Annotated in this window: 107 protein-coding genes and 2 rRNA genes (1 of these 109 cut by a window edge); 39 read left to right on the top strand and 70 right to left on the bottom strand. The window is 64.2% G+C overall.

Annotated elements, in window-relative coordinates; all coding sequences use genetic code 11:
* Nucleotides 1–516: the start of a Re/Si-specific NAD(P)(+) transhydrogenase subunit alpha gene (locus GTP41_RS00535; RefSeq protein ID WP_161023600.1), read on the bottom strand. It extends 597 nt beyond the left edge of the window; only the first 516 of its 1113 coding nucleotides appear in the window; its start codon is at nucleotides 514–516; its stop codon lies beyond the left edge, outside the window.
* Between the two features lie 165 nt (nucleotides 517–681).
* Between GTP41_RS00535 and GTP41_RS00530 the strand changes: the two genes are divergently transcribed.
* Nucleotides 682–1164: an NUDIX hydrolase gene (locus tag GTP41_RS00530; RefSeq protein WP_161023599.1), complete on the top strand. Its 483-nt coding sequence runs from the start codon at nucleotides 682–684 to the stop codon at nucleotides 1162–1164.
* A gap of 42 nt (nucleotides 1165–1206) precedes the next feature.
* Complete coding sequence (gene mnmA / locus GTP41_RS00525; protein ID WP_161023598.1) at nucleotides 1207–2316, top strand: tRNA 2-thiouridine(34) synthase MnmA; 1110 nt, start codon at nucleotides 1207–1209, stop codon at nucleotides 2314–2316.
* On the opposite strand, the gene GTP41_RS00520 is transcribed toward mnmA, so the two are convergent.
* The 3 genes from GTP41_RS00520 to GTP41_RS00510 form a co-directional block, all read right to left on the bottom strand.
* A complete protein-coding gene (locus tag GTP41_RS00520) occupies nucleotides 2302–2724 on the bottom strand; it encodes an ANTAR domain-containing protein (protein ID WP_161023597.1) in 423 nt (140 codons plus the stop codon). The genes mnmA and GTP41_RS00520 overlap by 15 nt on opposite strands.
* A gap of 9 nt (nucleotides 2725–2733) precedes the next feature.
* Complete coding sequence (locus GTP41_RS00515) at nucleotides 2734–3513, bottom strand: 5'-3' exonuclease (protein WP_161023596.1); 780 nt, start codon at nucleotides 3511–3513, stop codon at nucleotides 2734–2736.
* 144 nt (nucleotides 3514–3657) lie between these two features.
* On the bottom strand, nucleotides 3658–4329 hold the full coding sequence (locus tag GTP41_RS00510; protein WP_161023595.1) for a glutathione S-transferase family protein: 672 nt from the start codon (nucleotides 4327–4329) through the stop codon (nucleotides 3658–3660).
* 31 nt (nucleotides 4330–4360) lie between these two features.
* Here GTP41_RS00510 and GTP41_RS00505 point away from each other — a divergent pair, with 31 nt between their 5' ends.
* Nucleotides 4361–4732, top strand: coding sequence for a group III truncated hemoglobin (locus tag GTP41_RS00505; protein WP_161023594.1), 372 nt, complete (start codon nucleotides 4361–4363; stop codon nucleotides 4730–4732).
* Here the strand turns inward: GTP41_RS00505 and GTP41_RS00500 are convergent.
* From GTP41_RS00500 to GTP41_RS27260, 6 genes are all read right to left on the bottom strand, one after another.
* Nucleotides 4725–5279: an EAL domain-containing protein gene (locus GTP41_RS00500; RefSeq protein ID WP_161023593.1), complete on the bottom strand. Its 555-nt coding sequence runs from the start codon at nucleotides 5277–5279 to the stop codon at nucleotides 4725–4727. The two genes, GTP41_RS00505 and GTP41_RS00500, sit on opposite strands and share 8 nt — an antisense overlap.
* Nucleotides 5269–7554, bottom strand: a complete 2286-nt coding sequence (locus tag GTP41_RS00495; RefSeq protein WP_161023592.1) for a TonB-dependent receptor — start codon at nucleotides 7552–7554, stop codon at nucleotides 5269–5271. Before GTP41_RS00495 ends, GTP41_RS00500 begins: the two co-directional genes overlap by 11 nt.
* A gap of 71 nt (nucleotides 7555–7625) precedes the next feature.
* Complete coding sequence (locus GTP41_RS00490) at nucleotides 7626–7964, bottom strand: DUF2946 family protein (RefSeq protein WP_161023591.1); 339 nt, start codon at nucleotides 7962–7964, stop codon at nucleotides 7626–7628.
* A 72-nt stretch (nucleotides 7965–8036) separates the two neighbouring features.
* Nucleotides 8037–8318 carry a DUF6587 family protein gene (locus tag GTP41_RS00485; protein ID WP_161023590.1) on the bottom strand — a complete coding sequence of 94 codons (282 nt, stop codon included), beginning with the start codon at nucleotides 8316–8318 and terminating at the stop codon, nucleotides 8037–8039.
* A 2-nt stretch (nucleotides 8319–8320) separates the two neighbouring features.
* A complete protein-coding gene (feoB, locus tag GTP41_RS00480) occupies nucleotides 8321–10210 on the bottom strand; it encodes a ferrous iron transporter B (protein WP_161023589.1) in 1890 nt (629 codons plus the stop codon).
* A 3-nt stretch (nucleotides 10211–10213) separates the two neighbouring features.
* The gene (locus GTP41_RS27260; protein WP_229502686.1) at nucleotides 10214–10690 is read right to left on the bottom strand and encodes a FeoA family protein; all 477 of its coding nucleotides are present in this window, start codon (nucleotides 10688–10690) and stop codon (nucleotides 10214–10216) included.
* On the opposite strand from GTP41_RS27260, the gene GTP41_RS00470 reads away from it, so the two are divergent.
* Together GTP41_RS00470 and GTP41_RS00465 are read left to right on the top strand one after the other, a co-directional pair.
* Nucleotides 10643–10852 (top strand): (2Fe-2S)-binding protein, encoded by a 210-nt coding sequence (locus tag GTP41_RS00470; RefSeq protein ID WP_161023587.1) that lies wholly within the window; start codon nucleotides 10643–10645, stop codon nucleotides 10850–10852. The two genes, GTP41_RS27260 and GTP41_RS00470, sit on opposite strands and share 48 nt — an antisense overlap.
* Before the next feature lie 10 nt (nucleotides 10853–10862).
* Nucleotides 10863–11540: an energy transducer TonB gene (locus tag GTP41_RS00465; protein ID WP_161023586.1), complete on the top strand. Its 678-nt coding sequence runs from the start codon at nucleotides 10863–10865 to the stop codon at nucleotides 11538–11540.
* Between the two features lie 125 nt (nucleotides 11541–11665).
* Here GTP41_RS00465 and GTP41_RS00460 read toward each other — a convergent pair whose 3' ends face one another.
* Together GTP41_RS00460 and GTP41_RS00455 are read right to left on the bottom strand one after the other, a co-directional pair.
* Nucleotides 11666–12346: a Fe2+-dependent dioxygenase gene (locus GTP41_RS00460; protein WP_161023585.1), complete on the bottom strand. Its 681-nt coding sequence runs from the start codon at nucleotides 12344–12346 to the stop codon at nucleotides 11666–11668.
* 2 nt (nucleotides 12347–12348) lie between these two features.
* Nucleotides 12349–14634: a TonB-dependent receptor gene (locus tag GTP41_RS00455; RefSeq protein ID WP_161023584.1), complete on the bottom strand. Its 2286-nt coding sequence runs from the start codon at nucleotides 14632–14634 to the stop codon at nucleotides 12349–12351.
* A 145-nt stretch (nucleotides 14635–14779) separates the two neighbouring features.
* On the opposite strand from GTP41_RS00455, the gene bfr reads away from it, so the two are divergent.
* Genes bfr through GTP41_RS00440 form a run of 3 tightly spaced genes read left to right on the top strand, consistent with a single transcriptional unit; the run spans nucleotide 14780 to nucleotide 16202 of the window.
* Entirely contained in the window at nucleotides 14780–15256 is a 477-nt protein-coding gene (gene bfr, locus GTP41_RS00450; protein WP_161023583.1) for a bacterioferritin, read from the top strand.
* Nucleotides 15257–15261: 5 nt separating this feature from the next.
* The gene (locus GTP41_RS00445; protein ID WP_161023965.1) at nucleotides 15262–15798 is read left to right on the top strand and encodes a helix-turn-helix domain-containing protein; all 537 of its coding nucleotides are present in this window, start codon (nucleotides 15262–15264) and stop codon (nucleotides 15796–15798) included.
* The gene (locus tag GTP41_RS00440) at nucleotides 15795–16202 is read left to right on the top strand and encodes a VOC family protein (RefSeq protein ID WP_161023582.1); all 408 of its coding nucleotides are present in this window, start codon (nucleotides 15795–15797) and stop codon (nucleotides 16200–16202) included. The genes GTP41_RS00445 and GTP41_RS00440 overlap by 4 nt, the downstream gene beginning before the upstream one ends.
* Nucleotides 16203–16212: 10 nt before the next feature.
* On the opposite strand, the gene GTP41_RS00435 is transcribed toward GTP41_RS00440, so the two are convergent.
* Nucleotides 16213–17142 (bottom strand): PfkB family carbohydrate kinase, encoded by a 930-nt coding sequence (locus tag GTP41_RS00435; RefSeq protein ID WP_161023581.1) that lies wholly within the window; start codon nucleotides 17140–17142, stop codon nucleotides 16213–16215.
* Between the two features lie 13 nt (nucleotides 17143–17155).
* Nucleotides 17156–17767: a glutathione S-transferase family protein gene (locus tag GTP41_RS00430; RefSeq protein WP_161023580.1), complete on the bottom strand. Its 612-nt coding sequence runs from the start codon at nucleotides 17765–17767 to the stop codon at nucleotides 17156–17158.
* A 135-nt stretch (nucleotides 17768–17902) separates the two neighbouring features.
* Here GTP41_RS00430 and purB point away from each other — a divergent pair, with 135 nt between their 5' ends.
* The 4 genes from purB to GTP41_RS00410 all read left to right on the top strand — a co-directional run bounded on the left by purB (nucleotide 17903) and on the right by GTP41_RS00410 (nucleotide 21207).
* Nucleotides 17903–19276 carry an adenylosuccinate lyase gene (purB, locus tag GTP41_RS00425; RefSeq protein ID WP_161023579.1) on the top strand — a complete coding sequence of 458 codons (1374 nt, stop codon included), beginning with the start codon at nucleotides 17903–17905 and terminating at the stop codon, nucleotides 19274–19276.
* Nucleotides 19277–19524: 248 nt separating this feature from the next.
* Nucleotides 19525–20049, top strand: coding sequence for a cytochrome b (locus GTP41_RS00420; protein ID WP_161023578.1), 525 nt, complete (start codon nucleotides 19525–19527; stop codon nucleotides 20047–20049).
* Nucleotides 20050–20064: 15 nt separating this feature from the next.
* Complete coding sequence (locus GTP41_RS00415) at nucleotides 20065–20610, top strand: YceI family protein (protein ID WP_161023577.1); 546 nt, start codon at nucleotides 20065–20067, stop codon at nucleotides 20608–20610.
* Nucleotides 20611–20640: 30 nt separating this feature from the next.
* Nucleotides 20641–21207 carry a YceI family protein gene (locus GTP41_RS00410; protein ID WP_161023576.1) on the top strand — a complete coding sequence of 189 codons (567 nt, stop codon included), beginning with the start codon at nucleotides 20641–20643 and terminating at the stop codon, nucleotides 21205–21207.
* A 61-nt stretch (nucleotides 21208–21268) separates the two neighbouring features.
* Here the strand turns inward: GTP41_RS00410 and GTP41_RS00405 are convergent, their stop codons facing one another.
* Entirely contained in the window at nucleotides 21269–22366 is a 1098-nt protein-coding gene (locus tag GTP41_RS00405) for a hypothetical protein (RefSeq protein WP_161023575.1), read from the bottom strand.
* Nucleotides 22367–22496: 130 nt separating this feature from the next.
* On the opposite strand from GTP41_RS00405, the gene GTP41_RS00400 reads away from it, so the two are divergent.
* The gene (locus tag GTP41_RS00400; protein WP_161023574.1) at nucleotides 22497–22766 is read left to right on the top strand and encodes a GlsB/YeaQ/YmgE family stress response membrane protein; all 270 of its coding nucleotides are present in this window, start codon (nucleotides 22497–22499) and stop codon (nucleotides 22764–22766) included.
* A 291-nt stretch (nucleotides 22767–23057) separates the two neighbouring features.
* Nucleotides 23058–25220: a S46 family peptidase gene (locus GTP41_RS00395; protein ID WP_161023573.1), complete on the top strand. Its 2163-nt coding sequence runs from the start codon at nucleotides 23058–23060 to the stop codon at nucleotides 25218–25220.
* A 127-nt stretch (nucleotides 25221–25347) separates the two neighbouring features.
* Here the strand turns inward: GTP41_RS00395 and GTP41_RS00390 are convergent, their stop codons facing one another.
* Both GTP41_RS00390 and GTP41_RS00385 read right to left on the bottom strand, forming a co-directional pair.
* A complete protein-coding gene (locus GTP41_RS00390) occupies nucleotides 25348–25671 on the bottom strand; it encodes a DMT family transporter (RefSeq protein ID WP_161023572.1) in 324 nt (107 codons plus the stop codon).
* Entirely contained in the window at nucleotides 25668–26273 is a 606-nt protein-coding gene (locus GTP41_RS00385; protein ID WP_161023571.1) for a glutathione S-transferase family protein, read from the bottom strand. Before GTP41_RS00385 ends, GTP41_RS00390 begins: the two co-directional genes overlap by 4 nt.
* A gap of 91 nt (nucleotides 26274–26364) precedes the next feature.
* Between GTP41_RS00385 and GTP41_RS00380 the strand changes: the two genes are divergently transcribed.
* The 5 genes from GTP41_RS00380 to GTP41_RS00360 are packed head-to-tail and all read left to right on the top strand — an operon-like array spanning nucleotide 26365 to nucleotide 32068.
* On the top strand, nucleotides 26365–27264 hold the full coding sequence (locus GTP41_RS00380) for a LysR family transcriptional regulator (protein WP_161023570.1): 900 nt from the start codon (nucleotides 26365–26367) through the stop codon (nucleotides 27262–27264).
* A 31-nt stretch (nucleotides 27265–27295) separates the two neighbouring features.
* On the top strand, nucleotides 27296–27859 hold the full coding sequence (locus GTP41_RS00375; RefSeq protein WP_161023569.1) for an NADPH-dependent FMN reductase: 564 nt from the start codon (nucleotides 27296–27298) through the stop codon (nucleotides 27857–27859).
* 39 nt (nucleotides 27860–27898) lie between these two features.
* Entirely contained in the window at nucleotides 27899–29608 is a 1710-nt protein-coding gene (locus GTP41_RS00370) for a M14 family zinc carboxypeptidase (RefSeq protein ID WP_229502685.1), read from the top strand.
* Between the two features lie 10 nt (nucleotides 29609–29618).
* On the top strand, nucleotides 29619–31775 hold the full coding sequence (locus GTP41_RS00365; protein WP_161023568.1) for an FUSC family protein: 2157 nt from the start codon (nucleotides 29619–29621) through the stop codon (nucleotides 31773–31775).
* Nucleotides 31776–31777: 2 nt separating this feature from the next.
* On the top strand, nucleotides 31778–32068 hold the full coding sequence (locus tag GTP41_RS00360; protein WP_161023567.1) for a YkgJ family cysteine cluster protein: 291 nt from the start codon (nucleotides 31778–31780) through the stop codon (nucleotides 32066–32068).
* On the opposite strand, the gene GTP41_RS00355 is transcribed toward GTP41_RS00360, so the two are convergent.
* The 6 genes from GTP41_RS00355 to GTP41_RS00330 all read right to left on the bottom strand — a co-directional run bounded on the left by GTP41_RS00355 (nucleotide 32055) and on the right by GTP41_RS00330 (nucleotide 39926).
* Nucleotides 32055–32786 carry a peptidase gene (locus GTP41_RS00355; protein ID WP_161023566.1) on the bottom strand — a complete coding sequence of 244 codons (732 nt, stop codon included), beginning with the start codon at nucleotides 32784–32786 and terminating at the stop codon, nucleotides 32055–32057. The genes GTP41_RS00360 and GTP41_RS00355 overlap by 14 nt on opposite strands.
* Nucleotides 32786–33130, bottom strand: coding sequence for a hypothetical protein (locus GTP41_RS00350; RefSeq protein WP_161023565.1), 345 nt, complete (start codon nucleotides 33128–33130; stop codon nucleotides 32786–32788). Before GTP41_RS00350 ends, GTP41_RS00355 begins: the two co-directional genes overlap by 1 nt.
* Before the next feature lie 46 nt (nucleotides 33131–33176).
* Complete coding sequence (locus GTP41_RS00345; protein ID WP_229502684.1) at nucleotides 33177–35219, bottom strand: sensor domain-containing diguanylate cyclase; 2043 nt, start codon at nucleotides 35217–35219, stop codon at nucleotides 33177–33179.
* A 26-nt stretch (nucleotides 35220–35245) separates the two neighbouring features.
* On the bottom strand, nucleotides 35246–37207 hold the full coding sequence (locus GTP41_RS00340) for a S9 family peptidase (protein ID WP_202419563.1): 1962 nt from the start codon (nucleotides 37205–37207) through the stop codon (nucleotides 35246–35248).
* A gap of 3 nt (nucleotides 37208–37210) precedes the next feature.
* The gene (locus tag GTP41_RS00335) at nucleotides 37211–38686 is read right to left on the bottom strand and encodes an APC family permease (protein WP_161023564.1); all 1476 of its coding nucleotides are present in this window, start codon (nucleotides 38684–38686) and stop codon (nucleotides 37211–37213) included.
* A gap of 127 nt (nucleotides 38687–38813) precedes the next feature.
* Nucleotides 38814–39926, bottom strand: a complete 1113-nt coding sequence (locus tag GTP41_RS00330) for an NADH:flavin oxidoreductase/NADH oxidase (RefSeq protein WP_161023563.1) — start codon at nucleotides 39924–39926, stop codon at nucleotides 38814–38816.
* A gap of 103 nt (nucleotides 39927–40029) precedes the next feature.
* On the opposite strand from GTP41_RS00330, the gene GTP41_RS27615 reads away from it, so the two are divergent.
* Nucleotides 40030–40158, top strand: a complete 129-nt coding sequence (locus GTP41_RS27615) for a hypothetical protein (protein WP_260115108.1) — start codon at nucleotides 40030–40032, stop codon at nucleotides 40156–40158.
* Here GTP41_RS27615 and GTP41_RS00325 read toward each other — a convergent pair whose 3' ends face one another.
* From GTP41_RS00325 to GTP41_RS00280, 10 genes are all read right to left on the bottom strand, one after another.
* Nucleotides 40159–40671: a DUF1993 domain-containing protein gene (locus GTP41_RS00325; RefSeq protein ID WP_161023562.1), complete on the bottom strand. Its 513-nt coding sequence runs from the start codon at nucleotides 40669–40671 to the stop codon at nucleotides 40159–40161.
* Nucleotides 40672–40691: 20 nt separating this feature from the next.
* The gene (locus GTP41_RS00320; RefSeq protein ID WP_161023561.1) at nucleotides 40692–41672 is read right to left on the bottom strand and encodes a succinylglutamate desuccinylase; all 981 of its coding nucleotides are present in this window, start codon (nucleotides 41670–41672) and stop codon (nucleotides 40692–40694) included.
* Nucleotides 41673–41743: 71 nt separating this feature from the next.
* Nucleotides 41744–46444, bottom strand: a complete 4701-nt coding sequence (locus GTP41_RS00315) for an NAD-glutamate dehydrogenase domain-containing protein (RefSeq protein WP_161023560.1) — start codon at nucleotides 46442–46444, stop codon at nucleotides 41744–41746.
* Between the two features lie 41 nt (nucleotides 46445–46485).
* The gene (gene astB / locus GTP41_RS00310) at nucleotides 46486–47826 is read right to left on the bottom strand and encodes an N-succinylarginine dihydrolase (RefSeq protein ID WP_161023559.1); all 1341 of its coding nucleotides are present in this window, start codon (nucleotides 47824–47826) and stop codon (nucleotides 46486–46488) included.
* An 8-nt stretch (nucleotides 47827–47834) separates the two neighbouring features.
* Entirely contained in the window at nucleotides 47835–49310 is a 1476-nt protein-coding gene (gene astD / locus GTP41_RS00305; protein WP_161023558.1) for a succinylglutamate-semialdehyde dehydrogenase, read from the bottom strand.
* The gene (gene astA / locus GTP41_RS00300) at nucleotides 49303–50355 is read right to left on the bottom strand and encodes an arginine N-succinyltransferase (protein ID WP_161023557.1); all 1053 of its coding nucleotides are present in this window, start codon (nucleotides 50353–50355) and stop codon (nucleotides 49303–49305) included. Before astA ends, astD begins: the two co-directional genes overlap by 8 nt.
* 16 nt (nucleotides 50356–50371) lie before the next feature.
* On the bottom strand, nucleotides 50372–51403 hold the full coding sequence (locus GTP41_RS00295; protein ID WP_161023556.1) for an arginine N-succinyltransferase: 1032 nt from the start codon (nucleotides 51401–51403) through the stop codon (nucleotides 50372–50374).
* Nucleotides 51404–51566: 163 nt separating this feature from the next.
* Nucleotides 51567–52811 carry an acetylornithine/succinyldiaminopimelate transaminase gene (locus tag GTP41_RS00290; RefSeq protein ID WP_161023555.1) on the bottom strand — a complete coding sequence of 415 codons (1245 nt, stop codon included), beginning with the start codon at nucleotides 52809–52811 and terminating at the stop codon, nucleotides 51567–51569.
* A gap of 153 nt (nucleotides 52812–52964) precedes the next feature.
* Nucleotides 52965–53900 (bottom strand): GlxA family transcriptional regulator, encoded by a 936-nt coding sequence (locus GTP41_RS00285; protein WP_161023554.1) that lies wholly within the window; start codon nucleotides 53898–53900, stop codon nucleotides 52965–52967.
* A gap of 3 nt (nucleotides 53901–53903) precedes the next feature.
* Nucleotides 53904–54821, bottom strand: a complete 918-nt coding sequence (locus tag GTP41_RS00280) for a DMT family transporter (protein ID WP_161023553.1) — start codon at nucleotides 54819–54821, stop codon at nucleotides 53904–53906.
* Between the two features lie 80 nt (nucleotides 54822–54901).
* On the opposite strand from GTP41_RS00280, the gene GTP41_RS00275 reads away from it, so the two are divergent.
* From GTP41_RS00275 to GTP41_RS00265, 3 genes are all read left to right on the top strand, one after another.
* Nucleotides 54902–55339 (top strand): MarR family winged helix-turn-helix transcriptional regulator, encoded by a 438-nt coding sequence (locus tag GTP41_RS00275; RefSeq protein ID WP_161023552.1) that lies wholly within the window; start codon nucleotides 54902–54904, stop codon nucleotides 55337–55339.
* A gap of 14 nt (nucleotides 55340–55353) precedes the next feature.
* Entirely contained in the window at nucleotides 55354–55635 is a 282-nt protein-coding gene (locus GTP41_RS00270) for a hypothetical protein (RefSeq protein WP_161023961.1), read from the top strand.
* Nucleotides 55636–55747: 112 nt separating this feature from the next.
* Nucleotides 55748–56584: an HDOD domain-containing protein gene (locus GTP41_RS00265; RefSeq protein ID WP_161023551.1), complete on the top strand. Its 837-nt coding sequence runs from the start codon at nucleotides 55748–55750 to the stop codon at nucleotides 56582–56584.
* Nucleotides 56585–56613: 29 nt separating this feature from the next.
* Here GTP41_RS00265 and GTP41_RS00260 read toward each other — a convergent pair whose 3' ends face one another.
* The 3 genes from GTP41_RS00260 to GTP41_RS00250 form a co-directional block, all read right to left on the bottom strand.
* Nucleotides 56614–57465 carry a haloalkane dehalogenase gene (locus GTP41_RS00260; protein WP_161023550.1) on the bottom strand — a complete coding sequence of 284 codons (852 nt, stop codon included), beginning with the start codon at nucleotides 57463–57465 and terminating at the stop codon, nucleotides 56614–56616.
* A gap of 126 nt (nucleotides 57466–57591) precedes the next feature.
* Complete coding sequence (locus tag GTP41_RS00255; RefSeq protein ID WP_161023549.1) at nucleotides 57592–58215, bottom strand: glutathione S-transferase family protein; 624 nt, start codon at nucleotides 58213–58215, stop codon at nucleotides 57592–57594.
* A 64-nt stretch (nucleotides 58216–58279) separates the two neighbouring features.
* On the bottom strand, nucleotides 58280–58975 hold the full coding sequence (locus GTP41_RS00250) for a helix-turn-helix transcriptional regulator (protein WP_202419561.1): 696 nt from the start codon (nucleotides 58973–58975) through the stop codon (nucleotides 58280–58282).
* Between the two features lie 51 nt (nucleotides 58976–59026).
* On the opposite strand from GTP41_RS00250, the gene gntR reads away from it, so the two are divergent.
* Together gntR and GTP41_RS00240 are read left to right on the top strand one after the other, a co-directional pair.
* A complete protein-coding gene (gntR, locus tag GTP41_RS00245) occupies nucleotides 59027–60055 on the top strand; it encodes an HTH-type transcriptional regulator GntR (protein ID WP_161023548.1) in 1029 nt (342 codons plus the stop codon).
* Nucleotides 60052–60549, top strand: a complete 498-nt coding sequence (locus GTP41_RS00240; RefSeq protein WP_229502683.1) for a gluconokinase — start codon at nucleotides 60052–60054, stop codon at nucleotides 60547–60549. Before gntR ends, GTP41_RS00240 begins: the two co-directional genes overlap by 4 nt.
* A 33-nt stretch (nucleotides 60550–60582) precedes the next feature.
* On the opposite strand, the gene secF is transcribed toward GTP41_RS00240, so the two are convergent.
* From secF to queA, 5 genes are all read right to left on the bottom strand, one after another.
* Entirely contained in the window at nucleotides 60583–61602 is a 1020-nt protein-coding gene (secF, locus tag GTP41_RS00235) for a protein translocase subunit SecF (RefSeq protein WP_161023547.1), read from the bottom strand.
* A gap of 10 nt (nucleotides 61603–61612) precedes the next feature.
* Nucleotides 61613–63469, bottom strand: a complete 1857-nt coding sequence (gene secD, locus GTP41_RS00230) for a protein translocase subunit SecD (RefSeq protein ID WP_161023546.1) — start codon at nucleotides 63467–63469, stop codon at nucleotides 61613–61615.
* Nucleotides 63470–63526: 57 nt separating this feature from the next.
* A complete protein-coding gene (yajC, locus tag GTP41_RS00225) occupies nucleotides 63527–63856 on the bottom strand; it encodes a preprotein translocase subunit YajC (protein WP_161023545.1) in 330 nt (109 codons plus the stop codon).
* Between the two features lie 93 nt (nucleotides 63857–63949).
* Entirely contained in the window at nucleotides 63950–65089 is a 1140-nt protein-coding gene (tgt, locus tag GTP41_RS00220) for a tRNA guanosine(34) transglycosylase Tgt (RefSeq protein WP_161023544.1), read from the bottom strand.
* 9 nt (nucleotides 65090–65098) lie between these two features.
* Nucleotides 65099–66124 (bottom strand): tRNA preQ1(34) S-adenosylmethionine ribosyltransferase-isomerase QueA, encoded by a 1026-nt coding sequence (queA, locus tag GTP41_RS00215; RefSeq protein ID WP_161023543.1) that lies wholly within the window; start codon nucleotides 66122–66124, stop codon nucleotides 65099–65101.
* A 221-nt stretch (nucleotides 66125–66345) separates the two neighbouring features.
* Between queA and recG the strand changes: the two genes are divergently transcribed.
* Nucleotides 66346–68424: an ATP-dependent DNA helicase RecG gene (gene recG / locus GTP41_RS00210; RefSeq protein WP_161023958.1), complete on the top strand. Its 2079-nt coding sequence runs from the start codon at nucleotides 66346–66348 to the stop codon at nucleotides 68422–68424.
* A 62-nt stretch (nucleotides 68425–68486) separates the two neighbouring features.
* Here recG and GTP41_RS00205 read toward each other — a convergent pair whose 3' ends face one another.
* Both GTP41_RS00205 and GTP41_RS00200 read right to left on the bottom strand, forming a co-directional pair.
* Nucleotides 68487–69077 carry a hypothetical protein gene (locus GTP41_RS00205; protein ID WP_161023542.1) on the bottom strand — a complete coding sequence of 197 codons (591 nt, stop codon included), beginning with the start codon at nucleotides 69075–69077 and terminating at the stop codon, nucleotides 68487–68489.
* 227 nt (nucleotides 69078–69304) lie between these two features.
* Nucleotides 69305–69790, bottom strand: coding sequence for a hypothetical protein (locus GTP41_RS00200; RefSeq protein WP_161023541.1), 486 nt, complete (start codon nucleotides 69788–69790; stop codon nucleotides 69305–69307).
* A 98-nt stretch (nucleotides 69791–69888) separates the two neighbouring features.
* Between GTP41_RS00200 and GTP41_RS00195 the strand changes: the two genes are divergently transcribed.
* The 4 genes from GTP41_RS00195 to GTP41_RS00180 all read left to right on the top strand — a co-directional run bounded on the left by GTP41_RS00195 (nucleotide 69889) and on the right by GTP41_RS00180 (nucleotide 74759).
* Nucleotides 69889–70263: a BlaI/MecI/CopY family transcriptional regulator gene (locus tag GTP41_RS00195; protein WP_161023540.1), complete on the top strand. Its 375-nt coding sequence runs from the start codon at nucleotides 69889–69891 to the stop codon at nucleotides 70261–70263.
* Nucleotides 70264–70267: 4 nt separating this feature from the next.
* On the top strand, nucleotides 70268–71839 hold the full coding sequence (locus GTP41_RS00190; RefSeq protein ID WP_161023539.1) for a peptidoglycan DD-metalloendopeptidase family protein: 1572 nt from the start codon (nucleotides 70268–70270) through the stop codon (nucleotides 71837–71839).
* A gap of 72 nt (nucleotides 71840–71911) precedes the next feature.
* On the top strand, nucleotides 71912–73984 hold the full coding sequence (locus tag GTP41_RS00185; RefSeq protein WP_161023538.1) for a TonB-dependent receptor plug domain-containing protein: 2073 nt from the start codon (nucleotides 71912–71914) through the stop codon (nucleotides 73982–73984).
* Between the two features lie 70 nt (nucleotides 73985–74054).
* Entirely contained in the window at nucleotides 74055–74759 is a 705-nt protein-coding gene (locus tag GTP41_RS00180) for a M23 family metallopeptidase (RefSeq protein ID WP_161023537.1), read from the top strand.
* A gap of 18 nt (nucleotides 74760–74777) precedes the next feature.
* Here the strand turns inward: GTP41_RS00180 and GTP41_RS27255 are convergent, their stop codons facing one another.
* The 7 genes from GTP41_RS27255 to pyrC form a co-directional block, all read right to left on the bottom strand.
* Nucleotides 74778–75416 carry a PEP-CTERM sorting domain-containing protein gene (locus GTP41_RS27255; RefSeq protein ID WP_161023536.1) on the bottom strand — a complete coding sequence of 213 codons (639 nt, stop codon included), beginning with the start codon at nucleotides 75414–75416 and terminating at the stop codon, nucleotides 74778–74780.
* Nucleotides 75417–75545: 129 nt separating this feature from the next.
* On the bottom strand, nucleotides 75546–75674 hold the full coding sequence (locus GTP41_RS27610; RefSeq protein ID WP_260115107.1) for a hypothetical protein: 129 nt from the start codon (nucleotides 75672–75674) through the stop codon (nucleotides 75546–75548).
* Between the two features lies 1 nt (nucleotide 75675).
* Complete coding sequence (locus GTP41_RS00170) at nucleotides 75676–76902, bottom strand: MFS transporter (protein WP_161023535.1); 1227 nt, start codon at nucleotides 76900–76902, stop codon at nucleotides 75676–75678.
* Nucleotides 76903–76981: 79 nt separating this feature from the next.
* Nucleotides 76982–77476 carry a hypothetical protein gene (locus GTP41_RS00165; RefSeq protein ID WP_161023534.1) on the bottom strand — a complete coding sequence of 165 codons (495 nt, stop codon included), beginning with the start codon at nucleotides 77474–77476 and terminating at the stop codon, nucleotides 76982–76984.
* Between the two features lie 89 nt (nucleotides 77477–77565).
* The gene (locus tag GTP41_RS00160) at nucleotides 77566–78549 is read right to left on the bottom strand and encodes a Gfo/Idh/MocA family protein (protein ID WP_161023533.1); all 984 of its coding nucleotides are present in this window, start codon (nucleotides 78547–78549) and stop codon (nucleotides 77566–77568) included.
* Between the two features lie 14 nt (nucleotides 78550–78563).
* Nucleotides 78564–79358 carry a DUF3025 domain-containing protein gene (locus tag GTP41_RS00155; RefSeq protein WP_161023532.1) on the bottom strand — a complete coding sequence of 265 codons (795 nt, stop codon included), beginning with the start codon at nucleotides 79356–79358 and terminating at the stop codon, nucleotides 78564–78566.
* 8 nt (nucleotides 79359–79366) lie between these two features.
* Nucleotides 79367–80416, bottom strand: a complete 1050-nt coding sequence (gene pyrC, locus GTP41_RS00150; RefSeq protein WP_161023531.1) for a dihydroorotase — start codon at nucleotides 80414–80416, stop codon at nucleotides 79367–79369.
* A gap of 112 nt (nucleotides 80417–80528) precedes the next feature.
* Here pyrC and GTP41_RS00145 point away from each other — a divergent pair, with 112 nt between their 5' ends.
* Nucleotides 80529–81008, top strand: coding sequence for a VOC family protein (locus GTP41_RS00145; protein ID WP_161023530.1), 480 nt, complete (start codon nucleotides 80529–80531; stop codon nucleotides 81006–81008).
* 2 nt (nucleotides 81009–81010) lie between these two features.
* Here GTP41_RS00145 and GTP41_RS00140 read toward each other — a convergent pair whose 3' ends face one another.
* The 5 genes from GTP41_RS00140 to GTP41_RS00120 are packed head-to-tail and all read right to left on the bottom strand — an operon-like array spanning nucleotide 81011 to nucleotide 85608.
* Nucleotides 81011–82465, bottom strand: coding sequence for an amidohydrolase family protein (locus GTP41_RS00140; protein WP_161023529.1), 1455 nt, complete (start codon nucleotides 82463–82465; stop codon nucleotides 81011–81013).
* Nucleotides 82462–83154 (bottom strand): amino acid ABC transporter permease, encoded by a 693-nt coding sequence (locus tag GTP41_RS00135; protein ID WP_161023528.1) that lies wholly within the window; start codon nucleotides 83152–83154, stop codon nucleotides 82462–82464. The genes GTP41_RS00140 and GTP41_RS00135 overlap by 4 nt, the downstream gene beginning before the upstream one ends.
* Nucleotides 83154–83942 carry an amino acid ABC transporter permease gene (locus tag GTP41_RS00130; protein WP_161023527.1) on the bottom strand — a complete coding sequence of 263 codons (789 nt, stop codon included), beginning with the start codon at nucleotides 83940–83942 and terminating at the stop codon, nucleotides 83154–83156. The genes GTP41_RS00135 and GTP41_RS00130 overlap by 1 nt, the downstream gene beginning before the upstream one ends.
* A 1-nt stretch (nucleotide 83943) precedes the next feature.
* The gene (locus GTP41_RS00125; RefSeq protein WP_161023526.1) at nucleotides 83944–84846 is read right to left on the bottom strand and encodes an amino acid ABC transporter substrate-binding protein; all 903 of its coding nucleotides are present in this window, start codon (nucleotides 84844–84846) and stop codon (nucleotides 83944–83946) included.
* Between the two features lie 36 nt (nucleotides 84847–84882).
* Complete coding sequence (locus tag GTP41_RS00120) at nucleotides 84883–85608, bottom strand: amino acid ABC transporter ATP-binding protein (RefSeq protein ID WP_161023525.1); 726 nt, start codon at nucleotides 85606–85608, stop codon at nucleotides 84883–84885.
* Nucleotides 85609–85745: 137 nt separating this feature from the next.
* Between GTP41_RS00120 and GTP41_RS00115 the strand changes: the two genes are divergently transcribed.
* Together GTP41_RS00115 and GTP41_RS00110 are read left to right on the top strand one after the other, a co-directional pair.
* Nucleotides 85746–87017, top strand: a complete 1272-nt coding sequence (locus tag GTP41_RS00115; RefSeq protein ID WP_161023524.1) for a dicarboxylate/amino acid:cation symporter — start codon at nucleotides 85746–85748, stop codon at nucleotides 87015–87017.
* Between the two features lie 113 nt (nucleotides 87018–87130).
* Nucleotides 87131–87475, top strand: a complete 345-nt coding sequence (locus GTP41_RS00110; protein WP_161023523.1) for a hypothetical protein — start codon at nucleotides 87131–87133, stop codon at nucleotides 87473–87475.
* 6 nt (nucleotides 87476–87481) lie between these two features.
* On the opposite strand, the gene GTP41_RS00105 is transcribed toward GTP41_RS00110, so the two are convergent.
* Nucleotides 87482–88948 (bottom strand): M20 family peptidase, encoded by a 1467-nt coding sequence (locus tag GTP41_RS00105; protein ID WP_161023522.1) that lies wholly within the window; start codon nucleotides 88946–88948, stop codon nucleotides 87482–87484.
* A gap of 2 nt (nucleotides 88949–88950) precedes the next feature.
* Nucleotides 88951–90798, bottom strand: a complete 1848-nt coding sequence (locus GTP41_RS00100) for an ABCB family ABC transporter ATP-binding protein/permease (RefSeq protein WP_161023521.1) — start codon at nucleotides 90796–90798, stop codon at nucleotides 88951–88953.
* 60 nt (nucleotides 90799–90858) lie between these two features.
* Between GTP41_RS00100 and GTP41_RS00095 the strand changes: the two genes are divergently transcribed.
* Nucleotides 90859–91284 carry an acyl-CoA thioesterase gene (locus tag GTP41_RS00095; RefSeq protein WP_161023520.1) on the top strand — a complete coding sequence of 142 codons (426 nt, stop codon included), beginning with the start codon at nucleotides 90859–90861 and terminating at the stop codon, nucleotides 91282–91284.
* 4 nt (nucleotides 91285–91288) lie between these two features.
* Nucleotides 91289–92836, top strand: coding sequence for an alkaline phosphatase D family protein (locus GTP41_RS00090; protein ID WP_161023519.1), 1548 nt, complete (start codon nucleotides 91289–91291; stop codon nucleotides 92834–92836).
* Here GTP41_RS00090 and GTP41_RS00085 read toward each other — a convergent pair.
* The 5 genes from GTP41_RS00085 to GTP41_RS00065 form a co-directional block, all read right to left on the bottom strand.
* On the bottom strand, nucleotides 92833–93222 hold the full coding sequence (locus GTP41_RS00085; RefSeq protein ID WP_161023518.1) for a lysozyme: 390 nt from the start codon (nucleotides 93220–93222) through the stop codon (nucleotides 92833–92835). The two genes, GTP41_RS00090 and GTP41_RS00085, sit on opposite strands and share 4 nt — an antisense overlap.
* Nucleotides 93223–93309: 87 nt before the next feature.
* Entirely contained in the window at nucleotides 93310–94980 is a 1671-nt protein-coding gene (locus GTP41_RS00080; RefSeq protein WP_161023957.1) for a long-chain-fatty-acid--CoA ligase, read from the bottom strand.
* Nucleotides 94981–95009: 29 nt separating this feature from the next.
* The gene (locus GTP41_RS00075) at nucleotides 95010–96704 is read right to left on the bottom strand and encodes a long-chain fatty acid--CoA ligase (protein WP_161023517.1); all 1695 of its coding nucleotides are present in this window, start codon (nucleotides 96702–96704) and stop codon (nucleotides 95010–95012) included.
* A 160-nt stretch (nucleotides 96705–96864) separates the two neighbouring features.
* Complete coding sequence (locus tag GTP41_RS00070) at nucleotides 96865–97995, bottom strand: aminopeptidase (protein WP_161023516.1); 1131 nt, start codon at nucleotides 97993–97995, stop codon at nucleotides 96865–96867.
* A 9-nt stretch (nucleotides 97996–98004) separates the two neighbouring features.
* Nucleotides 98005–100059, bottom strand: coding sequence for a molybdopterin-containing oxidoreductase family protein (locus GTP41_RS00065; RefSeq protein ID WP_161023515.1), 2055 nt, complete (start codon nucleotides 100057–100059; stop codon nucleotides 98005–98007).
* 96 nt (nucleotides 100060–100155) lie between these two features.
* On the opposite strand from GTP41_RS00065, the gene GTP41_RS00060 reads away from it, so the two are divergent.
* A complete protein-coding gene (locus tag GTP41_RS00060) occupies nucleotides 100156–101346 on the top strand; it encodes a M20 aminoacylase family protein (protein ID WP_161023514.1) in 1191 nt (396 codons plus the stop codon).
* A 44-nt stretch (nucleotides 101347–101390) separates the two neighbouring features.
* On the opposite strand, the gene GTP41_RS00055 is transcribed toward GTP41_RS00060, so the two are convergent.
* Nucleotides 101391–102293, bottom strand: a complete 903-nt coding sequence (locus GTP41_RS00055) for an NAD(P)-dependent oxidoreductase (protein WP_371867231.1) — start codon at nucleotides 102291–102293, stop codon at nucleotides 101391–101393.
* Between the two features lie 137 nt (nucleotides 102294–102430).
* Here GTP41_RS00055 and GTP41_RS00050 point away from each other — a divergent pair, with 137 nt between their 5' ends.
* Complete coding sequence (locus GTP41_RS00050; RefSeq protein WP_161023513.1) at nucleotides 102431–102973, top strand: acyloxyacyl hydrolase; 543 nt, start codon at nucleotides 102431–102433, stop codon at nucleotides 102971–102973.
* 1 nt (nucleotide 102974) lies between these two features.
* Here the strand turns inward: GTP41_RS00050 and GTP41_RS00045 are convergent, their stop codons facing one another.
* Together GTP41_RS00045 and GTP41_RS00040 are read right to left on the bottom strand one after the other, a co-directional pair.
* A complete protein-coding gene (locus tag GTP41_RS00045) occupies nucleotides 102975–103709 on the bottom strand; it encodes an SDR family NAD(P)-dependent oxidoreductase (protein WP_161023512.1) in 735 nt (244 codons plus the stop codon).
* Nucleotides 103706–104800, bottom strand: a complete 1095-nt coding sequence (locus tag GTP41_RS00040; protein WP_161023511.1) for a patatin-like phospholipase family protein — start codon at nucleotides 104798–104800, stop codon at nucleotides 103706–103708. The genes GTP41_RS00045 and GTP41_RS00040 overlap by 4 nt, the downstream gene beginning before the upstream one ends.
* A 20-nt stretch (nucleotides 104801–104820) precedes the next feature.
* Between GTP41_RS00040 and GTP41_RS00035 the strand changes: the two genes are divergently transcribed.
* Together GTP41_RS00035 and GTP41_RS00030 are read left to right on the top strand one after the other, a co-directional pair.
* The gene (locus GTP41_RS00035; protein ID WP_161023510.1) at nucleotides 104821–105996 is read left to right on the top strand and encodes a phosphatase PAP2 family protein; all 1176 of its coding nucleotides are present in this window, start codon (nucleotides 104821–104823) and stop codon (nucleotides 105994–105996) included.
* 2 nt (nucleotides 105997–105998) lie between these two features.
* A complete protein-coding gene (locus tag GTP41_RS00030) occupies nucleotides 105999–106610 on the top strand; it encodes a CDP-alcohol phosphatidyltransferase family protein (protein ID WP_371867249.1) in 612 nt (203 codons plus the stop codon).
* Here the strand turns inward: GTP41_RS00030 and GTP41_RS00025 are convergent.
* The 5 genes from GTP41_RS00025 to GTP41_RS00005 all read right to left on the bottom strand — a co-directional run.
* Nucleotides 106561–108351, bottom strand: coding sequence for a bifunctional alpha/beta hydrolase/class I SAM-dependent methyltransferase (locus GTP41_RS00025; protein WP_161023508.1), 1791 nt, complete (start codon nucleotides 108349–108351; stop codon nucleotides 106561–106563). The genes GTP41_RS00030 and GTP41_RS00025 overlap by 50 nt on opposite strands.
* Nucleotides 108352–108362: 11 nt before the next feature.
* Complete coding sequence (locus tag GTP41_RS00020; protein WP_161023507.1) at nucleotides 108363–109244, bottom strand: phosphatidate cytidylyltransferase; 882 nt, start codon at nucleotides 109242–109244, stop codon at nucleotides 108363–108365.
* 105 nt (nucleotides 109245–109349) lie between these two features.
* A complete protein-coding gene (locus GTP41_RS00015) occupies nucleotides 109350–111074 on the bottom strand; it encodes a M4 family metallopeptidase (RefSeq protein ID WP_161023506.1) in 1725 nt (574 codons plus the stop codon).
* A gap of 176 nt (nucleotides 111075–111250) precedes the next feature.
* Nucleotides 111251–111363 (bottom strand): 5S ribosomal RNA (rrf, locus tag GTP41_RS00010).
* A gap of 104 nt (nucleotides 111364–111467) precedes the next feature.
* Nucleotides 111468–112159 (bottom strand): 23S ribosomal RNA (locus tag GTP41_RS00005); the annotation flags it as partial.

The following is a 112159-nucleotide window of genomic DNA, read 5'->3' as shown; positions in this document are numbered from 1 at the left end:
GCCGACGCCCATGATCAGCACACGGGCAGCTTTCACGGTGCCGGCCGCCGTCATCAGCATGGGCATGAAACGCTGGTAGGTATTGGCGCCAACCATCACGGCCTTGTAGCCCGCGATATTGGCCTGGGAGGACAGCACGTCCATCGACTGCGCGCGCGTGATACGCGGCACAGCTTCCAATGCAAACGCGGACAGGCCGGAAGCCGCCATGGCCGCAATGTTTTCCCCGTCAAATGGATTCAGCATGCCGATGACAACGGCGCCAGCTTTCATCTGGGCGCGTTCGTCGGCATTCGGGGCCCGGACCTTCAATACCATGTCCGCGCCCAGCGCCTCCGCAGCGGTGCCAATGGTGGCGCCGGCGGCGGCATATGCTTCGTCTGTCACCGAGGCCTGGATGCCGGCTCCCGCCTGCACAATCACCTGGTGTTTGACCGCTAGTTTCTTGACCGTTTCGGGCGTTGCTGCCACCCTGGTCTCCCCCGGCCTAGACTCGGCCGGTACGCCAATCTTCATAATGCCTCCAATAGTGGGAAAAACTGACTAAAATCTAACATGAAATGTTGATAAGCCAATGTTCCCCGCCAACAAATGTTGCGCCGCACAAGAAAAGTCATGCGGCCGTCACAACGGAAGGACAAGATCAGGCTACAATGTCGGGTCTCCAAAGGATGGACCAACATGCCGCGTACCTGGAAGCCGAATGTCACAGTCGCCGCCGTTATCGAGCGCGATGGGAAGTTTCTTCTGATCGAAGAAGAGACCAGTGACGGTATTCGCCTGAACCAGCCGGCCGGCCACCTGGACCCGCTCGAGTCGCTGGAGCAGGCCGTGATCCGCGAAACGCTGGAAGAAACGGCCTACGATTTCACCCCGACCGCCTTGGTGGGCATGTATATGAGCCGCTATCGCTCGGCGCGCACCAACCAGCTGGTGACGTTCCTGCGTTTTGCCTTTTGCGGCGAGGTGGGCGATTTCTACCCGGAGCGCCCGCTGGACGACGGCATCCTGCGCACCCATTGGATGACGCGCGATGAAATCGCGGCCTGCCGCGAACGCCACCGCAGCCCCCTGCTGCTGACCTGCGTGGACGAATATTTGGCGGGCAAGCGCGCGCCGCTGGAAATCCTGCACACCCACGTGTCGGTATTCGAAGAAGTCTGAGTACTTCTTCTATTTTGGATAATTTGCAACACCCCACGCATCATGACTAAGAAAAAAGTGGTCATCGGCATGTCCGGTGGCGTCGACTCTTCCGTATCCGCCTGGTTACTGAAAGAACAGGGCTATGAGGTTATCGGCCTGTTCATGAAGAACTGGGAGGACGACGACGATTCCGAATTCTGCTCCAGCCGCCAGGACTGGATCGACGCGGCCAGCGTGGCCGACGTGGTGGGCGTGGATATCGAAGCGGTCAACTTCGCGGCCGAATACAAGGACCGCGTGTTCGCCGAGTTCCTGCGCGAATACCAGGCCGGCCGCACGCCGAACCCGGACGTGCTGTGCAACGCCGAGATCAAATTCAAGGCTTTCCTCGACCACGCCATGCTGCTGGGCGCGGACCTGATCGCCACCGGCCACTATGCGCGCGTGCGCCACAATACCGTGCACGGCCGCCATGAGCTGCTGAAGGCGGTCGACCACACCAAGGACCAGAGCTACTTCCTGCACCGCCTGAACCAGGCGCAGTTGTCGAAGACCCTGTTCCCGTTGGGCGAAATCCCGAAAACCGAAGTGCGCAAGATCGCGGAAAAGCTGCAGCTGCCGAATGCGGCCAAGAAGGACTCGACCGGCATCTGCTTCATCGGCGAGCGCCCGTTCCGCGAATTCCTGAACCGCTACCTGTCGTACCAGGCCGGCCCGATCAAGACGCCGGACGGCAAGGTGGTGGGCGAGCACGTGGGCCTGTCCTTCTACACCCTGGGCCAGCGCAAGGGCATCGGCATTGGCGGCGTCAAGACTTACCAGAAGTCGGACGGCTCGTCCGACGCCTGGTATGTGGCGCGCAAGGACGTGGCGAACAACACCCTGTGGGTGGTGCAGGGCCACGACCATCCGTGGCTGCTGTCGCAAGCGCTGCAGGCCGGCCAGGCCAGCTGGGTCGCCGGCGTGGCGCCGGAAGCGGGCCGCATCAGCGCCAAGACGCGCTACCGCCAGGCCGACGTGCCGTGCGACGTAGCTGCCAGCGGCGACAGCGAGTTTGCGTTGAAATTCATGGATGCCCAGTGGGCGGTCACCCCAGGCCAGTCGGCCGTGCTGTACGACGGCGACGTCTGCCTGGGCGGCGGCATTATCAACGGCTCAGACTTCGTCTGACCCTTCGGCCGGGGCGGCGCCTGCTTGCGCCGCCTGTTGGCGCTTCACCGTGGCGATCACGGTATTACGGATCGTCTTCAGCACCGTGCCCGCATTGAAGGGCTTCACGATATAACCGTTCAGGCCCATCGAATGCCCCTTCTGGATGGTGGCCTGGTCGAATTCCGACGACACCATGAAGATCATGGCTTTCGGCCACTCGCGGCGCATGGCCAGCATGGCCGGCTCGTCCGCCTCGATGCAGTCGCGCGCGACGCAGATGATCTGGGGAGTGTGCTTGATCAGCAGGACGTTGCCAGCCAGGCAAGTGTGCGCCTGGCCGACCACGTCATAACCGCCGTCCAGCAGGACGGTGTTGAGCAGGCCGCGCGCAATGGCGCTACTATCGATAATTACCGCTTTTAACATCAGCTTTTCTTAACGGTGGTCCCAGGCCAGCATGTTCCAGCTCACGCCGATCTTTACATCCGTTTTTAGTTGTACCAATTGACGAGAAAGATACAACATCTCGCGCTCTTTTCGTAGGCTTTCGCCCACTTTGTCCTTCAGGATACCCGCGCCGGCCATGATTGCGTCCAGAGTGCCGTAAGTTCGCAACAGTTTGGCGGCGGTTTTTACCCCCACGTTCGAGACGCCGGGGATGGAGTCGGTTTCGTCGCCCATCAGCGCCAGCAGGTCGGGCAGCATGCCGGGCGTGACGCCCCACTTCTTCTCCACCCAGTCGCGGTCGTGCCATTCGGACTTGAAATGGTCCCAGATGCGGGCGCCCTCGGCGATCAGGCAGTGCAAGTCCTTGTCGGTGCTGGCCACCACCGCCTCGCCCCGGCCTTCCGTCAGCCAGCGCGTGACGACGGTGCCGATCACATCATCGGCCTCCACGTCGGGGATGGCGATCGGGCACATGCCGAGCCTGGTCAGCTGCATATAGAACTCGGGCAGCGCCTCGCGCAGCACCTCCGGCATCGGCTGCCGGCCCGCGCGGTAACCCTGGTACAGGGTGTGGCGCCAGGTGCTGCCGCCGTAGTCGAAAGCGGGCAGGATGTGGGTCGGCTCATGGCCGTTCACCAGGCGCTGGAAAGCGCTGAACGCATGGCGCATGGCGATCTCGGCTTTGAGGTCGGAATCCGGCTCCGGACTCGCCTCATACACACGCCGCACAATATTTAAACCGTCAATGGCCAGTAGTCTACCTGTCATGGACGGTATTTTACCGTACAGCTATTTGCTCTCCGTCTTTATCTGCTCCTCGTCCTCGGGATTTGGCAGCACAGCAATCTCAACTTCTGTCGCCCGCCCCGAAGTCAAGCAAGCTTGTCCGGTGGTGGCGCAGGGTGTTTTGACTTAGCGCAGCAGCTCGTAGGGGCCGCCGCGTTCGAGGGCGCGTTGGTAGGCGGGGCGGGCGTGGATGCGTTGCAGGAAGGCTTGCAGGCGCGGGTGGGCGGCGCCCAGGCCGCCACGTGCGGCGGCGGCTTCCAGCGGGAAGCTGATCTGGATGTCGGCGGCGCTGAATTCGCTGCCGGCGAACCAGTCGCGCTGCGCCAGTTCGGCTTCGAGGAAGGCCAGGTGGCGGTCGATGTTGGGCTGGACGAAGCTCGACATCACCTTCTGCGCAATGGCGCGCTTGATCGGCTTGACGAAGAACGGCGCGGGCGAGGATTCGACCTTGTCGAACACGAGCTTCATCAGCAGCGGCGACATCAGCGAGCCTTCGGCGTAATGCATGAAGTAGCGCCAGCGCAGCTTGTCGGGCGTGCCGGCCGGCGGCACCAGGCGGTCGTTGCCGTGTTTCTCCACCAGGTATTCGATGATGGCGCCCGACTCGGCGACGATATTGCCTTCATGTTCGATCACGGGCGATTTGCCGAGCGGATGCACCTTGAGCAGCTCCGGCGGCGCCAGCATGGTTTTCGGGTCGCGCTGGTAGTGCTTGATCTCGTAAGCCAGCCCCAGCTCTTCCAGCAGCCATAGCACGCGCTGCGAACGGGAGTTGTTGAGGTGGTGGACGATGATCATGGGTGCGCTCGCGAAAGGATAAAATGGAGCCATGACTTTACCACTGACCCAGGAATCCATCACGACGCTCGTGTACGAGTTCTATGACGGCGTGCGCGCCGACCCGGAACTGGGGCCGGTGTTCAATGCCGCCATCGACGATTGGAAGCCGCACCTGGCGCGCATGGTGGAGTTCTGGAGCACCACCATGCTGAAGACCCAAAGCTTCCAGGGCAATGTGTATGGCAAGCATATGGCGCTGCCGGGCGTGCAGCCGCAGCACTTCCAGCGCTGGCTGGCGCTATTCCAGGCGACCGTCGAGCGTCTGTTCGAGCCGGCCGTGGCGGAAGAGTTCCGCCTCGTGGCCAGCCGCATTGCGCAAAGCCTGCAATACGGTTTTTTCGGCCAGGTGCATTTCAGCTGAAGGCGTCGGCGGCGCTCATCACCGCGTAGCTGGCTTGCCAGCGCCGCAGCGCAGCCGGCAGCACATGGACTGGTTGCGGCGTGGCGATGAACTCCCCTGCCGCTTGCGCGCAACCGGCGCCGCGCACGCGCAGCCAGTCGAGCAGGTCGGCCACTTCGCAGCAGGCCCCGTCCACGCTGCCCCGCAGCACCAGGCGCGCTGGCGCCAGGCCGGCCTGGGCCAGCAAGCCGGCCACCAAGCCACGCGTGCCTGGCGCCTCCAGCCTCGCCTGCGGCACGGGCAGCGCCAGCACAATATTCAGCTCGAAGCCTTCCGCGCTCCACATGCGCAGCGCAGCCAGCGCATCGCACACCATGTGCAGCACGAACAGCTCCTGCATGGTCGCAGTGGGGAAGGCGCGGGCGATGGCGCCGGGCGCGGCCAGCCGGCCATCCTGCCGGCGCCAGCGCACTTCGGCCTGCACGCTGGCAATGCTGCCGTCGTGCGCCGCCACGTGCGGGTGGCACCATAGTTCGAACTCGCCGAGTTCGAGTGCGTTACCAATCAAATTTCACCTCCACTGAGTAAGAGCGCTGTGGGTATGGATGGAAGTTCCAGTACTTGTAGTTGTTGGCATTGTCGATGCCGAAGGCGGCACTCCAGCGCTTGTCGATGCGGTAGCGCAAGCGCGCATCGACCGTGAAGTATTTGCTCGCACCCTGGTAGGCAAAGCCGTTGATGTCGGTGTTGTCCAGCGTGGAGTACTGCTTGCCGCTGTAACGCGCCGCCAGGGTGGCCGTGAGCTTGTCGTTCACGCGGTAGGTCGCCACGGCGCTGGCGCGCCACTCGGGGATGCGCGGCTGCCATTTACCCACGCTGGCGGGGAAGTTGGCGTTGCGCTTGACCTTGGAATCGGTCCAGGTCAGGCTGGCCTGCAGGTCGAGGCCTTCCACCAAAACATTCTCGTCGGACCAGGCGCTTTCCAGGCCCTGGGTGCGGATCAGATCCACGTTCTGCACATTGGTCACGTTCGGCGTGACCAGCACATTGGTTTGCGAATACAGCGCGTCGCGGTTGCGCTCGAAGAAGGCGGTCAGGCGCAGCGCGGAGCTGCCCGCCAGGCGTTCGGCGCTCAGCTCCGTGGTCCACGAGCGTTCGGCTTTCAGGTTCGGGTCGTTGTTGACCAGGGTGCCGGCGTTGTTGATGCCGCCCTGGTACAGCTCGGATACGGTGGGCATGCGCACGGCGCGGCCGGCCGAGGCCTTGATCGTCCAGTCATCGCTGGCCTGGTAGGCCAGCGCCGCCTTGGGCGAAACGTAGTTGTCGCTGCGCCGGGCGTGCTGCACGACCTTGCTGGCGTTGGCGGTTTCGCCATCGCGCCCTTGCCAGTGTTCGAAACGCGCGCCGAGCACGGCCTTCCAGTCCGGCGCCAGGCGCCAGGTGTCCTGCACATACAGGCTGTCGATGCTGGTGCGGCCGGCGAAGGACTGGTTGCGCGCACCGGGCGCGCCGTTCAGCCAGTCGCTGGTGAGGCGCTCGATGGTGGACAGCTTGTACGCCGCGCGCTGGTAGCCGAAATCGACGATGTGCGCGCCGCGCATGCCATCCGGGCGCCAGACGCCCTTGAGCGACAGGGTGTTCCAGCCGGTGCCGCTTTGGTCGACGATGCGGCCGGCGCCGCCATTGGCCGCTGCCGGGCGCGCGACGGTCGGTGCGCGCAGGATGTCGCGACTGTAGTCGTACAGGCTGGCCGCCACTTCCCAGTCGAACACGCCCTTGGTGTTGCTCTTCACGGTCAAGCCGTGCATCAGGTGGCGCAGCTCCTCCTGCGAGGAATTGAAGTCCGATGCGGCCAGCGTAAAGCCGCGGCCATTGATCGTGACCGGGCCGCTGTAGACCTGCTGGCCGGCGGCGTCGCGCAGGTAGCTGTTGGGCGCGCCGCTGGAATCGTTCTGCCACCATCCCAGCGAGTAGCTGGCGCGCACCGTCGGCGAAAAGTCGTAAGCGACTTTGAGCTTGGCGTGGTCCTGCACCGTTTGGTACTGCGTGGCCGTGCCGAGGATGTAGATATCGCGCTTGGTGCGGTCCTTGTCGGCCACGGCGCCGCTGACCGGCACGCCGGCGGCGGCAGTGCCGGCCGCGATGGCGCGCGTGGTGTAGGTTTGCGGCTGGCCGTCGCTGTCGGTGCGGTTCACGCTCAGGAACCAGGACCAGGCGCCATGCCGGCTGCCCAGCGACATGCTGGCTTGCTTGGCGCCGAAGCTGTCGCTGGTGTTGTACAGGTCGAAAGGCTGGTGGACATAGGCCACGCGGGCGTGGGCTTCGAACTGCTTGGGCATGCGGGTCTGGTAATCGACCACCGCGCCCACCGAGTTGCCGCCGTAGGCTGCCGAGAAAGGGCCGTACAGCACGTCCACCCGCTCGATTTCCTCCGGCGCCACCATGCCCCAGCGCGGCGCGAAGGTGGCGCCGTTGCCAAGGTAGTTCGAGAGCAGCACGCCGTCCGCATACACCGCCGAGCGCGCGCTGTTGCCGGTGCCCGAGGCGCGGGTGGAGAGCACGGCGTGGTTGTAGTCGCCGATGTAACGCTTGCGCACCAGCAGGCTTGGCAGGTACTTCAACGCGTCTTCGGCATCACAGGCGTTGATCTGGTTTTCGATCTGCAGGCGGGTGATGCCCTCGATGGTGGTCGGGATCTGGGTCGGCAGCGAGGTCGGGTTGCTGCCGGCGATGACCACCGTGCCCACCAGCTTGAGCGGCGATTCGGTTTCGTGGTCGGCCAGGGCGGGCGCGGAAAAGACGGCCAGCAGCGCGGCGGCTACGGGGATGAGACGGGTGTTCATGATGCTTCCTTTCTTCCAGGACGCGTGCAATGCAAGGCAAATCAAAGCAATGGATGGGTGGCGCGGGGAAGTCAGGCGAAAGGCGGGGCACGCGGGGGCGGCGCGAGCTGGCCATGGTGCGAGGCCGGCGCCGTGGCCCGCAGCTCGGGCACGGCGCGCTGCGGCAGCAGCAGGACCAGCGCCTGGGCGGCCGGCAGCGGCGGCGCGGCGGGAAGGTCGGCCTGCACGGTGCAGTAGCCGCATTTCTGGGCCAGGTGGTGGGCTTTGGGCTGGGCGTGGCAGTGCGCGGCAGTGGCCTCACCGCAGGCGGCCGACAATACCGTGGAAATGGTCGGCGCGGACACCGCCATCAGCATCGCAAACAAGGCGATCCTGACGATACTGGCGATTTGTCTGCTGCTCCAGGCCACGATGGCTCCCACAATGCAACTTTCGATAAGTCACATTGTAGATACACCTTTTAGGTGCCGACATGCCCTAGATCAAGTTTTGGAGATATGCAGTTTGATGACGCGACGCGCCGGGCCGCCGTCGCCGGAGGGCGGCGCTGGCGGCGCCGAAGAATCGCCGCAGCTGCCGCAGGAGCCGCAGCCGCTGCCGCAGCTCGCTTCCGTCTTGAAGAAGCGCGCCAGCTTGTCTTGCGGCAGGCCGCGGCGCGCCAGGGCAAACACCATGCGCTCGCGCACGGAGGATGGCAGGTATTTCCTCGCCGCGTGCAGCGCGGCGGCTGCCACGACAAACCCGACGATGATTTCCTGCCACATGATCAGGCTCCCAGCGCCAGTGCGGTGCGGTAGGTGATGAAGGTTGCGACATAGGCCAGCGCGAACATATAGCCGGCCATGATCAGCGGGTACTTCATCGAATTGGTTTCGCGGCGCACCACGGACAGGGTGGACAGGCACTGCGGCGCGAACACGTACCAGGCCAGCAGCGCCAGCGCGGTCGGCATGCCCCAGCCGGAGGCGATCACCGGCGCCAGCGAGGTCGCCAGCTCGTCGCCGGTCTGCGACAGCGCGTACACGGTACCCAGCGCGCCCACCGCCACTTCACGCGCGGCCATGCCCGGCACCAGCGCAATGCAGATCTGCCAGTTGAAGCCGATCGGCGCGAAGATGAATTCCAGCGCACGGCCCAGCATGCCGGCCACGCTGTAGTAGATGGCGGGCTGGGTCGCGCCTTCCGGTGCGCCCGGGAAGCTGGACAGGGCCCACAGCAGCACCATCAAGGTCAGGATGGTGGTACCGACGCGCATCAGGAAGATCTTGGCGCGTTCGTACAGGCCAATCGCCAGGTTGCGCATATGCGGCCAGTGGTAGGCGGGCAGTTCCAGCATCAGCGGACGATTGCGCTTGGTGCCCATGAAACGCTTCATGACCCAGGCCACCGCCATGGCGGAAATGATGCCGGCGAAGTACAGGCAGAACAGCACCAGGCCTTGCAGGTTGAACACGCCCCAGACTTCGCGGTCCGGGATGAAGGCGGCGATCACCAGCGCGTAGATCGGCAGGCGCGCCGAGCAAGTCATCAGCGGCGCGATCATGATGGTCACGATGCGGTCGCGCGGGTTCTGGATGGTGCGCGCCGCCATCACGCCCGGAATGGCGCAAGCGAACGACGACAGCAGCGGGATGAAGGCGCGGCCGGACAGGCCGACGCCGCCCATCAGGCGGTCCAGCAGGAAGGCGGCACGCGGCAGGTAGCCGCAGTCTTCCAGCACCAAAATGAAGAAGAACAGGATCAGGATCTGCGGCAGGAACACCAGCACGGCGCCCACGCCGCCCAGCACACCGTCCACCAGCAGGGAACGCAGCACGCCGTCGGCCATATGCTCTTTCAGCATGGCGCCCAGGCCTTCCACGCCGCCGCTGATCATGTCCATCGGCGTTTCGGCCCAGCTGAACACGGCCTGGAATACGCAGAACATCAGCAGCGCCAGGATGACCGGGCCGATCACCGGGTGCAGCACGAAATGGTCGATCTTCTCGGAGCGGTTGCCGCGGTCGTCGGCATCCTTCACGGCCAGCGCCAGGATGCGGCGCACTTCGCGCTGGGTCTCTTCCACCGACACGGCGTCGATCGCCGACAGCGGGTTGGCCTGGCTCTGGTGCACCGGCCACATGGCGTCCAGCGCGTCGACCAGGGCTTTTTCGCCGCCGGTCTTGACGGCCACGGTTTCCACCACCGGCATGCCCAGTTCCTGCGACAGGCGGGCGGTGTCGATCACGATGCCGCGCTTTTGCGCCACATCGACCATATTCAGGCACAGCACCATCGGCAGGCCCAGGCGCTTGATCTCCAGCACCAGGCGCAGGTTCAGGCGCAGGTTGGTGGCGTCCACCACGCAGGCCACCACGTCCGGCGAACGCTCGCCGGCGCGCAGGCCGGCCACCACGTCGCGCGTGATTTCCTCGTCAGGGGTGTGGGCCGACAGGCTGTAGGCGCCCGGCAGGTCCAGCAGGCGGAAGCTGTTGCCCGCCGTCGAGGTAAACAAGCCTTCCTTGCGCTCGATGGTCACGCCGGCATAGTTGGCGACTTTCTGGCGCGCGCCGGTCAGGCGGTTGAACAAAGCGGTCTTGCCGCAATTCGGGTTGCCCAACAGGGCGACCATTGGCTGCTGCGCGACAACTGGCGCGGCCTTTTCTACTGCACCCATTATTTATTCCGGTTGAATCGAGATCAGCGCAGCCTCAAAGCGGCGCAATGCAAAGGTGGCGTTGCCGACTTTGATGGCGAGCGGTTCGCCGCCAGGCAAGCCGCGTTTCAACATGCGGATGCGCTCACCGGGCACGAAACCCAGCTCCATCAAGCGACGGGCCAGGTCGGCGCCGTCTTCGGTATCTTGGGGATTTCCCGGAGCAATATGGACCACGGTTCCGCTCTGCCCCACCGACAGGGAATCAAGCTTAATCAAGGTAGGAGCAAGGGTCATGGCGAACTTTCCAGGGCGTAACAACCGCCTCATTATAAATGAGAATTGTTTTCGAATACGGCTTGCATTGTATTCCGGTTCGGGTAGAATGGGAACCGTAATGATAATGATTCTCAATAACGGAATCGCAATCTTAGCCAGAAGGTAATTTCGAAAATGATCGTTTGTGTCTGCAACAACATCTCTGATCGTGAAATCCGTCAAGCCATAGATATGGGTATCAGCTCCATGGACGAGTTGCGCGAAGCGCTCGGCGTGGCCACCTGCTGCGGCAATTGCCTCAGCTACGCAGTGGAAGTGCTGGATGAACATCTGGGCAGCGGACTGCAGGAGACTGTGCTCAAGCGCCCATCACTGACCGTGTAAGGAGCGCTGTATGCAATCGATGACATTCCCGAGCGGCGGTGCTTATGGCCGCGCCAAAGGCAGCGACAAGCTGACCAAGATCGCGGTTGTCGTCGCCCTGCATGCCATCCTGGGCTACGCCATTGCCAACGGCACCATGCATCGCCTGGTTGATCGCATGCCCGAAATCGTTGAAGTCAAGTTCGTGGCCGCTCCGCCACCGCCCCCCGCCTCGCAGCCCAAGACGGTAGAAGTCGCGCCGAAAGCGCCTTCCATTACCCCGCCGCCGCTGCCAATGCTGCCTATCGTTATCGAAAACACCATCACCCCGCCGCCTTCCCAGGCGCGCGTGGTGGAAGCCGCGCCGAGCACGCCGGTGGCTGCGGCGCCGGTGAGCAGCGCGCCTGCGGCCCCGGCCGCGCCGGCTGGTCCGCGCGTGATTTCCGCTGTTGAATATATTCGGGCACCGCAGCCGGTGTATCCGTCGGTGTCGCGCCGCATGGGCGAGACCGGCGTGGTGACCTTGCGCGTGCTGGTGAATGAGAAGGGCTATGCGGAGCAGGCTTCGGTGCAGAAGTCGTCCGGCTCGTCCAACCTGGATGAAGCGGGCCGCGCGGCGGTGATGCGCGCGCTGTTCAAACCTTATGTGGAAGATGGCAAGGCGCAGCCGGTGTATGTGGTGGTGCCGATTAATTTCCAGATTTCTTAAACCCGGGAAACCGGGGTACGGCCCAAGGGCCGGACCCCAATGTGAAAACGCCGCGGACTTCGATCGAAGCCGCGGCGTTTGCATTTCCAGTGTCAGACCCTTGGGTCTGACACTGGTTTGCCGGGTTAAAGGTCAGCCCACATCCGCAGCAGGTTGTGATAGTGGCCCGCCAGTCCCACAGTCGCCTCGCCATCCCCATGCTGCCCGCGCAGCTTCTGGATATTCTGGTCCAGCTCAAACAGCATCGTGCGTTGCCAATCATCCCGCACCATCGACTGCGTCCACAAGAACGACGCCACGCGCTCGCCCGAGGTCACCGGATTCACCCGATGCACACTGCTGGCCGGATACACAATCGCATCCCCCGCCGGCAGCTTCACCTCATGCGCACCGTAGTTATCCATCACCGTCAGCTCGCCGCCCTCATACTCCTCCGGATCGGACAAGAACACCGTGGTGGACACATCCGAGCGCATCACATCCGAGCTCCCGACCATATGCCGGATCGCGCCGTCGATATGCAGGCCGTAGGTCTCCCCGCCGGCATAGCTATTAAAGTAAGGCGGCAGAATCTTGCGCGGCAAAGCCGCCGAGTAAAACAGCGGGTTGGACGCCAGCGCCTTGATGATGATATCCCCGAGTTCCAGCGCCAGCGGCGTCCCTTCCGCGATCTGGCGGTTGCGCTTGACCTGCGCCCCCTGTGATCCCACGCTGGCGCGGCCATCGATCCAATCGGCGGCGGCCAGGCGTTGGCGGAAGTACTTGACTTGTTCCGGCGTCAGCACGCCGGGGATATGCAGCATCATGATTAGTAGCGGAAGTTCGCGGTCAGGGTTGCGGAACGACCGGCCGCCACTTGCGCGTAATGGTTCGAGACAGATTTATCGAAGTAGAACTTGTCCGTCAGGTTCTGCACATTCAGTTGCAGGCTGATGTTCTTGTTCACGTCGTAGCTCGCCATTGCATCGAAGCGGGTGTAAGCCGGCACGTGCTTGGTGTTGTTGATATTGGCCCAGATCTTGGCGGAGTAGTTCACGCCGCCGCCGATGGTCAGGCCCGGCAGCACGGTGTAGGAAGTCCACACCGAGGCGCTGGTCTTCGGCACACCCGGGAATTGGTTGCCGTCGAATGGGGACTTGACCCACACCGGCGCGGCAGTGGTGCCGGTATTGGTGTAGCCGTTGTCGCCCACTTCCGCGTCCAGCCAGGTGGCGCCGCCGAAGACTTGCCAGTTGTTGGTGATGGCGCCGCTCACGCCGAATTCGGCGCCGCGCACATTCTTCTTGCCGGCGTTCTGCGAGGTGCCGTTCGGGCCGGTGATACGGGCGTTGTTCATCTTGCTTTCGAAGATGGCCGCGCTCAGGGACAGGCGGCGTGCCGACACTTCCCACTTGGTGCCCAGTTCCCAGTTCTTGCTTTCCTGCGGCTTCAGGTCCTGCACGGCCACGGTCAGGCCGTCGGTGCCTTCGCCGCCGTCGTTGCCGGCCGGAGTGGACGAGGTGCCGTACGACAGGTAGATGCTGCTGTTGGCAGCCGGCTTGTAGACCACGCCAGCCTGGTAATTGGTGAAGTTGGCCTTGTTCTCGGCGCGCACGGCGGCGGTGGCCGGCGTCACGCTGGTGTTGGCCTGGGTGAACAGCGCGGAGCGGTAATCGTCCCAACGCAGTCCCACGTTCAGCAGCCACTGCGGGTTGAACTCGATGGTGTCGAAGCCGTACACCGAACGGGTGTTGGTGTGCACATTGGTCGCGGCGGGCGAGACGGAACGCACCTGGCCCACCGACCATGGATCGTGCGGGTTCGGGTTGATCAGGGTGGTGCAGTTGTACAGGGTGGCCGCGCCGGAAGTCGGGCAGGTGCTGGTCTTGGTCAGCGGGTTGTTGTTACCCGGGGTGAAGACGTAGGTGCTGCGGTCGGTCACTTCGCGGCCGATTTCCATGCCGGCGGTGAAGCTGTGCTTGATGCCGGCGGCGGTGAAATCGCCGGTCAGGCTGGACGCGTTGGCCAGCGCCTCGGTTTGCGCCGCGCGCGAGGCGCCACGGCGCCACAGGGTACCGTACAGCACCACATTGCCTTTGGAGTCATCCGGCTGGGTGTAGATGTAGTTGTTCTCGGTCTTGCTGAAGCGGGTGACATTGCGGAAGGTCAGGCCCGGGCGGACATCATGCTTGATATCGATGGTGCCGATATCGGACTGGGTGTCGCGGAAGTCGCGCTCCAGCAGGCCGTAGAAGGTGTTGCGCGGCACGCTCATCGGGGTGCCGTTGCCGTTCTTGGCGACGTTGGCGCCGCTGGTGAACGGGTTGTTGAACGGAATGCCGCTGTCCGGCAGTTCGCTCGATTCCATGTGGTAGTAGGACAGCGTGGCCTTGGTCGGACCGGCCAGGCCGAAGGTCACGGTCGGCGCGATGCCCCAGCGGTCGCCGTGGATCTCGTCGCGGCCGGCCACGTGGTTTTCGTGGGCCATCACGTTCAGGCGCACGGCGGCGTTATCGCCGATGGTACGGTTCACGTCGGCGGTGGCGCGGCGGTATTGCGCGCTGCCGATGCCGACCGAGGCGTTGGCGAAGTTTTCCGCCTTGGCGGTCTTGGACACCAGGTTCACGCCGCCACCGGCGGAGGAACGGCCGCCGTAAGCGGAATTCGGGCCCTTGACCACTTCGATCTGCTCCAGCGAGAAGATCTCGCGGCTCTGCGAACCGGTGTCGCGGATGCCGTCGATGTAGGTATCAGTCTGTGCGTTGTAGCCGCGGATCAGCAGGTTGTCGCCCACCGGCTGGCCGCCTTCGGCCGCGCCCACGGTGATGCCCGGCACGGTGCGCAGGGCGTCGGTCAGCGAAGTGGCGCCGGTCTGCGAGATCACCTCGGTCGGGATCACGGTCACGGCTTTCGGGGTGTCCAGCAGGGTGGTGGTGAATTTGTCGGAGGCCGACTTTTTGACCTGGAAGTCGTTGCCGTTCTGGCCGGTAACGATCACTTCCTGCATTTTCTGTTCAGGGGCGGGGGCATCAGCGTGTGCAACAGGCATCGCCAGGGTGGCGGCGATGGCGGCGAGCGTGGCTGGCGTATGCTTGCGGCTCTTAATGTAAGACATTGACAACTCTTGACAGTCGGAATAAAACGCAAATGATAATCGTTTTCATTTACGTTAGCAATCTTATGTTTCCCGCTTGACTAGGTGGCTGGCGTGCTTCATGGCAAAATGGGCAGTATTCAAAACCTGATAAGAAGGATCCCCCATGAAGGGCGACAAAGATGTTATCCGTCTGCTGAATGCACAGCTGACCAATGAGCTGACGGCAATCAACCAGTACTTCCTGCATGCCCGCATGTACCGTCACTGGGGCTTCGACAAGCTGGGCAAGAAAGAGTACGAAGAGTCGATCGGCGAAATGAAGCACGCCGACCGCCTGATCGACCGCATCCTGATGCTGGACGGCCTGCCGAACCTGCAAGCCCTGCATAAGCTGCTGATCGGCGAGAACACCGAGGAAATGCTGGCCGCCGACCTGAAGCTGGAAAAAGGCGCCCACGTGACCGTCAAGGAAGGCATCGCCCATTCCGAGAAAGTCGGCGACTACGTGTCGCGCGACCTGCTGCTGGATATCCTGAAGGATACCGAGGAGCACATCGAGTGGCTGGAAACCCAGATCGACATCATCGGCAAGATCGGTATCCAGAACTACCTGCAATCGCAGATGTCGGAAGCCGAATGAAGAAAATGGGGACGTACCCCATTTTTCGCCAAAGCGAAAAAAAGGGTCCTTCCCCATTTTCTTTTACCCAAAGTCCGGAACTCCTGCGGCGCCTGTTGCGCGCCAAGGACCGGATGGACGCCGCCTCGCACGAGGAATGGCCGGTCAGCCGCCTGGCAGAAGTAAGCTGCGTCTCCGAGGCGCACTTCGCCCGCTCCTTCAAGGAGGCTTTCGGCCTGCCACCCCACCGCTACCTGCTCACGCGCCGCATCGAGCGCGCCGTGACGCTGCTGCGCGAAACCGACCTCCCCATCACCGACATCGCCTACAGCACCGGCTGGCGCAGCCTGGGCACCTTCGGCCGCACCTTCCGCGACATCACCGGCAAGAATCCGGGCGACATCCGCACGCACGAACGCGCTGCCGAGAGCAATCCTGCCCCGGTGCCGGCCTGCGTGCTGAGCGCCGCGCAGCGCCCGCACCTCACAACATCAGTTTCGGAGAAGCGGCGCGAAGAAGAGCTCCCTACAATGGAGTCTCACTTAACCAAGGAGACACCATGACACAAGGCATTCAAACCGCAGGCATTTATGTGCGCGACCAGGACGAAGCGCTGGCTTTCTACGTCGACAAGCTGGGCTTCAAAGTCCACACCGACGTGCGCAACGGCGACTTCCGCTGGCTCACCATCCAGCACCCGGAGCAGCCATCGTTCCAGCTTGGCCTGTATGTGCCAGGTCCGCCGGTGCATGACGCAGTGACCGCCCAGGCCCTGAATGCCCTGGTGGCCAAAGGCGCCATGCCGCCGCTGGTATTGGAAGTAAAAGATTGCTTCGCCGCGTACGACAAGCTGCACAACAAAGGCGTGGAATTTACGCAGGAGCCGGCGGAACGCTACGGCACGGTGGACGCAGGTTTCCGCGACCCTTCGGGCAACGGCTGGAAAATGATCCAGACCCGCGGCTAAGCGCGGCGCATTACAGCCCCCAGGCGTCGCGCCACTGGGTATAGAACCCGGTATCCGGCGCGACCGCCCCGGCAAAGCCGCATACCGCGCCGGCAAACGCATTCGCGCGCTGCAAGGTCTGCGGCAAGTCCCAACCGCGCGCACGACCCAACAGGAAGACCGCAGCAAACGCATCGCCCGCCCCGACCGAATCGACAAACCGGGAAGGCTTGAATTCCTGGGGCGCCAGCACACGCGCGCCATCGGCGCCAAAATACAGGGCGCCGCGTTCGCCCAGCGTGACCAGCAAGCCTTCAATGGAAAAGTTATGCATCATGGCGCGCGCTTCGGCCTCGACGGCGGCGCCATCGATATCCATGGTATCCGGGCAGGTATGGCAGTACCACGCGAACAGCGCCTGCAGCTCCTCTTCATTGACCTTGACGGTCGCCGCCTGCTGCAGCGAGTTGAAGACCACCGCCTCATCCACGCCATCGCGCAGGTTCAGGTCGAGGAAACGCCCGGTCCCGGCCTCCGCCCCGGCCAACACGGCGGCCAGCGCCGCGCGCGAGGCCGGCGCACGCTGCGCCAGGGTGCCGAAATACACGGTACTGGGCGAAAAGGCGCGCATCACATCGACTGCCGCAGCGGCTTCGATATGGTCGTAGGCCTGCTCGGCCAGGATATGGAAGCGATGCCCGCCCCCGCCATCGCGCTCCACCAGCACGCGGCCGGTCGGCTCGGCGCCATGCTGCAAGCCCTCGGCACTCATGCCAAAGCGCGTGAATTCCTCGCGCAGCCGCTCACCCGGCGCGTCGTTGCCGACGCGCGTCACCATCAGTGCAGGATTGCCCAGCGCCGTCAGGTTGCGCGCCACATTGAACGGTGCGCCACCCGGGATCTGCCGGTCGCCAAAGTCATCCAGGAGGGCTTCGCCGAACACGAGGACTCTGTCTGCCATGGCGACCTCCGGATCAGGCTTGGGGAACGGTGTCTTTGAAGGAAGGACGCTCGGACAGCTTATCGTACAAGCGCGCCAGGTTCGGATGCGCGCCGCGCCAGTCGATTTCCGGGAAGCGGAAACTGAGCCAGCCCAGGCAGCAGCCCACGGCCACATCGGCCAGCGAGTAATGGTTGCTGGCGCAGAAAGTACTGTCGCCCAGGCGCTCGGACATGGAGGCCAGGCCCAGCTCCACCTTCTTCAGTTGGCGCGCGATCCAGTCCGCGCTCTGCAGGTGTTGCGGACGCTGGATGCGCTCCAGGCGCACCAGTACCGCCGCGTCCAACACGCCATCGGCCAGCGCTTCCCAGCACTTGATGTCAGCACGCTCACGGCCATTCGGCGGCAGCAGCTTGCACACCGGCGACACCGCATCCAGGTACTCGACGATCACACGCGAATCCTGCATGGCGTAACCATCTTCCATGACCAGGCACGGCACCTTGCCGAGCGGGTTCAGCTTCTGGATGGTGGTTTCCGGCGCCCAGACATTTTCCAGTTCCAATTGATAGTCGAGCTTTTTTTCCGCCAATACCACGCGAACCTTGCGTACATAGGGACTGGCGAGCGAACCGATTAGTTTCATAAATGCCGAAAGTAGAGAATTAGACAACAGTATAACATCGGCCCCAGCGAGCATGGCGCAGCGCAGGCAAGGTCGGGCCACAGGCGCGCCAATGGTAAAATCTTGTTTTTTCCAGCCTCTCCCTCCCGCCTTACCATGACTACTCCATACTCCACCCTGTCGGCCCTGTCCCCGCTGGACGGCCGTTATGCGTCGAAAACCGACAAGCTGCGCCCGATCCTGTCCGAATCCGGCTTCATGCACCACCGCGTGAAGGTCGAAATCGCTTGGCTGCAAGCGCTGTCCCTGGCCGGTTTCGCCGAGATCAAACCGTTCCCGGCGTCCGCCACCGCCCTGCTGGACAAGCTGGCCGCCGAGTTCACCGAAGCCGACGCCGCCCGCATCAAGGAAATCGAAGCCGTCACCAACCATGACGTGAAGGCTGTGGAGTACTGGCTGAAGGAAAAAGTAAAGGACGTGCCGGAACTGGTGGCCGCCTCCGAGTTCATCCACTTCGCCTGCACCTCGGAAGACATCAACAACACCTCGCACGGCATGATGCTGAAGGCCGCGCGCGACGGCGTGATGGTGCCGGCCCTGCAAGGCCTGGTCGCCAAGCTGACCGAAATCGCCCACGCCAACGCCGACCTGCCGATGCTGAGCCGTACCCACGGCCAGACCGCCAGCCCGACCACCCTGGGCAAGGAATTCGCCAACGTGATCGCCCGCCTGCAGCGCGCCATCGACCGCATTGCCAAGGTGGAAATCCTGGGCAAGATGAACGGCGCCGTGGGCAACTACAACGCCCACCTGTCGGCCTACCCGGCGTTCGACTGGCCGGCCTTCTCCAAGAACGTGATCGAGCAGCGCCTGGGCTTGGTGTTCAACCCGTACACCATCCAGATCGAACCGCACGACTACATGGCCGAACTGTTCGACGCGTTTGCGCGCGCCAACACCATCCTGCTCGACCTGAACCGCGATATCTGGACCTATGTGTCGCTGGGCTACTTCAAGCAGAAGCTGAAAGCCGGCGAAATCGGCTCCTCCACCATGCCGCACAAGGTCAACCCGATCGACTTCGAAAACTCGGAAGGCAACCTGGGCCTGGCCAATGCCGTGCTCAAGCACCTGTCCGAAAAACTGCCAGTGTCGCGCATGCAGCGCGACCTGACCGATTCGACCGTGCTGCGCAATATCGGCGTGGGCCTGGGCTACACCCTGCTGGCGTACGATTCCTGCCTGCGCGGCTTGAACAAGCTGGAAGTCAATCCGGCGCGCCTGGCGGCCGACCTGGATGCCTCGTGGGAAGTGCTGGCCGAGCCGGTGCAGACTGTGATGCGCCGTTATGGCATTGAGAACCCGTACGAGCAGTTGAAAGAGCTGACCCGTGGCAAAGGCATCACCAAGGAAGCGCTGCAGGTGTTCATCACCGGGCTGGCGATTCCGCAGGATGCCAAGGATTTGCTGCTGGCGATGACTCCGGCGAACTACACTGGTATTGCGGCGGCATTGGCCAAGGCCATCTAAACCCGGCAAACCGGGGTCTGACCCGCAGGGTCAGACCCCGTCAGCTCCACCGCCGCTGGGAGGGGATAAAGCCTTTGACCCGCGACGAAAGTCAAAGGCCCAAACCCAAACCGTTAGCAGCAAGATCATTCAGGGTCTGACCCTCTGGGTCAGACCCCGGTTTACCGGGTTTTAAGCAAGCCGTAAGCAACAAAAAGCGCGCTCTGGTATATTTAGTCCTAACACGTACTAAATCACAAAGGCCCGCAATGGACCGCTACACCAAACCCGCCATCCTGCTGCACTGGCTGATCGCCCTGTTGATCATTGCCGCCTTCCTGCTCGGCCTGGTGATGACCGACATCCCCGGCCTCACCCCCACCAAGCTCAAATACTATTCCTGGCACAAATGGCTGGGCATCAGCGTGCTCGCCCTGGCCGCCATCCGCCTGCTGTGGCGCCTGAAGCAACAGCCGCCCGCCCTGCCCGTCAGCATGACCCAAGGCCAGAAGAAAGCCGCCGAAGCCGGCCACTGGTTCCTCTACATCCTGATGTTCGCCGTGCCAATTTCCGGCTACCTGTACACCACCGCCGCCGGCGTGCCCGTGGTGTACCTCGGCCTGTTCCAGATCCCATCCCTGTTCGAAGCCAGCCCAGCGCTCAAAGAAGCCCTGAAACCGGTACATTACTGGCTGAACATGCTGCTTGCCGCCGTCGTCATCGGCCACGTGCTGGCAGCGCTGAAACACCAATTCATCGACAAAGACGGCCTGCTGAAACGCATGCTGCCCTAACCTGGAGCACACCAAATGAAGAAAAGCGTATTACTGGCCGCCCTGCTGGCCGTGGCAGCCGCCGCCAGCGCGGCCGTACTGAAAGCCGATCCGGCCAAGACCAGCGTCTCGGCCGTGTTCAAGCAAATGAACGTGCCGATCGAGTCCAAGTTCAAGAAGCACAACATCGTCATCGACTACAACGCCGCCGCCCCGGACACCTCCAAGGCCACGGTGGAAATCGAGACCGCCAGCCTGGACCTGGGCGACGCCGACATGAACAAGGAAGTGGCCAAGAAGGAGTGGTTCAACTCCGCCCAGTTCCCGAAAGCCAGCTTCACCTCCAGCGCCATCAAGAGCGCTGGCCCGGGCAAGCTGAACGTCACCGGCAAGTTGTCGATTAAAGGCAAGGTCAGCGACGTCACCTTCCCCATCACCGTCAAAGCCGAAGGCGGCAAGCAAGTATTCGAAGGCGCCCTGCCGATCAAACGCCTGGCCTACAACATTGGCGAAGGCGAATGGAAAGACACCAGCATGGTCGCCGACGAAGTGACCATCAAGTTCCACGTAGTAGCTCAATAAATAGCTCATTAACCCCTGGATGGAGACCCAATGAAACTGAAGTTCATCACCGCCGCCCTGCTGGCCGTAGCTGCCGTCGGCGCCAACGCCGGCACCTACAACATCGACCCGACCCACACCTACCCAAGCTTCGAAGCCGACCACAAAGGCATTTCGTTCTGGCGCGGCAAGTTCGACAAGACCAGCGGCGTGATCCAGATGGACCGCGCGGCCAAGACCGGCAGCATGGACATCACCATCGACGCCGCCTCGATCAACTTCGGCCTGGACAAGATGAACAGCCACGCCAAGGGCGCCGACATGTTCAACGTCGAGAAATTCCCGACCGTGACCTACAAAGGCACCAAGTTCAAGTTCGACGGCGAGCAGCTGGTGGAAGTGGAAGGCCAATTGACCATGCTGGGCGTGACCAAGCCGGTCAACCTCAAGGTCAACAAATTCAAGTGCATCATCGACCAGCGCATGAAGCGTGAAGTGTGCGGCGCCGACGCCTCCGCCGAGTTCAAGCGCACCGACTTCGGCCTGAACTACGCCACCCCGGCCTTCGCCCCTGAAGTCAAGCTCGCCATCCAGGTCGAAGCCATCGCCGCCCAGTAATCCCCAAGCAAATGTCCACCTTGGGGAGCACCCCAAAGTGGACATTGTGGCGCCCCTTGGCTTACGGGACTTCTTTCTCGTAAGCGGCGCGCACCGCGTCTTTGGCGTGCTCCCATGCCATGCGTGATTTGCCCTTCACCATTTCCCAATCCCGTTCCAGCTGACCGCTGAGGTCGTCCCACGTGCCGCGGTAGCGCTGGCGGGCGGTGTAGCCGAGCATGTAGGCGGGCTCGTAGTCGTCGTAGTCGAAGTTTGGGTTGAAGTAGGTCTCGTTGCGGTAGTGATCCTGCCAGTAGACCCGTTCTTCGCTCGGGTTGAGCAGGGTGCCAATGCCCTGGCCAGCCATCCCCCCCGCCAGTGCGCCGATAGCGCCGCCAGCCGCCATGCCGACCGGGCCGCCGATTGCGCCCGCCGCCATCCCGGCTGCCGCGCCGCCGCCGGCGCCGATGCCGGTGGCCAGGTTGTGGTCGTCGTCATCATCCTCGGCCTTCGGGTTGACGATTTCCGCCGTGCCTTTGCCGACATAGGCGCCGGCCACGCCGCCGATCACGGCGCCCGCCACCATGCCTACCGGCCCGACTGGGGAGCCCGCTGCGGCCCCCGCCAGCGCGCCGCCGGTAGTGCCGACGCCAACGCCGATCACGTGCTCGCCTTCGCTCTCTTTCCAGCCGCGCTCGATTTCGGCCGCATCGGCGTCGTCGCGCGCATGTACGCCGATCAGGATGCCGCCTTCGCGGATCCCTTCTTCATAGGGCTTGACGCGCTCCTCCGGCATGCCGGCGCCGATCAGGGCGCCCACCAGGCCGCCGGTCACACCGCCCGCGCCGGCACCGGCCAACGCGGCCGCCAGCGGTCCGGCCACCACGAGGCCCAGGCCAGGCAGCACCAGGGTGGTGCCCACCGCAGCCACCGCTGCCAACGCGGCACCAATCGCACCGCCGACCCCGGCGCCAATGCCCGCGCCTTCCCCGGCTTTCGAACCGAGCTCCGTTTCGACGCCGCCGCTGAAATGGCGCTGGCGCGTGTCGTCGCTCATAACGACGTCGATATCGTCCTTGCTGTAGCCGCGTGAGGTGGCGTGCTGCCAGGCACGCTCGGCGCTGCCGCGATCGCGGAACAGGCCGGTCACCATGCGGGATTGCTTGTCTGCAGTATTCATGCGATTTCCCCTTTTCTGACTTGATTCCCGGACACGATAGGCCGCGCGGCCCGCCATATCTGTACGTTCGCGCACGGAATGGGGACACGCGCCTGACCTACACTGGATTCACCAACACAAAGGGGGCGATATGAATTTCATTATCTGGATTGTTATTGGCGGGGTCCTGGGCTGGCTGGCTAGCCTGGTGATGAAAACGGACGCGCAACAAGGCGTGTTCCTGAACGTGATCGTGGGTATTGTGGGCGCCCTGCTGGGCGGCTGGCTGCTGTCGCCGCTGTTTGGCGCCGGCACCATTAATATGGACGATTTCAGCGTCCTGTCGCTGGGGGTGTCATTCCTCGGTGCGGTGATTTTGCTGGCCATCGTCAACCTCGTTTTCCGCGGCCGCGTCAGGTAGCGACAACCGGTTCCTCACAGGCCAACGCTGCGGCGTTGGCCTTTTTTTCGCGCGCAGCGGAACACGCCGGTGCGAAAACTGAGCCGAGCGGGCCCAGCGAGCTCTACCTCCATTTGCGCTGACAGCACACCCATGCTGCGCCGCAGCAACCACCAGCCACACTCTTGTTGCCAAATATTCTTCAGTTTTGCGCCACATTTTTAGAGTTGACGGCAGCCGCCGGCATGCCGATACTCTAGGTCGCCTGCCGGCTTAGCCCGGCGGGCCACCACTTCAACCCATACAAGACACATGAAAAAATCACTCCTCGCGCTCGCCGTCCTGAGCACCACCTCCGCCGCCTTCGCAGACGAAGGCATGTGGATGCCGCAACAGCTGCCACAAGTAGCCAAGCAATTGAAGGCCGCCGGCCTGAAGCTGGACCCGGCTTCCCTGACCCAGCTGACCTCCTTCCCGATGAACGCCATCGTCAGCCTGGGCGGCTGCTCCGCGTCCTTCGTGTCGCCGCAAGGCCTGGTCGTGACCAACCACCACTGCGTCTACAACAGCATCGCCGTCAACTCCACCAAGGAACGCGACCTGCTGGCCAACGGCTTCGTGGCGCACACCCTGGCCGAGGAACTGCCGGCCGCGCCGGGCAGCCGCGTATTCGTGACCAAGGAAGTGCTGAACGTCACCGACAAGATCATCACCGCTGACGTAGCCAAGCTGCAGGGCAAAGCGCGCGTGGACGCGATCGAGAAAAACCAGAAGGCCCTGGTCGCCGAGTGCGAAAAAGATGAAGGCCACCGCTGCACCGTGTCGTCGTTCTACGGCGGCCTGGAGTTCTACCAGATCAAACAGCTGGAAATCCGCGACGTGCGCCTGGTGCACGCCCCGGCTGACGGCGTGGGCAAATTCGGCGGCGACACCGACAACTGGATGTGGCCGCGCCACACCGGCGACTACGGCTTCTACCGCGCCTACGTCAGCAAGGACGGCAAAGCTGCCGACTACCACAAGGACAACGTTCCTTACGAATCCAAATCCTTCCTGAAGCTGGCCAAGGAAGGCGTGAAAGAAGGCGACTTCGTGATGGTGCTGGGCTACCCAGGCCGCACCAACCGCCATCGCCTGCCATCCGAAGTATCGAACACCTTCGGCTTCGAATACCCGGCCTTCATCCAGAACTCGAACGAGACCCTGGCCATCATCGACCGCGAAACCAAGGGCGACCGCGACGCGGCCCTGAAGGTAGCCGGCCAGGTTGCCAACATCAACAACTACTACAAAAACCGCAAGGGCATGCTGAACAGCTACGAAGGTAGCGACATGCTGGAGCGCAAGTCCAAAGAGCATGACGCCCTGAAAGCATGGGTCAACAGCGACGCCAAGCGCAAGGCCGCCTTCGGCGCCGACCTGGAAGCGGTGGAAAAGCTGATCGCCCAGCGTGACTCAGAGAACAAGCGCGACTTCCACCTGGACCGCTCCACCCCGACCCTGCTGAACGCCGCGCGCATCATGTACCGCCTGGCCAACGAGAACCAGAAGCCGAACGCCGAGCGCAAAGCCGGCTACCAGGAACGCGACGCCAAGCGCATCAAGCAATCGATCGACGGCGTGAACAAGACCTACGTGGCCAAGGTCAACAAAGCCATCGTGCTGAACAACCTGAAGCACTACGCCGCGCAACCGGCCGCCGAGCACAATGCCGTGTTCGACAGCGTGCTGGGCATCAAGGCAGGCGCCAGCGAAGCCGAACTGTCGGCCGCACTGGACAAGCTGTACGCCGGCTCCCAGCTGGAAGACGCCAAAGTCCGCGCCGAATGGCTGGGCAAATCGGTGGCCGACTTCAAGGCCAGCAACGACAGCTTCATCAAAGCCGCCGTCGCCCTGTACGACGACGCCATGAAGCGTGAAGCCGAAGCCGAAGAACTGGGCGGCAAGATCCAGCAAGCCTACTCGAGCTACATGAAAGCCAAGATCGCCTTCATGAACTCGAAAGGCCAGGCTGTGTACCCTGACGCCAACGGCACCCTGCGCGTCACCTTCGGCAAGGTCGCCGGCCGCGCCGAAGGCGCCGACGGCACCACCGGCTGGAGCGCCTTCACCACCCTGGCCGGCGTGAAAGCCAAGGCCACCGGCGAAGGCGAGTTCAAGGCCCCGCAAGCGCAGCTGGACGCGATCAATGGCAAACAATACGGCAAGTATTACGATGCCAAGCTGAAATCGGTACCGGTCAACTTCCTGGCCACGCTGGACATCACCGGCGGCAACTCCGGTTCCGCCGCGCTGAACTCGAAAGCCGAGCTGGTAGGCCTGGCGTTCGACGGCACGCTGGACTCCATCATCTCCGACTGGGACTTCAACAAAGCCAAGACCCGCGACATCCAGGTCGACCTGCGCTACATGCTGTGGAACATGAAGTACATCGACAAAGCGCACAACCTGATGAAGGAAATGGGCGCCGAGTAATCTCTACAGCCCAGCCGTGTCAACCTTGGGGTCAGGCCCTTAGGTTGACACGAGCCCAAGCACTAGACGGCCGAGCCCGTGTCAACCAAGGGGTCTGACCCCAAGGTTGACACGGGCTCTGCTGCTTTCAGCTGTGGGTAAGCTTGAGGCCGGCGATGCTGGCGATGATGAGGGCGATCAGCAGCAGGCGTAGTGGGGTGGCGCTTTCGCCGTACAGCACGATGCCGACCAGGGCGGCGCCGGCGGCGCCAATGCCGGTGAAGACGGCGAAGGCGGTGCCGACCGGTAGCTGGCGCAGGGCCATCGTCAGCAGCACGATAGCGCCGTTGGCGAAGGCCAGGCCGGCGAGACTGGGCCAGAAGCGGGTCCAGCCTTCGGCGTGCTTGAGGGCGACCGCCATGGCGATGTCGACCAGCGCGGCCGCCAGCAGCAGTAGCCAGGCGGCGATCATGGCTTGGCGGCGGCCAGGCCGCGTTGCACGGCGGGGCGCGCTTCGATGCGGGCCAGCCAGTCGGCTACCGCTGGATAGTCGTTCAGCGTAATTCCCAACTCGTGGTGCGAGCAGATCCAGGGGAAGCTGGCGATATCGGCGATCGTGTATGCGTCGCCGGCCAGGTACGGCGTGTCGCGCAGGCGTGCCTCGAACACGCCCAGCAGGCGCAGGGTTTCGCGGTGGTAGCGCTCGAGTGCGACCACGCTTTGCGTGCCGCAGGCGTGGCGGAAATACCAGAGCTGGCCCAGCATCGGGCCAATACTACCCACTTGCAGGAACAGCCATTGCAGCGCGACGCTGCGCGCTTCGCCGCTGGCAGGCAGCAGCTTGCCAGCCTTGTCGGCCAGGTGGATCAGGATGGCGCCGGATTCAAAAATCGGCGTGGCGTCGTCCACCAGCAGGGGAATCTTGTGGTTGGGGCTCATTTCGCTGAACGGTGCCTGGTGCTGCTCGCCCGCGTTCAGGTTGACGTGGTGCAGCGTATGCGGCAGGCCCAGTTCTTCCAGGGCGATGGTGATTTTTTGGCCATTGGGGGTATCGGCGGTGTAGAGGGTCAGCATGGTCGTTCTCCTTGGTAGGTTGGTGCCGGCCAGTGTATGCCCTGCAAAAACGCATTAAAATTCCCAAAAACAGCGGAACGGTTACGCAAATATGCAGAATCTCGATTGGGAAGACTTGCGCTACTTCGCGGCCGTGGCGCGCGGCGGCTCCATCTCGGCGGCGGCGCGCGAGCTCGGCGTGAACCATTCGACCGTGCTGCGCCGGCTGGATAGCCTGGAGCAGTCGCTGGGCGTGCGCCTGTTCGAGCGCCTGCAGTCGGGCTATGTCATGACCGGCGCGGGCGAGACCCTGCGCGGCCGGCTGGGGGCGATTGAGGAGGATATCGGCAGCGCCCAGCGCGCGGTGGGCGGCCTCGATGAGGAGTTGCGCGGCACGATCCGCCTGACCACCACGGACACGCTGGCGCACGGCCTGCTCATGCCCTACCTGCAGCGCTTCCAGGAGCAGCATCCGGCGGTGCAGCTGCAACTGGTGGTCAACAACAGCTTCCTCAACCTGACCCAGCGCGAGGCCGATATGGCGCTGCGCCCGTCCAACACGCCGCCGGCCAACCTGGTCGGGCGCAAGGTGGGCGCGGTGGCGACGGCGCTCTACGCTTCGCGCGCCTACCTGCGCCGGGCCGACCGCGCCGGCATCGCGCGCGACGACTGGGCGGCGCACCGCTGGGTGGCGCCGGACGAAAGCCTGGCGCACCTGGCGGCGGCGCAGTGGCTGGCCGAGCGCGTGCCGCCGGCCCAGGTGGCGGTACGGGCCGACAGCCTGCTGACCATGGTGGATGCGGCGCGCCATGGCATGGGCGTGGCGCCCCTGCTTTGCCTGCTGGCCGACCGCGAGCGCACGCTGGAGCAGCTGGCGCCGCCCGATCCGCGCTTCCACACCCAGCTCTGGGTGCTGAGCCACCGCGACTTGCGCAACGTGGCGCGCATCAAGGCGCTGAGCCAATTCCTGTTCGATGCGCTGCGCGAAGACGCGCATATTTTCCCCGCTTGATGTACATTGACCGTTTTACAAGGAGCCCCTCATGACCAAGAAAATCGCCCTGATCGTCGGCAGCCTGCGCAAGGATTCGCTGAACCGCAAATTCGCCAACGCGCTGGTGGAAGTGGCACCGGCCGAACTGCAGTTCGAGTTCGTCGACATCGGTGACCTGCCGCTGTACAACCAGGACCTGGACGATGCCGGCACCCCGCCCGCCGCCTGGACCGCCTTTCGCGACAAGCTGCGCAATGTGGACGGCATCGCCATCGCAACGCCGGAGTACAACCGCTCCATGCCGGGCGCGCTGAAGAACGCGATCGACGTCGGCTCGCGCCCTTGGGGCAAGAGCATCTGGGCCGCCAAACCGGTCGGCGTGATCTCAGCTTCCGTCGGCGCGGTGGGCGGCTTTGCGGGCAACCACAATGTGCGCCAGACCATGGTGACCCTGAACGCGCCCGTCATGCCCGGCCCGGAAGTCTACATCGGCAGCGGCGCAGCCCTGATCGGCGAAGACGGCAAGGTCAATAACGAGAAAACCAAGGAAGTGCTGGCCGGCTGGGCGCAAGCCTTTGCCAAGTGGGTGGAGGCCAATGGCCATAAGGGCTAATCGCTTGGCGAAATGGTAAAATCGCTGACCTCCCCCCACATGCAGAAGACTGAGATCCAGACCATGCAAGAAATGCTCACGCCTTACGAAAAAGGCAATAAAAACCAGACTACCCTCTGGACCGAGTGCATCGCCTTTTACGAAGAACTGGCACGCCGCTTCCCGAACATCCTGAAATTTGAACAGGCAGCCGTATCGGACGGCGGCATCCCCCTGCATGTGGGCGTGGTCAGCGCCGACGGCGTTTTCGACCGCGAACAAATCAAACGCGAAGGCCGCACGGTCTTCTTCAACAACAACGGCATCCACCCCGGCGAGCCGGAAGGCATCGACGCCTGCATGGCGATGGTGCGCGACTTCTGCTTCCAGCCGGAGCTGCTGGCCAGCCTGGGCAAGACCGTGCTGCTGTTCGTCCCGGTGTACAACGTGGACGGCTGCCTGAACCGCCAGAACACCTCGCGCGCCAACCAGGACGGCCCGGAACTGTTCGGCTTCCGCGGCAACAGCCGCCACCTGGACCTGAACCGCGACTTCGTCAAATGCGACACGCTGAACGCGCAGTTCTTCAACCAGTTGATCACCGCCTGGGACCCGGACGTGATGGTGGACACCCACACCTCCAACGGCGCCGATTACAGCTACACCATGACCCTGATCCACACCCAGTGCGACAAGCTGGGTGGTGAGCTAGGCGCCTATCTGCGCGACACCATGCTGCCGCAAATTTACAGCGACATGGAAGCCGCCGGCTGGCCCACCTGCCCGTACGTGAACCCGGTGGTGGAAACCCCGGACGACGGCATCGCCGACTTCCTGGAAACCGCGCGCTTCTCGACCGGCTTCACCGCGCTGCACAACATCATCGGCTTCATGCCGGAGACGCACATGCTGAAGCCGTACGCCGACCGCTACGACTCCATGCGCGCGCTGGTGGACACCGTGCGCAATTTCACCATCAAGCACGGCGAGCAGATCAAGGCCCTGCGCGCCGCCGCCAAGGCGACCCAGCGCAAGCAGAAGGAATGGGCCATCACCTGGCGCATGGATGAAGAGAATCCAGGCAGCTTCCATTTCAAAGGCTACGAGGCGCAGCGCAGCGCTTCGAAACTGGGCGACTACATCCGCCTATCCTACGACCGCAGCAAGCCTTGGGCGCGCGACATCAAGTGGTACAACAGCTTCCCGGCGGACACCGTGATCAAGGCGCCCAAAGCGTATGTGATCCCGCAGGCATGGCGCGAAGTGATCGAGCGCCTGCAATGGAACGGCGTGCAGATGACCCGCATCGAGGCGCCGACCACGGTGCAGGCGCAGTACTACCACATCGCCAATGTGGTTTCGCGTCCAACCGCCTATGAAGGCCATATGTTCCATGACGAAGTCAGCGTCGAAAAGCGCGAAGATTCGTTCGAGCTGGCCGCCGGCGACTACTATGTTTCGCTGGACCAGGACAACGCGCGCTACGCCGTTGAGACCCTGGAACCGCAGGCGCACGACTCCTTCTTCCGTTGGGGCTTCTTCAACTCCGTGCTGGAGCGCAAAGAGAACATCTCCGACTACGTGTTCGAAGACCTGGCGGCCGACATCCTGGCCACCGAGCCGGAAACCAAGGCCCTGTTCGAGAACTGGAAGGCCGCCAACCCGGCGCTGGTGAAGGACAAGGACGCGGTGCTGCACTTCATCTTCCACAACTGCCAGCGACAGCGCGAGCCGGAATGGCGCCGCTACCCTGTCCTGTCGATTGTGTAAGACGGGGATCATGCACTACGCACTAGACCCCCGCACCTTCTTCTACAGCCATTATTTCCACCTGGGCCTGCGCTTCGGCGCCGGCCTGGTTGGCATTGTTGCGCTGTTCATGTGGCTGGCCGACACGCACGTGGCCATGTCGATCGGCATCGGCGCGCTATGCACCGCGCTGATGGACATGCCAAGCCCGCTGCGCCACAAGTTCAACGAGATGATGGCCTCGGTGCTGCTGTGCAGCGCCGTGACGCTGCTTATCAGCCTGTGCGGCCCGTATTACTGGCTGCTGATGGCGATGCTGGTGGCGGTCAGCTTCTTCGCCAGCATGATGGTCGTGTATGGCAAGAAGTCCATGCCGCTGCAGCTGGCGACGCTGTTCATCATGACCATGTCGACCGAACATGTGCTGACGCCGGCCGAATCGTTCCGCCACGCCGGCCTATTCATGGTGGGCGCGCTGTCTTACCTGGCCTACGCCATGGGCGTGGCCTGGCTGCTGCGCCACCGCATCAAGCAGCAGGTGCTGGCAGAGGCGCTGTTTGAGCTGGCGGCATACATCGACATCAAGGCCGACTTCTACGACACGCGCTACAACCTCACCGAGCAGTTCAACAAACTGGTGCGCCACCAGGCCTTGCTGGCCGACCGCCAGCAGGCTTCGCGCGACCTGATCCTGCGCGCGCATAACAACCGCAAGGACGCGGTGGTGGTGCAGATCCACGTCTGCATGCTGGACCTGTACGAGCAGATCCTGGCCACGCACACTGACTACGCCGCGCTGCGCACGCACTTGCTCGATTCGCCCGCGCTGCGCACCTTGCACGACCTGGCCTACAAGGCGGCGCGCGATATCGAATCGGTAGCGTACGCCGTGACGCGCGACCGCGCCTCCTACCCGGAAGTCGACTACACGCCGGAGCTGATGGCGCTGGAGCAGCAGATCGCCGGCCTGCAGGACGACCTGGATGCCGGCAAGCCGCGGCGCGAAGCCGTGACCGTGCTGCGCGCCCAGCGCAACAAGATCATGGCCATCATCCGCATGATCGGCGAGCTGCACGTGTCGAGCCAGAAGGTATACGAGGACACGCCGTTCTGGCGCGATATGGACATGCAGCCTTTCCTGTCGCAGCAGAAGTACGAGCTGCAGCTGATGCTGTCGCACTTCCGCATGGATTCGCCGATCTTCCGCTTTGCGCTGCGCGTGTCGATGGCGATTGCGGCCGGGCTGGCGATCGGCGCCATGCTGCCTTACAAGGCGCACAGCTACTGGATCGTGCTGACCATCGTCATCATCCTCAAGCCTTCGTTCAGCATGACCAAGCAGCGCCGCTCGGACCGCATTATCGGCACCGTGATCGGCTGCGTGATCACGGCGCTGGTGCTGAAGTTCATGAACTATCCGGCCGCCATCCTGGCGACGCTGGTGCTGGCGTCCATCGCCACGCCGACCTTCATCTACCTGCGCTATCGCTATGCGGCGATCGCCGTGTCGGTGATGATTCTGCTGTGGATGTACCTGGTTGCGCCGAGCAGCACCTTGATCTCCGAGCGCCTGATCGATACCTTTGTCGGCGCCGCGATCGCCACCGCCTTCAGCTTCGTGCTGGCGAACTGGGAGTACCAGTCCCTGCCGCGCCTGATCAAGCAGGTGCTGGACGTGAACCTCAGTTATATGGAGGCGAGCTTCGACCTCCTGCAGGGCAAGTACCGCAACGACTTCATCTACCGCATCCAGCGCAAGCGCCTGATGGACGCGCTGGCGGCGCTGAGCGCGGCGCTGGTGCGCATGCTGGACGAGCCGGAGAGCAAACAGCGCGCGGCGGAGGATATCAACCTGTTCATCGTGCAGAACTACCTGCTGGTGGCGCACGTGGCGGCATTACGCGCCATCCTGCGCCGCCATGCACGCGATATCCCAAGCGACGCGGTGAATGCCATGCTGGCCACCAGCCACGCGTCGGTCTGCCGCACGCTGTCGGTGGCCCTGTCGCGCCACACCGGCGCCACGCCGCCCGCCGCCCCGCTGCGGCGCGAAGCGGGCGCCGAGCCGGCTGTCGACTGGTCCGGCTGGCCTCTGGTGCAGCGCCGTATCCGCCTGCTGCAAGCGGACGCGGACAAGATCATCGGGCATAGCGACGCCATTGTCCGCAACGTGGCGCAAGAGGTGTAACGGTGTCGCACTGCCAGAGCTGCGGCGCGTGCTGCGCCAGTTTCCGGGTTTCGTTCTACTGGGGCGAGGAAGTGCCGGCGCACCTGACGGTGCCGATCACGCCGCACCGTGCCGCCATGCGCGGCACGGAAGCGAAGCCGGTGCGCTGCATCGCGCTATCGGGCGAAGTGGGTAAGGAGGTCGGCTGCACCATCTACACGCAGCGCTCCTCCACCTGCCGCGAGTTCACCGAGTACACCCCCGAATGCAACAAAGCCCGCGCCATGCACGGGCTGCCGCCTATTCAAGCGTGAGCTTGTAGACGGTCTTCTCTGTGCCAAGCATCTTGGGCTGCCACGGCGGGTTGATCACCGTGATGTTGCTGACGCCGAGTTTTGCAAAGTCCTCGATATCGTAATACCAGCCAACGACCCCCTCGGGCGCAGCTTTCTTATATTTTTCGTCCTGTCCCAACGTAGTGATCCTTTGCTGGACGCCGATCGCTTCGAAGTACTTCGCCTCGCGCTCCAGCTGCGGTGCAATAGCCTTGCGGATAATCTCCATCACACTTTCGCGCGTCACTTTCTGGCCGTCTTTCTGGGCTGCCCCCAGGTGGGCAATGGATGCATCATCAATATTGAAGCTCATGCTGCTCAGGCCACCGTGGTAACCGATCACCGCGAAATTGCTGACAGTTTTGTGCCGCGCGGCAGGAAAGACGTAGTTGGCGCAAGATGAGTAACAGCCTTCCAGCACCTTCACGTCCAGCTTATTTTGGTACACCCACTTCCCCAGCGCCATGCCCACATCGGTATTACCACCTGGGCTGTTGATCGACAGCGTGGTAGGTTTCTCCTTCAGTTTCTTGTACAACGCAAACACCTTAGCATTCGCCTCAATGGAAAGCTCGCCGACATAGTTCAGCTCACCATTGGAGAGGAAAACTTGGGTCTTTTCGACCTTTGCTGCCAGGGTAGGCTGCGGGGTGAGTACGGCAGCCAACAGGGCTGGCAGAACGCAACGGTACTGCATCAGGTTAAACCTCCGATATGCATGACCGCCGGTGGCGGTGGGATCTCTGGCAGGGCGCGCTGCTTGCCATTGACGTAAAACGTGCGGCGAGTTCCGTCAACAATGTATTTGATTTCGCATACTTTGGGCACGGTGGCGACAGGCGTGCCATTGATGCGCACAACGCCATGCGTGAACTCCAGCACATCACCCTGCACACCCAAAATACCCGCGTCGCCGCGTATCTTCCCGATGATCTTGCCCTCAACGGGTCGGACAGAAGCTTGGTTTTGCAGTGGCGCAGCGGCGAAGGCAGGTGCGGCGCAGAGCGCGAGAATGAGTGCTGCGGTGTGAGTGATTTTCATGGCCGGGAGCATAGCACTCCCAGCCCGGCTCAAATTGCACTAAATGTCACGTGAAGCAGACGCGGTTGCGGCCGGATTCCTTGGCGCGGTACAGCAGCGCGTCGGCTTTCTGCAGCATGGTTTCGGCGCTGCCGGCGGCGATGTCGGCGTACACGCCCATGCTCATGGTCACCTTAAGGTCCGGGTGGACTTCGTGCCACGGGTAGCTTTCGATCAGCGTGCGCAGCTTGTCGCACAAGGCGGCGGCTTGCGGGCCTGGCGTTTCGGGGAAGGCCATCACGAATTCTTCGCCGCCGTAGCGGGCTACCAGGTCGGACAGGCGCATGTGTTTGCGCAGGATGGCGCCGACGTGGCGCAACACCACGTCGCCGGTGGCGTGCGAATAGGTGTCGTTGATCTTCTTGAAGTGGTCGATATCGCAGATCACCAGCGCCAGCGGGCGTTTGTGGCGCACGGCCTGGTTGAACAGCGTATTGGCCTGCTCGTCGAAGTGGCGCCGGTTGTAGAGCTGCGTAAGCGCGTCGCGGATGCTGAGTTCGCGCAGTTGCTCGGCCTGCTGCATGATCGTCGCATGAGAGGCATTCAGCTCCTCGTGGCTTTGCGCCAGCTGTTCGCTCATCTCATTGAAGGCGGTAGCCAAGGCGGCTACTTCGTCTTTGCCTTTTACTTCCACTTGCTGGCGCAGCTCCCCTTTGTGCATGCCTTTCACGGCTTGCGTCAGTCCGCTCAGGCTGCGCGACAGGCCTCGGCTTAGCAGCACGCCGAGGAGGGTCGCCAGGATTGCTGCGGCGGCAATGCCCCACCAGAGGGAGTTGTACAGGGCGTCGATGTATTTCTGTTCCTGTGCGGTGGGTGTGGGGGCGCCGTCGCTGTAGACGTAGGCGACCGTCTTGTCTTTGACGATGATGGGGCGTGCCGTGGCGCGCGCAGACTCCGGCAGCATGTCGCCAACACGGAACTGGCCGCCACCCAGCAAGACTTTGTGGTCGGCGTCGGCCAGCACGAAGCGGAACGGGGGCGGGCCGTCGCCGCGGCGTGGCGGCGGTTGGTCGCCGCGTGGGCCGCGCTCTGGGCCGCGCTCGTGGAGGGCGTCCGGGCGCGCGCCGGGCTCACCGGCGGCGCGGATGCTGGCGCGCTGTGCGTCATCACCACGCGCTGCCGGAGCAGGATGCGGTGGGCGAGGGTCGCGCTGCTCTCGGCCCGCCGGCGGCGGGCCGTAGCCATCGCGTGGGGCGCCTGGGCCACGCTCGCGCCCCTCGGGTGGCGGGCCGCCGAAGCCTTCGCCGCGCGGGCCGCGCTGGTCGCGACCTTCCGGCGGTGGGCCGTAGCCCTCGCGAGGGGCGCCTGGGCCACGTTCGCGTCCTTCTGGCGGCGGGCCGCCGAAGCCTTCGCCGCGCGGGCCGCGCTGGTCGCGTCCTTCCGGCGGCGGGCCGTAGCCGTCGCGAGGGGCGCCGGGACCGCGTTCGCGTCCTTCGGGCGGCGGGCCGTAGCCTTCGCGCCGACCGCGCTCTCGCCCGTCCGATGGTGGATGGTAAGCGCCTGGCGACTGCGCGTCGCGGTCGGATGCTGGCGGCGTCCCCTCAGGCATGCGGGGCGCGGGAGCGTCGGCAGCACCCGGCCGGCGCACTGCGGGCAGGGTTGGATCCGGCGGCGCATCGCGGTACTCGGGGCGCGGCAAGCCCCCGTCGGGCGGCGCGGTACCGCTGCTGCGCCGCACCGCCGGCACGGTCGGGTCAGGCGGCGGCCCGTCACCGGCAAGCGGCATCGCTGGCGGCGGGCCGTCCTGCGCACGGACCGCCTGACGCGACTGATCATTGATGCGCGGCGGCATGCGCTCCAGCATTTCGCTCGGCAGTTCGGCACCGCCCGTGCGCACGCTCTCCTGGCGCCGCACGAAGCGGTCGAACGATTCCGTCCGGATCGCCGTCGCCCAATCGCCATGCTCGGCCAGATAGGCCGTCATATAGGTATGGAAGTGCTCCGCCGCCTGCTGCTTGCGCAGCGAGTCGACTTTGTAGTTGACGCTGACATAGGCCACCCCGCCCACCAGCGCCACCGAACCGAGCCCCGTCGCCAGCAGGGCAGCCATTAACTTAAGCCTTAAACGCATGCTGCTTACTCGCCCAGGTAACGTCCAAACCACTCGATCGTGCGCTTGCGCAGGTCGCGCTGGTGATCCGGCTTGCGGATGCTGTGTCCTTCGCCTTCGTAAATCACGAGCGAAGTTGGCACACCCATCGCCTTCAGGCCGTGCCAGAACTCCATCGACTGCGCAGGCGGGCACTCGACATCGCGCTCGCCGACATAGATCAGCGTCGGCGTGCGCGCCACCTTGATCGATTCGATAGGTGACAGCTGGCGATAGATCGCCGGGTCGTCATACGCCGAAGCGCCGAAGAACGGGATCATCCACTGGTCGATGCCGTTCTGGCCGTAGTACGAAATCCAGTTCGCAATGCCGGCGCCGGCAACGGCGGCCTTGAAGCGCTGCGAATGCGTCACGCCCCACATGGTCATGAAGCCGCCATAGGAATGGCCGATCAAGCCCATGCGGTTGGTGTCAACCGGCGCCGCAGCCGCCACCGCATCGATGCCGGTGAGGATGTCGCGCAAGTCGCCGCCGCCGAAATCGCGCCGGTTGGCGCGCGCAAAGGCCTGCCCCTGGCCGAAGCTGCCGCGCGGGTTCGGCAGGAAAATGTAGTATCCCTTTTCCACCAGCTCGCGCACCAGCGGGTTGCCCTGTTCGCCCGGTGCAACAAAGCGCGGCGAGGCCGCAGCGGCGGGCCCGCCGTGCACCTGCACGATCATCGGATATTTTTTGCCAGCCACCTTGTTGCGCGGGCTAAGCAGCCAGCCCTGCACATTGAAGCCTTCGTTCTGCCAGCTGATGTTCTGCACCGCGACCTGCGGCGGCAAGTGGGCGTTGTCGTCCGTGATGGCGCGCATGGAGGCGATCGGGCCCGCCACGATGGCGGACGCCTGCTCGAAGTCCTCCTGCGCCGCAGCCGCCTTGCTGCCATCCGCGCTGAAGCTCATGCGGCCGTCGCCGGCGCTGGTGGAGGCGGCGACCGCGCGCAAGGTCGCGTGGCGGCCGGTGGCCGGATCGACCGATAACACACTCGACTTGTCGCCCACCAGCGCATTGGCCAGCAAGCCCTTGCCGCGCCAGGCGATGGTATTGAAGGTGCCCTTGAAGCCGGGCGTCGCATTGGCCGGCTCGCCGCCCGCCAGCGGCACCGTGTAGATGTCGCCGCCGACCGAGCCGAAGTCGCTCATCAGGCCGCCAATGTAGGCCACCGTGCGCCCGTCCGGCGAGACGCGCGGGGTGTTCAGTTGCGTGCCGGGATGCGCCACGATGCGCAGCGCGCCGCTGCCGGCGTCGATATGCGACAGCTTGGCCACCCACCAGTTGTTGTCGCCGTTGCCCTTGGCGCTGGTGGCGACAAAGCCTTTGCCGTCCGGCGTCCAGTCGTATTCGTAGATGAAGGTGTCGTCCGGCGACACCAGGCGCAGCGCTCCGCCCTCGGCCGGCACGGTGGCAATGCGCTGCGCATCTTCCGCCACGCCGATCTCGCCCACCAGGCGTTCGCCGGCAGCGGTGGCGCCGGTTTCCTTGCGCGCATTGGGGGTGGCCAGCAGCGCCAGCGTGCGGCCGTCCGGCGCCCAGCGCGCGCTGCTCGCCACACCCTGCAGCGATGCCAGCGCGCGGGTTCTGCCGCCGGGTGCGGCCTGCGCCACCTGCAGCGAGGCCGAACCGGCGCGGCTGTCGCTGGCGATAAAGGCCAGCGCCTTGCCGTCCGGCGACCAGGAGGGCTTGTCATAACTGCATGTGCTGCATGGGTCGAATTCGGCGACGATGGCGCCGCTGGCGGCGTCGCGCACCACGACGGTCGGATGCGGGCGCTTGCCATTGCCTGGATCGATGGATTCCAGCGACACGACGCGGTCGCCGGCGGGGGAGATGGCTACCGAGCGATAGTCACGGATGGCCGTGCCCGAGGGCCCGGCCTGGGCAACCGCCCCAGAGATTATGGCCGAGGCCAGGAAAACTGTTTGGGCGATTGCTTTGGCCTGCATTCTTTACACCTTGTTAAGCCGGGAGTTTCGGATACCGTAGATGAAGTAGGTTATCACTGCAACGCCCATCCAGATAGTGAAAATCACCTTGGTGGCATGCGAAAGGCTGAACATCAGGTACGCGCAAGCCAGGATACTCAGGCCGGGCACCACATACGGGCCGAACGGCACGCGGAAGCCGCCCTTGGTGACAATACCCGCCGCACGCTCCTTGGCGCGCAGCACCGGCACGGCGATCGATACCACGATGAATGCGGTCAAGGTGCCCATCGACACCATATCCCACAGGAAGGTGGAATCGACCAGGCCAGCCACCACGCCCACCACCACGCTGACGATCACGGTGTTGATGACCGGCGCATGCGATTTCGCGTTCACGCGCTGGAAGGCTTTCGGCACCAGGCCGTCCTTGGCAATGGCGTACAGGATGCGGGTCTGGCCATAGATCGTTACCAGGGTCACGGAGAACACGGAAATCACCGCGCCAGCCGACAGCACCAGCGCGGGCCAGGCCTTGCCGGTCACGTTCTGCAGGATCACCGACAGGCCGGCGGCCTGGTGTTCGAACATATGCGCAGGCTGCGCGCCCATGGCGGCAATGGCCACCAGCATGTAGAACACGGTGACGATGACCAGCGCGGCGATGATGCCGATCGGGACGTTGCGCTTGGGGTTGCGCACTTCCTCGCCGGCGGTGGCAATGGTGTCGAGGCCGATAAAGGAGAAGAACACCGTGCCTGCAGCGGCGGCGATGCCGGCCGCGCCGGGCACCCATTCGCCGGCGGTCGGTTTGGTGAACGGGGTGAAGTTGGCGGCGTCGAAACCGCTAAAGGCGATGACGGCGAAGAAAATCAGGATCGCCAGCTTGATCAACACCATCACGGCATTGGCGGTGGCCGATTCCTTGGCGCCGCGAATCAGCAGGAAGCAGCACAGCACCACCAGGATTACCGGCGGCAGGTTGAAGTGGCCGACATTCCACACCGTGCCGTTGGCGGTCGATACGATCATCGGCGAGCGCAAATGCTCGGGAATCTGCCAGCCGAAGGCGTTGACCAGGAAGTTGTTCAAATAATCAGACCAGCCGATCGCCGTGGCGCTGGCGGCCAGCCCGTATTCGAGCAGCAGGCAGAAGGCGACGATGAAGGCCATGAATTCGCCCAGCGTGCGGTAGGCGAAGGAATAGGCGGAACCGGCGGCCGGCACCTTGAACGACAGTTCGGCGTAGCACAGCGCGGTCAGGCCGGCGGTCAGCGCCGCCAGCAGGAAGGACAGCACCACGGAGGGGCCGGCCTTGGGCACCGCTTCCACCATGGTGAAGAAGATACCGGTGCCGATCGTGGCGCCTACGCCGATCATCGTCAGCGAAAACAGGCCGATGGAGCGGCTCAAGCCCTCCCCGTGCAGGCTCGTGCCGCCATCGGTTTCGACAGGGGCAGGCTTGGTACGGGTCAGCTTCTGGACCAGCGATTGATTCACAGGCATATCCTTCAGGACAAAAAAACCCCACGATTATAAGACCTCGCAGTTTTGGAACCTAAAGGATTTTGATGCAGGAAAGGCAACCGTGGCGGGCGCCCCACGGCGCCGCGCCAAAGGCCGGGTTTTAGCGCTGCCCGAGGCGGGTGGCGCCGAACAGATTGGCCAGCTCGCGCGGCTGCGAGCGCCAGTACTGCGGCGGTGCAGCAACCTGCGCCCCCAGCGCCGCCGCCGCGTGCCACGGCCAGCGCGGGTTGTACAGCATGGCGCGCGCCAGGCCCACCATGTCGGCCTGGCCGTTGGCCACAATGGCTTCGGCATGCAGCGGCTCGGTGATCAGGCCCACGCCGATGGTCGGCAGGCCGGTTTCAGCCTTGATGCGCTGCGCAAAATGGACCTGGTAGCCGGGGCCGAGCGGGATTTTCTGCAGGGGCGAGACGCCGCCGCTGGAGACGTGGATGAAGTCCGCGCCGCGCTGCCTGAGCGCCTGCGCCAGGACCAGGGTCTGTTCGATATCCCAGCCGCCATCCACCCAGTCGCTGGCGGACACGCGCATGCCCAGCGCCATGGCGCGCGGCACGGCGGCGCGCACCGCGTCATACACCTCGAGCGGGAAGCGCATGCGGTTCTGCAGCGCGCCGCCGTACTGGTCGGCGCGCTGGTTGGCCAGCGGCGACAGGAACTGGTGCAGCAGGTAGCCGTGCGCCGCGTGCAGCTCGATCGCCTCGATGCCCAGCTCATGCGCGCGCAGCGCGGCGCTGACGAAGTCCGCCTTGATGCGCGCCAGGCCTGCCTGGTCCAGCGCCAGCGGCAGCGGGTCGCCCGGCGCATGCGGCAGCGCCGACGGCGCCACCGTCTGCCAGCCGCCCTGCCCTGGCGCCAGCGCCTGGCCGCCTTCGAACGGCGGCGCGCTGGACGCCTTGCGGCCGGCATGCGCCAGCTGCACCGCCAGTTTGATCGGCGTGTGGCGGCGGATGGCCTGCACGATGGGCGCCAGCGCCTGCTGGTGGCCAGCCGACCACAGACCCAGGTCGGCCGGCGAGATGCGGCCTTCCGGCGCGACGGCGGTGGCTTCCAGGATCAGCAGCGCGGCGCCGGACAGCGCCAGGTGGCCGTAGTGGAGCATGTGCCAGTCGGCGGCCAGGCCGTCGCTGGCGGAGTATTGGCACATGGGGGCGATGGCGATGCGGTTGGCCAGCTGCAGCGGGCCCAGTGCGAATGGAGAGAATAAGTGGCTCATGTTACATGTGCTTACTATTGATACACGGTGGTGTCTAGCATGGCGCGGCCCGCATTGATACTCTGCAACTCATGCAAAACCGCCACTGAGAAGGAGCCAAGCCATGTACAAAAAGATCCCTACCGTTTCGTCCCGTTTCCATCCGATGGCGGCGACTGCAGCGGTCTCACTGGGCCTGGCGGTGCTGGTCGTCATGGCCACCTACGCCATGCGCGCCGGCCTGGTCGGCTGATTAAGCTGCGTAAGGACCCAGGTAGTCGATCTTGCCGATCCTGACTCCCTGGTTCCGCAGTATGTCGTGCAAGGTCACGACGTGGAAGAAGAAGTTCGGCAGCGCGAACGTCAGCAAATAGCTCTCGCCGGTGAAGGTTGGCTTGAAGCTGCCGAAACTTAACGCCACCTCCCGCGTTTCGCTGTCCGCGAAATACTCCTCCCCCACCCCTTCGATATAGCCGATCGTATCGGCGATGCGCTGCTGCAGCTGCTCGAAGCTCGCTTCGTTGTCGGGGAATTTCGGCGCGGCGATGCCGGTCAGGCGTTCAATCGACAGTTTGCTGGTATCGCTGGCGCGCTGCACCTGGGCGGTCAGCGGCAGCATGTCGTCCGCCAGGCGGGCCGACAGCAGCGTGTCCACGGGCTGGCCGCTCTCCGCCGCATGGGCTTGCGCGCGGCGCAGCGCTTCCGCCATCACTCTCAGGCCGCGCACGAAAACGGGCACGGAGACTTTGTACATGGACAGGGACATGCGCTACTCCTTTCGGGGGCTTACCTCACGCGCGTGACCATCATGCCGGCGCGCAGGCCAATTCGAACGTCTGGATTGGGGAATACTACCAGTTCTTCGTCATGCTGCACGGTGTAGACGGTGTCGCCGTCGCGCGCGATCTCGTCGCCCTTCTTCAGCGGCGTGAAGTTCTGCGTCTCTTTGCCGAAGGCCATCTTGAATTGGTCGCTCAGCTTGATGATGTTCTGCGCCACCTTGTAGACGTGCGGCGCTTGCGCTGCGGCGGCTGGCGCGGTGCCGCGCAGCAGGCGGTTCAGGGCGACGCGGGCTGCTTCGAACTGGGACAGGTCGTTCTGGCCCAGGGTGCCGATGCGGCCCAGCTCCACCGTGGTACCGGCGGCGGCGTGGTGTTCGGCACTGTAGTAGCTGTAGGTGCCGGCCGAGGCTGGGTTCATGATGATGGCGCCGATGGCCGCTTCGCCCATCCAGCCGATCAAATCTTCCTTGGCGGCGTCGGCGATCAGGTCGGGGACGATGGCGAAGGTGGGGTAGACGCTGGGGCGGATCGCGGTGTGCAGGTCGAGGTGCCAACGTTCCTTGCCAGCGGTGGCGAAGAAAGCGCTGGTGGCGGCGATCATGACGTCGGCCCGCGCGGCTTCGGCGGTGCCGGCCAGGGTGCCGCGCTCGGCGCGGAACATGCGGTTCAGGTCCGCGTCGATGAAGCGCTTGGCCTGGCGGATCGCGCCGATATTGCCGACGCACAGCATCAAGTCGACCTTGAGTTCGGACGGGGTTTGCGCCAGTTGGTCGAGCAGGTAGGCGACCAGCTCGATCGGGCCGGTTTCGTCGCCGTGCACGCCGACCGATACCAGCACGGCGGGGCGTTGTTCGTTTTCGCGGCGGATGGTGATGATGCCGTCGGCGGGCTGGCCGACCGTGAAACCGGCGTCACCGAAGCTGCGCGCGAGGGCGCTGAAGTCGGCTTCGGCCAGGGCTTTTACTGCGGGGGGGAGTGCTGTCATTCTTTATCTTTGCTTCGTTAAACCCGGTAAACCAGGGTCAGACCCAAGGGTCTGACCCGGACTTGCCGCGGTTAGGCCGCCAACCCGACGGCGTTGACCGCTTCGGACAACGCCCAGACATCCAGCATCGCCTGCTCCAGGTCAGCCGACGCCGCGTAGCCGGACAGGCCGAGGGTGCAGGTCACCACCTCCACCGCCTCCACCGCGTCATGCCCATTGGTGGCACGCGCCAGCACCTGCGCCAGCAGCTTCTGCTGCGTGCGGCGCAAGGCCGACTGCGCATAGCTGCGCAGCTGTTCCTGCGACTTCGACGTCGCCGCCAGCTTCAGCCCGCGCTCCAGCGTATCGATACCGGCCTGCGCACGCAGCGCCATGCCCACCGCCAGGAAGCCCGGCAGGTCCATGCCCGCCGGACGCTTGACCGACAGCGCCGCGAACACAAACGCCGCCACGCCTTCCAGCGCATCGACCGCATCCCACGCCTGCGCAAACTCGGCGCGCAGGCCGCCATGGGTCGCCGCCTCCGACTGCACATCCGCCGCCATCTTGCGCACGGTGGCCGGATCGGCAAACAGCTTGGTCAGCTCCGCGATGCCGGCGCCGCGCAGCTGCTCTTTCGGCACGCCCAGCACGCCCTCGATCACCGCCTTCAGCATGGAGCGGGTGCGTGCATCCACGCGCATCGCCACATTGCGCGGGACCACCAGCGCGTCCGCATCCAGCGTATCGAAGATCGGCGCCAGGTCCAGCGCCGACCAGGCCTGGCCCCAGGCCAGGATCACATCCTGCTCGCTGCCGTTATGCGCGGCGGCCAGCTCACGGATCATCAGCGGGCCGCAACGGTTCACCACCTCGTTCGCCAGCACGGTCGCCAGAATGGCGTTGGCCAGCGGATGGTTCAGCGGCGGACGGGTTGCCACCAGCTGCTCAGGGAAGTAAGGACGCAGCACCTTCTCCGCCCAGCTCTCGTCCGTCAGCGGCATGGCCGACAGCAGGCGCTTGTAGCGGTTCTTCACGTTGGCGATCACCACCGCCAGTTCCGGCGTGGTCAAGCCGCGGCCGTCGGCCTTGCGACGCGCCAGTTCGGCTACGCTAGGCAGGTGCTCCAGTTCGCGCGACAGCGCACCCTCTTCTTCCAGGTCGGCGATCAGGTCGGCGTAGCCGTCCTGCACCGCTGCCTCGGACTGGGCTTGCTGCTCGCGCACCAGCAAGCGGGTTTGCTGGATATTGTCGCGCAGGACCAGGCGTTCCACTTCCATGGTCATCTCGTTCAGCAGCTGGTTGCGGTCCGCTTCCGAAGTCTGGCCGGCGTTCACTTCCACATCCAGCCACATCTTGCAGTTCACTTCGTGGTCGGAGCAATCCACGCCGGCCGAGTTGTCGATCGCATCGGTGAAGATGCGGCCGCCCGCCAGCGCGAATTCGATCCGGCCGGCCTGGGTCGCGCCCAGGTTGCCGCCTTCCGCCACGACCTTGCAGCGCAGCTCATTGCCGCTGACGCGGATATTGTCATTGGCGCGGTCCTTCACCTGCGCGTGGGTCTCGCTGGACGCCTTGATGTAGGTGCCGATGCCGCCGTTGTAGAACAGGTCCACCGGCGCCAGCAGGATGCGGTGCATCAGCTCTTCCGGCGCCAGCGCGGTTTCCTCGATGTCCAGCGCGGCGCGGATCTCAGGCGACAGCTCGATCGAGCGCGCGCTGCGCGGGAACACGCCGCCGCCCTGCGAGATCAGGTCCTTGTTGTAGTCTTCCCACGAGGAGCGCGGCAGCGCGAACATGCGCTGGCGTTCGGCGAAGGACTTGGCGGTGTCCGGGTTCGGATCGAGGAAGATGTGGCGGTGGTCGAAGGCCGCCAGCAGCTTGATCTGGTTCGACAGCAGCACGCCGTTGCCGAACACGTCGCCCGACATATCGCCCACGCCCACCACGGTGAACGGGGTGGTGTTCATGTCGTGGCCCATCTCGTAGAAGTGGCGCTTGACCGCTTCGAACGCGCCCTTGGCGGTGATGCCCATCTTCTTGTGGTCATAGCCGTTGGAGCCGCCCGAGGCGAAGGCGTCGCCCAGCCAGAAGCCGCGCTTGACCGCGATGCTGTTGGCGATGTCGGAGAAGGTTGCGGTGCCCTTGTCGGCCGCCACCACCAGGTACGGGTCGTCGTTGTCGTAACGGACGGTGTCTTCCGGCGCCACGATCTTGCCCAGCACACGGTTGTCGGTCACTTCCAGCAGGCTGGCGATGAACAGGCGGTAGCATGCTTCGCCTTCCGCCGCCACCACTTCACGCGCGGCGCCTTTCGGCATCTGCTTGCAGATAAAGCCGCCCTTGGCGCCCGCTGGCACGATCACGGCGTTCTTCACCATCTGCGCCTTCACCAGGCCCAGCACCTCGGTGCGGTAGTCTTCCATACGGTCGGACCAGCGCAGGCCGCCGCGCGCCACAGGGCCGCCGCGCAGGTGCACGCCTTCGAAGCGACGCGAGAACACGTAGATCTCGCGGAACGGACGCGGTTCGGGAATCAGGTGCAGGTGGCTGGTGTCGAACTTGAAGATGATCTTGTCGCCCTGGCCTGCGTTCTGATAGTAGTTGGTGCGCAGGGTCACCAGCATCAGGTCGATCATCGAAGCGAAGATCACTTCGGTGTCGGCATGGTTGATCGACGTCAGGCGGCCCTTGATGGCCAGCAGCTTTTCTTTGGCGGCGTTGCGGGTCGCTTCCGGCTGCTGCGGATCGAAGCGTTCTTTCCAGGCGTCGACCAGCTCCTTCACCAGCGCCGGATGGCGGCGCAGGGTTTCCGCCATGTAGCGCACGGTGAACTGGCTGCCGCCCTGGCGCCAGTAGCTCATGTAGGCGCGCACCAGCTGCACTTCGCGCAGGCTCAGGCCGCCTTCGACCACCAGGCCGTTCAGGCGGCCGTCTTCCGCCTCGTTGTTGAACAGGGCGTTGAACAGTTCCTCCGCCACGGCCACCACGCCGGGGCGCGCCAGCTCGGTCGCGCTTTGCGCATCCACGGCCAGGCTGGTGACGTAGTGCTTCTTGCCGTCGCTGGTGCGGATGGTGTGCGCCGATTCGCGCTCGATCGCCACGCCGGCATTGTGCAGCGCCGGCAGGATGGACGACAGCGCCGGCACGCGGTCCACCGAGTACAGGCGGATGCTGGTGCCGGCGTTGCCGTCGGACGGCAGTTCGACGCGCACCGCGACGCGTTCGCCGTCGCCATTGCGCAGGATCTTGTCCAGGTCGTGGAAGGCCACGCTTGGCGGGGTGGCGGCCACGTAATCGACCGGCAGCGTGGAGCACAGCTTGCGCAGGCTGTTGCGCAGCGGCTCTTCGCTCACTTTGTCGGCCAGTGCGGAGAAGCTGTCATGCCAGCCGTCCAGCACCGTCAGCAGCGGACGCTGGATATCGCTTTCCAGGTCGAGCGGGTAGCGCGCGGCGTGGGCGATCAGGTACAGGCGGGCCAGCGGGCCATCCGACACCAGGGTCTGCGAGCTGACGTGGGTCGCGCCCGAGCTCTCCTGCAGGGCGCGCGCCAGGGCGTGCGCCACGGCGGCGGAGTAGCGTTCGCGCGGCAGGTAGACCAGCACGTTCAGGTGGCGCGCATAGACGTCGCGGCGCGCGAAGACCTTGGCGCGCGGCTGCTTGTACAGCGACACCACGGCGCCGCACACTTCGGCCAGCCATTCCGGTTCCGCTTCCAGCGCTTCGGTGCGCGGCAGCGATTCCAGGATCTCGATGAATTTCTCGGCGCGGAAGCCGGTTTCGCGCACGCCGGCAATCTTCAGCACCTGCGCGATGCGGCCGCGCGCGAACGGCAGGCGGGCCAGCGGGGTCAGGGTGGCGGCGCGGGTGAACAGGCCGACGAAGCAGTGTTCGCCCAGGATGGCGCCCTTGCCGTCGGTGTGGCGCACGCCGATGAAGTCCAGCGACTGGTCGCGGTGCAGGGTGCCGCCCACGTCCGCCTTGACGATGGAGAGGGTGTGGCCGCGCTTGGACAAGGTGTCGAAGTCGCCCGGGATATTGGCCAGGCAGGTGCCGTAGACCGGGTGCGCGGTGTCCTGCAGCACGCCAATGCGGCTCGGGATGTCGCGTTCCAGTTCGCGCGCGCCCGGCTTGACCTGGTAGTAGGCGTAGCCGTGCACCTCGAAGCCCTCGTCGCGCGCCCATTGCAGGAAGGCGGCCACTTCCTGGCCTTCTTCGCCCAGTGCGGCCGCTTCGGTGGCGACCGCGCCCAGGCGCTCTTTCATGGCCGGCAGGTCGCGCTTCACGACGGCGGCGTCGCGCGCCACCATCTCGATGCGGTCGGTCAGCTCTTTCAGGTCGGCGTCGTCCAGCTGTTCGGACAGCAGGCACAGGACCATGGATTCCAGCTTGTCGCCCTGCTGGCCGACCGCTTCCACGCTGCCGTCGGCGGCGCGGCGCACCGGCAGCACGGCGTTCAGCACGCCGTTCGAGCCGACGCGCAGCTTGCGCAGGGCGATCACGATGGAGTCGACCAGGTAGGGCATGTCGTCGTTGACGATCAGCAGCGCGGTGGCGTGGCCGCCGCGCGCTTCCTGGTATTGCAGCTTGGCGATCTGGCAGCCGTGCGCGGTGCGCTTGGCCAACTGGGTGAAACCATCCACAAGCACTGGGGCGAGGCTGCCGGGCGACAGGTCCGCCAGGTCTTCATCGTCCAGGGAGCCAAGCCAGGCTTCGATCAGTTGCGCGATCGGGCCGCTGGCCTTGACCAGTTCCAGCGTCTGCTTGCGCAGCTCTTGTGGCATTTGTTTCATCTGCTTCTCCAATACGTTGTGGGTATTTTCTTTTCTTTAAATCACAGGTCGTACAGGCCAGGTAAGCCCAGGATCTGTTCCAGCTCTTTCAAAGCGGTATGCACTTCGACAGCCAACTGCGGATCTGCCAAGTCTTTCGGCTCCAGATGGTCGCGGTAATGCTTTTCCACCCATGCGACCAGGCTATGGTACAGCGTTTCGGTCATCACAACACCCTGGTGCATGGCCGCCGCCTCTTCATCGGTCAGCGCCACGCGCAGGCGCAGGCAGGCCGGGCCGCCGCCGTTGCGCATCGACTGGCGCAGGTCGAAGTGGATCAGTTCATCCACCGGGCCGCCGGACGCCACCAGCTTCGCCAGGAAGGCCGCCACGGACGCAATCTCCTGGCACTCATGCGGCGTCACCAGCGCCATCTTGCCGTCCGGCTTGGACAGCAGCTGCGTGTTGAACAGGTAGGACGAAACCGCATCCGCCACCGACACCTCGGCGGTCGGCACGCGGATCGCCACCAGCTCCGCGCCCACGCCGTGCATCGCGGCGCGGATCGAGGCCAGCGCGGCCTGCTCGTCGGCGAACGCCTGCTCGTGGTAGAACAGCACATTGCCATTGCCCACCGCGATCACGTCGTTGTGGAACACGCCCTGGTCGATCACCTCCGGGTTCTGCTGCACGAACACGCAGCGCGCCGGGTCCAGGCCGTGCAGGCGGGCCACCGCCTGCGAAGCTTCCAGCGTATGGCGCGCCGGGAATTTCTTCGGCGCCGGCGCGCTCGGATCGAACTCCACGCGGCCGTACACGAACAGCTCCACGGCGGCATTGCCGTGCTGGTCGCACAGGCGGGTGTGGTTGGCCGCGCCCTCGTCGCCGAAGGCCGGGGTGCCCGGCAGCGCGTCGTGCACGGCGAAGAAGCGCGGGTCCTTGAAGATGGCGCGCAGCGCGCGCGCCGACTGCACGTGCTCGAAGGCGCGGTGCAGTTTGTTATTCAGGTTGGCGGCGGTGAAGTGCACCCGGCCATCGGCGGTATCGGCCGACGGGCTGACCGTCGCCGCGTTGGCGGTCCACATCGGCGAGGCCGAGTAGGCGCAGGCCAGGATCACCGGCGAATCGGCGTACACCTTGGCGATCACGTCGGCGTCCGAACCGCTGTAGCCCAGGCTGCGCAACAGGCGGAAATTCGGGCGGTCCTGCGGCGGCAGCAGCGCCTGCGCAAAACCGCGCTTGGCCAGCTCGCGCATCTTGGCCAGGCCCTGCAGGGCGGCCTGCTTCGGGTTGGAAGCGCTCTTGACGTTGTTGAAGGAAGCGACATTGCCGAACGACAGGCCGGCGTAGTTGTGCGACGGGCCTACCAGGCCATCGAAGTTGTATTCGCGTGCTGGGCGCATGGTCATCCTCAGAAGTTCATGCCAGGCGACAGCTTGGCCGGCATTTCAAGGGCGCCGTTCTCGATCGAAGCGACCGGGTAGGCGCAATAGTCCGCCGCATAGTATGCGCTGGGACGGTGGTTGCCGGACTTGCCGACGCCGCCGAACGGCGCCGAGCTGGCCGCGCCGGTGGTCGGACGGTTCCAGTTGACGATGCCGGCGCGGGCGCGCAGCTGGAACTTCTGCCACAGCGCTGCGTCGGTCGAGATCAGGGCTGCCGCCAGGCCGTAGCCGGTGTTGTTGGCGGCTTTGATCGCGGCGTCGAAATCGTCGACGCGGATGATCTGGGCCAGTGGGCCGAACCATTCCTCGTCCGGAATGCCTTGCGCATCGGTGGTGTCCACGATGCCGGCGGAAACGAAGCCGGTGCCCGGCTCCAGCTGGCGCATTTCCAGCAGCAGCTTACCGCCCTTGGCCACCATGTCGGCCTGCGCTTGCACCAGGCGCTCGGCCACGGCTGCGGATACCACCGGGCCCATGAACGGCGCCGGTTCGGCCGCCGGGGCGCCCACGCCCAGTTTCGACGCCACGTCGACGAAGCGCTTGACGAAAGCGTCGCCCTGCTCGCCCTTCTGCACGATCACGCGGCGCGCGCAGGTGCAGCGCTGGCCGGCGGAGATGAAGGAGGACGAAATCGCCATGAAGACGGCAGCGTCGATATCGGTCGGGTTCCAGACGATCAGCGGGTTGTTGCCGCCCATTTCCAGCGCCAGCAGCTTGCCCGGCTGGCCGCCGAACTGCTTGTGCAGCGCGGCGCCGGTCTGGCTGGAGCCGGTAAACAGCACGCCGTCGATTTCTTCATTCTGGCCCAGGGCGATGCCGGTTTCGCGGCCGCCGTTGACCAGGTTCATCACGCCGGCCGGCAGGCCAGCCTTTTCCCACAGCGCCACGGTCTTGATGGCGGTGCGCGGCGCGTATTCGCTCGGCTTGAACACCACTGTGTTGCCGGCGATCAGGGCCGGCACGATATGGCCGTTCGGCAGGTGGCCGGGGAAGTTGTACGGGCCGAACACGCCGAACACGCCGTGCGGACGGTGGCGCAGCACGGCTTCGCCGTCCGCCACTTTGGACGAGGTCACGCCGGTGCGCGCGCCGTAGGCGGTGATCGAGATGTCGACCTTGTTGGCCATGGTGGTCACTTCGGTGCGCGCTTCCCACAGCGGCTTGCCCACTTCTTCGGAAATGGTCTGCGCCAGCTCTTCCGCGTTCTCCTTCAGCAGGTCGCGGAAACGGGTGACGATGGCGATGCGCTCCTCCAGCGGACGGTAGGCCCAGTCTTCAAAAGCGGCGCGCGCAGCTTGCGCGGCTTCCATCACGTCGCTCGCGGTCGATTCCTGCGAAGCGTAGGTCTGCTTGCCGGTAGCCGGGTTGGTGGTCACGATGGTCTCGCCGTGACCGGCCTTCCATTGGCCGTTGATGAAATTGCTCAGTGCTTGTTCAGACATTCTGGTTCTTCCTCACGTTGAGAGACAGGGTGCGCACGGTTTCGCCGGAATGGCAGTGCAGCAGGGCTTGTTCTTCTTTCGACAAGTCGATGTTGCCGTTCGAAGGGGAGGCATCGGTCAGGATCATGCGGAAATCCTGCATGACCGTGTTCGACACCAGGTAAGGCTCGCTGGTGTGCAGCGCGCAGGCATGCGCCGTATCGGTATCGCGCTCGACCACGGCCAGCTCGCTGTCGCGCATGGCGCGCAGCTCCGACACGCGCGCTTGCAGCACCGGGCCGGCGTCGAAGATATCGACGTAGCCCTCGTAATGCATGCCCTCCTGCTCCAGCAGGCGGCGCGCCGGCACGGTGGCCTGGTGCACCTTGCCGATCGCCTCGCGCGCATCCTGCGGCAGGTAATCGACGTACAGCGGCTGGCGCGGCATCAGCTCGGCGATGAAGGACTTTTTGCCCAGCGCGGTCAGGTCGTCCACGTGGTGGAAGTCCATCTTGAAGAAGTAGCGGCCCAGGCCCTCGTAGAACGGCGAGCTGCCGTCCTGCGCCTGGTAGCCGCGCATCTCGGCGATGATCTTCTGCTCGAACAGGTGCGGGAACTGGGCGATGAACAGGAAGCGGCTCTTGGACAGCAACTTGCCGTTATTGCCCTGGCGGTAGTCCGGGTGCAGGAACAGGGAGCACAGCTCGGAGCAGCCGGTCAGGTCGTTCGACAGGTACAGCGTGTCCATGCGGGTGAACACGTTCAGCTCGCGGCTCGAGTGCACCAGGGTGCCGATGCGGTAATTGTAGAACGGCTCGGTCAGGCCGACCGCGCCCTTGATGGCGCACACGCCGGCCAGGCGGCCGGTCGCGGTGTCCTCCATCACGAACATGTAGTCGCGTTCTTCCGGCGGGATGGTTTCATTGAAGGAGGCGACGGCGATGGCGAGGCGGTCGCCCATCATCTTCATATCCGGCTTCAGCGTGGTCATGCCGGTGCCCACCTGGCTGGCCAGGTTGAACAGACCGTCCAGGTCACTCGCTTTGATGGCGCGTACAACTAGCATAGGTACTCTCGTTCTTTTAAATGCGGACGCAGGTCACGGTGTCGCCTTCGGACACGCCCAGGACATCCTGGACTTGCTTCGGCAGGCAGACGGTTTCGCTGCTCTCCAGCGGCGCGCAGTTGATCGTCACCGCGCGGAAGCGCTGGTCCGGGCCGGTGGAGACAGCATAGGTGGCGACAGCGTCGCTGGCAGGCGTGCCGCTGGCGGCCGCCACGCGGCGCGGCATGGACGCGGTGAACGTGCGCAGCGTGTGCTTGTGCGCCTGCAGGATCGGGCCGCCGTCGAAAATATCGATGTACTCGTCGGCCTCGAAGCCCTCGGAGGTCAGCAGGTTGAAGGCCAGTTCGCCGCTCGGGTGGATCTGGCCCATCACGGCTTGCGCATCGCCCGGCAGCAGCGGCACGTACACCGGGTAGTGCGGCATCAGCTCCACGATCAGGGTGCGGTTGCGGGCGCCGCCGATCACGCGCTCGGCGTCCAGGAAGTCCATCTTGAAGAACTTGCGGCCCAGCGCGTCCCAGAACGGCGAGCCGCCGTTTTCATCGGTCAGGCCGGCCAGCGGCACGAAGAAGCGGTCGCCGAAACGGTGCGGCGCCTGCACCGCGTACAGCAGGCGGGAACGCGACAGCAAGGCCGCTTCCGGACGCTGCGCCACGGCGGCATCGACATAGAAGCCGGACAGCTGCGAATAGGCGGTCAGCTCGGAGCACAGCGTCAGCGCGTGCACGCTATGGCTGATATTCAGGTCGCGCGACACCTGCTGGATCACGTCGTTGCGGAAGGAGAAATAGGTACCGTTCGAACCGGCAGACGCGTGGATGGCGGCGGTGCCGACGATCTTCTTGTCGGCCAGCGACTCCATCACGAACATATACGATTCTTCGCTCGGGATATCGACGTGGGCCGCGAAGGAAGCGATCGAACCTTCGACCGCCTGCTCGATCTTCTCGCGCGTTTTCGGCAGGGTATGGACACCCGGCATGCTGACAGCAGCCAGTGACTCGAGGGCGGCGATGTCGGCGGTTTCGACCGGACGGACTACATACATGGGGTGCTCCTCTTTATTCTTCTCTTGAAACAACAAAACCGGTAAACCGGCCGGATGGCCGTCCCGTCAGACCCGCTGGGTCGGACGGGACGGCCATCCGGCCGGGCCCGCGACTGCCGCAGGCCAGTGCCTGACCCTGCGGGTCAGGCACTGCTTTACCGGTTTAGGCAGCTTTGGTCAGGTCAGCCACCGCCAGGCGGATGATGCGGTCGGCCTCATCGATCTGCGCATCGGACACGATCAGCGCCGGCGCCAGGCGCACCACATCCATGCCGGCGATCAGGATCATCAGGCCATGCGCCTCGGCGGCGCGCTGGATATCCTTGGAACGGCCCTTGAACGGCTCGGCCACAACCAGGCCCAGCAGCAGACCGGCGCCGCGCACGGCGGAGAACACCTGCGGGAAGTCGCGCACCAGGCCTTCCAGCTTGCCGATCAGCTTCTCGGACGCCTCTTTCACGCGCGCCAGGAAGGCCGGCTGGTTGATGGTATCGAGCACGGTCAGCGCCACGGTGGCCGCCAGCGGGTTGCCGCCGTAGGTGGTGCCGTGGGTGCCGACGGCCAGGTGTTTGGCCAGTTCCTCGGTGGTCAGCATGGCGCCGATCGGATAGCCGTTGCCCAGCGCCTTGGCCGAGGTCAGGATGTCCGGCGTCACGCCGTAGCCCTGGTAGGCGAACAGGGAACCGGTGCGGCCCATGCCGCACTGCACTTCGTCGAAGATCAGCACAGCGCCGACCTTGTCGCACAGCTCGCGCAGGGTCTTCAGGTATTCAGGATTGCCCGGCATCACACCGCCCTCGCCCTGCACCGGCTCCACGATCACCGCGCACACGTCGTCGCCGATGGCCGCCTTGGCCGCCTCGATATCGTTGTAAGGGATGTGGTCGATCGACGGTGGCAGCGGCTCGAAGCCTTCGGTGTACTTGGCCTGGCCGCCGACCGACACGGTGAACAGGGTGCGGCCATGGAAGGAGTTCAGGCAGGACACGATGCGCGGCTTCTTGTCGCCGTACTTGGCGTGGGCAACCTTGCGCGCCAGCTTCAGCGCCGCCTCATTGGCTTCCGCGCCGGAGTTGCAGAAGAAAGCGCGGTCAGCGAAGGTCGCTTCGGTCAGGGCGGTTGCCAAGCGCAGCACCGGCTCGTTGGTGTAGCCATTGCCCAGGTGCCACAGGGTGTTGGCCTGCTTGGTCAGCGCCTCCACCAGCACTGGATTGCAGTGACCCAGGGACGCCACCGCGATACCCGAAGTGAAGTCCAGGTAATGCTTGCCGTTCTGGTCCCACAGGTCCAGACCCGCTGCTCGCACTGGCACCATTTGGGCAGGTGCATAAGTCGGGACGATTACCTCGTCGAACGTGGCGCGGGTTACAGGGCGGGTGGTAACAGTCGAGTCAAGCTTGGCGTTCATGGCAAATCCCCATCAATAGTAAGGTGTACTGCATTGTAAAAGCGGGGATGCTAAAACTCTTTTGAATCTGCGACAAGGATTTTCAGAATTCGTAAGTTCGGGGCCGCCGGAGAAAATGGGGACGTACCCCATTTTCTCCGGCGGCCCCGAATTTCAGCCTTGCAGCTTGCGCTGGCGCTCTTCGCGCGGGGTGTTGCCGAACAGGGTGCCGAAGGCGGTGGAGAAGTGCGAGCCGGAGGAGAAGCCGCACATCAGGCCAACTTGCACAATGGAATGGTTTGTTTCTAACAGCAATTGGCGGGCGCGCTGCAGGCGCAGCTCGAGGTAGTAGCGCGATGGCAGGGAACCCAGGTATTGCTTGAACAGGCGTTCGAGCTGGCGGCGCGAGAGGCCAACCAGGCCGGCGATGTCGTCAGTCGAGAGCGGTTCTTCGATATTGGCTTCCATCAGGGTCACCGCCTCCGACAGCTTGGGCTGCAGCACGCCGAAACGCGCTTGCAGCGCCACGCGCTGGCGTTCGTCCTGGGAGCGCACGCGGTCGATGCACAGCGCTTCCTTGATTTCGGCCTGCACATTGGCGCCGAACAGGATCTCCACCAGGGTCAGCGAGAAGTCGAGCGAGGCGGCGCCGCCGCAGCAGCTGAGCAGGCGTCCGTCCAGCTCGAACAGGTGCGGCGTCAGGATCGCGCGCTCGGTGATGTCTTCGGTTTCGGCGTACAGGGCCCATGGCAGCGCGATGCGGGTGTTGCCGGCGGCGCCAGCCTGGGCCAGCCACAGCACGCCGGCGCCGACGCCGCCCCAGAAATCGGCCTCGCGGCACCGTTCGATCAGGGCGCGCAGTTGCGCTTCGGCCGGGCGCGGCGTGCCTTCATCGGCCACCAGCAGGGCCAACTGCCAGCCGCCGGCCGCGCTCGCGACCTGGGCCGGCGTCAGCACGTCGAGCTGGAAGGCGCCGTTCAGGATGCGCTGGGCCAGCCGCAAAGGCTGCACCAGGGCGGACCAGGCCAGGTTGTCCGGTTCGCCTGCATTCACCAGCAGCACGCGCAGCGGCTGCGCCTGGGTCAGGCGACTAAGTTGAGCAAATGACATCTTCTATTCGGGGACCAGCGCCGTCGTCGGGCGCTCTGGGGTATTCCATTGGCTGACAATCATACCGGAGATCAACAACGCCGCGCCCACCAGTTGCATCGGCCCCATCACTTCGCCCAGCCAGACATAGCCGAAAATCGCGGCCGCGCCCGGCTCGAAGGCGTAGATCACGGCCGCTTCGTTGGCCGTGGCATGGCGCTGGCCCCAGGTTTGCAGGGAAATGATGGCTGCCGTGGCGACCAGGCCCAGGTACAGCACATTCCACTTGAAGGCGACCAGCTCGGTCCAGATGTAGGTGTAGTAGTCGGCCGCGTCATGCGGCACGTCGATCACGCCGCGCGGCACTTCGCGCAGCAGGATCCACAGCCCGGCAAACAGGGCCACGGTCCAGATCTGCGCCACCGTCAAGGTCATCAGGCGCTCGACCTTGCGCGAGAACTGCTCCATCACCTTGATATAGAGACCGAACAGGAAGGCCGCCGTCAGCGCCAGCCAGTCGCCCCGGCTCCAGCTGAAGCTGCCCTCCCAGCACAGGGCGAACAGCCCGGCCACCGCGAGCAGCAAGGCCAGCACGATGCGCCGGTCCGGCCACCGGCCCATGGCGATGCCCAGCAGCGGCACCACCAGCACATTCAGGCCGCAGATGAAGGCGTTGCGGTTGGACGAGGTCAGGCTCAGGCCTTCCACCTGGGCCAGGTAGCAGAAGAACAGCAGCCCCCCGGCCAGAAAGCCGTAGTGCAGGTCGCGCCAGCGCGCGCGCCACAGGAAGGGCGACAGCAGCACGCCCGCGATGGCAAAGCGCGACACCACGATCCAGTTGGCCGACAGACTGTCGGTCATGTCCTTCATGGCGGGGAAGGTTGTCCCCCAGACCAGGGTCACCACCAGCAGGGCCAGGATACCGCGCGCGTGTTGGGGCATGGCGAAAACTGCACATTGTTATAAGTTTGCATATGGTAACCGATGCAGTGCAAGGCAGGCGGGCGCTATAATCCTGTGTCATGGGCGAACGGTATTTGAAAAGCATCCGGCTGCTGGCCGAATGCATGCAGGGGTTTGAGAGGTGGTCTGGTGCGCATGTGCGCCAGCTTGGCCTCACCCACGCGCAATTCGATATCATCGCCACATTGGGCAACACCCCCGGCATGAGCTATAAGGAGCTGGGCGAGCGCACCCTGATCACCAAGGGCACCCTGACCGGCGTCATCGAACGCCTGGAACAGAAGGGCCTGGTGGAAAAGGAACGCAACGCCGGCGACAAGCGCTCCTTCTTCGTCCGCCTGACCCCGGCGGGCGAGGCGCTGTTTGCCGAAGTGTTTCCCGTGATTGTCGCCAAAGGAGTACAACTGTTCTCCGACTACAGCGACGCCGATTTTGACGCCCTGGAACGCACCCTGGCCGGGCTGAAGGCCACGATCAGTGCCGGTACACCACTATAAAGAATGAAAGAATGCTGAAAACTGCCCTGCTGGAAGGCGTAACGCCTGCTGAATTCGACAAACAAATCACCGGCAACCTGCTGCTGGAGAGCACCACGGTTGACACCGTGCGCAAGGAAAAACTGCTAATTGGCATCCGCAACGAAGACGGTGAAATCTACCGCCTGATCGGTGCCACCAAGCACAACAGCTTCACCAATGCGGTGGAGGAACTCGAAGACCTGGAACTGGTCGACGAACTGGGGGATGTCGAAGGCACTGTGGAAGGGTGCGACGCCATCTTCGGCGAAGGCTGAGTCCGGGCGCATAGCGTATTTCAATCGCGTCCGGCACGGCCTGCGGAAGAATTCATCAAAATAATTGCGGCGGGATAGTTCCCTAAGGCAATTTTCTGCTTATAATTTTCGCATGGACAGACTGGACGCCTTTAAAGCAATTGCCGCCCAAGCGGGCCGCGGTGAGCTTGCCTTCCCCACCAATATCGACGCGTCGATGAAGCTGCAGCGCGCGCTCAACGACGACAATTGCCATATCGACCTGGCAGCCAAGCTGGTGCAGGCCGACCCGCTGCTGGCGGCGCGCACGGTGGCCATTGCCAACTCGGTGGCCTACAACCGCTCCGGCATGGAGATTTCCAGCGTGAAGACAGCGGTGCAGCGCCTGGGCGTGCGCACCCTGCAATCGCTGGTGGCCTCCGTGATCGTGCGCCAGCTGAGCAGCAAGATCCGCAATCCCCTGCTCAAGGCCAAGTCCAACCAGCTGTGGCAGCACACCGCCCACGTGGCGGCGCTGGCGCAGGTGATTGCGCGGCGCGTGTCCCATGTCGACCCCGATACCGCCATGTTCGCCGGCATCGTGCACGAAGTGGGCGGCTTCTACATGCTGTCGCAGGCGGAAGCCTATCCCGAGGTGATGGATGGCGACCCGGAGGACTGGGTCACGCACGGCGAGGTGCAGATCGGGCGCGGCGTGCTGCAAAAGCTGATGATTCCCGAGAATGTGATGAAGTCGGTGGAAGCCATGTGGGAGGGCTTGCGCGCCTTGCCGCCCGAGAACCTGGGCGACACCCTGCTGCTGGCCAACGACCTGTCGCCGATCGCCTCGCCTTTGCACTCACGCCCGGGCGCCACCTCCATGTCCGCCGCCAGCACGATCGACTTCGCCATCGGCGACGGCACCCTGGCCTCCATCATGGAAGAGTCGGCGGAAGAAGTGAAGTCCCTCACCTCCGCCCTGCTGCACTAGAAAAAAAATGGGGACGTACCCCATTTTTTTTACGGCAGCCAGTCGGCGATGGCACGGCCAATCGCTTCCGGGTGGTCTTCCTGGATGTTGTGCGTGCCTTCGCCCAGCTCCACCAGCTTGGAATTGGCGAAGCGCGCGGCATAGCGCTCGGCCACGGCGCGCGGGGTCAGCACGCCGTTTGGGCTGAATAGGATCAGCTTGGGGTACTGGGCGGTCGCCATGATCGACTCGTTGCGCTCGATCAGTTCATAAACGTCGGCCGGTTCGCCGGCAATCGGCATCATGCGCGGGAAGGCCAGCATCGGCTTGCGCGATTCCGGCGTTGGGAAGGGGGCGCGGTAGGCGTCCATTTCTTCCGCCGTCAGCGTGCGCAGGGAGCCCTTCGGCAGCATCTGTTCGATGAAGAAATTCTGCTGCAACACATACTCTTCACCCGTGCCGGCCGCGCGCATCAGCTTGAAGCGTTCGCGCGCCTGCTCCAGAGGGTGGAAGTCTTCCCATGTCGGGCTGGGGCGCACGAATTCCATCAGCGCCACGCCGCGCACCTTGGACGGGTAGCGCGCGGCCAGGTGGATCGCCAGCGCCCCGCCCCAGTCCTGCCCCACCAGGATCAACTCCTCCACTGCCATCTGCTGCAGGAAGGCTTCCAGATAGGCGGCGTGTTCCAGGAAGCTGTAGGCGATGTCGGGCTTGCCCGAGGCGCCGAAGCCGATCAGGTCGGGCGCCAGGCAATACGCCTTCTGCGCCACGTGCGGCATGATGTGGCGCCAGATGTAGGAGTGGGTGGGATTCCCGTGCAAGAAGATCACGGCGCGCGCGCTGCGCTGGCCCAGTTCGCGGTAGGCGATGCTGGAAGTCAGTACCGATACGGATTGCATCATGTCCCTTTCAAAAAAAAATGCCCACTCGTGAGAGTGGGCCAAGTCCAAAACTAGGGATGTCCTGAAAGAGACGGTTCCATCTTAAGTCCCGACCCGGCCGCACTCTGTGCGTGATCTCACATAAATTTAAAAAGGCCAGGGCGTCTCGGTTTCCTTCCAGGCAGGCAACTGGCGCATGCGTTCATACCAGGCCATCAGGTGAGTGTATTGCCCGACCGGCACCTTGGCACGGTCGATGTACATCATCGGCGCCGCCACCGCATAGTCGGCCAAGGTCAGGGCACTGCCACTGAGCCACTCGCGCTGCGCCAGGTGCTTGTCGAGCACCAATGCGTGCTCATGCACGAAAGCTTCGCCTTTCGCGATCTCAACCGGGTCCGGATCTTCGCCGGTGACGAATTTCTTCCACAGGTATTCCCAGGTCAGGATGCCAACCGCCGGCGAGAAATGCTGGGCCGCGAAGAACATCCAGCGGTTGACGTCGGCGCGCGCTTGCAGCGCCTTGGGATACAGGTCCTCGGCGCCGTGCTTGTCGGCCAGGTATTGCATGATGGCGCAGGATTCCCACAGCACGAAACCGTCGTCGTCCAGCACCGGTACTTTGCCGCAGATATTCACTTCATGCAGGCGCGCGCGTTCGGTTTCGCTGCCGAGGTCGACGAACACTTCTTCCAGCGTCATGCCCAGATGCCTTGCAACCAGCAAGGCGCGGCGGGCATTGGAGGACAGGGGATTTTGATACAGGCGCATCGTTTAACTCCAGGGTGGTTGATCCAATGCGCCTATGGTAATCAAAGGCTCCTGACAGTTCCTGTCAGTAGTCGCCATCCTTGATCGCATTTTCTTCTCGCCACACCTTGAGCAAGGCATGACGCGGCGTTGGATAGCGTTCCGCAAGCGCCTCGGCCTGCGCGATGCGGTCGATGCGGAAGTGGCGATTCGCCTTGCGCATCTCGCACCAGGCGGCCAGCAGGCGGCGGCCTTCGAAGAACGCCAGCGCAAACGGCCACACCGTGCGTTCCGAGGTGGCGCCATTCTCGTCGCGGTAATGGATGCGCATCTTGTGCTGGCGCCGGATCGCCTCGCGCGCCGGCTGCACGAATTCATCATGCTCGGGAGCGTCGCGCCCCAGCGGCACCCACAGGCTGGTGTCGGCCATATCGTCGCGCAAATCGTTGGGCGTGGCGGTGGCGATTTTGGCCAGCGCATTGGCGGCAGCTTGCGCCAGCACCGGATCACCCTGGCGCCGCACCCAGCGCGCGCCCAGCACCAGCGCTTCCAGTTCATCGACATCGAACATCAGCGGCGGCAGGAAGAAGCCGCTGCGCAGCAGGTAGCCCAGGCCGGCCGAGCCCTCCACCGGCGCGCCCAGTTCGGCCAGCGTTTGCATATCGCGGTAAATGGTGCGCTCGGAGACGCCCAGTTGCTCGGCCAGTGCCGCCGCGGTCACGGGACGGCGACTGCCGCGCATGGCATCCATCAATTGGAACAGGCGGCCGGTACGGCTCATCGGGGCTCCTTTTTTGAGAGGCCAGCAGCTTAACATAGTTATAATTCCCGCATGAGCAAGAGTCCCACTACCAAGAGCCGAGCACTCGGCAAGGTCACCCTCTCAGAAGTTGCCGCGCACGCCGGCGTGGCGCCGATGACCGCGTCGCGCGCCATCAACCAGCCGGAACTGGTGTCGGCCACCTTGCGCGAGCGCGTGGACAAGGCGATCCTGGAACTAGGCTATGTGCCCAACCGCGCCGCGCGCGCCCTGGCCTCGGCGCAATCGAAGGTGATTGCGGTGCTGGTGCCGTCGCTCTCCAACGCCGTGTTCACGGCGGTGCTGGCCGGCATCCAGGACGCGCTCGATCCCTGCAACTACCAGATCCTGATCGGCAATACGCGCTACTCCGATGCGGAGGAAGAAAAGCTGCTGTTCGCCTATATGCAGTCGAACCCGGACGGCATCTTGCTGTCCGGCCTGACGCACAGCCCGCGCGTGCAGCAGATGCTGGCCACCTCGCGCGTGCCGGTGGTGTCGATGATGGACCTGTCGCCGGAGCCGGGCGCGATGTCGGTCGGTTTCTCGCAAGTGGACGCCGGCTACGCCATGACGCGCTACCTGCTGGACAAAGGCCGCAAGCGCATCGGCTACATGGCCGCCCAGCTCGACGAGCGCACCCTGCGGCGCGCCGAAGGCTACCGCAAGGCGATGCGCGAGGCCGGCCTGGCCGATCCCGCGCTCGAGCTGCTGGTGCCGGAACCTTCCACCATCGCCCTCGGCGCCGAGCTGCTGGGACGCATGCTGGCCAAAGTGCCCGAGCTGGACGCGATCTTCTGCTGCAACGACGACCTGGCGCACGGCGCCATCTTCCAATGCCAGCGGCGCGGCATCAGCGTGCCCGAGCAACTGGCCATTGGCGGCTTCAACGACCTGCCCGCCTCGGCCTGGATGAAGCCCTCGGTGACCACGGTCGGCACGCCGCTGTACCAGACCGGCTTTGAAGCCGCCAGCCTGCTGCTGGCCAGCATCCGCGGCAGCGAGGTGGCGGCGCAGCGCATCGACCTGGGCTTCACCTTGATGGCGCGGGAAAGCGCATGAGCGCACGCTGGGTGGTGATGGGCGTGAGCGGCAGCGGTAAAAGCTCGGTCGGCGCCGCCCTGGCCGAGGCGCTGGGTGTGCGCTTCGTGGAGGGCGACGACTACCACTGCCCCGCCAACATCGCCAAGATGCGCGCCGGGGTGCCCCTGACCGACGCCGACCGCGCCGCATGGCTGTCCAGCCTGGCCGCCGAGATCAGCGCCGCCGCCGTCGCCGGGCAAGGGCTGGTGCTCTCCTGCTCCGCCCTGCGCCGCCGCTACCGCGACCGCCTGCGCGCCGCCGACCCCGGCCTGCGCTTCGCCCACATCCACGGCGCGCGCGAACTATTCGCCCAGCGCATGCAAGCGCGCGGCAGCCACTTCATGCCGGTCGCCCTGCTGGACAGCCAGCTGGCCGCGCTCGAACCCCTGCAGCCGGACGAAGCCGGCCTGACGCTCGACGCGCAGGACGCGCCTGCCGAACTGGTCGCGGCCATAAAAAAAGCAGCCGGTTAGGGCTGCTTTTTACAGAGGGGCGAAGGACTGCGCTTAAACGACGGCGCCGTCGGTTTCGTCTTTCTCTTTGATCGGCTTGATCAGGTCTTCGCGCTTCACGCCCAGCCACATGGCCACGGCGGCTGCCACGAACACGGAGGAGTAAATACCGAAGCAGATACCGATGGTCAGCGCGATTGCGAAGTAATGCAGGGTCGGGCCGCCCAGGAACAGCATCGACAGCACCATCAGCTGGGTGCAGCCGTGGGTGATGATGGTACGCGAGATGGTGGAGGTGATCGCGTTGTCGATCACTTCATGCACGGTCATCTTGCGCTGCTTGCGGAAGTTCTCGCGGATACGGTCGAAGATAACCACCGATTCGTTGACCGAGTAACCCAGCACCGCCAGCACGGCGGCCAGCACGGTCAGCGAGAATTCCCATTCGAAGAAGGCGAAGAAGCCAAGGATGATCACCACGTCGTGCAAGTTCGCCACGATGGCGGCCACTGCGAATTTCCATTCGAAGCGGATGGCCAGGTAGATCATCACGCCCACCACCACCATGATCAGGGCGTTCAGGCCGTTCTGCGCCAGTTCTTCGCCGACCTGCGGGCCGACGAATTCCACCTTCTGCAGCGCCACGCCTTCGCTGCCGTCGGCGTGGATACAGGCGCTCTTCATCTCGTGCGCGCCCTTGTCGGTGACTTTGTCGATCTGCTTGACGGTACCTTGCTCGGCCTTGCACAGCTCGCCGAACACGCGCGCTGCGGTGTCGGCGGCGCTGGTGCCGGCGGCATTCGGCAGGCGGATCATGGCGTCGCGCGCGGTGTCGATGGCCGACACCTCAGGGTGGTAGCCCAGGCCGGTCAGGGTGGCGCGCACCTTTTCCAGATTGGCTGCCTGCGCGTACTTCACTTCCATCACGGTGCCGCCGGTGAACTCCACCGAGAAGTGCAGCTGCTTGGTGACCAGGAAGTACACGGCTGCCACGAAGGTCAGCATCGACACGATGTTGAAGATCAACGCGTGCCGCATGAACGGGATGTCTTTACGGATGCGGAAAAATTCCATCTCTATTTCCTTAGTTGGCTGGTTTCCATACGGTGCCGATAGAGAGCGACTGCAGCTTCTTCTTACGGCCGTACCACAGGTTCACCACGCCGCGCGAAACGAAGACTGCGGAGAACATCGAAGTCAAAATACCCAGGCTGTGCACCACGGCGAAGCCGCGCACCGCACCGGAACCGAACACCAGCAGCGCGATACCCACGATCAGGGTGGTCACGTTGGAGTCCAGGATGGTGTGCCAGGCGTGCTCGAAGCCGGCGGAAATCGCGGCCTGCGGGTTGGCCCCGTTGCGCAATTCCTCGCGTATGCGTTCATTAATCAGCACGTTGGCGTCAATCGCCATACCCAGCGCCAGCGCAATTGCGGCGATACCCGGCAATGTCAGGGTGGCCTGCAGCAGCGACAGGATGGCGATCAGCAGCAGCAGGTTGACGGCCAGCGCCAGCACCGAGAAGAAGCCGAACATCATGTAGTAGATGATCATGAACACCGCGATGGCGGCAAAGCCGTACATCGTGGAGTAGAAGCCCTTCTTGATGTTCTCGGCGCCCAGTGCAGGACCGACGGTACGCTGTTCGATCACTTCCATCGGGGCGTACAGCGCGCCGGCGCGCAGCAGCAGCGCCAGTTCAGCCGAGTTTTCCATGCTGCCCATGCCGGTGATGTTGAAGCGGCTGCCCAATTCTTCCTGGATGGTCGCCACCGACAGCACTTCGGCTTTCTTCTTTTCCCACAGCACGATGGCCATCTTCTTGCCGACGCGGTCGCGGGTCGCTTCGCGCATCTTGCGGCCGCCGTCGCCGTTCAGGTCGATGCTGACGGCAGGCTGCTGGTTCTGGTCGAAGCTGGCGGTAGCGCTGGAGATGTAGTCACCGGTCAGCACCACGTCTTTGTACAGCACCACAGGGGTGCCTTTACCGGCGGTGAACAGCTCGGAGTTGTACGGGATGGATGCGGACAGTTCGGTACCCGGGGTCACGCTTTCGTCGACCATGCGGATTTCCAGGGTGGCGGTACGGCCGATGATGTCCTTGGCGCGCGCGGCATCCTGCACGCCTGGCAGCTGCACCACGATACGGTCAGGGCCTTGCTGCTGGATGATCGGCTCGGTCACGCCCAGTTCGTTCACGCGCTTACCCAGGGTGGCGATATTCTGCTGCACGCCGTTGTCCAGGGTGGCTTTCAGCGCAGCCGGTTTCAGGCTGGCGACCAGGCGCAGCTCGTCGCCTTCCGCGGTTTCCGCCAGGTTCAGGTCCGGCTGCTGATCCAGGATGATTTTCTTGCCTTGCTGGCGGGTCGCATCATCACGGAACTTGACCACGATGGTGTCGCCCGAGCGATCGACCACCGCACGCACGTTCTTGTCGCGCAGCTGGGACTTGATCGCCGCCTGCATGCCCTGGATACGCTTGGTCAACGCGGCCTTGGTGTCCACCTGCATCAGGAAGTGCACGCCGCCGCGCAGGTCCAGGCCCAGGTACATGGGCAGGGCGTGCAGCGATTGCATCCATTGCGGGGTGTTCGATACCAGGTTGACCGTGACGATATAGGTCGGGTCGTTCGGATCGGAATTCAGGCCCTTCTCCAGCGCCAGGCGCGCCTTGAACTGGGTGTCGGTATCGGCAAAGCGGGCGCGCACGGAAGCGTGCAGGCCGGAACCGTCGACGGCCACGCCGTCGGTTTTGATGTTGTCCTTCTTCAGCAGCTCTTCCACCTGGGTGGCGAGGGCGCTGGTCACTTTGACAGTAGACTTGCCGCTGGTGACCTGCAGCGCAGGCGTCTGGCCGAAGTAATTAGGTGCCGTGTACAGGGCGCCAAGCAGCACCACCACGACAATGAGGATGTATTTCCAGACAGGATAGCGATTCATAGTCTTGAATGTTCAGGCAATACAAAAACGGGCAGCACAAGCTGCCCGCGCCATGCATTACAGGCCCTTCAGGGTGCCTTTCGGCAGCAGGGAGGACACGGCATGCTTTTGCACTACGATCTCGGTGCCGGTGGCAACTTCGATGGTCACGTGCTGATCGGTCACTTTGGACACTTTGCCCAGGATGCCGCCAATGGTGACAACTTCATCACCCTTGGCCAGGGCTTCCATCATGGCTTTCTGCTCTTTCGCGCGCTTTTGCTGCGGGCGGATCATCAGGAAGTACATAACCACGAACATCAGGATCAGTGGCAGGAAAGTACCCAGGTTGCCCATCATGCCTGCGTCGGCAGCGGCGGATTGGGCGTATGCGTTGGAAATGAACACGGTGACTCCAAATTCTTAAGTTAGGTAAAAATCAAGCGGTGTATTCTAGCACCGCCTCGGTTGCCCACCTATATATAGGCGACTGGCCAGGATTTAAATACCACGCGCGCGATCGGCGTGGAATTCTTGTACCCAGTCCGGGAAACGGTCCGCATCCAGGGCATCGCGCATCTGCTGCATGATGTCCAGGTAATAATGCAGGTTGTGGATAGTGTTCAGGCGCGCGCCCAGGATCTCCTGCGCGCGGTGCAGGTGGTGCAGGTAGGCGCGGCTGAAGTTGCGGCAGGTGTAGCAGGAACAGGTCGCGTCCAGCGGCTCCTTGTCATCCTTGTAACGCGCATTCTTGATCTTGACGTCGCCGAAGCGGGTAAAGATCCAGCCATTGCGCGCATTCCGGGTCGGCATCACGCAGTCGAACATGTCGACGCCGTTGGCCACGCCATTGACCAGGTCTTCCGGCGTGCCGACGCCCATCAGGTAGTGCGGCTTGTTCTCCGGCAGGCGCGGGCCGACGTGCTGCAGGATGCGCATCATGTCTTCCTTCGGCTCGCCGACCGACAGGCCGCCGATGGCCAGTCCCGGGAAATCGATCTTTTCCAGGCCTTCCAGCGACTCGTCGCGCAGGGTTTCATACATGCCGCCCTGCACGATGCCGAACAGCGCATTCGGGTTTTCGCCGGCTTTGAACTCGTTCATCGAACGCTGCGCCCAACGCAGGGACATGCGCATCGATTTGGCGGCTTCGTCCAGCGTGGCCGGGCGGCCGTCGATTTCGTACGGGGTGCACTCGTCGAACTGCATCACGATGTCCGAATTCAGCACGCGCTGGATCTGCATCGAGATTTCCGGCGACAGGAACAGTTTGTCGCCGTTGATCGGCGAGTTGAAGGTCACGCCTTCCTCGGTGATCTTGCGCATTTCGCCCAGGGAGAACACCTGGAAGCCGCCAGAGTCGGTCAGGATCGGTTTGTCCCAGCCCATGAAGCCGTGCAGGCCGCCGAACTTGGACATGACGTCGTTACCCGGGCGCAGCCACAGGTGGAAGGTGTTGCCGAGGATGATCTGGGCGCCGATTTCCTTCAGCTCCAGCGGCGACATGGCCTTGACCGAACCGTAGGTGCCGACCGGCATGAAGATCGGGGTCTGCACTTCACCGTGGTTCAGCTTCACGGTGCCGCGACGGGCGTGCGTCTTGCCGGTGGTGTCTTTTTTGATCAGTTTAAATTCAAGCATGGGTGTTCCTTAAGCTCGGTTCTGCGTCGTCAGCAGCATGGCATCGCCATAACTGAAGAAGCGATATTCGTTCGCGATCGCGTGCTGGTAGGCGTGGCGGATCTCGGTAAAGCCTGCGAAGGCGCTCACCAGCATCAGCAGGGTGGACTTCGGCAGGTGGAAATTGGTGATCAGGCGGGTCACGGTCTTGAACTGGTAGCCCGGCGTGATGAACAGGTTGGTGTCGCCGCTGCCCGCTTCCAGGGCGCCGCCCTGCGAAGCCGATTCCAGCGCGCGCAGCGAGGTCGTGCCCACCGCCACCACATCGCGGCCGGCAGCACGTGCTTCGCGCACAGCATCCACGGTTTCCTGCGGCATGGTGTACCACTCGGTATGCATCTTGTGCTCGGCCAGGTTCTCGGTGCGCACCGGCTGGAAGGTGCCGGCGCCCACGTGCAGGGTCACATAGGCGAACTTGACGCCCTTGGCGCGCAGCTTCTCCAGCAGCGGCTCATCGAAGTGCAGGCCGGCGGTCGGCGCGGCCACGGCGCCCGGCACCTTGTTGAAAACGGTCTGGTAGCGGGTCTCGTCCACTTCGCCCGGCGCATGCTCGATATAGGGCGGCAGCGGCAGGCGGCCGTACTGCTCGATCAGGTCGAACACGTCGGCATCGAAGTGCAGGGTGAAGAATTCGCCGGCGCGCTCGCCAACCGTGACGTCGAAAGCGTCGGCCAGGCGGATCTTCACGCCCGGGCCGGGCGACTTCGAGGCGCGCAGCTGGGCCAGCACGGTACGGGTGTCCAGGACGCGCTCCACCAGCGCTTCCACCTTGCCGCCGCTGTCCTTGACGCCGAAGAATCGGGCCTTCAGCACGCGCGTATTGTTCATCACCAGCAGGTCGCCAGCCTGCAGCTGGTCGATGATGTCGGTGAATTGGCGGTCGTGCAGGGTCTTGCCGTCCACATGCAGGAGGCGCGACGCGCTGCGGTCCGGCAGAGGGAATTGCGCAATACGCTCTGGCGGCAGATGGAAATCGAAATCGGATAGCGAGTACATTGACGGACTACTAAAACTGTTGGGCAACCCTCTATTTTACGGCATTTGCCCAAATTTCACGCAAAAAGCGCCTATTTGCCCGTCACGCCCGATAAACCGGCCCGGAACCGCGCCGCCCGCCCCGCTGCGGCCGGTTCCCGCTGCCGGGCAATTGCCAATGCCAGCCACGGGCGCCAGCAACCGGGTTAGAATCCAAGCCTGGTGTTCATACCATGCCCAACATGCCGGAAACGAAGCAAAAGAAGCCTGCCGCAGCTAAAAAACCCGCCGCCACCGCCGAGAGCAAGCTCGCCAAGCTTGGCCTGCGCTCGGACATGGACCTGGCGCTGCACCTCCCCATGCGCTACGAGGATGAGACCGAGGTCCTGACCGTGCGCGAAGCCTGCATGCGCGGCGGCGAAGTGTCGCAGGTGGAAGGCGTGGTCACCTCCAACGAAATCGCCTACAAGCCACGGCGCCAGTTGCTGGTGCATATCGCCGACGAGACGGGCGATATCCAGCTGCGCTTCATGAACTTCTACGGCAGCCAGACCAAGCAACTGGCCGAAGGCACCCGCGTGCGGGCGCGCGGCGAAGTGCGGCACGGCTTCTTCGGCGCCGAGATGGTGCACCCGGCCTACAAGATCGTGAACGAAGGCGCACCGCTGCCAACCTCGCTCACGCCGGTCTACCCGTCCGGCGAAGGCCTGTCGCAACTGGTGCTGCGGCGCGCGATCGCGGACGCGATGAAGCGCGTGGACTGGACCGACACCCTGCCGCCGGAAATCCTGCAATCCCTGCGCCTGCACCCGCTGGAAACCGCCGTGCGCACCCTGCACTACCCGCCCGCGCAAATCGACGAGAACGCCCTGATCGACCGCACCCACCCGGCCTGGACGCGCGTCAAGTTCGACGAACTGCTGGCGCAGCAGCTGTCGCTGAAACGGGCCCAGCGCGCACGCCGCGCCAAGGGCGCCGCCGTGCTGGGCAAAGCCGGCAGCTTATCGGCCGCCTTCGAAGCCTCGCTGCCATTCAAGCTGACCAAGGCCCAGCAACGCGTGCTGAAGGAAATCCGCGCCGACATCAAACAGCCCTACCCCATGCAGCGCCTGCTGCAGGGCGATGTCGGCAGCGGCAAGACCATCGTCGCCGCGCTGGCCGCCGCGCAGGCGATCGACAGCGGCTACCAGGCCGCCCTGATGGCGCCGACCGAAATCCTGGCCGACCAGCACTTCCGCAAGATCGCTGCCTGGCTGGAGCCGCTGGGCGTGAAGGTCGCCTGGCTGACCGGCAGCCTGAAAAAGAAAGAAAAGGAAGCCGCCTACGCGCTGGTGGAATCGGGTGAAGCGCAATTGGTGATCGGCACCCATGCCATCATCCAGGACGCCGTGCAGTTCGCAAAACTGGGCCTGATCATTGTCGACGAACAGCACCGCTTCGGCGTCGGCCAGCGCCTGACCTTGCGCAACAAAGGCAATGGCGACAACGTGCCGCACCAGCTGATGATGTCCGCCACCCCGATCCCACGCACGCTGGCCATGACCTACTACGCCGACCTCGAAGTGTCGGTGATCGACGAACTGCCGCCCGGCCGCACGCCGATTGTCACGGCCGTGGTCGACCAGAACCGGCGCGACGAAGTGATCGCGCGCGTGCACGCCGCCGCGCTGGAAGGCCGCCAGGCCTACTGGGTCTGCCCCTTGATCGAAGAATCGGAGGCGCTGCAGCTGCAGACCGCCACCGAAACCTACGAAACGCTGGCCGCCGCCCTGCCCGACTTGCGCGTCGGCCTGGTGCACGGCCGCCTCAAGCCCGCCGAGAAAGCCGACGTGATGGACGCCTTTGCCGCCGGCGACATCCACGTGCTGGTCGCCACTACCGTGATCGAGGTGGGCGTCGACGTGCCGAACTCCTCGCTGATGGTGATCGAGCACGCCGAACGCTTCGGCCTGTCGCAGCTGCACCAGCTACGCGGGCGCGTTGGCCGGGGCTCGGCGGCCTCGGTCTGCCTGCTCCTATATCAAAGCCCGCTCGGCCCGATCGCCAAACAGCGCCTGATGACCATGCGCGAAACCACGGACGGCTTTGAGATCGCGCGCCGCGACCTGGAAATCCGCGGCCCCGGCGAATTCCTCGGCTCGCGCCAGTCCGGCCAGGCCATGCTGCGCTTCGCCGATTTGGAAACCGACGGTTGGCTGGTCGACCAGGCCCGCGACGTCGCCCACGCCCTGCTGCACGAAGCCACGCCCGCCAACAAAGCCACGGTGGAAGCCCACCTTGAACGCTGGCTCGGCGGCCGCGAGGAGTTCCTTAAGGTCTGATTGCCCCCGCCGCATTGCCTGATTCAAGCGCACAAATTCTCGCACCGGGTAGCCCCGGCAAGTCACCGCCGCTCGAAAATGCAGTCGACGTACACGCGCATGATCTCCTGCATACGGTCGGTATTGCCGATTTGCCCCGGGAACTGGGCCGCCGTCCGGTTCGCACACAAGTCGCCGCGCTGGCGCACGCGATCAACGCAGGCCGATTCGGACAGGCCGTACTTGTTGCGCGCGCAGGAGCCTTCAAGCTTGGCGCCCAGATCCTTCAGCACGCCCGCATCGACGGCAGACACCTGCAAGGCAGCATTCGCCAACGCCACGCCGGCACCGGACTCCCGCTCTGCAGCCACGACCTCAACTTCTTCGCTCTCCGCAGCAGGCTGGCGATTCTTGAGGACCACACTCAGGCCCCAGCCCAGCATGACCACCAGGGCCACCTTGACAACCAAGCCAAGGTTCCAGCCCTGTCCAGCAACCGCCTTAACTTGCGGAGCTGGGCGCATCCGCTCACGCAAGTGCGCGTCAGACGGCGGAATCTCCGTGCTGCCCACCTTGGCGTAGCAAACACCACAGGCAGGGCATTGCCACTCGGGATTGGTCGCATCCTTGGGACGCACATGCGAACACTTTGGGCAAATAATCGTCTTATTCATTCATCAGTCCTGCCGTTTGTGAATTAGCGCCTTGTACAAGGCGTCCTTGCGGAAGCCTTGCTGAACATCTTTACCGTAAATCAGGAATGTCGGCACGCCCTCGGTTCGAAGCGCCTGAAACTCGCGATTGCATTGCGCATCCTTCTGCACATCACTCGTATTCGCCAGGGTGGTCCAGCGCGAGTGTGTCTGCCACTTGGCAGCCCCCACACCCATCACCGACCAAGTCAGTTCTTGGCCGTGGTCGGCGTGGCGGTCAGGGATTCCACTTCCGACGTGAGCGAGATAATGCGCGGCACGCCGTCGACCAGTGCAATTTCGGCCTTCTGCTTGCTCAGCGATTCCATGCGCTCACCTGGCAGCAGCACGACCTCTTTCGCGATATCGCGCGCGGTGGCGCTGCGGCCGTTGGAGGATAGTGCGACCTCGCGGTTGCTGACTTCATAGCTGGAATGGAGCTGCACTTTCCACAGTCCCTCCAGCATGGTCTTGTATTCGCCTACGCTCATGCGCGACAAGCCGCTGGTGCCGGGCATGGATACCATGATCATGGCGTTGGGGGCGAAATGGGCGACCAGACTGTTGGCGTCATGGCGTTTGACGGAGGCTTCCACGCTGCCCATGACGGCCCGGACGTCGTCCTCGGTCAGGCGTTTGCCGCTGCATGCGGCGAGAGCGGCAAGCGCTGTGATGATGATTGCAAGTTTCTTCATATAGTCCAATGATAACCCATGTGACACGTGTCGCATAAACTCCTTGCAATAGTGCGACACATGTCGCATACTGCCGTCAAACGTCACAAGGAGCCCCTATGGCCATTCCATCCATTACCGAACTGACCCTGCTCAAAGCCCTGTGGAAGCAGCATCCGCTCAGCGCCCGTGAAATCCATGACCGCGTGGAGGAAGAACTGGCCTGGTCCTACTCCTCCACCCGCAAGACCCTGGAGCGCATGCTGGAAAAGGGCATGATCAGCCAACATTCGGCCCACGGTATGAACGTATACGCGCCAGTGCTCGAAAAGGTTGAAACACTGGCCGCATTTGCCCATGATTTTTCGCACCGCGTGATGGAAATGAATGCGCCGCTCCCGGTCAATATGTTCACCGGCTCCAAATTGGTGAACCAGCATGAGCTGAAAGAGCTGGAGCAGTTGCTCAGCGAATGGCCGGAAGACCAGGAGTAAGCCGATGTTCCCCTTGCTTTTCCTGCAAGCCTGCCTGGCCAGCCTGGTGGTTGGTGCAGCGGCCTGGCTCCTGCTGCGCAGCGCTGCCCGCGTCTGGCCCGCCCTGCAGGCGCGGCGCACGCCGTGGCTGCTGGCGGTTGGCGCGGTTGCCGCCAGCCTTGCATTTGGGTTGCTGCCCGCCAGCTGGCGGCCCAGCATCGTTCCTGCGCTCGAGCTACCGGGCGTCATGGTCGCCGCCGTCGCCAGCCCGGCGCCGCATTGGGCGCCGCCAGCGGCTGGCCATGCGGACCTTGCGGACAAGGACGGAACGGACGAAGGCGGCACGCCGCTGGCGCCGGCTCCGCTTCTGCGCTGGCTGGGTTATGCCTGGCTTGCGATTTACGCTGCCGGCCTGGCTGCGGCATGCGCGCGCTGGCTGCGCGCCCGGCGCCATCTGAACGCCTTGCTGGCCGCCGCGCAGCGCCTGGATCGATTCGACCTCGCGGCGCATCCCGGCTTCGCCAACCTGCACCGCCAGCTGCCGGAAGTGCGCGAGATCGACGCGCCGATCGCGCCCATGCTGGCCGGCCTGCTGCGCCCCGTCTTGCTGCTGCCGCGCCACCTGCGCGATTTTGAACCGGCCCAGCAACGCTTGGTGGTGGAGCATGAGCTGACCCACCTGGCCCGCCGCGATCACTTGTGGATGCACCTGAGCTTCCTGCTGCAGGCGGCGCAGTGGTTCAACCCGATGGTGGCGCGCTTGGGCAAGCAGATGGCGTGGGCCCAGGAGCTGGGCTGCGACCGCACGGTGCTGGAAGGCCGCCCCGCCGCGCAACGCCGTGCGTACGCCGCTGCGCTGGTGACGCAGATGCGTATGCAGGCCATGCCCGGCCATGGCACTGCGCTGGCCTTCGGCAGCCGCGTGGTGGATGCGGTGGCCGCTCGTATCGGCATGATTCGCGATGGGGTGCCGGCTATGCCGCGTGCGGTGGCGGCGGTATTGGGGTGGGCTGCGCTGCCAGCCGTGCTGCTTGCCAGCGTGATCCTGCAACCGGCATTGGCTTGGCGGGCGGATAGCGCGCCTGGCACTGAAGCCAGCATCGAATGGGCAGCCACAGCCACGCCTATGGATGCCTCTGGCAGCGCGCCGCTCTGGCAAGCCCCAATGGAGCGCCTGCGTGTCAGTGCCTTCTTCGGCATCCTGCACACCCCGACTGGCCGCAAACACGGCGGCATGGACTTCGCCGCGCCACGCGGCACGCCAATCGTGGCGCCAGCCGCTGGCATCGTGGTCACGTCCACCAATATGTATCGGGGCGAAGCGAAATGGGGCGACGTGATCGTCATTGAACATGCTGACGGCCTGCGCTCCCTGTACGCCCACATGGAGAAGCGCCAGCTGAAGGAAGGCGCGCGTGTCGCGGCCGGCCAGCAGATTGGCACGTCCGGCGCCAGCGGCAAGGTCACCGGCCCCCACCTGCACCTTGAGGTCAGCCGCAACGGCGACAACATCGACCCGCAAACCCTGCTCGGCAACCTGGAAGCCAACGCCACCAGGACTGCGCTGCAACGCCTGCACGCCAGCCGCCGCAACTAAATTACCCGCCGCCGCCTTTCCTTCCTGCCGCGCAGATGCACGGCAGCGGCGGCGCTCATCCCGAGGAAACGCATGAAGAACACTGCATTAATGCTGGCCGCCGCGCTGGCAGGCCAGGCCGCGTCCGCGCAGCCGGTGGTGGAGATCAAAACCGCCCGCATCGACCAGCGCAAGGACGATACCGCCAGCACCCTGGTGCTCACGCGCGACGAGCTGGCCGCCAATGGCGACCGCACCCTGGCCGACGCCCTGCGCCGCCTGCCGGGCATCACCATCAGCGACACGGCCGGCATCAAGATGCGCGGCCTGGGCAACGGCTACACGCAGGTGCTGCTGAATGGCCAGACCGCGCCGCAAGGCTTCGCGCTGGACAGCCTGCCGCCGGAAGTGGTCGAGCGGGTGGAAGTGCTGCGCACCGCATCCGCCATATTGGGCACGCAAGGCATAGCCGGCACCATCAACATCGTGCTGCGCAAGACCATCCGCCGCAGCACGCAGGAAGCGCAGCTTGGGCTGGACGGCCTGCACGGAACATGGTCGCCGCGCCTGAGCGCGCAAAGCAGCGGCAAGGCGGATGGCTGGTCGCACAGCGTCAGTGTGGTGCTGGCCCGCCCCAGCACGCCCGCCGACCGCATTATTGCCGACAGCGAGCCGGGCCTGTTGCGCCTGACCCGCAGCCATGAAGACAATACCGCGCGCACGCTGAATCTCGCGCCGCGCCTGAACTGGAGCAGCGCAGGCGGCGACCAGTTCTCGCTGCAAAGCCTGGCCACGCTCACACGGCGCGTCATCAGCTACCGTTCAAGCGAGGAGGTGCGGCTGGGCGAATCGGGCGACTTTGCCGATGTGGGCAGCCGCTTTGCCGTGCGCAGCTATTTACTGCGCAGCGAACTGGCATGGCAGCGGAAACTGGCCAGCAACGCGCAATGGGAGCTCAAGCTGGGGGCCAGCACGGCGCCGCGCGACACCGGCTTTGACTTCACCGGCATGCCGCTGGGCGGCGCCGGCCCGACCACACGCCACGTCGACGGCGACATACGCGAACATGGCTTCAACCACGGCGGCAAATACGCTCACCCGTTCGGCAACGGCCACGCCCTGGTGGCGGGCTGGGACGGCTCTGCCATCCAGCGCATGCAATCGCGCGTCGAGCACGAATACAGCCACAGCGGGGCGCTGAACTTCCTGCGCGACGACCGTTACGACGGCCGCATCGAACGCCTGGCCGCCTTCGCGCAGGATGAATGGAAAAACGGCAGCGACGCCTGGTCCGCCGGCCTGCGCTGGGAAACCATGCGCACCGAAGCACACGGCCGCAACACGGCAGCGGTGCGCCAGCGCAGCACCGTCGTCAGCCCAGTGCTGGAATGGATGCGGCAACTGCCCGGCGGCAGCCAGTGGCGCCTGGGCGCCAGCCGCAGCTACAAGGCGCCCAATATGCTCGACCTGATTCCGCGCCGCTTCACCGCCGACAACAACAACAGCGCCACCAATCCCGACACGCAAGGCAATCCCACCCTGCGCCCTGAACTGGCCTGGGGCCTGGATGCCGGCATCGACTACTACTGGGCCAAGGACAGCCTGCTCAGCGCCAGCGTGTATGCGCGCGATATCGACAACGTGATCCTCACCACGCTCTACCGCGAAGGCCAGCGCTGGATCGCCATGCCCGCCAACCATGGTGGCGCGCGCAGCTACGGCCTATCGCTGGAAGCGCGCATGCCGCTCACGCCGGCGCTGGCGCTGCGCGCCAACGCCACCTTCAACCACTCGCGCCTGGACCGCGTGCCCGGTCCCGACAACCGCCTGGACCGGCAGGCGCCCATGAGCGGTGTGGCAGCCCTTAACTACAAGCACGGCGCCCTCAGCCTGGACGCCGAGTACAGCTACGAGGCGGGCGGCCTGAGCCGCGAGTCGGAGATCAGCAGCACGCTCTCGCCCTACCAGCGCAAGCTGGACCTGCGCGCCAGCTGGAAACCAGCGCCGCGCCAGGAATGGCGCATCGCCCTGAGCGACGTGCTGCATCCGGACCGCACCACCGCCTACCATTACAACGACGGCGCAAGCGGCACCCGGCGCCAATCGGCCATCACCACGCGCGGCGGCACCACCGTGCGTCTCAACTACACACACGCCTTCGAGTAAAGGAAAGCAAACCTTGTCAGTTATTTACGCATTTGCCTTAACGCAACCAGTGTGCGAAACTCGACCGCTTATGGCAAAGATCACCAACATTCTGTTACTCGTCCTGCTGGCTGGCGCCAACTTCGTGCAGCCGGCATCCGCCATGCCCGAGCCGCTCGACCTGCCGCCGCCGGCGCAGCCGAAGGACCAGCAATGGCGCCTGCCGCTGGAAGCAGGCCGCGTCAGCAGCTTCTTTGGCGCCGCGCGCGGCCGCCGCGCGCATGGCGGCATCGATTTCTCCGTGCCGCACAACACGCCGGTCATGGCCACCAACCACGGCACCGTGGTTGCTTCCAGCATGGGCTACAAGGGTGACAGCAAGTACGGCAACGTGGTGGTGATCGAGCATGAAGGCGGCCTGCGCTCGCTGTACGCGCACCTGAACAAGCGCCATGTGAATGTGGGCGACACGGTGGCGGCGGGTGAGCTGATCGGCCTGTCCGGCGCCACCGGCAAATCCACCGGCCCGCACCTGCACCTGGAAGCCTATCAGGACGGCACCCGCATCGACCCGAACCGCTTCCTGCTGGCCAACCTGGAAGACGGCGCCCTGCCGTCGGCCATGCGCGCCAAGCGCACCGGGGTGGAGGAAGTCCCGCCGACCCCGCGCAGCAAAGCCGGCAACGGCGCCAGCAAGAAATCCAAAGGCAAGGCGACGCGCGTCGCCAGCGCCAAATCCTCCAAAAAGAAAACCCAGCTGGCGCAAAAGTCCGGCAAGTCGCGCAAGCGCGCCTGAGCGGCGCGCCTGCAACGATCAGGCCTTGCGCTTGCGGCGCGCCAGGACGGCGCCCGCCAGGCCAAGGCCGAGCAGGGCCAGCGAGCCTGGCTCCGGCACATCCTGCGGCACCTGGCGCTCGCCCACCTGGATCGTGATGAATTCATTGGTGCGGCTGTCGGTCACGGTGTAGGTACCGGCGGTCAGGCCCAGGCTGGCCAGGGTGCCGCCGGCAAGCCACGAGACATCGGGCGTCCACAGGCTGCCGACCAGGTCGTCCGCTGCAATCGCGATGCCGGGAATGCGGTCGTCGTCATCCTTGGTGAAGGTGGCGAACTGGGTGCTGCCGCTGCTCGCCCAGTTGAAGAAGTTAAAGCTGAACAGGTTGCCGATCCACGCGCTGTGGTTGCTGCCTGCGCTGAAACGGAAAGCCAGGTCAAGGCCGCCCGCGCTGGTGTCGCCCATGATGTCGGACTGCGGGGCATTGTTGGATTCAATACCGGTACCGCCCCAGCCAAAAACGTCGGCGGCGATCAGCTTGGACGTATCAAGCACGCCGGACGACTGCATCAGGACATTGCTGCCCGATTGGGTAAAGGTAAAGGTGACACCCGCGTGTGCCTGGCCCATCAAAGCGCCCAACAGCGCTACCCCGAACATTTTGGAACGAATCGACATTGTTAGCTTCCTATAGTGATGTGATGAACGATGAAACGCGATCGTCTAAGCACACAACATGCCAACTTATAAGCGATTGATTCGCATAGAAGTGGATTTCAGAATGCTAATTTCTGTAAAGAATGTCGACTAAAGGCAAAGGTAGATTCTGTTGGCCAAGTCCAGCATGAAGCCCGGCTGCAGGTAGGCCGCGAACGCCAGCGCCAGCACCGCCGCGATCAGGGCCCACATGCCAAAGCGTAGCAAGCGATGCTTCATCTCAGGCCGCCTTCCAGCCCGCTGCATTGCGCGCCAGCGGGCGTTCGTCGATCGGCAGGTTAGCCAGGCCGGCGAAGAGGCCCAGGCCGAGCGTGATGCCCCATACCACGTCGTAGCTGCCGCGCAGGTCGAACAGGTAGCCACCCAGCCACACGCCCAGGAAGCTGCCCACCTGGTGCGACAGGAACACCACGCCGGCCAGCATGGACATGTGCTTGAGGCCAAACACGCCGGCGATGATGCCGTTGGTGAGCGGCACCGTGGCCAGCCACAGGAAGCCGATCGCCGCCGCGAACAGGTAGACCGACCATTGCGTCAAGGGCGCCAGCAGGAACAGGCCAATCACCAGCGTGCGCGCGAAGTAGATGGTGGACAGCAGGTAGCGCTTGGGCAGCTTGCCGCCCAGCTGGCCCGCGGTAAAGGAGCCGAAGATGTTGAACAGGCCGATCAGCGCCAGTGCCATCACCGCCACGCCGGGCGAGGCGATGCCTTTGTCTTTCAGGTAAGCCGGCAGGTGGGCGCCCACGAATACGAGCTGGAAGCCGCACACGAAGTAGCCCGCCACCAGCAGCAGGAAGGAGCGGTTGCCGACCGCTTCGCGCAGGGCCTCGCCGACGCTCTGCTGGGCATCGCCCGCCGCCACCGCGTGCTTGGGCTCGCGCAGGAAGCTGGACATGGGAATCATCAGCAGGAACACCACGCCGGCCAGGGCGTAGAAAGCATTCTGCCAGCCAATGCCGGAAATCAGCTGCTGCTCGACCGGCATCATCAGGAACTGGCCGAAAGAGCTGGCCGCGCCGGACACGCCGAAGGCCCAGGAGCGTTTTTCCACCGGCGCCGCGCGGCCGATAATGCCGCTCACCGCGCCGAAGGCGGTGCAGGCCAGGCCCAGGCCAATGAATACGCCGGAGCCGATGATGAACAGCGCCGGCTGCGTGACCGTCGCCATCCACAGCAAGCCGGCCACATAGGCCAGCGCGCCGGCGATCACCACGCGCTGCGTGCCGTAGCGGTCGGCCACCATGCCGGCCAGCGGGCCGAAAGCGCCCCACAGCAGGTTTTGCAGCGCCAGCGCCAGCGAATAGGTTTCGCGGCTCCAGCCGTTGGCCTGCGAGATCGGCTGCATCCAGAAACCAAAGCCGTGGCGCACGCCCATCGACAGCGTCAGTATGACGCCGGTCGTCACCAGAATGGTCTTGAGGTTCAGGTGGCGGTCGTTGTTGAGCATGGCGTGCATCCGGCTGGCAAAGAGGGCCAGTGTAAAGGATGCCGCCAAATCCTGCAGGCGACCGCCCGCCACCGCCAGGTCAGCGTGCCCAGTAGCTGATGCGGCCCGCCAGCTTGATATTGCCCACGCCGGTCACCATGTCCTCGCCGCCGGTCAACTGGCCGCCGCCGCTGGCGAACATGAACTGGCCGGTGCCGCCCACAATGCGGAAGGAGGCGCTGCTGAACACATAATTGGCGCCCTCGCCGGTCGGCACGAACTGGCCGCTGTAATCGGCGTAAATCTGGTCGCCGGACTGGGTCATGATGATGAAGCGGCCACGGTCAAAGTTGTAGATCACGCCGTTCGGGGTGATGCAGTCGCTGGCGACAAAAGCCACGCGGCCCAGCAAGGCGCTGCCGCCATGGCCGGTCACGGTGCCGCCGAACTTGGACGGGCAGCGCGCGGAAGGACCAGGAATTTCCTGGATCGGGCCGGCGATTTCAAAACTGGCGGTGGTCCAATGCGCCGACGCCGCGCCAGATGCCAATGCCAGCGCTACGCCGCCTGCCAGCTTCAGGATTGCTTGATGCATGAAACCCCCCTCCAATTTTCGTTGAAAAGGAGATAATAGCTTTTTAACAATTCCCGGGCTACGAATTTTTTGTAATGAAGTGTCCTTGGCTAATCGACTGCATAGCGCACGCCGATTTGCGCCCTGAGCTGGTCCAGCACTCCCATCAGCTCAACCGACTCGCCCAGCGGCATGGTCGCGCTCTCCGGCAGGCCCTCGCGCAGGCAGCGCCCCACCTCCATCGCTTCATGCGCGTAACCGTTGCCGATGCGCGGGAAGTGGAACTCACGCTCGCTGCCGTCGTTCAGGCCAATGGTGAAGCGCTCCGTGTGGTGGAAACGGCCATGCAGGCGCAGGAAACCCTTGTCGCCGCAAATGGTCAAGGTGGTCGGGGTGCGGGTGTTCAGGCTGCAGGTGCAGACTGACAGCGCGCCGCCTTCGTGCTGCAGGGCGAAGCTGGCCTGCGTGTCGACGCCGGTCGGCGCCAGCTCGCCGTAGCCTTTCACGCCCCGCACCGGACCAAGGAAGAAAGCCGCCATCGACAGCGGGTAAATGCCCAGGTCCAGCAGCGAACCGCCGCCCAGCGCCGGATTGAACAAGCGGTGCTCGGGACCGGCATCGGCCGGGAAGCCGAAATCGGCCTGCAGGTTGCGCACATTGCCGATCTCGCCCATGTCGATCAGGCGCTTGGCCTCCTGCATCGCGGGCTGGAAGCGCGTCCACATGGCCTCCATCACGAACAGCTTGCGCGCGCGCGCCAGGTCGGCGATGTCCTGCGCCTCGCGCCGGTTCAGGGTAAAGGCCTTCTCGATCAGCAGCGCCTTGCCGGCCTGCAGGCACATGAGGGCGTTCTCGTGGTGCATGGCGTGCGGCGTGGCGATATAGATGGCGTCGATGCCCGGATCGTCGGCCAGTGCCTGGTAGCTGCCGTGGGCGCGCTGCGCGCCGTATTCCGCCGCGAACCTGGTAGCGCTATCGAGGCTGCGCGACGCGACCGCGGCCAGTTCCGCATCCGGCACCTCGCGCAGCGCGGTGGCGAAAGCCTTGGCGATCTTGCCGGTGCCGAGGATGCCCCAGCGGATAATTTTTTCCATTCACATGCTCCTGGTTAGGCGGCTTGCCGCTTGGGGCGGAACACCGTCACATCATCGTAAAAAGCGTCGTCCTGCTGCGGCCACCAGCCGGGAATGCCCAGCACCGGCAGCGGCGTGAAGCCGCCCTTGGCCAGCCCTTCGGCGGCCAGGCGCTGCGCCTCTGTGCGGTCGATCCAGGCGCGCCGGCCTGCATCGTCCAGCGCCCAGTAATCGTCGCCCGCCAGTACCACGCGCGTGTGGGCGGTGATCGCCTTGTACGGCGCCACCAGCTTTTCCATCAGGGCGTGGCCGAACAGCCAGACTTGCGCCGCCGGGCCGAACTGCGCCGCGCGCTGCACGAAGGCCTCGCGCCAGCGGTGATTGCGCAAGGCATCCACCAGGGCGGCGCCGTCGGCGTCGTCGCGCACCACCAGCAGGGCCGAATTTTCATCGTAGATGGTAGCAGCATCGCGCGCGGGACCGCGCGACTTGCCCACGCCGTCCTGGGCGATCTGCGCCGCTTGCAGCGCGTTCAGCTCACGCTTGATGGTGGGGAAGGTCAGCCAGACAAGGCCGTTGAAGAAATCGTGCAGGTTGTCGCGCGTCGGTACTTGGCCGGTGGCGCCGATGAATTCTTCGTACGCCGTGCCTTCCGGCAGGTCCGCTTGCGGCACAAAACGCAGCGGCTGGCCAGCATGGTTGACCAGCGCCAGCGCGGCTGCCTGTTCGCAGAACGGGACGACAACGCTGGGCAGGGAGAGGTCGATGCGGGAAGCGGCGTCCCGCACCGATGCAAACCAGTGGCGGGACCAGTCGATCTCTGAAAACACTATGATCCTTAGACCATTTTCCAGTTGATGGTTTCGCCGGCGTTCAGCGGGATCAGTTTGGAATCGCCGAACGGCAGGTCGAGCGGCAGGGTCCACTGCTCGCGCTTCAAGGTGATCTTGCCCTTGTTCGGCTCCAGGCCGTAAAAGGCCGGGCCGTTCAGGGACGCGAAGGCTTCCAGCTTGTCCAGCGCGCCGGCGCGGGCAAAGGCTTCGGTGTACAGCTCCATCGCGTGCAGCGCGGTGTAGCAGCCGGCGCAGCCGCAAGCCGTTTCCTTGGCGCCCTGCGCGTGCGGCGCGGAATCGGTACCGAGGAAGAAGCGCTCGTCGCCGCTGGTTGCCGCAGTTACCAGCGCCAGGCGGTGCTCTTCACGCTTCAGCACCGGCAGGCAGTAGTAATGCGGGCGGATGCCGCCTTTGAAGATCTCGTTGCGGTTATACAGCAGGTGGTGGGCGGTGATGGTGGCCGCGATCGGGCCTTCCGCTTCCGCCACGTACTGCGCCGCATCCTTGGTGGTGATGTGCTCGAACACGATGTTCAGTGCCGGCAGGTCCTTGCGCAGCGGGCGCATCACGCGCTCGATGAAGACGGCTTCGCGGTCGAACAGGTCGATATCCTGGTCGGTCACCTCACCGTGCACCAGGAACGGCATGCCCACTTCCTGCATGGTCTCCAGCACCTTGTAGCACTTGGCCAGGTCGGTCACGCCCGCGTCCGAGTTGGTGGTGGCGCCGGCCGGGTACAGCTTGACCGCGTGCACAAAACCGCTGTCCGCCGCGCGGATGATTTCATCCGGCGAGGTGTTGTCGGTCAGGTAAAGCGTCATCAGCGGCTCGAACTCCATGCCAGCCGGCAGGGCTGCCAGGATACGGTCGCGGTAAGCGGCCGCCTGCGCCACGGTGGTGACTGGAGGTTTCAAATTTGGCATCACGATGGCGCGGCCGAACTGGCGCGCGGTGTCAGGCAGGACGCTGGCCATGGTGGCGCCGTCACGCAGGTGCAGGTGCCAGTCGTCTGGACGGGTAATGGTGATGCTTTGTGGGATCTCGAAGTCACTCATGGCGGCAGGCTTTCCTATAAAACGAATCCCGCCATTTTACCTGTTGGACCGCCCTCGCCGCGAGAATGTGCGATATTGGCGTCTCCCGTCGCAAACCTTGAGGAGGCCCGCCATGCCCAGCAAGAACACGATCTGCCTGTGGTACGACAACGACGCGCTCGGCGCCGCCAAGTTCTACGCCGAAACCTTTCCGGACAGCTCGGTTGGCGCTATCCTGCGCGCGCCGGGCGATTTCCCGGATGGGAAAGAAGGCAATATCCTGACCGTGGAATTCACGGTGGCCGGGATTCCTTGCGTGGGCCTGAACGGCGGCCCCCAATTCAAGCAGAGCGAAGCCTTTTCTTTCCAGATCGCCACTGAGGACCAGGCCGAGACCGACCGTCTATGGAACGCCATCGTCAGCAACGGCGGGCAGGAAAGCGCCTGCGGCTGGTGCAAGGACCGTTGGGGCCTGTCGTGGCAGATCACGCCGCGCATCCTGCTCGAAGCCATCACCGATCCGGACCGCGCGGCCGCCAAGCGCGCCTTCGATGCCATGATGACGATGGGGAAAATCGACATCGCGGCCATCGAAAAGGCCTGGCGCGGCTGAGTTTATTCGGTCGCCGGCGCCGGGTGTTCCTCGGCGTAGCGGCGCGCTGACTCCAGCATGGCATCCAGCTTGGCGCGCTCGTACACCTTGCCTTGCGCGACCACCAGGCGCACCTTGCGCGTGTTGGCGATATCCTGCAGCGGATTGGCGTCCAGCACCAGCAGGTCGGCTGCTTTGCCCTGCGCCACAGCGCCATAGCGTTCCTGCTTGCCCATGAAGCGCGGGCCGTTGATCACCGACGCTTGCAGCGCTTGTTGCGGCGTCAGGCCGTACTTCACGAAGATGCCCAGCTCGTCGTGCAGGCCCTGGCCCGGGTAATCAAACGAATTGAGGAAACCGGCATCGGTGCCGGCGATGATGTTGACGCCTTCCTGCTGCATCAGCGGCAGCAGCGAGGCCGCTTTCTCATACGACGCGTGGCGATAGGCGATGGCGGCTGCATCGTCCTTGGCCGCGCGCTGCACGCGCCACTCGTAGGTCTTGCGCAAGCCCTTGCCGATGTATTTCAAATAGTCGTCTTGCGCGTGGTCGTCCTGATCCAGGTAGGCGGTCACTTGCGAACCTACCAGGGTTGGCGTGATCGACATGCCGGCAGCAGCCATGCGGCGGAAGGTGGCGCGCGCGGTCGCCTCGTCGAAGCTCTCGATGCTGGCGCGCATCGCTTCACGCGAAGTCAGTTTGCCGGCCGCGACTTGCGCCGTCAGCTCGGCTTCACGCGGAGTGGAGCCGCGCAGGGCATAGGACTGGTGCTCGATGCTGCCCAGGCCCGCTTGCATGACCTGGTCCAGCGTCAGCTGCACCGGCAAGTGGCCGGAAGTCTGCATGCCGCGCGCCTTTGCCTGGCGCACTGCTTCCAGGAAGATCTCCGGCTTCATGGTGTTCTCGGTGATCTTCACAAAGTCCACGCTGCGCGATTGCAGGTAGTCCAGCGCCTTGCTGATCTCTTCCGGCGTGCCGACTTCGATGGTGCCTTTCCACAGCGGCTTATAACCTTCCAGCTTGGGGCCGGAGGCGAGGATCTTCGGCCCCACCAGCTTGCCCTGGCGGATCAGGTCGCGCCAATCGAGCACGGTGTCGGACAGGTCGCCGGCGCAATCGCGCACCGTGGTGATGCCGTGCGCCAGGTAGAGGCCCAGCAGCTGCTTGTTCTCCTCGATCAGCGCGGGACCGCCGCCGAAGTGCACATGGGTGTCCCACAGGCCCGGCATCAGGTACTTGCCCGGCAGCTTGACGGTGCGTTTGGGCGCGTAGTCTTTCACCTTGGCCTGGTCGACCACGGCCAGGATGTCGCCGCCCTTCACCAGCACGGCCTTGCCCTGCACCAGTTTGCCGCTCGCCACATCGACGATTGTCGCCTGCGTCAGCGCTACGTCCGCCACCACGCGTCCCGCAGCATGCGCGCTGCCGAAAGCCCCCAGCACCATCAAGGCGCCAACCGAAAGTTTAGTGATCTTCATGACCCAACATGGTACGCCCGCTGCAGCCTGCGCACCAGCCACGATAACAAACTACACATTACGAAATATATGAGGGCCACAAACAGGTACATTTCGACAAGGCGCCCGTCGCGCTGGGCGATTTTGCTAGCGGCGCCAACGAAGTCGGGCACCGACAGAACGTAGACCAGTGATACATCCTGAAACAATACGATGGTCTGTGTTAGCAGGACTGGCAACATATTCCGAAAGGCCTGCGGCAGCACTACTTTCGACATGGTCTGCCAGTAGTTCATGCCCAGCGCTTGCGCGGCATGGACTTGCCCTTTTGGTATGGCTTGTATGCCGCCGCGCATGATCTCGCAATAGTAGGCGGCCTGGAACAGGGTGAAGGTGATCAGGGCTGAGAGGAAAGTGCCGACCTTGACCGGTTCGGCTTTGCCCAGCGCCCAGGCGGCGATGTAGGGCACCAGGAAGTAGAACCAGAAGATCACCAGCACCAGCGGTACGGCGCGGATCAGGTTGACGTAGGCTGCAGCGGCCAATGCCAGCGGGCGCCATGAGGCCAGGCGCGCCAGCGCCAGCAGGGTGCCGAGCGCGACGCCGCCCAGCATGGCAAGCACGGTGAGCTTGAGCGTGAAGAGCATGCCTACCTTGAACAGGTAGATCCAGGAGTTGGCGATCACGCTGAAGTCGAAGCTGGCCAGCATCAGTTGGCCCTCCCCACTGCCCGCGCACCGGCGTGGGCGCTGCCGTCGTCGTCGCTGCGGTTGTCGCCCAGCGTGCCGCGCAGCGCCAGGCGGCGCTCAAGCAGCGTCATGCCGGCGACGACCAGCAGGTTCGCCAACAAGTAGATCATGGTGGCCGCGGCGAAGGCTTCAAAGAACTGGAATGAGAACTCCTGCATCGAGCGCGCGCTGGCGGTCAGCTCCATCAGGCCGATGGTGAGCGCGACGGAACTGTTCTTGATGATGTTGAGGAACTCGCTGGCCAGCGGCGGCAGCACGATGCGCAGGCCAAGCGGCAGCAGCACGTAACGGTAGGTTTGCGCGCGCGACAGGCCAAGCGCCATGGCTGCCAGCCGCTGCCCGCCTGCCAGCGCATTGATGCCGGCTGCCACCTGCACCGCCACCCGCGCGGAGGTGAAGAAGCCCAGGCACAGCACCGCCGTCACGAAGGGCGCGTTGGGCAGCGCCTTGAGCCAGTCGCCCGCCGCGCGCGGCAACAGCTCCGGCAGGACGAAAAACCAGAGGAACATCTGCACCAGCAGCGGGATATTGCGGAACACTTCCACCCAGCAGATCGCCAGGCGGCGCAGCCAGCGATTGGGCGCCGTGCGCAGCGTGCCGACCGAAATGCCCAGCGCCAGCGCGATCACCCAGCCGGCCAGCGAGGTGGCCAGCGTCCACGCCAGGCCGGAGAGCAGCGTGTCCCAATAGGTATGCACACCGTCCGGCGACAGCTCCCAGAAGATGCGCCAGTTCCAGTTGTAGTGCATGCTATTTGTAAGCAGCGGGGTCGGGCGAATCGGTCGGTTTCGCCAGCACCGCTTTCAACGCAGCCGGCATGGGGAATTTCAGGTTCACGCCGCGCGGCGGGATCGGCTGCATGAACCATTTGTCATAGATGCGCGCCATCTCGGGCGACTGGTAGACCTTGGCCAGCGCCGTATCGACCGCCTGCTTGAACGGCGCGTCGCCCTTGCGCAGCATGATGCCATAGGGCTCGACCGACAGCGCCTCGCTGCCCATCACATAGTCGCCCGGCGCCTTGGCGCTGGCCACCTGGGCCGCCAGCAGGATATCGTCGTTCGCCTCCGCCACCGCGCGCCCTGTCTCGAGCATCAGGAACGATTCCGGGTGGTCACGGCCGGTGACGATCTTCATGCCCAGGCCACGCTGGCCGTTCAGCACCGTCAATTGCTTGAGCGACGTCGTACCGGCGGTGGCGACCAGGGTCTTGCCCTTCATGTCCGCCAGCGAGCGGATGCCGGACGATTTCTTGGTCAGCAGGCGGCTGGAGATCACGAACATGGTCGGCGCAAACGCCACCTGCTGCTGGCGCTCCGCGTTATTGGTGGTGGAGCCGCATTCCAGGTCGATGGTGCCGTTGGCCATCAGCGGGATGCGGTTGGCCGAGGTGACCGGGTTGTAAGCCACCTTCAGCCCCGGCATGGCCAGCTGCGCCTTCAGGTGCTCGACGATCTTCAGGCACAGGTCAACCGAATAGCCCTGGTACTGCTGCTTGTCATCGAGGTAAGAGAAGGGCACGGAGCCATCGCGCACGCCCAATACTATCTGGCCGCTGCGTTTGATCTTGGCAAGGGTGCCGGTGGCGTCCTGCGCGGCGGCCGTGGTGGCCACGCATAGGCACAGGATGGGAAACAGGCGCAGACAGGTCATGGTGTCCTCCGCTGGCGGGGACGAAGACCCGCCCTGTTAATGGATGATACGCGCTAAAAAGTCCCGTGCGCGCTCAGAACGCGGCGCGCCGAAGAATTCATCCTTGCTGCAGTCTTCCAGGATGCGGCCCTTGTCCATGAAGACCACCCGGTTGGCAACCTTGCGGGCGAAGCCCATTTCATGGGTCACCACCATCATGGTCATGCCCTCCTGCGCCAGGCCGACCATCACATCCAGCACTTCATTGATCATTTCCGGGTCCAGCGCGGAAGTCGGCTCGTCGAACAGCATGGCGATCGGGTCCATCGCCAGGGCGCGCGCAATGGCCACGCGCTGCTGCTGGCCGCCGGACAACTGGTTCGGGTATTTATCCTGGTGCGCCAGCAGGCCGACGCGGTCCAGGTACTGCAGGCCCTTCGCATTCGCTTCGTCCTGCGAGCGGCCCAGCACCTTGACCTGGCCCAGGGTCAGGTTTTCCCGCACCGAAAGATGGGGAAACAGCTCGAAATTCTGGAAAACCATACCGATCCGGGCGCGCAGGGCCGATAAATTGGTGTTTTTGGCGCCAACCGATGTTCCATCGACAATAATTTCGCCCTTTTGGAACGGTTCCAGCCCGTTAACCGTCTTGATCAAGGTCGATTTACCCGATCCGGAAGGCCCGCAAATCACCATGACGTCGCCCTTGGCCACCTCGGTACTGCACTCTGCCAGCACCTGGAAGTCGCCGTACCATTTGCTTAAGTCTTTAATTGCGATCATCTTTTTGGCGTTTCAGCAGGTTTATTCTCGCTTGACAGTGGCCTAGCACCGCAAGGATACTTCGGGACTTGCTTAATAACCCATCATTAAGCTCCTCATTCTAACGGCAAATCCGCCTCATATCAGGAATCTTGCTTATGGCCAATAAAAACCGCCTGACTACCTACATCATGGTCGGCCTCGTGCTCGGCATCATCGCCGGCTACATCATCAATGTATCGTTTGATAAGACTGGCGCCACCAGTTTTGCCGACTACATGTCCCTGATTACCACCATGTTCCTGCGCCTGATCAAGATGATCATTGCGCCGCTGGTGTTCTCGACCCTGATGGTCGGCATTGCGCGTATGGGCGACACCAAGGAAGTGGGCCGCGTCGGTATCAAGACCCTGGGCTGGTTCTTTGTCGCTTCCGTCATGTCGCTGGCCCTGGGCCTGGTCATGGTCAACCTGTTCCGCCCTGGCGATGCCCTGGTCGGCCATATCCCGACGGACGGCGCCGCGGCTGCCGCCTCGCTGCAGACTGCCAGCCTGTCGCTGAAAGAGTTCATCACCCACCTGGTGCCGGCCTCCATCATCGACGGCATGGCCAAGAACGAGATCCTGCAGATCGTGGTGTTCTCGCTGTTCTTCGGTACCGCTGCCGCCGCAGTGGGCGCCAAGGCCGAACCGCTGATCGACGCGGTCGATGGTGTTGCGCACATCATGCTGAAGGTAACCGGCTATGTGATGCAGTTCGCGCCGCTGGCGGTGTTCGCTGCGGTTGCCGGCACCATCGCCAAGAGCGGCGTGGGCGTGCTGCAAACCTACGGCGTGTTCATGGCGGAGTTCTACCTGTCCATCGGCGTGCTGTGGGCGCTGCTGATCTTCGCCGGCTTCCTGTTCCTGGGCAAGCGCGTGCTGAAGCTGATCTCGGAAGTGAAAGAGCCAACCCTGCTGGCCTTCTCCACCGCCTCCTCCGAAGCGGCGTTCCCGAAAACCCTGGAAGGCCTGGAGCGCTTTGGCGTGCGTAACCGTATTGCGGCATTCGTGCTGCCGATCGGCTACTCCTTCAACCTGGACGGCTCGATGATGTACTGCACCTTCGCAGCGATCTTCATCGCCCAGGCTTACGGCATCGAGCTGGACATCGGTACCCAGATGACCATGATGGCCGTGCTGATGCTGACCTCCAAGGGCATGGCCGGCGTGCCGCGCGCTTCGCTGGTGGTGATCGCTGCCACCCTGCACCAGTTCAATATCCCGGAAGCGGGCCTGGTGCTGCTGTTCGCCATCGACCACTTCCTGGACATGGCCCGTTCCGCCACCAACGTGGTCGGCAACTCGATCGCGACCGCCGTTGTCGCCAAATGGGAAGGCGAACTGGTCGACCCGGACGACCGCGAACTGGCGGACCGCCCGCTGCCCTAAGCGCGCGACGCCCCAACAAGAACCGCCCATCCGGGCGGTTTTTTTTTCGCCCAGCGGGAACTGCAGCACCGGCTCCTGGTCAAAACAATCACCAATTCCCGATGGAGCCTACAATGAACTCACCGGCAGATCGTTCGCCCCAGCCACCCAATGACGAGCACGAGCACCGAATCACCAAGCTGGAGGTCAAAGTGGAAGCGCAGCATCAGGATCTGGTCTTGTTGAAGCCGCATATAGACCACAGCCTAAACCAGTTGGAACTGCGGATTCGCAACGAAATCCTTGTCACAGTGCATGCCGCCGAACAGCGTCTAAGCGACCAAATGACTTCGCGATTCGAGGCATGGCAAAAGCGGCAAGACGAGCAATTTCGCTGGATTGTCGGCCTGCTCGTCATTATTCTTCTTAGCAACTCTGCCGCGATTCTGACAGCTGTGAATCTTCTACTGAACCGCTAGCCCGGATCAGGCGCTGTTCTTCAGTAGCTGGTGGTAGAAGCGGATCATGTCGGCGTAGCCTTTGACTGACATGCGCTCATTGGTGCCGTGGAAGCGCGGCAGGTCTTCCGGCCTGGCGCGCACCGGGCCGAATTTCAGCACGCTGTCGCTCATGCCGTCGAAATAGCGCGAGTCGGTGGCGCCGATCATCAGGCTGGGCGCCACCACCACATCCGGGAACACTTCACGCACGGTGCGGTTCACGGCGGCATAGGAAGCGCCGTCGGTGCGCGCCACGCGCGATGCTTCGGTGTTGGAGTTGCCGTCTGGTGAAATGCGGATCTTGTCGTTGCCGATCACCTTGTGCATATGCTGCTCCACCCCGGCCAGCGTATCGCCCGGCAGCAGGCGGAAATTCACGGTAGCGCTGGCGGTGCCGGGCAAGACATTGTCCTTCACGCCCGCGTTGACGATGGTGAGCGCAGTGGTGGTGCGCATCAGCGCATTGGTGCTGGGCGACTTGGCCAGCATGCGCTCCAGCATGGGTCCGAACAGCCAGAAATTCGACAGCGCCACGCGGTTGAAGCCGCCCATCTCCGGGGCCAGCGTTTCGAAACTGTGTTGCGGCAGGCCCGCCATGCGGACCGGTAGCGGATTGGCTTCCAGCGCGCTCAGGGCGCGGCTCATCATGCCGATGGCGGTTTGCTGCGGCGGCATCGAGGAATGGCCGGGTGGCACTTCCAGTTCCAGCTTGTAGCTGGCATAGCCCTTCTCGGCCACGCCGATCATGGCCGCTGCCGGCTCCAGGCCGGGCACCATGCCCTGCACAATCATCAGGCCTTCGTCCAGCACATAATCGAGTTTCACCTTGCGCGACTTGAGCAGCTCGGCGATGGCGGCTGCGCCGCGCTTGCCGCCGACTTCCTCGTCGGCGCCGTAGGCCAGGTAGAGCGTGCGCTTCGGCTGGAAGCCGGCGGCCAGCAGCATCTCGATCGCCTCCATCTGCGCATACAGGTTGCCCTTGTCGTCCCAGGCGCCACGGCCCCAGATAAAGCCATCGTGCACGATGCCGCTCCAGGGCTGCTGCTGCCAGTCCTTCTCCGTGCCGGGCGCGATCGGCACCACGTCCTGGTGCGCCATCCACATGATCGGCGCGGCGTTGGCATCGCTGCCTGGCCAGGTGTAAAGTAGGGCCTTGCCGTTCACGTTCTCGCGGTTGAGGGCAGCGTGCAGGCGCGGGAAGCTGGCTTGCAGGTGGGCGTGCAGCTTGTCGAATTCGGCGGCGTTGGCGTCCGCATCCCTGGCGTCGGAAATGGTGACGAAGCGCAGGGACTCGCCCAGGCGCTGTGCCGCGGCGCCTTCATCAACCTGCAGTGGCGCCACGGGCGCCACCGCCAATTGCTTGCTGCCGCTACGCGCGGTGTTCACACCCACCGCCAGCGCCAGCACGCCGATGCCCGCCAGGGCTACTGCCAACACCTTTTTCACCGCCATCCTTATCCTCCTTGAGTGACAAGCTCACCGTCCGCCGGCGAGGACTGCTCCAGGTCGCCGCGCGCCTGCTGGCGCTCCCACATTTGCGCGTACAGGCCTTCGCGCGCCAGCAGGGCGGCATGGGTGCCGCGTTCCACTATCTTACCGTGATCGAGCACGATGATCTGGTGCGCGTCGGCGATGGTCGACAGGCGGTGTGCGATCACCATGGTGGTGCGGTCTTTCGCAATCTCCTTCAACTGCGCCTGGATCGCTTGCTCGGACTTGGAGTCCAGCGCGGAGGTGGCTTCGTCGAAGATCAGGATGGCCGGGTTCTTCAACAGCGTGCGGGCGATCGCCACGCGCTGCTTTTCGCCGCCGGACAGCTTGAGCCCGCGCTCGCCGACCATGGTCTCGTAGCCGTCCGGCAGGCTGGCGACGAAATCGTGGATGGAGGCGGCGCGCGCGGCGGCAACGATTTCCTCCTTGCTGGCGCCGGGGCGGCCGTAGGCGATGTTGTATTCGATGGTGTCGTTGAACAGGACCGTATCCTGCGGCACGATGCCGATCGCATGGCGCAGCGAGTCCTGCGTCACATCGCGCAGGTCGTGGCCGTCGATCGTGATGCTGCCGCTGTTCACCTCATAGAAGCGGAACAACAGGCGCGACAAGGTGGACTTGCCGGAGCCGCTGTGGCCCACAATCGCGGTAGTGGTGCCGGCCGCGATGGTGAAGTCCACATCGAACAGGATCTGCCGCTTCGGGTCGTAGCTGAAATCCACGTGGTTGAAGCGCACCTCGGCCCCTTGCGGCTGCAGCGCCTTGGCATGCGCGGCATCGGCCACTTCGCGGTTCTCGGTCAGCAGCGAGAACAGGCGCTCCATATCGGCCAGGCTTTGCTTGATTTCCCGATAGATCACGCCCAGGAAGTTGAGCGGGATATAGAGCTGGATCATGAAGGCATTCACCAGCACCAGATCGCCCAGTGTCATGCTGCCGTCGATCACGCCTTGCGTCGCGCGCCACAGGATCAGCGTGACCGCAATCGCGATAATGGCCGACTGGCCGGTATTCAACAGCGACAGCGAGGTCTGCGATTTGACCGCCGCCTTCTCATAGCGCTGCAAGCCTTCGTCGTAGCGTTTGGCCTCATAGTCCTCGTTGCCGAAGTATTTCACCGTTTCATAGTTCAGCAGCGAGTCGATGGCCTTGGTGTTGGCCTTGGAATCGAGGTCGTTCATGGTGCGGCGGAAATGCGTGCGCCAGTTGGTCACGACAATGGTGAAGGTAATGTAGGTCACCAGCGCCGAGAAGGTGATCACCGAGAACCATACGTCGTAGTGCAGCACCAGGTAGGCCAGCACCAGCGTGATCTCGACCAGCGTCGGCAGGATATTGAACAGCGTGTAGGAGATCAGCGAGCTGACGGCGCGCGTGCCGCGCTCGATATCGCGCGTCATGCCGCCGGTCTGCCGGTTCAGGTGGAAGCGCAACGACAGCGCGTGCAGGTGGCGGAACACCTTGAGCGCAATGGTGCGCACCGCGCGCTGCGTGACGCGCGCGAACAGGAACTCGCGCAGCTCGGTGAACACCGTGGTCGAAAGGCGCAGCAAGCCGTACGCCAGCAGCATTGCCACCGGCAGCACCAGCAGCGCGTGCGGGTCGCCCGGCTTGATGGTCATGTCATCGACCAGCTGTTTCAGCACCACCGGTACGCCGACGTTGGCCGCCTTGGCGCCGACCAGCGCCAGCAAGGCCGCCAGCACGCGCCACTTGTACACCCACAAGTAGGGCAGCAATGTTTTCAGAGTTGCAATGTCGCCTTGCGACTGGCTGCCTGGCGGCGGCGGGGAATTCGAATAGCGTCGCATACGTGCATGGGCCGGCTGGTTTAAAATTCCGTCAATTGTAGTCCTTCATGAGAATTTGCGATGAGCACCCCACAACAAGAAACCCCACGTAACAGCCTCCCGCCGGGAAAGATGCCTGAACTGCGCGTGATGCCCGCCCCGTCCGACGCCAATGTGTACGGCGACGTGTTCGGCGGCTGGATCATGGCCCAGGTCGACATTGCGGGCTCGCTGCCGGCCACGCGCCGCGCCAATGGCCGTGTCGCCACCATCGCCGTGAATTCCTTCGTGTTCAAAAACCCGGTCTTCGTGGGCGACCTGCTGTCCTTCTACGCCGACATCGTCAAGGTCGGCAACACCTCGATCACCGTCAACGTGGAAGTCTATGCGGAGCGCAACCGCCTGCAGGCCAACATCGTCAAAGTCACCGAAGCCACCCTGACCTACGTGGCCACCGGCCCGGACCGCAAGCCACGCCCGGTGCCGCCGCTGGAATCGCTGCTGTAATCCTATGCAAGACGGGCGCCGCCTCCTGCTCCAGACCGCGGCCCGCGTGGCCGCCCTGACGGTGCTGGCGCCCCACCTGCCCGCGCAAGCACGCAGCGCCGTCAACGGCGCCTACCCTTTTTCGCTCGGCGTCGCCTCCGGCGCGCCCCTGCCCGACTCCGTCATCCTCTGGACCCGCCTGCTGCCCGATCCGCTCAACGCGGCATCGATGCCGCCCATTGCGCAGCAAGTGCGCTGGGAAGTGGCGCACGACGAAGCGTTCACCCGCATCGCCGCGCGCGGCAGCGCCGTCGCCGCGCCGGCGCTGGCGCACTGCGTGCATGTGGACGTGCGCGGCCTGGAGCCGGACCGCTGGTACTGGTACCGTTTCATGCTGGGCGACGCCGTCAGCCCCATCGGCCGCACGCGCACCGCGCCCGCGCCCGGCGCCATGCCCGGCGCGCTAAAGCTGGCCGTCGCCTCCTGTCAGCACTGGGAGTTCGGCCATTACGCGGCGCACCGCCATATCGCCCGCGCCGCGCCCGACCTGGTGGCCTTCCTTGGCGACTACATCTACGAGTGGGGGCCTTACAGCCTGCAGCATCCCGCCACCGCCCTGCGCCGCGACGAGAGCTTTAGCCTGGCCGAATACCGCGCCCGCTACGCGCAATACAAGAGCGATGCCGACCTGCAGGCGGCGCACCACGCGGCGCCCTGGGTGGTGACCTGGGACGACCACGAGGTGGCCAACGATTACAGCCCCAATCGCGACGAACTGCTGTCGGCGGACTTCGTGCAGCGCCGCGCCGCCGCCTACCAGGCCTTCTTCGAACACCAGCCGGTGCGCGCGCAGCGCATCTACCAGCGCTACGACTGGGGCCGGCTGGCGCGCTTCCACGTGCTCGATACGCGCCAGTACCGCTCTCAGCATGCCTGCCAGCCGGCAGGACGCGGCGGCTCCACCTCCGTCTATCGGCGCGCCTGCGCCGCCCTGGCCGACCCGCGCCGCACCATGCTGGGCGTGGAGCAGGAGCGCTGGCTGGCGCAGGGGCTGAAGGAGTCGAAGGCCAGCTGGAATATCGTCGCCCAGCAAACGCTAATGGCGCAGCTGTCGCAGGTGCCGCTGGCCAGCGACAGCGACGGCCGCTTCTGGACCGATGGATGGGATGGTTACGCCGCCGCCCGCAAGCGCCTGCTGGACGCCATGCAGGCGGCGCGCAACCCGCTCGTGCTGTCGGGCGACGTGCACACCTTCTTCGCCGCCGAACTGCGGCGCGATCCAAGCCGCCCCGCCAGCGCCGGCAACCCGCTGGTGGCGACGGAATTTTGCGGCACCTCCATCACGTCCAGTTCGCGGCCGCAGGCACGCACGCAGCAATACGTCGACATGAACCGCCACCTGAAGTTCGGACAAAGCGACAAGCGCGGCTACATGCTGCTGGAATTGCGGCCGGAACGCGCCACGATGGCCTTCGAAGGACTGGAGAATGTGCGCGATCCGCGCAGCGCCAGCAGCACGCTGGCGCGCTTCAGTGTGGCGGACGGCGTGGCGGGACCGAAGCGAGAAGCCTAGGCGCCGTGACGGAACGGCGCGCTTTCTTCCTGGCGGCGCGCCGCCAGGCCAGCCGGCGCAAGCTGTTGGCGCAGCATGGCGTCGGCCGCGCCATCCAGGTCGCCGACATCGATCCGGCGCAGCACCATCATGGCGCCGCCAGTACCCAGGTTGTACGTGTAGCTGACCAGCGCGTCGAACTGCGCCTGCGTAAGGGGATGGTGCCGGACCTGGCGCTGCACGGCGCGCTCGGAACTGCGCACGGCAAGATCGAATGCCGCCTCGACCTGGTCGGGCGACATGTCGGGCAGGCTGGTTTCGTAGTAGCCGCTTAAACCTTCGCGCTTGCGCAGCGTGCGGCGGCCTTCGGTGGAGAGGGTGAGTGCGAAGTTATATAGTTGGCCCATAAGTGGCTTCCGGTGGCTGCGCAGGTGGTTCTTTCCACTTCACAGCCGGCCCGGAGCCCTTGTCTGAGCCAGGTCAATCGTGCCGGCTTACGCTGCCTTCTTTTCGTCTCGCAGCTGACGGCGAAGAATCTTGCCGACATTGGTCTTCGGCAGTTCGTCACGGAATTCAATATACTTCGGCTTTTTGTACGCGGTCAATTCGTGCTTGCAGAATTCCTGCAAAGCTTCCACAGTCAGGTTCGGATCTTTGCGTACAACAAACAGTTTGACCGCTTCGCCGGAGTTGGCATCGGGTACACCTACGCAAGCCACTTCCAGCACGCCCGGGTGCGCCGCCACCACGCCTTCCACTTCGTTCGGGTAGACGTTGAAGCCGGACACCAGGATCATATCCTTCTTGCGGTCGACGATGCGCACAAAGCCCTTGTCGTCCATGATGCCCACGTCGCCGGTCTTGAAGAAGCCTTCCGGGGTGATCGACTTGGCGGTATCGTCCGGACGGTTCCAGTAGCCGGCCATGACCTGCGGGCCGCGAATGGCGATTTCGCCGGCGGAGCCGAGCGGCACTTCCTTGCCGTCGTCGTCCAGGATCGCCACTTCGGTGGAAGGAATCGGGATGCCGATGGTGCCGGTGAATTCCTTGATGTCGACGCGGTTGGCGGTGGCCACCGGCGAGGTTTCGGACAGGCCGTAGCCCTCGATGATCGGGGTGCCGGTCACCTTCAGCCAGCGGTCCGCCACCGACTGCTGCACGGCCATGCCGCCGCCGTTGCAGATCTTGTAGCTGGAGAAGTCCAGCTTGGAGAAGTCCGGGTTGTTCAGCAGCGCGTTATACAGCGTGTTCACCGCAGGGAACACGGTCACGCGGTACTTGGCCAGCTCTTTCACGAAGCCCGGGATGTCGCGCGGGTTCGGGATCAGGATATTCATGCCGCCCGTTTTCCAGCCCATGAAGCAGGAAATGGTCAGCGAGTAAATGTGGTACAGCGGTAGCGCGGCCACGAACACCATCTGCTCGTTGCTCGGCTTCATTTGCAGCCAGGCCTCGTTCTGCAGCATATTGGCCACCACATTGGAGTGCAGCAGCACGGCGCCTTTCGACACGCCGGTGGTGCCGCCGGTGTACTGCAGGAAGGCGATATCGCTCGGCTTCTGGTCGGCCGACTGCAGGCGCAGGCGCGAGCCTTCCGACAGCACTTGCTTGAAGCTGGTGTGGCCGGGGATATTCCAGGCCGGCACCATCTTCTTCACATGGCGCACCACGAAGTTGACGATGGTGCCTTTCAGGCCGCCCAGCAGGTCGCCCATGGACGCCACCACCACGTGCTTGACGGCGGTGGATGCAAGCACTTGTTCAACCGTGGTGGCGAAGTTTTCCAGCACGATGATGGCTTCCGCGCCGGAGTCGTTCAGCTGGTGCTGCAGTTCGCGCGGGGTGTACAGCGGGTTGACGTTGACCACGACGTAGCCGGCGCGAATGATGCCCGCCAGCGCCACCGGATATTGCAGCACATTCGGCAGCATGATGGCAACGCGCGCGCCCGGCTTCAGGCCTTTGGATTGCAGCCATGCGCCGAATTGCTTCGACATCTGGTCCACTTGCGCGTAGGTCAGGAACTTGTCCATGCAAACGTAGGCGTTGCGGGACGCGTACTTCTGGAAGGACTCTTCCATCAGGTGCGTCACCGAACGGTACTGCGAAATATCGACTTCCGCAGGAACGCCTTCAGGATAGGACTTGAGCCAGATTTTTTCCATCATATTGCCTTTCGTATGCAATGGCAGCCTTAAGCCGCCTTCTTGTCGTCGGCAGGCTTTTCGTCGCGCAGCATACGGCGCAGGATCTTGCCAACGTTAGTTTTCGGTAGCTCCGTACGGAACTCGATGTATTTCGGCTTCTTGTAGCCGGTCAGGTTTTGCTTGCAGTGTTCCATCAGCGCCTCGGCGGTCAGGTTCGGGTCCTTCTTCACCACGAACACTTTCACCGCTTCGCCGGAGTGCTCGTCCGGCACGCCGATGCAGGCGCACTCCAGCACGCCAGGATGCGCCGCCACCACGTCTTCGATTTCATTCGGGTAGACATTGAAACCGGAGACCAGGATCATGTCCTTCTTGCGGTCCACGATCTTGACGTAGCCGCGTTCATCCATCACGCCCACGTCGCCGGATTTGAAGTAGCCGTCGGCCGTCATGACCTTGGCGGTTTCCTCCGGACGGTTCCAGTAGCCGGCCATGACCTGCGGGCCGCGGATGGCGATTTCGCCCGGCGTGCCGAGCGCCACTTCGTTGCCGTCGTCGTCCAGGATGGCGACGTCGGTGGACGGGATCGGCATGCCGATCATGCCCGAGAACTCGGTGCTGTCGAAACGATTGGCGGTGGCCACTGGCGAGGTTTCGGACAAGCCGTAGCCTTCCACGATGGTGACGCCGGTCAGCGCCAGCCACTTGTCGGCGACCGCCTTCTGCACCGCCATGCCGCCGCCGTTGGCGACCTTCAGGCCGGAGAAGTCGACGTTCTTGATGTCCGGATGGTTCAGCAGCGCGTTGTACAGCGTGTTCACCGCCGGCAGCATATTGAAGCGGTACTTCTGCAGCTCTTTGATAAAGCCGCCGATGTCGCGCGGGTTCGGGATCAGCACATTCAGGCCGCCCTCGCGCATGCCCCACATGGCGCACACGGTCAGCGCGAAGATGTGGTACAGCGGCAGCGCGCAAATGATGGTGCGCTCGTCCGGCGGCAAGTCCGCCAGCTTGGGCGCCGACCAGGCCTGCATCTGCAGCAGGTTGGCGATGATGTTCTTGTGGGTCAGGGTGGCGCCCTTGGAGACGCCGGTGGTGCCGCCGGTGTACTGCAGGAAGGCCACATCCTCATGGCGCAGCTCCACGGCGGTCAGCTTCATGCTCTTGGCATGGCCCAGCGCGTCCTTGAAGCGCACGGCGTTCGGCAGCGAGAAGGCGGGCACCATCTTCTTAACGTTGCGCACCACGAAGTTGACGATATGGCCCTTCAGGCCGCCCAGCATCTCGCCCATATTGGCGACGATGATGTGCTTGACCTGGGTGCGCGGCAGCACCTGCTCCAGCGTGGTGGCGAAGTTTTCGAGGATGATGATGGCTTCCGCGCCGGAGTCGTTGAGCTGGTGCTCCAGCTCGCGCGGGGTGTACAGCGGATTGACGTTGACCACGCTGTAGCCGGCGCGCAGGATGCCGGCAATGGCGATCGGGTATTGCAGCACGTTCGGCATCATGACGGCGACGCGTGCGCCCTTCTTCATGCCACGGCTTTGCAGCCAGGCACCGAGACGTTTGGAATGGGCATCCAGGTCGGCATAGGTAATGGCCTTGTCCATGCAGACGAAGGCATTGCGCGAGGCGTACTTCTGGAACGATTCTTCGAGCAGGTGAACCAGTGAGCGGTATTGCGTGGCGTCGATTTCACTCGGAACGCCGGGGGGATACGACTTCAACCAGATTTTTTCCATCCTGTGCCTCTTTGTCTCGGTTTTATATATATTATTTGCGAAAATAGAACGGCCGTGCTTTCCCGCACTCTAGATGCTATCGTGCGTGCGCGCACAGTGGCAAGCTATTTTCCGGATTTGGAACGCGTCCTCTAGCAGGCCTTTCTGCTGCAAAGCAACATCAATTCACCACGCCCGCGTCCTTCGGTGCCGCGGCAGTTGCCGGGTCGCTGGCCTGGGCCATAGTGCGCGCCAGCGCGTGCAACCGTTCATGCCGTTCCACGGATGGCAGGTTGCTCATGTTCCGCACCGCAGCATAGAAATGCGGCAGTCCCTTTTCTTTCGCAAGCAAAGCGCGGAAGCCGGGCAGCAAGTCATTATAGGTTGCAACAGATGCTAAATGGGCATTATTGAGTGGTTCCGCAAAGAATCGGTCATAGCCGTTGTAGCCTCCCCAATTGGCCTTGAGCACCTTGTACTCTTCCTGCAGGGAGGCGAAGATGCGCAGCTTTTCCTCGCGCTTTTTCTTCTTGCTGGCTTTGCCGGCGTAATTGTCGGCCAACATCTGGCGGTGCCGGACCAGCAAGCCCATGAAGTCCTGGCGCCGCGCGTTGTAGCGCGCAAAGGCTTCGCGCATGGCGTCGTTGCCGTACAGATCGAGCCAGCGATGCACCCCGGCCTCTTCCACCGCCGAGGCGAACGCTTCGTTGAACTTGGAATCGCCCTGCACATACACCACCTGGTGCGCCAGCTCGTGGAAGATCAGGCGCGCCAGTTCGGCGTCGGAGTGGTTGATGAAGGTGGACAGCAGCGGGTCGCTGAACCAGCCCAGCGTGGAGTAGGCCGGCACGCCGCCGATCTGCACGTCGTTGCCCTCCTCGCGCAGCTCTTCGGCATAGGCCTCGGCGTCGGCCTTGTCGTAATAGCCGCGGTAGCTGACGCAGCCGGCGATCGGGAAGCACCACTGTACCGGGCGCAGCGACAGTTCCGGCGTGGCGACCACATTCCACAGCACGTACTGGCGCGTGAGCGGGGCGTAATTCTTGTAGCTGGCATTGTCCGGCAAGCCGAGTTCCTTGACCGCGAAGCGGCGGATCAGCTTGGCCTTCTCCAGGCGCGCCTTGAGTTTGGGATCGGTGCCGGGGTCGCCGATCCAGTCATCGATCGGGCGGGCGTCGGACCAGAGCGCATATTGGCCCTGGGCCGCCTGGAAGTAATACTTGAATTGCGCACAACCGGCCAGGAAGGCGGCGCACACACCCGCAGTCACCAGGTATCTGGCACGCAGTTTCAGGTGTGCTAACGTGCGCATAAGTCATTCTCAGGCGGCTTTCTCGACTTGGACCAGTGTATCGTAAAACGTCGGCGCGCGGCCCATGTCCGTCAAGCGCTGGCTGGTCACTTCATTGGCGTTCTTGCCATCGCCGGCCAGCTTCTTCCACCAGATCGACAGGCCCACCACCAGGCCCGGGCGGGCCTTGGGGGTCACGCGCGCCTTGCACACGAAAGAGCCGCGATCGTTGAAGATGCGCACCATATCGCCGTGGTTGATGGCCCGTGTTGCCGCATCGTCAGGATGCATGTCAAGCTGCGGCTCGCCTTCCGTGGCGCGCAAGCTTTGCACATTCACAAAGGTTGAGTTGAGGAAGTTGCGTGCCGGCGGAGATATCATCGCCAGCGGGTATTTTGCCGCCAGATCGGGGGTAGATGCCGCCGATTCGTAGTTCGGAATGTAGGCGGGGAGCGGGTCCAGGCCATCCTGTTTCATGCTTTCCGAGAAGAACTCACATTTTCCGGAAGGTGTGGGGAAATTGCCGCATGCAAAGGGTGCATCGGGTACTTCCAGTTTCTGCCAGCCCTTGCGCTTGAGTGACTCCCAGTCGAACTGCACAAAGGCCACCGATGCCAACTGGTCATCGCTGTCCTTGAAGCAAGGGTCATCCAGGCCCATGCGCGCCGCCAGCAGGCGGAAGAACTCGGTATTGGATTTGGCTTCGCCCAGCGGCGCGATAGCGGCGTTGTTCGCCATCATGTACAAGTGGCCGTAGGCGCTGTGCGCGTCCACGTGCTCCAGCTGGGTGGTGGCCGGCAGCACGATGTCGGCGTAGTCGGCGGTGTCAGTCTGGAAATGTTCGAGCACCACCGTGAACAAGTCTTCGCGCGCAAAGCCAGCCTGCACCCTGGCCGAATCCGGCGCGATCGCCACCGGGTTGGAGTTGTACACGATTACCGCCTTGATCTGCGGACCGAACTCGGGCGAGGCCGGGCGCAGCAGGTCGTCGCCGATGGTGGTCATATTGATGGTGCGCGGCTGTTTGGCCAGCAAGTCCGGGCGCTGCAGGGCCGCCAGGTTTTTCTTGAAGGTGCCGGAGGAGGACAGCTGCACGCCGCCCGCCGCGTGGCGCCAGGCGCCCACCAGCGCCGGCAGGCAGGCGATATTGCGCACCGCCATGCCGCCGCCGTGCACGCGCTGCACGCCGTAATTCATGCGGATGGCGACCGGCTCGCCGCGTTTGGCGGTTTCGCCGTAATCGCGCGCCAGGCCTTCCACTTCCGCCACGCTGATGCCGCAGGTGGCGGCGGTGCGCGCGGGCGTCCACTCGGCCGCGCGGGCGCGCAGTTCCTCAAAGCCGAGCGTGTAGTCGGCAATGTAGGCATGGTCGAGCAGGTCGTCGCGGATCAGCACATGCATCAGGCCCAGCGCCAGCGCCGCATCGGTGCCCGGCAGCACGGCAATGTGCTGGTGGCATTTGTCGGCCGTCAGCGAGCGGTAGGGGTCGATGGCGATCAGCTTGGCGCCGTTGCGCTTGGCTTCCTGGGCGCGGGTCCAGAAGTGCAGGTTGGAGGCAATCGGGTTGCCGCCCCAGATGATGATCAGCTTGGCATTCTGGAATTGTTCGAGGTCGGTGCCGATCGAGGCGCCGATGGTGTAGCGGTAACCGGTGGCGCCGGCCGTGGCGCAAATGGTGCGGTCCAGCAGCGAAGCGCCAATCTTGTGGAAGAAACGCGAGGACATGGAATCGCCCTGCACCAGGCCCATGGTGCCGGCGTAGCTGTAGGGCAGGATGGCCTCCGGCTCGCTCTCGGCCAGCGGTTTCAGGCGCGCCGCGATCTCATCCAGCGCCTGCTCCCAGCTGATGGGCTCGAATTTGCCCTCGCCCTTCTTGCCGACGCGGCGCAGCGGGGTCAGCAGCCGGTCCGGCGAATAGGTGCGCTCGGTGTAGCGCGACACCTTGGTGCACAGCACCCCGGCCGTGGTGGGATGCTCGGGATCGCCCTTCACTTCGGTCGCCACCCCGTCTTTGACGGTCACCAGCAGGGCGCAGGTATCGGGGCAATCGTGCGGGCAGGTGGCGCGGACTTGTAAGCTAGACATCTTGATATGGATTAGCGGCGGCTGAAATCGTTATCGTAAACGATTCCGGAAATTCGTACCGGGAGGCTAGAATGGCAAGATCCATGGAGAACAAGCATGAAACTGATCGACCCGATTATTGCGTTTCAATCCGAGCTGCAGCAGATCCGACGCGACCTGCATGCCCACCCGGAACTCTGCTATGAAGAAGTGCGCACCTCCGACGTGGTCGCCGCCAAGCTGACCGAGTGGGGCATCCCCGTGATCCGGGGCCTGGGCAAGACCGGCGTGGTCGGCATCATCCAGAACGGCACATCGCAGCGCGCCATCGGCCTGCGCGCCGATATGGACGCCCTGCCGATGCAGGAGATCAACACCTTCCCGCACGCCTCCACCCACGCCGGCAAGATGCACGCCTGCGGCCATGACGGCCACACCGCCATGCTGCTGGGCGCGGCCCACTACCTGGCGCAGCACCGCAATTTCGACGGCACCGTCTACCTGGTGTTCCAGCCGGCCGAAGAAGGCGGCGCCGGCGCGCGCCAGATGATGCGCGACGGCCTTTTCGAAAAGTGCCCGATGGACGCCATCTACGGCATGCACAACTGGCCCGGCATGGCGCAGGGCACGCTGGGCGTGTGCGAAGGCCCGATGATGGCCTCCTCCAACGAATTCCACGTCACCGTGCGCGGCAAGGGCGCCCACGCGGCCCAGCCGCACAAAGGCATCGACCCGATCATGATCGCGGTGCAGATTGCGCAAGCCTGGCAAACCATCGTCACGCGCAATAAGAGCCCGCTCGATACCGCCGTGCTGTCGATCACCCAGATCCACGCCGGCAGCGCCACCAATGTGATTCCCGACGACGCCAGGCTGGTCGGCACCGTGCGCACCTTTACCACCGAGGTGCTGGACATGGTGGAGAAGCGCATGCAGTCGCTGGCCGAGGGCATTTGCGCCGCATTCGATGCGGAAGTCGACTTCTCCTTCCGCCGCAACTACCCGCCGCTGGTCAACCACGCGCGCGAAACCCGCTTTGCGGTGGACGTGATGAAGTCCGTGGTGGGCGAGGCCATGGTGGACGACAAGATCGAACCCACCATGGGCGCCGAGGACTTCGCCTTCTTCCTGCAAGAGAAGCCCGGCTGCTACATCTTCATTGGCAACGGCGACGGCGACCACCGCGACGGCGGCCACGGCCTCGGCCCCTGCGTGCTGCACAACGGCAGCTACGACTTCAACGACCAGCTGCTGCCGATCGGCGCCAGCTTCTGGGTCCAGCTGGCCGAAGCCGCCCTGCCGAAGTAAGGGAGCGGCCCGATGGGCCGCATCCTTGTTCCCCGGTTAAAGGTTCAAGGCAGCCGATCCTCCAGCGTCCCCACGCGCACGCCGGGATTAAGAAGCTCCAGCGAAAGCAACGCCGCCGCATGATCGGCCCGCGGATAAACATCCCGGATCGCCTCAAAGCGCTCCGTCACCACACTGGTGACGGGCAGCGCCACGCCCGCCGCCGCGGCAGCCGCCAGCACATTATGCTGGTCCTTCAACTGCGTCAGCACCTGCCCGCCCGGCAGGAAATTACGCTCCAGCATGCGCTGCCCATGCACCTCCAGCACCCGGCTCTCCGCGAACCCGCCGCGAATCGCCTCCCGCACCGCCGCCGGATCCGCGCCCGCCGCCTGCGCCAGCAGCAAAGCCTCCGCCACGATATTGATGGTCCCGCCCACAATCAGTTGGTTGCATAGTTTCGCCACCTGCCCGCTGCCCGCCGGCCCCACCAGCTTGGGCCGCCCCATCGCCGCCAGCACCGGCAGCGCCGCCTCGAAGTCCGCCGCACTGCCGCCCGCCATAATGGCCAGCGTGCCGGCCTGCGCGCCGCCCACGCCGCCCGACACCGGCGCATCGATAAAACGATGCCCGCGCGCCGCCAGCAAAGCATGGAACGCCTGCGCCTCGTCCTGCCGCGTCGAGCTCATATCGATCCACAGCGTGCCGGGACGCAGGGCATCGACCGCCGCCTCGATCACGCTGCCCACCGCCTCGCCCGCCGACAGCATGGACACCACCACCGCCGCATCGGCCACCGCATGCGCCAGCACGTCGTCCGGGTCCGCCCCCGCCTCGGCCAGCACGGCGGCTTTGCCCGGCGTACGGTTCCATGCCGTGACCGCGAAACCGGCGCCCAGCAGGCGTCGCACCATCGGCTCCCCCATCAGGCCGATACCCAGAAAAGCAATGCGCAGTGGATGGCTCACAATTGGCTCCAGATATGACAATATTGCGATGATTTTAACAATTATGGGGTCGCCTGAAATAATTTCAGAACGAAAGTAAAATGGTCGGTACTGCCGCAGCAAATAGAGAGACTGTGGCAAGGACTAGAGAGAAAAATATGCACGTTAAAAAACTGTTCGCTACTGCTGCGGCTTTGCTCGTGGCCCAATCCGCCTTCGCATTCGACGTCAACTCCGCTTACGTGGAATACGGCTCCGCCTCCAAGGTGCGCATGGTGCGCCTTGGCGCCACCCAGGACTTCAAGCCTGAATGGAGCTGGTTCAATTCCAACGGCACCCACCTGACCGGCTACTGGGACGCCAGCGTTGGTTTCTGGGAAGCCCGCCAATGGAACAATGTACCAGGCGCCAAGAAGAATATTATCGACGTCGGCTTCACCCCGGTATTCCGCTTTGAGAATACCAACAAGAAGGGCTTTTATGTAGAAGGCGGCATCGGCGCCCACGTGCTGTCCCGCACCTACAACAACAACGACGACGGCCTGTCGACCGCCTTCCAGTTCGGCGACCATATCGGCGTCGGCTATGTGTTCGACAAATGGGAAGTGGCGGCCAAGCTGCAGCACTTCTCCAACGGCGGCATCAAGAAGCCGAACAGCGGCGTCGACTACGTGGTTCTCAAAGCGTCCTACCGCTACTGATTCATTTCTTGCGGTAGCGCTGCAAGCCCTTTGGCAGCAAGTTAAACAAGCGCACCATTGCGTGCAGCTGCCAGGGGAAGATGCAGTGCGCCTCGCGCCCGGCAATCGCGCCGGCGATGCGGCGCACTGCCTCCTGCTCGGTTTGCAGGAAAGGCTTGCGCTGCGCACTTCCCCCATTCAATTCCCGCAAGCGCGCCGTATCGACATAACCCGGCACCACGGCCGTCACGTCCACCCCGTGCGGCGCCAGCGCCTTGCGGTACGCATCGCTGATCGCAATCGCAGCACGCTTGCTGGCACTGTAAAGCGAACCGTTCGGATACTCGCGCAGCAAGCCGGCGATCGACGCCACCACCACCAATTGCCCCTTGCCCCGCGCCAGCATGGCCTGTGCGCCCGCATCGAAGGCATGGCACAGGCCGGACACATTGGTGCGCACCAGCGGCAGGCTGCGCATGCGCTCCTGCGCGATGGCGTCGGCATCGACGTACTGGCCGGCGCTCACCACCAGCAGGTCCAGTCCATCCTGCGCAAAATCGGTCACCGCATCAAACACCGCCTGGCGGTCGCCGATGTCGAAGCCGTAGCGCCGCAGGCCCGGCTGCGCCGCAAGCGGATGCCCGTCCAGCCGCGCCGGATTGCGTCCGCACAGCGCCAGCACTGCGCCCTGCTGCGCATAATGCGCGGCCAGCGCCAGGCCGATGCCGCTGGTGCCGCCGATAATCATTACCCTCATCTGCTTCCCCTGTTAAACCTGGTCGCGTGGCGCAAACGCAAGGCCGCCCCTGCGGGCTGGGCATACGCCTCCATGGCGCGCTGGTAGCCGTATTGCCATTGCGCCTCCACTTCGCGCACGTACGCTTCGAAAGTCGGCGGCCCTTCCAGCTGCAGGCGGTTGCCGAACCAGTCGACGCGCTTGCGCAGACCGTTGCCGCGCAAGGCGCTGGAGATATCGCTGGTATCGACCCAGGCATGCGCATGCTGGCCATGCACATGGCGCAAGCGCGCGTTGCCGTCGATACCCAGCACCGCGCGCAGGGCCGGTATCGCCAGCGCTTGCCCGAATGCCGGCTTGGCCTCCATCGTCACGTGACGCGCCAGGCCGTGCGCGATTTCAATCGGGAACAGGTCGATCACACCGCCCATGTAATGTTGGCCGCCGTGCGCGTGGCAGGCGAAGTACAGCATATCGGTGATTGAACTGCGCACCGCGTCGGCGACCGGCATGCGGCTATCGGCCAGCAGCTCCGGCGCCACCGCGCCGCAGTTCCATGCAGGATCGCTGGCCGGCGCCCGCCACCCTTGCAGCAGGCGGCAGGCGCGCTCAGGGCCGAATACAACCTCGGCGAACAAGGGCCGGCCGGCGCGCGCCTGGCCCACCTGCGCGCGGTCGAACAGCACCCTGGCGGCCACGATGGCCAGCGCCGCCTGCGGCTGTGCGTCCGCTGCAGGCGCAGGCAGAGGCAGCACCGGCGGTAACTCGAACAGGTAGTCGCCGAACACGTCCGGCACGCGTTGCGCGCGCCCGCGCGACAGGCCGCGCAAGAGCGCCGCGCCCAGCACCGGCAAGGGCCGCACATGCGGCGCCACGCGCAAGCCGCGCAGGAACTGGTACATCTGCTGCGACGCCAGCCACTGCTTGCGCTGCGCGGCGTCCGGCAAGGCGTGGATGATGGCGGCCGCCAGCGAACCGCCGCAGCTTGCGAGGATGATGTCGGGCGCCATGCCGCAGTCTTCCGCCGCCGCATGCATGCCGAGGTAATAGCCGAAACGGAATCCCCCGCCCGCCATCACCATACAGCGCTGGTACTTTTGCTCTTCACTCATGGCGTGACATAATGCCATGAATGCAACTCGTGCACCTGATCATCAACGCTGTGGTTTTCGGGCTTTGCTACACGCTCCCCAACCATGCCGCCCATACCGCCCAGGTCCAGCGCTCGCTGGCCTTGCCGTTTGAGCAGGCCATTCCGCTCCTGCCATTCGTGCCGTGGATGATTATTCCCTATGCCAGCTCAGGCCCGCTGCTGGTACTGGCATTCTTCATGGTGGGCAAGGGCGAAGCGCTGCGCGTGCTGAGCCGGCGCCTGATGTTGGCCACGGTCGCCGCCGGACTGGTGTTCGCCTGGTTCCCGGCCCGCTTCCCCGCCCTGCGCCCGCTGCCGGATAACGAGCTGCTGCAGTTCGCCTACGCCCTGCTTGATGCAACGGATCGCCCCTACAACCAGTTCCCGTCCCTGCACATCGCCTACAGCGTGCTGCTGTGGACTGCCTTGCGCCCTACCATCGCCAGCCGCGCATGGCGCGCCCTGCTGGCGTGCTGGCTGCTGCTCCTGGCCGCCAGCACGCTGCTGACCTGGCAGCACACCCTGGCCGATATCGCCGGCGGCATCGTGCTCGCCGGCCTTGCCTGCCTCGTCGTGCGCCCCGGTACGACCGCGCGCCACAGCGTCGCCTTCTACTACGCCGTCATGGCCGGCATGGCGCTGCTTGCGGCAGGCATCGTTGCTCCGCCCTGGCAATGGCCCTGGTTCTACCTCGCCGCCAGCCTGGCGCTGGTGGCACTGGCTTACGCGCGCCGCAACGCCGCCTTCCTGCGCAAGGACCAGGGCCGGCATCCAGCGTGGATCTGGTTCCTGTTCTGGCCCTACCTGGCCGGCTACGGCCTCACCTGGCTGCTGGTGCGCTGGCGCCATCGCGGCCAGAGTGCGTTCAGGATCGCCGCCGACGGCTTGCTGATCGGTCGCCGCCTGAGTGCCGGCGAAGCGCAGCAACTGCCGCCTGACTGCTGCGTCATCGACCTGAGCGCGGAGCTCAGCGAAACGCCAGCGCTGCGCCATGCGCGCTACCGGCACTTCCCTTTGCTGGACCTGCACGCGCCAACCCGCGCGCAAATACGCCGCATCATCGCGGCCATACACAAAGAACGCACGCAGGGCCGACCGGTCTACCTGCATTGCGCCATGGGCTACAGCCGCAGCCTTTTCATCGCCAGGATCTACCTTCACGCCTACACGCCATGAGTATTTCGATCTACCAGCTGAAACCGCGCTTCCAGCAGCTGCTGCGCCCATTCCTGAACTTCCTCACGCGCCTGGGCGTCACGCCCAACCAGGTCACGCTGGCGGCCATGCTGCTGTCGCTCGGCTACGGCGCGGCACTGGCGCTGGCGCCGCAGTGCATGGGGCTATGGCTTGGCCTGCCCTGCTTCCTGCTGCTGCGCATGGCGCTGAATGCGATCGACGGCATGCTGGCCAACTCCACCGGCAACAAGACCGCGCTGGGTGCTTTGCTGAACGAGCTGTGCGACCAGGTGTCGGATGCGGCGCTGTACCTGCCGGTGGCCCTGCTGGCAGGCATTTCGCCGCAGCTGCTGGTGCTGGTGGTGGTGTTCGCCCTGCTGGCGGAATTCGCCGGCGTGCTGGCCAGCAGCATCGGCGTGGCGCGCCGCTTCGACGGGCCGATGGGAAAGAGCGACCGCGCCTTCGCCTTCGGCCTGCTCGGCTTGCTGGTGTGGGCGGGCGTTGCGCCGATCTGGCTCAACGCCCTGCTGGCCGTGGTCCTGCTGCTGTCGCTGGTGACGGTGTTTAACCGCCTGCGCCAGGCGCTGCGCCTTTCTCCGCAAGCGACACGGTAAAGATTCCCTCCAGCCCGATCATCGTCTGCTGCTTGCGGCAGCCGGCCAGCGCCACCAGGGCGTCGATTTCTGCCTGCGCGCGCGGACGCATGCGCCATGGCTCGCCGCGATGGTTGTTCAGCGTGTACGCGATCATGTCCAGCTGCGGATGCCACGGCTGGCCGGTGTACAGCAAGGCCCCGCCCTCGCGCAAGCTGGCCGCCATGCCGCGCAGGGACTGCAGCACCAGCGCGTTATCGCTGAACAGCTCATACAGGCCGGACACGACGGCAATATCGTAGCGGCCTTCCTGCCCGGCATAGCTGTCGGCGCTGAAGGCGTCGCGCCGGCAGTATTCGATGCGGGCATTGATCTGCAGCTGCGCCGCCAGCTTTTTAGCCTGCTCCAGGTTGTGCTGCTCGTAGTCGCACAAGGTGACTTCGATCTCACGGTCCTGGAAGCGCTTGACGGTCTCCAGCACATAGCGCGCCGAGCCTGCGGCGACGTCGAGGATGCGCAGCGGGCCCGGCCCCTCGTGGGCGGCAATGCGCTGCGCCAGCATCTGCTGCAGCTGCACTTTGCGCAGGCGGATGCCGCGCCAGCCTACTGCATCCAGGTAGCCACGGTCCATCATGGCGCCGAAGCCGAACTTGCCGCCGGCCTGGTTGCGGTACACGTAGTCCAGCGACTCGCCCGAGTCGAAGCCGTGGCGCAGGCCGATTGCCATGCCGTTGCTGACGGGGCCCATGAGCTTCAGCATATTGCGCTGCAGGGCGTACCAGCCGCGCACCAGGGCATTGCCGGTCTGGTTGCCCAGCAGGGCGGCGTAATGCCGCGCCCCCGCGCCTTCGCGGTGCGCCGTCGCGAAGCGCTCAAGCGGCGCCGGCGGGGCGGCGAAGCAGTCGTCAATAAAGCTGCGGCTGGCCTGCATGGCGGCCTGGGTGTCCTGCTCGTAGAAGATCGCATGGCGGCACTGCGGCAGGCGCACGTAGCGCTTCAGTGGCGACGACAGGCGCTCGAAGAACAGCTTCTGCGGCGCCTCATGGACGACATAGTCCTGGTCGGCCGCCAGCATCAGTACCGGCGTATCAATCACCGCGGCATCGTGCACGATGCGCTGCGCCGTATCCGCCAGCTCCAACAGGACCTGGGCCGAAATGCTCTTGGCGATCAGCGGGTCGGCGTCGTAGGCGCGCGCCTGCTCCGCCGAATGCGTCAGCATGGTGGAACGGATATAGCTGGTCACGAACAGCTCGGGCTTGAAGCGCCGCGCGAAGCGCAGGCCGGGCTTGGCCAGCGGCACGTAAAGCTTGATCGCAAAGGCGGCAGCGGCCATGACCAGGCCGCGTATGCGCGGCGCATAATCATGCAGCCAGGTCGCCGCCACCACCGCGCCGACGCTGTTGGCGACGACCAGCACATCCTCGATGGCGAATCCATGCCTGTCGCAGATATGGCGTACGAACGTGTCCAGGTCATCCACCATCGTTGCAAAGCCCGGCGCCGCGCCGCGTTCGCCCGGCGAGTAGCCATGCCCGCGTGCGTCGTAGGCAAACGCCCAGTCGCCATGGAAACCGAACTGCTCGACCAGGGTACCGATGCGGCCCGAGTGCTCGTGCCCGCGATGCAGGAAGACCAGCGCGCGCGGGCTGCCGCTGCGCGGCGCCTGCGGCTTCCAGCTGCGGTAGAACAGGCGCGTGCCATCGCGCGTATCAAACCCGGACTGGCTCTCGCTCCAGGCGAGGCCTCGATCAATCTTCATTCAAGTATTCCTTATCGAAGGTGCAGCAACAGGTAAAGCAGCGGCGCCGTGACAACCAGGCTGTCGGCCCGGTCCAGCATGCCGCCATGGCCCGGGATCAGCCGGGAAAAATCCTTGATGCCAAGCGTGCGCTTGGCCGCCGAAAACATGACGTCACCCGCAAATCCGCCCACCGACAGCAGCAGCGCGATCGCCGCCAGCCACGGCGCGGACCCGAGCCCCAGGTAGCTGCCGAGCGCCAGCGACAGCAAAACCGATACCAGCACGCCGCCCAGCAAGCCTTGCCAGGTCTTTTGCGGGCTAATCCGGGGCACGATCTTCTGCTTGCCGAATAATTTGCCGCTGGTGAACTGGGCGATGTCGTTGAGCGCTGTCAGGATGAACAGGTAGAACAGCCAGGCCAGGTTCGCCCGCGGCCCGAACGGCAGCTGCACGAAGGCGGGCACGAAGCTGATGCCGCAGCACGTCACGGCGAACAGGAGCCAGGGCAAGGCGCCGGGCGCGCGCGCGCGCCACAGGTAGCCGGCGGCAGCAACTCCGGCCAGCGCGAAAGCCGCAGGCACGGCGGCCGGCAGCAGGCTGCCGCACAGTACTGCCGCCGCCAGGCTGGCGAACGCGGCCAGGCGGAAGCGCGTTGCTCCCGCGCCGCAATACGGCGCCAGCTCGCGTGCCGCCAGCGCGCAGATGATGAGCGCCAGGAGCGGTGCTCCCACCGGGTAAAGAAGCAGGCCGCAGCTGACGACCGGGAAGATGAACCACCAGGCGTTCACCTGGTCGCGCAGCTGGCTGGTGCGCGATCCCAGGGCCAGGCCGACGCCGGTCGATACAACACCCAGCAGTATGTACAGGGCGGCCATCGCATAGGCCAGCTGTGACGTGAAAGTGCCATTCATACTTGCATTCTGCCAACAACTGGCCGGCACACTATCTCCAATTGTCACGCGCCATAAAAAAACCGCCGGGGGCAAGCCGGCGGTTCCAGTACGGTGCAGCGCGGCTTATTCCGCCACGTCAGCCCCGACGTTGATCGCAGCATAGGCACGCTGGACTGCCTTCGCTTCGGCGCTGTTCGCGCCATACAGTTCCTGCGCTGCTGCCAGCACTTTCAAACGAGCGTCGGCGTAGTTGGTCGAGGACGTGAACTTGGTGCTGTTCGCGCGGAACCAGATACGGTATGCGTTGTCGATGCCGATGCCGGTCATGGCCTTCGGCAATTGGGTCAGGTACTGCGAGTAATATTCGCTGCCCGTGGTGGCGCTGGAGCCCATCGCCAGGAAGTAGAACATGCGGTTATTCGGGCCGCTGCTGTAGTGGACGTCCAGGCGCTTCAGGGTGGACTTCCAGGCATCGGGCGACTTGCCGTCCTTGCTTGGCTTATACATCCAGCGCAGCGGCTGGCCGTTCTTCGAGATCTCCTTGCCCATCATCCAGTCGTTGCCGGAAGGGACAGGCAGCGAGGTGCCGGTGCCGCCCGCGCGCGCATAGGCTTCCACCGCCTCGCCGGCGATATCCGACGAGGACTCATTCAAGCCGCCCGATTCGCCGCGATAGGTCAGGTTCGAGGTGGCGGCGGTAATGCCGTGGCCCATTTCGTGGCCGATCACATCGATCGAACCCAGGTTGTTGAAGTAGGAGCCGCCGTCGCCGATAAACATGCATTTGCAGGAGTCGGAGTAGTAGGCGTTATCGTAGGCGGTGTTCACGTGGACCGCGATATGGGTCGCCGTATTGTTCCCATCCAGCGACTGCCAGCCCAGCACATTCTTGTGCATGTCGTAGGTGTTCATCAGGCCCCACAGCGCATTCACCGCAGCGGTCTGGCCGTTGGCGTTGGTGGTGCTGCCGCCGGCGATGTACTGCTTGCCGTCGCCCCAGGTATTGGTCGCATTGGAGTAGACCTGGCCGGCGCTGGTGCCATGGTTTGCATTGGTGATCGCCATGGCGCCGAAGCTGCCGCCGGTGCCGCGGCTGCCGTCGATCATCTTGTACACGCCGCCGCTCAGGGTGGTGTTGATCGGCACGGTGCCGTTGTACTGGCTATGGCCGGTGCCCACCACGTTCTGCACCATATTCCACTGGTCCAGGATGCGGCCGTCGCGCGCGCTGACAATGGTGTCATAAAAGACCGGATTGGCACCGTCCATGGCGCGGGTCTTTACGTGGTATGCCAGCTCGTAGCTGTCGACAACGTCCAGCACATCCACCGCATTCAGCTCATCTTCGGCCTTGTTCTCGGCACCCGGCGCGCGCACCGATTTCATAACGGGGAAGATCACCAGCTCCGCGAATGGAGGGCTGATGCCGCCTTTGGTCGGTGGGATACTCTTGGTGGCGCGGGCGATGGCGTCCCTGTCGCTCAGGCGCGGTTTGACGTCAAAGCGCTTGCCGGACAAGCCTTTGCGGCGTTCGCCGATCGATTCACTGAGGACGTTGCCGCCCTGGTCGGTGACCACCACGGATTCGGATTCAAAGATGCGCACGCCCTTGTAGGTGTGATTGACGCGGCTGACCGCCTTACCTTGCTCACCGGGGTGCTGGCTGGCGATTGCGAAACCGTGCTCCGCGTCGAGGCCATGTTTGCTGCGCTCACTATTCAAGGTGGATACCAGGCGGGTTTTCTCCTGGGCAGAGAAGGCGACGGGGCTGGCCATCATGCTGGCGGCGCTGGCTTGTCCTGCGACGACGGTGACCGCCAGGGCGATCAGGGTCTTGCGAAATTCCATGTCTGCTCCTTTGGGTAGGGTGGACGCAAACACTATCCGGGTACGGAGGGCGAAGTCAAAAAAGTGGGGAATTGAGACAGATGGGGCGGATTGTCCTGAATGGGACATTCTCACAGCGAAACCAGAAAAGCGAAAAAGCCCACCGGCGCATGCCTGGTGGGCTTTCTCTAATAAGAGCCTGACGATAACCTACTTTCACACTGGTTGCAGCACTATCATCGGCGCAAAGTCGTTTCACGGTCCTGTTCGGGATGGGAAGGGGTGGGACCGACTTGCTATGGTCATCAGGCATAACTTGTAGGCAGCGCGCTGGGCGTGCTGCGCAATCTGGAAGAAGTAAAGTTGGGTAGTGTTCTCAAACACGAGTAAATGCTATATAACCGGCAAGGTTATAGGGACAAGCCGTACGGGCAATTAGTATCAGTTAGCTTAATGCATTACTGCACTTCCACACCTGACCTATCAACGTCCTGGTCTCGAACGACCCTTCAAAGAGCTCAAGGCTCTGGGAAATCTCATCTTAAGGCAAGTTTCCCGCTTAGATGCTTTCAGCGGTTATCTCTTCCGAACTTAGCTACCCGGCAATGCCACTGGCGTGACAACCGGTACACCAGAGGTTCGTCCACTCCGGTCCTCTCGTACTAGGAGCAGCCCCCTTCAAATTTCCAACGCCCACGGCAGATAGGGACCAAACTGTCTCACGACGTTTTAAACCCAGCTCACGTACCACTTTAAATGGCGAACAGCCATACCCTTGGGACCGGCTACAGCCCCAGGATGTGATGAGCCGACATCGAGGTGCCAAACTCCCCCGTCGATATGAACTCTTGGGAGGAATCAGCCTGTTATCCCCAGAGTACCTTTTATCCGTTGAGCGATGGCCCTTCCATACAGAACCACCGGATCACTATGTCCTACTTTCGTACCTGCTCGACTTGTCGGTCTCGCAGTTAAGCACGCTTATGCCATTGCACTATTAGCACGATGTCCGACCGTACCTAGCGTACCTTCGAACTCCTCCGTTACACTTTGGGAGGAGACCGCCCCAGTCAAACTGCCTACCATGCACTGTCCCCGATCCGGAT

The organism is Pseudoduganella guangdongensis (assembly GCF_009857475.1).
GTDB classification, from domain to species: Bacteria; Pseudomonadota; Gammaproteobacteria; order Burkholderiales; family Burkholderiaceae_D; genus Rugamonas; species Rugamonas guangdongensis.
The sequence above is the reverse complement of the archived record's forward strand: the minus strand, read 5'-3'. Positions and strand labels throughout refer to the sequence as shown.

Excerpts from the sequence above, each read along its gene's own strand:
- GTP41_RS00410 (WP_161023576.1), top strand. The coding sequence starts at position 20,641 with ATGAAACTGAAGTTCATCACCGCCGCCCTGCTGGCCGTAGCTGCCGTC.
- GTP41_RS00320 (WP_161023561.1), bottom strand. The coding sequence starts at position 41,672 with ATGACAGCACTCCCCCCCGCAGTAAAAGCCCTGGCCGAAGCCGACTTC.
- GTP41_RS27610 (WP_260115107.1), bottom strand. The coding sequence starts at position 75,674 with ATGAAGCATCGCTTGCTACGCTTTGGCATGTGGGCCCTGATCGCGGCG.
- GTP41_RS00105 (WP_161023522.1), bottom strand. The coding sequence starts at position 88,948 with ATGGCGGTGAAAAAGGTGTTGGCAGTAGCCCTGGCGGGCATCGGCGTG.
- GTP41_RS00120 (WP_161023525.1), bottom strand. The coding sequence starts at position 85,608 with ATGATCGCAATTAAAGACTTAAGCAAATGGTACGGCGACTTCCAGGTG.
- GTP41_RS00395 (WP_161023573.1), top strand. The coding sequence starts at position 23,058 with ATGAAAAAATCACTCCTCGCGCTCGCCGTCCTGAGCACCACCTCCGCC.
- gntR (WP_161023548.1), top strand. The coding sequence starts at position 59,027 with ATGAGCAAGAGTCCCACTACCAAGAGCCGAGCACTCGGCAAGGTCACC.
- GTP41_RS00140 (WP_161023529.1), bottom strand. The coding sequence starts at position 82,465 with ATGAAGATCACTAAACTTTCGGTTGGCGCCTTGATGGTGCTGGGGGCT.
- GTP41_RS00125 (WP_161023526.1), bottom strand. The coding sequence starts at position 84,846 with ATGACCTGTCTGCGCCTGTTTCCCATCCTGTGCCTATGCGTGGCCACC.
- GTP41_RS00275 (WP_161023552.1), top strand. The coding sequence starts at position 54,902 with ATGGGCGAACGGTATTTGAAAAGCATCCGGCTGCTGGCCGAATGCATG.
- GTP41_RS00205 (WP_161023542.1), bottom strand. The coding sequence starts at position 69,077 with ATGAATAAGACGATTATTTGCCCAAAGTGTTCGCATGTGCGTCCCAAG.
- GTP41_RS00170 (WP_161023535.1), bottom strand. The coding sequence starts at position 76,902 with ATGCTCAACAACGACCGCCACCTGAACCTCAAGACCATTCTGGTGACG.
- GTP41_RS00085 (WP_161023518.1), bottom strand. The coding sequence starts at position 93,222 with ATGGGCCAACTATATAACTTCGCACTCACCCTCTCCACCGAAGGCCGC.
- GTP41_RS00255 (WP_161023549.1), bottom strand. The coding sequence starts at position 58,215 with ATGCGCCTGTATCAAAATCCCCTGTCCTCCAATGCCCGCCGCGCCTTG.
- feoB (WP_161023589.1), bottom strand. The coding sequence starts at position 10,210 with ATGGGTGCAGTAGAAAAGGCCGCGCCAGTTGTCGCGCAGCAGCCAATG.
- GTP41_RS00080 (WP_161023957.1), bottom strand. The coding sequence starts at position 94,980 with ATGGAAAAAATCTGGCTCAAGTCCTATCCTGAAGGCGTTCCTGCGGAA.
- GTP41_RS00370 (WP_229502685.1), top strand. The coding sequence starts at position 27,899 with ATGCAGAAGACTGAGATCCAGACCATGCAAGAAATGCTCACGCCTTAC.
- GTP41_RS00015 (WP_161023506.1), bottom strand. The coding sequence starts at position 111,074 with ATGGAATTTCGCAAGACCCTGATCGCCCTGGCGGTCACCGTCGTCGCA.
- GTP41_RS00470 (WP_161023587.1), top strand. The coding sequence starts at position 10,643 with ATGATCGTTTGTGTCTGCAACAACATCTCTGATCGTGAAATCCGTCAA.
- GTP41_RS00350 (WP_161023565.1), bottom strand. The coding sequence starts at position 33,130 with ATGAAAATCACTCACACCGCAGCACTCATTCTCGCGCTCTGCGCCGCA.
- GTP41_RS00465 (WP_161023586.1), top strand. The coding sequence starts at position 10,863 with ATGCAATCGATGACATTCCCGAGCGGCGGTGCTTATGGCCGCGCCAAA.
- GTP41_RS00035 (WP_161023510.1), top strand. The coding sequence starts at position 104,821 with ATGCAACTCGTGCACCTGATCATCAACGCTGTGGTTTTCGGGCTTTGC.
- GTP41_RS00405 (WP_161023575.1), bottom strand. The coding sequence starts at position 22,366 with ATGAATACTGCAGACAAGCAATCCCGCATGGTGACCGGCCTGTTCCGC.
- GTP41_RS00420 (WP_161023578.1), top strand. The coding sequence starts at position 19,525 with ATGGACCGCTACACCAAACCCGCCATCCTGCTGCACTGGCTGATCGCC.
- GTP41_RS00180 (WP_161023537.1), top strand. The coding sequence starts at position 74,055 with ATGGCAAAGATCACCAACATTCTGTTACTCGTCCTGCTGGCTGGCGCC.
- GTP41_RS00400 (WP_161023574.1), top strand. The coding sequence starts at position 22,497 with ATGAATTTCATTATCTGGATTGTTATTGGCGGGGTCCTGGGCTGGCTG.
- GTP41_RS00435 (WP_161023581.1), bottom strand. The coding sequence starts at position 17,142 with ATGGCAGACAGAGTCCTCGTGTTCGGCGAAGCCCTCCTGGATGACTTT.
- GTP41_RS00095 (WP_161023520.1), top strand. The coding sequence starts at position 90,859 with ATGAGCACCCCACAACAAGAAACCCCACGTAACAGCCTCCCGCCGGGA.
- GTP41_RS00460 (WP_161023585.1), bottom strand. The coding sequence starts at position 12,346 with ATGATGCTGCATATCCCCGGCGTGCTGACGCCGGAACAAGTCAAGTAC.
- GTP41_RS27255 (WP_161023536.1), bottom strand. The coding sequence starts at position 75,416 with ATGTCGATTCGTTCCAAAATGTTCGGGGTAGCGCTGTTGGGCGCTTTG.
- GTP41_RS00295 (WP_161023556.1), bottom strand. The coding sequence starts at position 51,403 with ATGTATGTAGTCCGTCCGGTCGAAACCGCCGACATCGCCGCCCTCGAG.
- GTP41_RS00135 (WP_161023528.1), bottom strand. The coding sequence starts at position 83,154 with ATGCTGGCCAGCTTCGACTTCAGCGTGATCGCCAACTCCTGGATCTAC.
- GTP41_RS00315 (WP_161023560.1), bottom strand. The coding sequence starts at position 46,444 with ATGAAACAAATGCCACAAGAGCTGCGCAAGCAGACGCTGGAACTGGTC.
- GTP41_RS00145 (WP_161023530.1), top strand. The coding sequence starts at position 80,529 with ATGCCCAGCAAGAACACGATCTGCCTGTGGTACGACAACGACGCGCTC.
- GTP41_RS00355 (WP_161023566.1), bottom strand. The coding sequence starts at position 32,786 with ATGCAGTACCGTTGCGTTCTGCCAGCCCTGTTGGCTGCCGTACTCACC.
- GTP41_RS00495 (WP_161023592.1), bottom strand. The coding sequence starts at position 7,554 with ATGAACACCCGTCTCATCCCCGTAGCCGCCGCGCTGCTGGCCGTCTTT.
- GTP41_RS00445 (WP_161023965.1), top strand. The coding sequence starts at position 15,262 with ATGGGGACGTACCCCATTTTTCGCCAAAGCGAAAAAAAGGGTCCTTCC.
- GTP41_RS00530 (WP_161023599.1), top strand. The coding sequence starts at position 682 with ATGCCGCGTACCTGGAAGCCGAATGTCACAGTCGCCGCCGTTATCGAG.
- GTP41_RS00340 (WP_202419563.1), bottom strand. The coding sequence starts at position 37,207 with ATGCAGGCCAAAGCAATCGCCCAAACAGTTTTCCTGGCCTCGGCCATA.
- GTP41_RS00160 (WP_161023533.1), bottom strand. The coding sequence starts at position 78,549 with ATGGAAAAAATTATCCGCTGGGGCATCCTCGGCACCGGCAAGATCGCC.
- GTP41_RS00415 (WP_161023577.1), top strand. The coding sequence starts at position 20,065 with ATGAAGAAAAGCGTATTACTGGCCGCCCTGCTGGCCGTGGCAGCCGCC.
- GTP41_RS00130 (WP_161023527.1), bottom strand. The coding sequence starts at position 83,942 with ATGCACTACAACTGGAACTGGCGCATCTTCTGGGAGCTGTCGCCGGAC.
- GTP41_RS00070 (WP_161023516.1), bottom strand. The coding sequence starts at position 97,995 with ATGCGCACGTTAGCACACCTGAAACTGCGTGCCAGATACCTGGTGACT.
- GTP41_RS00285 (WP_161023554.1), bottom strand. The coding sequence starts at position 53,900 with ATGTCATTTGCTCAACTTAGTCGCCTGACCCAGGCGCAGCCGCTGCGC.
- GTP41_RS00075 (WP_161023517.1), bottom strand. The coding sequence starts at position 96,704 with ATGGAAAAAATCTGGTTGAAGTCGTATCCCCCCGGCGTTCCGAGTGAA.
- GTP41_RS00325 (WP_161023562.1), bottom strand. The coding sequence starts at position 40,671 with ATGTCCCTGTCCATGTACAAAGTCTCCGTGCCCGTTTTCGTGCGCGGC.
- GTP41_RS00515 (WP_161023596.1), bottom strand. The coding sequence starts at position 3,513 with ATGACAGGTAGACTACTGGCCATTGACGGTTTAAATATTGTGCGGCGT.
- GTP41_RS00060 (WP_161023514.1), top strand. The coding sequence starts at position 100,156 with ATGAAACTGATCGACCCGATTATTGCGTTTCAATCCGAGCTGCAGCAG.
- GTP41_RS00265 (WP_161023551.1), top strand. The coding sequence starts at position 55,748 with ATGGACAGACTGGACGCCTTTAAAGCAATTGCCGCCCAAGCGGGCCGC.
- tgt (WP_161023544.1), bottom strand. The coding sequence starts at position 65,089 with ATGCTTGAATTTAAACTGATCAAAAAAGACACCACCGGCAAGACGCAC.
- GTP41_RS00365 (WP_161023568.1), top strand. The coding sequence starts at position 29,619 with ATGCACTACGCACTAGACCCCCGCACCTTCTTCTACAGCCATTATTTC.
- GTP41_RS00185 (WP_161023538.1), top strand. The coding sequence starts at position 71,912 with ATGAAGAACACTGCATTAATGCTGGCCGCCGCGCTGGCAGGCCAGGCC.
- GTP41_RS00380 (WP_161023570.1), top strand. The coding sequence starts at position 26,365 with ATGCAGAATCTCGATTGGGAAGACTTGCGCTACTTCGCGGCCGTGGCG.
- GTP41_RS00385 (WP_161023571.1), bottom strand. The coding sequence starts at position 26,273 with ATGCTGACCCTCTACACCGCCGATACCCCCAATGGCCAAAAAATCACC.
- GTP41_RS00200 (WP_161023541.1), bottom strand. The coding sequence starts at position 69,790 with ATGAAGAAACTTGCAATCATCATCACAGCGCTTGCCGCTCTCGCCGCA.
- GTP41_RS00430 (WP_161023580.1), bottom strand. The coding sequence starts at position 17,767 with ATGAAACTAATCGGTTCGCTCGCCAGTCCCTATGTACGCAAGGTTCGC.
- GTP41_RS00280 (WP_161023553.1), bottom strand. The coding sequence starts at position 54,821 with ATGCCCCAACACGCGCGCGGTATCCTGGCCCTGCTGGTGGTGACCCTG.
- GTP41_RS00195 (WP_161023540.1), top strand. The coding sequence starts at position 69,889 with ATGGCCATTCCATCCATTACCGAACTGACCCTGCTCAAAGCCCTGTGG.
- secF (WP_161023547.1), bottom strand. The coding sequence starts at position 61,602 with ATGGAATTTTTCCGCATCCGTAAAGACATCCCGTTCATGCGGCACGCG.
- GTP41_RS00190 (WP_161023539.1), top strand. The coding sequence starts at position 70,268 with ATGTTCCCCTTGCTTTTCCTGCAAGCCTGCCTGGCCAGCCTGGTGGTT.
- GTP41_RS00165 (WP_161023534.1), bottom strand. The coding sequence starts at position 77,476 with ATGCATCAAGCAATCCTGAAGCTGGCAGGCGGCGTAGCGCTGGCATTG.
- GTP41_RS00375 (WP_161023569.1), top strand. The coding sequence starts at position 27,296 with ATGACCAAGAAAATCGCCCTGATCGTCGGCAGCCTGCGCAAGGATTCG.
- mnmA (WP_161023598.1), top strand. The coding sequence starts at position 1,207 with ATGACTAAGAAAAAAGTGGTCATCGGCATGTCCGGTGGCGTCGACTCT.
- GTP41_RS00455 (WP_161023584.1), bottom strand. The coding sequence starts at position 14,634 with ATGTCTTACATTAAGAGCCGCAAGCATACGCCAGCCACGCTCGCCGCC.
- GTP41_RS00440 (WP_161023582.1), top strand. The coding sequence starts at position 15,795 with ATGACACAAGGCATTCAAACCGCAGGCATTTATGTGCGCGACCAGGAC.
- GTP41_RS00345 (WP_229502684.1), bottom strand. The coding sequence starts at position 35,219 with ATGGCTGCCCTGCTGGCGACGGGGCTCGGTTCGGTGGCGCTGGTGGGC.
- GTP41_RS00250 (WP_202419561.1), bottom strand. The coding sequence starts at position 58,975 with ATGAGCCGTACCGGCCGCCTGTTCCAATTGATGGATGCCATGCGCGGC.
- secD (WP_161023546.1), bottom strand. The coding sequence starts at position 63,469 with ATGAATCGCTATCCTGTCTGGAAATACATCCTCATTGTCGTGGTGGTG.
- GTP41_RS00390 (WP_161023572.1), bottom strand. The coding sequence starts at position 25,671 with ATGATCGCCGCCTGGCTACTGCTGCTGGCGGCCGCGCTGGTCGACATC.
- GTP41_RS00520 (WP_161023597.1), bottom strand. The coding sequence starts at position 2,724 with ATGTTAAAAGCGGTAATTATCGATAGTAGCGCCATTGCGCGCGGCCTG.
- GTP41_RS00020 (WP_161023507.1), bottom strand. The coding sequence starts at position 109,244 with ATGAATGGCACTTTCACGTCACAGCTGGCCTATGCGATGGCCGCCCTG.
- GTP41_RS00240 (WP_229502683.1), top strand. The coding sequence starts at position 60,052 with ATGAGCGCACGCTGGGTGGTGATGGGCGTGAGCGGCAGCGGTAAAAGC.
- GTP41_RS00115 (WP_161023524.1), top strand. The coding sequence starts at position 85,746 with ATGGCCAATAAAAACCGCCTGACTACCTACATCATGGTCGGCCTCGTG.
- astB (WP_161023559.1), bottom strand. The coding sequence starts at position 47,826 with ATGCGCCCAGCACGCGAATACAACTTCGATGGCCTGGTAGGCCCGTCG.
- GTP41_RS00110 (WP_161023523.1), top strand. The coding sequence starts at position 87,131 with ATGAACTCACCGGCAGATCGTTCGCCCCAGCCACCCAATGACGAGCAC.
- GTP41_RS00025 (WP_161023508.1), bottom strand. The coding sequence starts at position 108,351 with ATGAAGATTGATCGAGGCCTCGCCTGGAGCGAGAGCCAGTCCGGGTTT.
- GTP41_RS00100 (WP_161023521.1), bottom strand. The coding sequence starts at position 90,798 with ATGCGACGCTATTCGAATTCCCCGCCGCCGCCAGGCAGCCAGTCGCAA.
- GTP41_RS00260 (WP_161023550.1), bottom strand. The coding sequence starts at position 57,465 with ATGATGCAATCCGTATCGGTACTGACTTCCAGCATCGCCTACCGCGAA.
- GTP41_RS00510 (WP_161023595.1), bottom strand. The coding sequence starts at position 4,329 with ATGATCATCGTCCACCACCTCAACAACTCCCGTTCGCAGCGCGTGCTA.
- astD (WP_161023558.1), bottom strand. The coding sequence starts at position 49,310 with ATGTCTGAACAAGCACTGAGCAATTTCATCAACGGCCAATGGAAGGCC.
- GTP41_RS00330 (WP_161023563.1), bottom strand. The coding sequence starts at position 39,926 with ATGAGCCACTTATTCTCTCCATTCGCACTGGGCCCGCTGCAGCTGGCC.
- astA (WP_161023557.1), bottom strand. The coding sequence starts at position 50,355 with ATGCTAGTTGTACGCGCCATCAAAGCGAGTGACCTGGACGGTCTGTTC.
- GTP41_RS00290 (WP_161023555.1), bottom strand. The coding sequence starts at position 52,811 with ATGAACGCCAAGCTTGACTCGACTGTTACCACCCGCCCTGTAACCCGC.
- bfr (WP_161023583.1), top strand. The coding sequence starts at position 14,780 with ATGAAGGGCGACAAAGATGTTATCCGTCTGCTGAATGCACAGCTGACC.
- GTP41_RS00090 (WP_161023519.1), top strand. The coding sequence starts at position 91,289 with ATGCAAGACGGGCGCCGCCTCCTGCTCCAGACCGCGGCCCGCGTGGCC.
- GTP41_RS00045 (WP_161023512.1), bottom strand. The coding sequence starts at position 103,709 with ATGAGGGTAATGATTATCGGCGGCACCAGCGGCATCGGCCTGGCGCTG.
- purB (WP_161023579.1), top strand. The coding sequence starts at position 17,903 with ATGACTACTCCATACTCCACCCTGTCGGCCCTGTCCCCGCTGGACGGC.
- pyrC (WP_161023531.1), bottom strand. The coding sequence starts at position 80,416 with ATGAGTGACTTCGAGATCCCACAAAGCATCACCATTACCCGTCCAGAC.
- GTP41_RS27615 (WP_260115108.1), top strand. The coding sequence starts at position 40,030 with ATGTACAAAAAGATCCCTACCGTTTCGTCCCGTTTCCATCCGATGGCG.
- queA (WP_161023543.1), bottom strand. The coding sequence starts at position 66,124 with ATGTACTCGCTATCCGATTTCGATTTCCATCTGCCGCCAGAGCGTATT.
- GTP41_RS00505 (WP_161023594.1), top strand. The coding sequence starts at position 4,361 with ATGACTTTACCACTGACCCAGGAATCCATCACGACGCTCGTGTACGAG.
- GTP41_RS00065 (WP_161023515.1), bottom strand. The coding sequence starts at position 100,059 with ATGTCTAGCTTACAAGTCCGCGCCACCTGCCCGCACGATTGCCCCGAT.
- GTP41_RS00050 (WP_161023513.1), top strand. The coding sequence starts at position 102,431 with ATGCACGTTAAAAAACTGTTCGCTACTGCTGCGGCTTTGCTCGTGGCC.
- recG (WP_161023958.1), top strand. The coding sequence starts at position 66,346 with ATGCCGGAAACGAAGCAAAAGAAGCCTGCCGCAGCTAAAAAACCCGCC.
- GTP41_RS00040 (WP_161023511.1), bottom strand. The coding sequence starts at position 104,800 with ATGAGTGAAGAGCAAAAGTACCAGCGCTGTATGGTGATGGCGGGCGGG.
- GTP41_RS00485 (WP_161023590.1), bottom strand. The coding sequence starts at position 8,318 with ATGTGGCAGGAAATCATCGTCGGGTTTGTCGTGGCAGCCGCCGCGCTG.